Origin of the sequence: Virgibacillus sp. CM-4 (assembly GCF_000445495.1) — a bacterium.
GTDB classification, from domain to species: Bacteria; Bacillota; Bacilli; order Bacillales; family Amphibacillaceae; genus Virgibacillus; species Virgibacillus salexigens.
The window spans coordinates 1-83,993 of the sequence record NZ_AUQA01000009.1; the positions used below are offsets into that span (position 1 = coordinate 1).

Genomic DNA, 83,993 nt, shown 5'->3' on the forward strand with positions numbered 1-83,993 from the left:
TTTTCTTGACATACTGGTTGTTTTGTTCAGTTTTCAAAGAGCAATTAATTGTTTTGTCGTTTTTTGCGACAAGATATAATTTATCATGATTCGAAGTGTTTGTCAATAACTTTTTTTAAGTTATTTAATTAAATACTTCATTGGGTTGTTGCCATGCCTTGTTGACAACAGAAACTAATATAGCATATAAATTTATGGAGATCAATAGGTGAAAATAAAAAAATATAATTTTTCGTCAAAAAATGCTATATGCTTTAATTCGAAAAGCATAAAAAGTGAATCTCCAAAATTAAAGCACGTTAGGAAATTCACTTTAACCGTTATTGATTTTCGCTACGTTTTGGCATATATTTTATGCATTCACTCTCACTTGCCACCCTACGGAATAGTTGAAATAGAATATTATATCTCTCTTTCATGGCTCTTTTTACCATATGGTCAATACGTTGATCTTCTAAATCCATTAATATTTCTTCTAACTCTCGTCTTAATAGATATTCCATTTCCTTCTGTTCTATCTCATTAATTAATAAGCCAAGCACTACGTTCACCTCGTGTTTTTCTAATCAATTGGGATACTGTTGAAAAATCGTTCTATCAAATGTATTCGCAATAAAACTAAAAATTTGTCGGTTCTTCGCTAACATTTAACTACTATATACTATTCCTTAAAGACCGCTTTTTCATCCATCATCTTTCTACTTTTATATCTTTTGTTCTTAAATCTCATATAAGCTCATATGCATTTATTAAGGACAAGTTGTATAAAGGAGGGGAAAAAGATGCAGCATTTTTATGTATGGAGATTTAATAAATGGAAGCGATGGCTTGTTGTGGTATTATTTGCTTTATTTACAGCTACATTTATTTGGTTTGAAAGAGATGGAAGCTTTTCGGTATTTTCCAATAATCAACCAAGCGCAATGACAAAAGGAAATGCAAATGAAAGTAATATTGCTTTAACCTTTAATATAAGCTGGGGAGAAGATAGAGTTCACGATATATTAAATCAACTTAATGAAAAAAATGTACAAGCTACGTTTTTCGTGAATGGGGAGTGGGCAGAAAGGCATCCAGATATCTTAGAAAAAATCACAGAAGATAAACACGACCTCGGCATTCTTGGTTATCAATATAAGAGTTACTTAGATCAAAATATAGATCAAGTTAAGGCAGATTTAAGAAAAGCAAGGGAAGCATTTGATAAACTAGGCTATGAAGATGTAGATCTTTTGCGGCCACCAAGCGGACATTTTAATAAAGAAGTAATTGAGTTGGCCGAAAATATGGATTATAAGGTGATTCATTGGAATGTCAATACGAATGATTGGAAAAATCCTGGTACAGATACCATCGTAGATACTGTTATGAAATCTACTACGAATGGGGATATCCTGTTACTTCATGCTTCTGATTCCGCAAAACAAACAGCAAATGCATTAAAAACAATCCTTCCTGGTTTGAAAAATAAAGGTTTTTCATTTGTATCCATTACAGAGTTGATTAATCAAGCACATGCTGAACCCAAGCTTGTGGAATAAATTTTCTTATATGAAAACGTCGATAAGAGTATCACTCTTATCGACGTTTATTATCCTTTGCTTGTCTGGATTTTATCTTTCGTTAAAGTTTTTGATGTTGATTTTTTACTCTTATCATCGACACGATTATTGATTCTATGCAATGCTAAAAGCTGATATGTATTGCAAGCTAATAACGGAATAATCATTAACCATGCGTAATCAGTTCCTTCTGTTCGTAACCCCGGTACCCATTCAATCGTTGTTATCACGACCATTAGGAATAAAGCAGGAATAAACGCCTGTTTGTTTGTTTCATTCGCTTTAATCTTTGCCACAATCCAACCATACCCTAAAATTGCCGCCGACATGAGGATATACCAGTATAAAGCAACTTCACCATCTGTAGCTTTATATGGAAAGTAAACTAAATCAAAAACGACAAAAGCAATGAGTAGCACTTGTACTGTTGGCCAAAATGAACGAAACATTCCTAGACCAAATCGATGAATGAATAAATAAGCAAAAAATCCTGTTTGGCTGACGACACTAAACACAAATCCGATACCAATAAAAAATATAACAAGTCCAAAAATCTCCATTAAATCAAACGGATTTAGAAATGCAGCATAATCATCCGCTTTCACAAAAAAGCTAGTAACAAGTCCTGCAATTCCACCAATAAACAACGTTTTGAAAAAGAAATGCACTAATTTTCGACTATTCAAAATAGCTTCCTCCCACTACTATGTAAAATACCATTTATTAACTATCCCTTGATAATGCTTTCCATTGGTATTTTATCACGAAGGGCCTAATTTTTCCTCCTATTAGCGAATAATTTTCTTTATTAGCACGCATATTAAAGGTGAAAAGGAAGGAGGATTTCCGTATGATTCGGTCCATGTATATCACCGTAATGATGTTATCTGTCATCCTAATCGTCAGTGGCTGCAACAATGGAAATGCCTCTGAACAAAAAGGAGATTATGATACAACAAAGAAAATGGTTGTTGATATACTACAAACAGAAGATGGAAAAAAAGCATTACGTGAAATTATGAAAGATGAGGCAATGAAACAAGATCTCATCATGGAATCAGATGTAGTGAAAAACTCCATTAACGAAGCCCTTGTTTCAGAGAAAGGGAAAGAAATGTGGACCACATTATTTCAAGATAATGATTTTGTAAAAGAATATACTAAATCGATGAAAGAAGAACATATCAAACTTATTAAGAATTTAATGAATGATGCAGAATATCAAAAACAAATGCTGGAACTATTACAAAACCCTGAAATAACGGAGCAAATGCTGGAGGTAGTAAAAAGCCAACAGTTCCGTGCTCATTTAGAAGAAACCATACAACAAACATTGGAAACACCAACATTCCAACAAAAAATGCAAGAAACATTGCTGAAAGCTGCTGAAAAGCAAGCAAAACAAAGCGGCGGTAGTGGTGGTAATGGGCAAGGTAATCAAGAGCAGGGTAGTGAAGGCGGCGGCGGAGCCGGTGAATCCAGTGGAGGAGGCTAAAAAAGCGGACGCTCATTGCGTCCGCTTTTGCTTAGTCTTCCATTTGGGCTAAAATTTTTGAAGCAATTTTATGGTATGCTTGTCCATTTGGATGATCCTGCTGGTAAATAGATGGAGCAAACTCATCCTCTTCTTCGTAAGGTTGTTGTAAAGGTAATTGGCCGAGTACTTTTGTTTTCAGTACTTCTGCTAGTTTCTGGCCGCCGCCTTTACCAAAGACATATTCTTTCTCTCCAGTGGTTTTGCTTTCAAAATATGCCATATTTTCGATAACACCTAAAATTTCATGCTCCGTTTTTAACGCCATTTGACCGGCGCGTGCCGCAACGAAAGCAGCAGTTGGATGTGGTGTAGTGACAATTACTTCTTTACAAGTTGGAAGTAATTCATGGACATCCATTGCAATATCGCCCGTGCCTGGAGGAAGATCAAGTAATAAGTAATCAAGGTCTCCCCACTCAACTTCTTTAAAGAAACTATTCAACATCTTCCCAAGCATCGGCCCTCTCCAAATAATCGGAGAGTTATCTTCTACAAAGAAACCCATGGAGATGACTTTAACACCAAAACGTTCCACAGGGATAATTTTTTCACCACGAACTTGTGGGCGCTCTTCGACTCCCATCATATCGGGTACACTGAAACCATAAATATCTGCATCAATGATTCCGACTTTTTTACCTAACCGCATTAGGGAGATGGCTAAATTGACAGTAACCGTTGATTTACCGACACCACCTTTACCACTTGATACAGCAATAAAATTGGTATTCGTATTCCCTCCCATCAATGCCGCTTCTTGTTCTTTTTCTGCTGCAGGTTGATATTTTTGTATCATCTCATCGGGTAATTGTTCAAAACGCAACCCTACCGTAGATGCTCCATTTTTCTTTAGAATACCTACAATCTCTTGTTGAAGCTGCATCTGTTCAGCCGTATTGGTTTTAGCAATTGCTATCTTTACACTGACATGTTTCTTTTCTTCTTTAATTGTAATTTCTTTTATACCGTCTGTTTTTTCGAGGGTTATATGTAAAAATGGATCTTTAACAGGATGAAGCAGTTCTATAATCTCTTCTTTTGTAAGCATAATAATTCACCATCCCTTTATCAGCTAATGCTTCTTGTAAATGCATACAACGCTAGTATAACATAAAAAATGAAATTTCTAAGTAATATGCAATAGCTTAAAAGAGGGCACAGTTATTGCTCTTCTTCCTCTTCTGGAATATCTTCGGTTGCATAGCGTAAGATTCCCTCATAAATGCTCGCGGCCATCTGTTGTTGATAATCTCCTGATTTTAACAATTCTCGTTCACGTTCATTTGACAAAAAACCAATCTCGACTAAAGCAGTTGGTATGTTCGCATGTTTTAATAAATAAACACTATTTATTGGAAGCGCAGTACGTGTTGTATTTTCTAAATTACGAATAATCTCAGCTTGTATCATTTTCGCTAAATGTTTGTTCTCATCTTTACCTGGATAGTAAAATGTTTGTGCTCCACTCCAGCGTGTTGAAGATAAGGCATTTAAATGCATGGTAATAAATAAATCAGCTTCTTTATCTTTTATGAATTTCAATCGGTTGCGAATATCCTCCGATTTTCTACGTGCTAATCCTTTCGTTTCTTTTGCAGCCAGATCGGTATCCTCTTCCCGCGTTAAATAAACTAAAGCACCTGATTGCTGTAAGTACTTCTGTAATTTCTTCGACACTTCTAGAGCGATGTCTTTTTCTTGTGTATCATCCTTCCCAACAGCCCCACCATCTGGACCCCCATGCCCAGGATCGATTACAATCGTCTTTCCAGATAAAGGCAAAGAGAATGATGTGCCCACCCAGCTTGACTCATTTTGTTGAATCGGCATTTGAATTAAATATAATAATATCAGTGCACCTATTCCCCACAACATCCATTTATATGCTTGTTTCATCTATCCTCGTCCCCTTTTCCATTCCATATAGCCGTTTTTTACTTCACATTTTCTAGAATAAATAATGCTGTTCTATTCTATGGGACACGCTTTGGAAATATGTCTCAAGTCAGTATTTACCTACCGCTTCTTCGTTTACAAATACCCATTTCGTGGTATATTAAAGAAAAGTCAGTACTCATATAATTTGAGATATTACCTAGAACATAGGTGCTGCATAAAAAGAAAGAAAGGATGGAGAATATGGATTGGTTAGGAATTGGAGTTTCGATTATCGGCGTTGCATTATTAATTCTCGTTTTATTATTAATCAGACCATTAAATAAGCTAGCTGCCGTTTTAAGTAATTTACAGAAGAGCACTAAAAATTTACCTAACCAGGTAGAGGACTTAACAAGCCAAGCGAGAGATACATTGAGTGCAGGTAATGATACCCTACAAACTGTGAATAAACAAGTGAAGGAGCTAAGCCCCATTTTCTACATGCTCGGGAATGCGACAAGAGCAGCTAATCATGCTTCCTCATCAATGGCAGATGTCGTAATGAAAGTGAGGGAGGATAAGTCTGAAGGGAATGTATTTACAAGCAGAAATCAGTTAGAAGGTTTGTATGGTATGATGACCTTAGTTTACTTTATGATTCAAACAAGCAAAAATCGCAAAACAATAGATATGTCATAATTGCAGCAAAGGATAGTTAGTAAAAAGCTGATTATTCTACATATCGTACAAAGAGATGGAAGGCATATACGATAAGTATATGCCTTCCATCTGGCTATTTATAATGATATCTTTTTATTAATATCGGTCTTAAGCTGGTCGATTTTCTTTGCACGAATATGCCCAGCTTCATATAATCTTCGTTCGAAGCGTTTTATTGTTTCAACCAGCGACCTGTTTTCATCTCGTTGATTGCGCCTTTTCACATAACTCTTAGATGCCCAACCAACAGCAATTCCTATAATCGTTCCTGCGGAAATAGAACCGACATTCCTACTTATTATCCTCGCCATTTACTGGTGCCCCTTCATGTTGATTCTTCTTTTGCTGTCTCTTTTTTTGCAACCAATAGTAACCAAGAGCAAACGTGCCATATAAACCACCTGCATTATTCTTATTAGCAACGTCCTTCGTATCTCCCGTTTTGGTTTTCAATGTATCGGTTACGTTTACTAAAGAAGAAGAAAACTTTCGTGTAACATTCCCAACATCACTGACAATATAGAATAACGGACTTAACTGTTTCATTTTATCATTAATATCAGCTAATGTATGATTACTTTCTTTGATCAGCCCGCTAGTTTCACTAAAAATGGAATTCATTTGGTCAGGTAGCTGATTAACCGTCTTCTCCACACCTCTAAGTACCCCTGCTAAATTATTCAACACATGAGCAATAAAAACGGCAATAACCAAACAAGCAATGCCAATTAATAGTACTCCAATTCCTGTTAACATAATTATCCCTCTCTCCTAATATGATTACTTCCTGCGATAGGTGTATTTACTTCTTGCCTTTTATCCCCGTTGGTTGTCCGTTTCTTCCACTTGTTATATAAATACGTAGCAGCCTCCGACCAACGAATTCCTTCAATATAAGGTTTAGTTTTCTCTGCCATTTCAACATCTGTTAGTTTGTCGCTATTTTTTCTGATGGCTTGATTCACATTACTTACAGAATTGCCCATGTTATCAATAGTATCAAACACAGAATCGGTTGCCTTTAGTTTATCGTCTATGTCATCAAGCATTTGATTTGTTTGGTGTAAACTCTCCTTTAATTCCGGAGTTATCTGCTGCATTTCCTGTTCCAATTCTCCTAATGTAATTCCAACTGATCTTAATAATTTTGATACACGATGTAATACAAAGGCTATGTAGATTGCAGTTAAAGCAAAAGCAATAGCAACGATAATGATAGCTATATATAATATTTCTTCCATGAATAACTCCCCCTTTCTATACTTGCATTATACCACTTGTCATTGGGAATAAAACGTTTCAAGCCTTTCAATGATTAAAGCCTCTTTGAGTCGGGTATACCATAACAAACCCTATCCTGGAGGATTAAATATGTCAAAATTAAAAGCGTATACTCGATTATTCCGGTCAAAATTTAAAACGGACAATGTACCTTTGTTATCAGCTGGATTAGCCTATTATTTTCTGTTATCTATCGTCCCGCTATTTTTAGTATGTTTTTCGTTAATACCCTATTTTAATATTAACCCCCATGATGCAGTTACCTTTATTGAAACGGCATTGCCAAATGAACTAGCTTCCATTTTAGAAGATAATATTATAAACCTTGTTGAAACACCACATGGTGGTATATTAACAATTGGTATTATTGGGGCTTTATGGTCCGCATCGGCAGCTATGAACGCTTTTATTAAGGCAAGTAATGAAGCTTATGAAATCAAAGAGACAAGAAACGCTGCCTTCATACGTCTAATTGCACTTGGACTAACCTTAAGCATGATTGCTGCATTAGTCATCGCTATTATCGTTCCTGTATTCGGAGATGTTATACTACAATTTTTGGATTCATTACTTGGATTTTCCCTTGGGATGGGAATTTTATTCCAGACTTTACGTTGGTTAATAAGTCTAACCATCTTAACTGGCTTTTTACTTATTTTGTATCGATTTGCACCAAATAAACAGCTTCCTTTTACACATATCTTACCAGGAGCTATTACAGCTAGTATTCTTTGGCAATTTATTTCGTTCGGATTCTCTTTCTATATTAGCAATTTCAGTAACTACTCCGCAACTTATGGTAGCTTAGGTGGAATTATCATTCTTATGATTTGGTTCTTTCTAACGGGTATGATTTTTATGAGTGGTGCCATTATTAATGTTATTTCTCACTCTCGACAATCGAATATATACGATGAAACTACGAATGTTTCATCATTATAACAGAAAGAAATCGGCAATGAACCGATTTCTTTTTACCTTGATACCAATCCAGTAAGGAGTGGTTCGTACCATTTTATTTCCTTAGGGTTTATTGTGCTTCTAAACCCATTACCCCATTTTAACGGTGTAATAAAAGCAGCTTGATTACGAAGTTGACTCTCAGGATTTCCCGCCACCCATTCATTAGGTTGGACACCGGAAGTTATCTCAAGCATTTTATTCATCAAAATCCCTGATTCGATTTGCTGTTCCACAATCTTCCCTTCATTTGTCATTTTCCATACTGTATTTTGATGAACCATCTCTTCAAAAAGGGCAGTCGCTTGCATAGATGACTTCGTTGTAATCACTAGTCTCGTATGATAACCAGGTAACAAATTTGTTTCTTCTGGCAACTGCTGATCAACGTTGTTTTCTTTGTCTACTTCTTTTTCTGGGAGGTCTGTTTGGTTATCCTGGGTATCTCCACCTTCAGTAGGCAGGGTTTCATCTGCTGATTCGTCTGATGGTAGTGTAGCTTCTGTTGTTCGACTATCATGACCATCATCTTGTAAGCTTACAATGAACGGATAAATACTAGCATCATTTACAGTAGGTGTATCTTTTGGCTTATCACTTACCTGTTCAATCGTTCCTTGTAAATGAATATCCTTCTCAACTACTTCTATTTCTACGGGCTGACCAGTTTCGATTGCTGCTCGATCTTGTTCAGATAATTCCCCTTCTGCTTGCAGTTCTTGACTTTCGATTATCATAATAGGGTCTTTTAATTCTGGTGAAATGGCAGCTACACTTCCTGAATATGGACTTTCTACTGTGATCGTATCTCCAGTTGATTGAAGTTCTGTTAACTGGTCTTCCATGCTCGTTAATGCAGCATTTTTTTGAGCCAGCTCTTTCTCTTTCTCAACAAGGTATTGCTCCTTCACAATTGCAGCTTGTATTGGGTCTTGCGGAAATTCTACTTGTATTTCTTCTTCGGTAATTTCTAAAGATGGCGGGGCTTCTGTATTCGTCTGCGGAATTTGGACAGCATTCATTTGCGAAATAGCTTGTTGAATTGCTGTTATTTCGCCTTCTAGTTGCGTGATTGCTTGTAGTAACTGCGATTCGGCTTCATAATAATTATCTACTGTATAAGAAAACAGGGGGTCACCGTTAGTTACTTGGTCCCCCTTTTCAACTAAAAACTCAGCAAAACTCCCTGCCTGTTCATCAAAGTACACATAATTCTCATCCACTGCTGTTAAGACTCCTGAAGTATGAAGGTTTTCTTCTAAATCTGTTTGAAAAGCCTTTGACCACTCCGATATATAGGCAATTCGATCAACCTTTTCTTCCTTATCGATATAGACTAGAATAAAGTTCAAACCAATAAATAAGATAACTGCTGCTTGCAGGAAACGCTTTTTATATTTTCGCATTACCCAAACCACCCATTTATGATGTATTGATCAGCAAATGCTAATAAAGCGGCAAGTGCCCAATAAAAAATATGTAATCCGACGATAATTACCCATAGCCATCGCTTTTTTATTTCTGATAAATAACCTATAAACGTAACTTGAAACCAAATTATCCAAATTTGGAACAATGAAATTGCTCCAAAAAAGTAAATAGGATAAGCATGATCGAATAAGTAGGAAGCAATAATACCCAAAGACAATGGGGAAACGTACCAGTCCAAGCCATTAAAAAGGGCAAGGGGAATCCAAATCAACCGCTCCAATAACATAACTAGTAGTACCACTTGTTGCAAGATTACTAGTTTTTGATAAGGGATACCTGTAATAGCATAATAAATCAACGAAGGAATAAATAATATAAAGGCCGCAATTAATAAGGCGTATAGGACCCTTCCTATTAAGAACCAGAACTTCTGTTGTTCATATTCCAGCGGGGTGAGCCCTACAGCGCCATTGGAAAGAAAATTTGTTCCTATTCCCAAATACGCCATCCACGCATATAAGATGACTGCGCTCAATAGAAGTAGACTATTCATTTTCCACAGATTATGTAATTTCTCTGCTTTCTTTATTCGAAATAAATGATCCTCCGTGGAAAAAAGAAATTTAAACACGTTGCTACGATATGTCATCCGCTACATCCCTTTTCTGTATCTCAGTTATCATAATTTCAAATATTTCCTCAATTTTATCGCAGAATCAGATAAAAATCTATTATTTTTGTAAATGATTGCTAATAAGATTCCATATTATTACAACTTTTTAGCAAAAAACGGATTCCTGTCGGATTTTCAGCGAAAAGATGAATGCTTCCAACAATACGTAAAACGTTCAGGCTCCGAAAAAAATCGAAAACCAGAACGTTATAGTTTATGACTGATTATATCGGACCATTATCATTCCGTGAATCAGACCATTATTATCTTGTTCCCCATTAAAACGAAAACCGAATTTCCTATAAAACTGTTGTGCGTGAATATTATCTGATGTGACACTCAAATAAATATGAGCTGGATAATCATACTGCTTTTCAATAAGCGATAATAGTTTAGGCAATAGTTTTGCTGCATATCCGTTGCCTTGAGCATGCCTATCCACCATAAAACGATCAAGCCAAATATCACCGCTGTCCTTATCCTCTCCATACATCGCATATCCAATTGCTTTATCGTCAACATACAATCCTACGGAATACCATTCTTCCTCAAAGATAGATTGTAATATCGAGAATGAATTGCTTTCGATAAACGCTTCTTGCTCTTGACTAACAGACAGGCAAGCGATCGTCTTCCAATTATCTTTACTCACCTCTCGGATTTGGAGGTTCATTTTTCCACTTCACTTTCGTTGGTAATCATTAAATGATCAAATAACCTTTAATAATAACTTTTTCAATAACGGAGCAAAATGCTCTGGAAGTTCTGAAACACTAGGTACAATAACCCGCTCTTTCCCATAAATATTACGCATTAACTGGTCTTCTGATTCATCTACTGCACCATCAGCAAGAAATATCCCAATTACCTCTATTCCTTTCTTACGAGCTTCAAGTACAGCAAGGTTTGTATCGACTATCCCATTTTGATTATAATTCGCAGCAGCAGGTTCGCCATCTGAAAAAACAAGTAAAAACTTATTCTTTTCACGGCGCTTCTCTAATTCTTCTGTTGCTACCCGAATACTGAATCCATCACGATTGTCTTCCCGGGGTTCCAATTGCATCATTTTCGCCCCCTGAGATTCATAGAAAGAGTCAGAAAACGAGTGAATTCGGTGGACATAATTCGGTTGATAATGCTCCTTCACTTCCATTGCATCTTCCCAAAAACCAACAATGGAATGAGGAATATGGAAGGAGGTTAAAACCTCATGAAATAATACAATCCCACGTTTCGTTTCCTCCATCTTACCTTGCATCGAAGCAGAACAGTCTACTAATAATGTAAATGCGGCATCAAACTCTTTCGATTCTTGGTTTTTTTTATAAAACAGACGTGGTTTTTCATCAAGTACGATTGGTAATAATTTTTTGGATAGTCTACCAACCATCAAATCTTTTCTCGGAGCATTCACCTTATGCTCGATTGTTTTCTTTATCACATTGGATAATTTTCGTTTAAACGGCTCAACCTCAAGCATATACTCGTGATATAAATCCATCTGTTCTTTTGTTGGCGGATCTGCTTCTTTTTCCAGTTTAACAGCATCTTTATTTTCTTCTCCGTATCTATTTTCTCCGCTGCTTCCTTGCTTCGTCTCTTGCTTATCTAGTGATTCTAAATCCGAATAATCATTATTGTTAGTTTGTCCAGACGATCCTTGAATCGTACCCATTGCTTGATCCCCATCTTCGGTTTCCCTGGCTCCATTTCCCAAAACATTTGTTTTTGTACCAACTTCCAGTTCAAATTGGAGAAAGGTTTGCTTCCGATCACTATTTTCATTTTCCCTATGCCATGTAGAGAACTGTTCGTCAATATACTCATTCTTATCCTCATTTAGTTCTTCTTTATCATCATTTGCTAGCTCATCTGTGCGCGTTAACTCATCGAATAGGGTGTTTTTCTCATAATTATCAATATGCATAATTGGAAACACAAAATACTGATGAACAGTATCCTTGTATAATTGTTGTAATTGGGTAACAATAGTTGCCGCAATTTGCGAAATCTGATACGTGTTTCTTGCTTCAAATACGGAATAAATGAGGGTGTTCAACTTTTTTAATTGCTCAAGTTGCTCGTCGGTTGCTCCAGGAAAACTCGGGTCTGGACGATTCGATTGAAGTGTTAAATAAATTAAGCAAAACAATTCATCTAGTGGCAGCCCCCTCGTTACATGAGCAGCTCGCTCATTTTCAAATTTATGCCGATAATAGTTTTTTCGTACTTCAAATAACCGCCGTGTACCAGGTCGTTCTTGTTTAATCGTTTCTTCTAACCGAATATCTTCAAACAAAGCAAATAATTGAGTAGCGAATTTTGGTAATGAAGATTCACCTGCTATCTCCAGAAAGTCTTTCATTGCTGGTATGTTTGCATATCGAAATGACCCAATCGTTCGTAGCAATACATCGGTTTTTAGGCCAGCTGCTTGCATATCTGCTTGAACCGTATCCCATGTCCTACTTGCTGTCACTTTCATGTCGACTAAATCCATATACGACCCAAAACTGTATTCAAACGTTAACTCTGAATTACCTGAGAGTACAGTAGTAAGGTCTTGTAACTGTCGAAATAAATTCGTATCTACTTTCGAATCATGAAAACGATACATACTCATTCTCCTATCTAGAAAAGGGTTTCCGTTAAGTTCAATACAAATTCACGTTCGCGATCTTCATCTAGTTTATCAATGATCGCTCGTTGTATCGCGCGTCTTGCTGGAATAAACGTGCTCAAATCACAAGCATCCAATAAAGCACGAATGGAAGCAGCATCTTCAGCTACCTTGCCTTGGTAGACTGCTTGAATTAAATCACTTGATAATTTAACAAATAAGTCAATGGTTTTTCTGTCTTTTAATTGTGTATTCGTTTCTATTAATTGCTTCAGCTGTTCTCCTTCAATATATGGAATCTCAATTACCACAAACCGATTTTTCAGTGCTTCATTTAATGGGACCGTGCCTACATACCCCTCATTAATTGCTGCAATTACATTAAACCCTTCATTTGCGGTTACAATCTCATTCGTAAATGGATTGGTAATCGTTCTTCGGTAATCAAGCACACCATTAATTAATGGCAACGTCTCTGGTTTGGCCATGTTAATTTCATCAATATATAAGAAGGTGCCATGTTGCATTGCATTAATTACTGGCCCAGGTACAAAGTCAATTACTTGTTTATCTCCCTCATAAGCAAGGGTCTTAAACCCTAATAGACTCTCAGCGTCCAAGTCTACAGAGCAATTAACATTAAACATCGGCTGTTGAAAAAGACTAGAGAGTGTTTCAGCAAATTTTGTCTTTCCTGCTCCAGTTGGTCCTTTTAATAAGATATTCTTTCTCATGCTTAATGCTGTAATCGCATCTATCAATAATTCTTGATTTGGCGGTAGATAGCCGCCATTACGAATTAATTCATTGTAAGAATCTTGATTCCGTTTATACGTACTTACTAATTTTGTAATGTTTTCTGGTATTTCATAGTTCGTAGTCATGCATAAACTCCTTTCACAGCTATTGTATCCTTTTTGCCTGGAATTACAAAAGTAAGAGCGTTTTTTCCTTAAAAAAGAAAAAAAGCAAGCACGTTTTATGTGCCTGCTTCCTATCACTACTATTTAATTATTGTTGATTTGTTGGCTTAACAATGATTTCACCCACATCGACATTTTGTGGTTGGTTTACAGCATAAAAGACAGCTTCTCCTATATCCGAGCTTTCAAGAGGAACCATTCCTTCACCAAAACCTTGTTTCATCATTTCTTGAACTTCTAGGTCTGTAATCGTATTGGTAAGTTCTGTTTCAACCACACCTGGGGAAATGGTAGTCGTACGGACATTGCTTTTTGCTATCTCCTTGCCCAAACCTTCCATAATTACACGCGCAGCAAATTTAGTTCCACAATATACAGCTCCAGAAGGCATTACTTCATGTCCCGCAATAGAAGATGTGGTGAGAATATGACCTTCATTTCGCTCTAGCATATGTGGTAGGACAGCTGCTATTCCATACAGCACACCTTTAATATTTACATCAATCATTCGATCCCACTCATCCACCTTCGTATTCTTCATGAAACTAAGTGGCATTAAACCGGCATTATTAAACAACACATCTACTTGATTATGTTCACGAATGGCATATTGTATTAACGCTTCTACTTCTTGCTGGGAAGTAACATCCGTTGCTTTTATCTTTACCTCCCCAGCATAAGGTTGTAAGCGGCTTTGAATCTCAGCTAGTCTATCTTCTCTTCTTGCTGCTAAAACAACATTTGCACCTTCTTTAACAAAACGTTCCGCTGTCGCTTCACCAATTCCACTACTTGCTCCTGTAATTACGATGGACTTACCTTTCCAATCCGCCATATTTACAAACCTCCATTATCATTATTCTTTAAGGCAAGTATTGGTGTTTTATTCAGCATCTGCCACTTTTATAAGCTGTTTCCCAATGTTTTGTCCCGAAAACAATCCAAGAAACGCATCAGGAATTGCGTGGAATCCTTCATGGATGGTTTCCTCATACTTTATTGCACCTTTTGATATGCCATTGCCTAAAACTTGATAAGCCTCTTTATAATGGCTCGCATAATCTGCTACGAGAAAGCCTTGTAACTTAGCCCTTGCTTTAATCAGATACTGTTGTACGCGAATACCGATATCCTTTTCGCCTGCTTTTAAATTGTAGGATGAAATAGCACCACAAACGGGTACACGCGCAAAAGTGTTTAACAACGGCCAGACTGCATCAGAGATTTCTCCACCTACATTCTCAAAATACACATCGATGCCATTCGGGCAGGCTGCCTTTAATTGTTTATAAACATTTCCTTGCTTATACTCAACAGCACCTTCAAATCCCAATGTTTTAGTTATATAGTCAGCCTTCTCTTTTGAACCAACGATGCCAATAACATGCGCACCTGCTTGTTTCGCAAGCTGACCTGCCACCTGGCCAACTGCCCCTGCAGCACCCGAAATGACTACCGTTTCTCCTTCTTTCGGTTCACCAATATGCATCATTCCGAAATAAGCAGTTAATCCTGGCATCCCAAGCGGTCCCAGCGCCGTGCTCGGACTTAAACCAGAAGTGTCTACTTTACGAACCTGTTTTGGCTCAACAACATGGTACGCTTGAAAATCGAGCTGCCCAGTTACAATATCACCTTTTTCAAACGATTCACTCCTCGATTCCACCACTTGAGACACAATACCTCCATTCAAAGGAGCACCTACTTGGAAAGGCTCAATATAGGATGGCCCGTCAGACATTCTCCCTCTCATATAGGGATCTACAGACACATATAATGTCTTTAATAACAACTGATTTTCTTTAGGCTCTCCTACTGCTACCTCTTTAAATTGAAAAGTGTTATCATCTGGTAAACCATTCGGTCGTTCATGTAAAATAAGTTGCTGTTGTTTCATCTTCATCCTCCTTATAAAATGAAATATTCCAATAGATATTTACCCGTTCTTTAACTGATTTAATACAAGAACTGCCACGTCTTCACTTGACGCAGGATTTTGGCCAGTTATTATTCTCCCATCTTCTATAGCATACGCATCATAGGCTTTTTCTGCCTTGTGATAGTTAGCCCCGCGTTTGACAATTTCATCTTCGGTAAGAAATGGGACATATTCATCTACTCCAGCTAGTTTTTCTTCTTCATTGGAAAAACCTGTTACCTTTTTATCTTTAATGAGAAATTCATTTTTTTCATTCTTTATATTAAGCAACCCCGCTACACCATGACAGACGGAAGAAATAATTCCTCCATTTCTATAAATTTGTTGACTTATTTTTTGCAACTCGTGGTTCTCAGGGAAATCCCATACCACCCCATGGCCACCAGTAAAATAAATAGCCGCATAGTCATCAGGTCTTACTTCCTCGGGCTTCATGGTAGAACCTAACTCGTTCATAAACGTTTTGTTTTGGTACCAATCCCAATCTACCGGTTCTGCCATTTCTAAACTATGAGGATCAATTGGAGTATATCCTCCCTTAGGACTGACGTAATCTACTTTATATCCCGCTTCTGTTACCTTTTTAACAAAATGAACCGCTTCACCTAGCCATAGGCCAGTTGCCCGGTTTAGATCTGGATACTTCTCAAAACTGGTTACGACAACAAGTATCTTGTTACTCATTTCTATCCCCCTTAACGTTTAATAGTTGATCATCTTCATCATATCCGTTAAAGTACACTTTAACGCAACTATAATGCCTTAAGGAGAAATAATAATGACCTATTATTCTATTAATGAAATATCAGAAATGACTAACCTGTCCCCGTCTACACTACGCTATTATGAAAAAGAAGGTTTAATTCCTGTCATTGAAAGAGATAAAAATGGCGTACGTGTATATAATGAGACGAATTTAGAATGTATTCAGTTTATTATGGTACTTCGATCTACCAATATGCCTATTATCGATATTAAGCAATACGTAAAATTATTTCATCAAGGGGAAGAAACCATCCATCATCGAAAAGAGCTGATTCAAAGCCATAAAGAAAAAGTAGAAATAGAAATTGCCGAACGAAAAAAATACTTGCAACGAATTGAATGTACGCTTGATTACTATGAAGCAATGGAACGTCGATCGCGACGAATGAAAAGTTCTTAATATTTCATCATCATACCGTCCTCTATAGATATAATCTCTTACTATCTAGCAGGAAAAAAGGATAATAATGACGAAATGACTAACAGAGATCATGAATATGGGAGGGTTTTTCTTGGAACAAACCATTTTTAAACATATGGAAACCGTACGCAGCATTACCGAACAGGCGATGAAGAAAATTCCAGAGGAAACGTCGGACATTATTCCGAAAGGTTTTAACAATAATATTCGTTGGAACTTCGGACATATCGCATTTATACAAGAAAAGCTTGTCTTTGGTCTTTTAAAGGAAGAAATGAACATTCCTAAAGACTTTGGACGTTTTTTTGCTGCTGGAACGAAACCGGCAAACTGGGAGGAAGCACCACCTTCATTTGTAGAGATTGCTGAGGTCTTGACGGAACAAAAAACGAGGATAGAATCCTTTATTGAAGGGCGTTTGTATGAAAAGCTGCCAACGCCATTTACAAACAAGGCAGGAGTTACGTTTTACACGGTTGGTGAAGCATTTTTATTTAGCTTTTACCATGAAGCATTACATATGGAAACAATTAAGCGAATACATCGATCTATTTCTTCTAATTAACCTTCTAGATTATGATATTGGTAATATTCATCAATCGTCTTTATTTGGTACGTCCATGATACAAACTCATCATAAAAGCTTTCAACTGATTCTACAGCATCTCTTATCAGATTTGATTAGCATGGGCCCGGAAGTTCGCCGGGCTCATGCCTTTTTATTATTGTTTTTAGTAAAAATAATAATAACCACCTTCCCTTAACTTCCGCAATTAGAACCTTCACCTAAACCGGGACCACTTATTAGGAATAGCTCTTTTTATCATCGATACCCGAACATACATTCCCTATTAAAATTCGATTACAATTTTTCAATTCTATTAAAGTCCGTTGGAAAAGTAGATTGATATACGAAAGCATATAAAAACATTCCAGTTTTTAAAACAATTAATGGAGGTATTAAGATGAAGTACATAACTTTAGTAACATTACTAACCTTAGGTTTATTTTTATTTTCTACCGAAGCACATGCTAGTGGAAAGTATACAGTTGAATCGGGAGATGCCCTATCAAAAATTTCAATGGATCACAATGTAAGTGTGGATGAACTACTTAATTCAAATCCTGCTATTACCGATCCAGATAAAATATTTATTGGTCAAACGCTAACCATTCCGGATGTGAAGGGCGAAACGTATACAGTAACAGCCTATACAGCTGGCTATGAATCAACAGGGAAAGAACCAGGTGACCCTGGTTATGGTATAACAGCTTCAGGCGCTGAAGTACAAGAAGGGCAAACGGTTGCTTGCCCGCCAGACTTATCCTTTGGGACCAAAATTTCCATACCATATTTTGACAAAACATTTACTTGCGAAGATAGGGGTGGAGCAATTACAGGAGATAGATTAGATGTTTATATGAATGATTTAGATGATGCATTAGAGTTTGGAGTGAAAGAATTACCAGTTCAAATAGTAAATTAATACTTCGTACAACTTTCCACGGATTAGGAAATTTGTTGGGCATGAGTTCACAATCAAATCGGACTCATGCCCTTCATTTTTTGTAACCTTTTGCTTCCTCTCCCCTCCTTTGCCTTTATCATTCTACTTCTATTGCTGAAATCTTCCGATAACTTCCAAATATGTGTTATGATACTAAAAAAGGAGGTACGTTTAATGACTCCAAAGGAATTACTATTATTACAGCTGAAGGCTGTCCATGATACGGATGGCTGGTTTGTGTCCTTCCAAACTGCAGTGAAGGACCTGACAGAAGAAGATGCTTCCAAGATAAGCATGGATGAAACCAATAGTATTCGGGAGATTATCAATCATTTAATTTACTACAACGAGAAACATCTAAACCGCTTTAAACAAATGGAGGACAAGGATCATCCATTACAAACAATCAAGGAAACATTTCATAATAATGAAAATCATTCCTGGGATGCAGCGCTTTTAAAAATCGACAGCCTATACTCCGAATGGGAAAGCGTAGTGAAAGAATCGATACACCTCCATGACTGGGAAGAAACCATTGCGCATATAACCATGCATAACGCATACCATATTGGACAAATTGTTCACATTAGAAAACAGTTTCACTTATGGAATGATGGAAGAGGAATAAACTAAGATACCCGCCAAAACCTACTCGGTGGGTATCTTGGTTGCTATCCCGCATTTTGGAATTGATTGGCTGATTTGCTATTTCTTCGAACCACCGTAACAATCGAAATAATCCAACCGATAATCATTATTGCATAAATAATTGTAGTTATATTAGAAGCAACAGCTATCTCTGTTAATATCGTATTGGCATTTGTTAGAATAATAAAACCTCCTACTAATACGCCAAGGATAAAGGATGGGATTTTCCGAACAAGCCAAGCAGCAAGTGGTGCTGCAAATACGCCACCAATGACAAACGCTAACACCCAAATCCAATTAATCTGCTCCCATCCTAAAAACATTACAAAGCCTAACGTAGCAGAAATAGTAATACCAAATTCGCTTGTATCCACCGTACCAATTACCTTACGAGGCACTGCTCCTTTTCGGGAAAGGAGCACAGGGGTATTTATTGGCCCCCAGCCACCACCACCTACGGAATCAAAAAAACCCGCAATCATAGCAAGAGGATATAAAAAACGATGCTTCAATTGCCGATGCTTCCCATTCGATCCCGTATCTGTCTTTATTATTAAAAAACGGAAGAGGATATATATCCCTAAGAGAAGCAAGAAGCCAGAAATATAAGGCTTAATCAAATCTCCAGGTATACTACTTAAAAAAGCTGCCCCACAAAACGCACTTATCATTCCAGGAATCATCAAGCGAAATACAATTCCTTTATCGACATTGCCAAATTTATAATGGGAAATCCCCGATGCCGCTGTAGTAGCAATCTCCGCCATATGAATGGAAGCTGATGCGATTGCAGGGGCTACTCCATATGCTAGTAGTAAAGACGAGGATGTTAAACCGAATGCCATTCCTAACGATCCATCAATTAATTGGGCAAAAAAACCAACGAGTGAGAATATGATTAATTTTCTCAAGCTGCAACACACTCCTTTTAATTAAAGTATTCCGATCAATATAGTATGGTTTATAATTAAAAAAATTTTAAGCCCTTATCCTTCAAAGGACAAGGGCTTAGGTATGATCATTTACCCTCATCTTTCAGACAATTTGTCTGCTGGACTTAGCACCTTCATCTCTAACATGAGGTTGCTGCGGGATCAAAAGACCAGATTCCTCCCCCGACTCTTTATAAGGAAATAATTGTATATCATTTTAATTTAATAATCACTTTATAGGAGCTTCCCAGCTTTGTCAATAGCTTTTGCAGAATTTTTAAATAGGTTCGCATACATTGCTTACATCAGTGATAGCGATGAAGAAAGCTAGTTGACGTAAGGTATCGATATTAAAATCCCTCTTAAATCGCAACATGCATTATATAGAAACATCCCCTTCTATTCCCCTTCTTTCTTCAATAAAATGACCATTATATCGAAGAGATAATATAACACCTCTAAAAGCAACAAGTAGGCCGTAAAATAAAATTCCGATTACACTCGACCCGTCCCAACTCCCGGCTCACGAATTTCCCCCTTACAGGAAGCTAATCTGTCACTATAAAATTCCACATCATCAAATGAAAGACCAATGTATTTATCTATATCGCATACCCCTGAAGAAAGATTACTATAATAACTCAACATATTCATAGCCCCTTTATGCTGGTCGATGGACCAAGTTCTTATTCAGGATAAGTACCCGTTTGATGAATACTCCATTCATAAACTTACATCTTTAAGTTAGGGAGCAAATTAAAGGTGATAGGTATCAAAAAAGTTGTGAGTGATACTACTAAGCAAGTTATATTTATTATTCTGTGTTTCAGATCCTTTGCCTTGTAGATTTCTGTTGCAGAAAGTATTGTTCCAATTAACGAAAGAGTAGTAACTACTGATACAATTACCAGTAAGATAAAGGCTATACCTTTGGCAGGAATCATATTCCATAAAACTACAAACGATGTGATGCCAATCAATATTAATAAAGCAATCAACACTGAATATCTACTTGGGGTTCTCATTAATAACACCCTTTCTCCTTTGATAATCTTGATACACTTTATAATAAATGGCATTAGCCTTTCTTATGAATAATTGATTGATAGAATTATATGTAGGTAACTGTAAAATATCAAAGTGTTTATTATAAATTATTCATTCTGACGATTTCTCCTATATTAAATCCTAACCAACCCCCGATTAACGGGAAAGTATCAGAAGGAAAATCTAATTTTACTGAGTCAAAGTTGATCATAAACAAAAGCACCGTAAAAATAACGCTAATCATACTGATGATGACAGCCTCTGTCATTGTTTTTCGCTTCCAGCGCCTCTCTCCCCTGTGATCCCTGTCAAAAGCCTGGACAAGCCTGTTTGTCTTTGTACCAATCATCTTTCCTGTCTTAAGGGTATATAATGTATGCGCTGCCATAATCCAAAAAAACACGCAACAAAGAATTAAAAAAGCTAAAAACGTTCCACCTGTCTTTACATAATAAGCAAACAGAAGGAATAAAAACAGCATCCCAAAATTGTATTGGATTAACTGCTTCTTTTTTAAACGCTTAACTTCTTGTATATCCCATTCTGTTTCATCCATCTTATCCTCCCTTTCTATACTGACCCTGATTATCTCCAAGTCTCATAACGGCAATCGTGGATGCGACTATAAGACCGTTCATCCATCTGTTAAATTCAGAAGGGTAGCCACCCTCTTTTAATCAGTCATAAGAAAAGCATCTTCTAAATCCATGGAAAGCGCCGTTGACTCTAATAGGTGATGCATCTGTATTCCTGTTTTGTGCCTGTTTGTTGAATAAAGCAATTAGCTAAATTCATGATGTAGTTTGTTTCTTCTTGAAAATTATTATTTCAGTTAGAATAGCAATAAATGACATTATTCCTATACCTATAACAGCATATTTCAAAGCCGTTCCACTGTTATTCGTAATAAGATTATTTATCGTTATGATTCCCACTAATATAGCCAATCCAAACTGTTTCAGAAATTTATTATTTGTGTGGTTCTTTAAAGTCTTAGTAATGACTAAAAATAGGGATATAGCTGACAATGTTAGTAATACAATCATCTTTCTTCACCTCTTTCATTCCTAAGTGTTTTTAAATGATCCGATCGAATTTAATCCCTATTATTCTTTTTTTCGCTCAAGAAATTCCAGACACACTATACAGTCCAAAAACAAGATTACTAATAAACCCATTAAGAGTAAACGGGTAGTATTTTATACTTATCAGCAATAAGAAGAAGCGTTAACAAAACAGCAGTTATAAATATGGGTAAAAGAATCCAATAACGCTTATTTTCAAAGATTTAAAACTAAAAATACTTTTCAAGATTTCAATACCAGACATGTGATATCTTCCAATAATTTACCACTGAGATTTAAATGAAGCATCATTTTCAGGCTTGCATCTATATTATATGTTAGAATGTTTCACTTCTCAGAATCGCATCAAATGCTTATTCAACTATCTGGTCCTTAAGACAAAATTATTAGATTTTAAAATATAAATTAAATATTTTAATTAATTCTCAGTATGTATTAATTATTACTCTTAGAAAAATCGACCTCAATCTCTAAGTGCTCTCCTAGAGGCTCACCACTACCATCCACAGGTGAATCTATAATTAATGTTGCCTTTTTAATATCTTGAGCAGTAGATTCTTTCAACCTAAATGTAAATTGACGAAGGTAACTTCCATTATTATACTCTTGAGTATTTTTAAGTATAGACATATTAACAACACTGCTCAAAAATTGGAATGGTTGTTGAATTACTTCACCAGTATCCGTTGAAAGATGAATATTTTCTTCATTATTAAATGTACTATCATCGTCTACTTCTTTATTTAATTCAAATCTCACTTGAAAATTTATTATTTCCATCGACTTATAAGTGTCCTTATTGCCTGACCTAAAATCTTTTGTTATACTTCCTTTCACTGTTTCTGCGAATTCAACCGTTATTGTAATTGGCCCTGTTTCATATGTACCAATATCATTTATACTTTTGTACCTGTAAAATTCCCCTCCGCGTCCGGATTCTAGGCCAAATTGATGTTCTTGTATCAGAATAGGATTGCTCTTTTCCTGAGATTGACTTATATTCTCCTCTTATTGCTACACCCACTAACAGCAATTAGAACTATAAATAATAAAATATGTGCATACTTCATGTTTACCTCTCTCTTAACCTATGATATATGAAAAAAATTAACACAAACCTAAATAACTGTCCTATATCTCTCATTTATATAGATGTATCTTGTTTATGCTTTCTAAAAGCCTTTAATCCTTTTATCAAACTACTCATGTATAAGATCATAAGAATAGCAGCAACTACAAAGAACCTAACATCATTGGCTAATATAGAAAACACGAATAAAGTAAAAGAAGAAAAGCATCATATATATTCTCATCTTAATATGTAAATCATTCAATAAAATTAAAGATGTTTCATTTTAATGAACTAAATCTGCATTCTTTTCTTTAAAAATGCGGCAATCTTTTTTCTTCTAACTGTTGAATATTATAATAAAGAAAACCTTTGGTATAATTGACTACAAATGATTTCGCTCATTCATAATTGCCAAAAGTTCCTATCCATATAAACCTGGGTTTTCTTTTAACAAACCTAATATTAACAGTTGAATCAATTGATCCCTCCTCATCAAATGAGATTGATTTTGCTTTACTTACTTTCATTAATAGTGGAGACATTAATAGAGAACTCCTCAAAACTCAATTTTCCTAAGGCAAACTTCATACTTTGAACAAATATACGTTCATTTTTAGTTCGTTCACGTTTTGCTTCCTTTTCAATCCATCCATGCTCTATGTCTAAAATATCCAAAACATGCTTTTGTTTTGAAAAAGCTTCATAGTATCTCAACCCAAATTTTCTTTGGGAGATTGCATCAATATGAATACCATCTGGATTTGCTGTTAAGCCTTTTGATGTTACAAAATAGCAATTTTTTTCGGTATGAGCAACTTTAGATAATATCTGGTTTATTTGTTTATATTCTACAGCACTTTTTCCAAATCCGACCTCTCCAAGGTAATGTCCCAACTCACCGATAATAATCGGGATATTTGGTGCATTCAATTCTTCTCTCAAGTGTTTAAATAAAGAAAGCAATTTAGCTTCATACGTCTGATAACGTTCTCCGTAACTATCGCTTTCTCCTTGATGCCAAAGTATTCCCACTATTTCACTTGTTTCCATAGCGAATCTTGCTTCAGAAATTGCATGTCTTGTTAAAAGTCCATCAATTGACCACTCATCAATAGAGCTGCCTCCCTCGGCACATGTTATTAGCCCAATGGACTCGCCCGAATGATCTTCTGTCCAAGCCTGAGCAAAAGAGGCTGCAGGCCCAATACCAGATATGTGACGATCAAAATGAAGCGGTTCTGCCATCATTTGCCACCTACCGTTTCGCAACATATTTATGTGCTCATTATAAATCGGCGGTACATCCTCAATAAACCCTCTGCCTGCCATATTTGATTGTCCGATTAATAATATAGATTTCATAGAAAAACCTTCTTTCTTTGTATGCAATGGTCTAATTAGAATAAACGGGTTAAGCATATAGCTCAATTAGTCTTTTTGTCAAGTCAATTTTGTCATTATTCAATTATCTGGCCCTTTTGCAGAATAACTATATATTCCTTCTTTCACCATAAGGTAACTCTTTAGACTATCTATAGATTGTAAAGCCTCGTATCTTATTTTAATCATCGTGACGCTACTTCAACGACACATTCACAATAGATATGTATGTTAGGCTTTGAACGGGGTCAAGCTCGATCAAAGAAGTGTAGGTTTGAAATACTGCATATTATTTACCAAAAGAAGATAATACGATGCAAAGAATGAATGACTTTTTCAAGATCCTTTATTCGGAAAAGAAAGAAATACGAAAGAGAATCGTTATTTCCATTGTTGTGAAAACAACGATTAACTTCAACTAATCGATCCTCTCGTTTAATTTACGGGAAAATGAAAACTCGGTACAATAAATCCCAAATACCATTTGACAGGGCGACGCAGGTTCGCCTGTACCGGTTTTTTTGCTAACGAAATACCGCACCAATTCCGGAAAGGTGTCTATCATGTTTGACGTACGTATCAATGTCTAAATTTAGTCATGAAAAACCCTCTTTGTTCGATAAGAACAAAGAGGGCAAATTCTTGGTATATAAGGGTGATTAACGTTTTTATAGTCAAAATGTAGTCAAATGACAACAACAAACCCAACATAGGCAAACACTTAGATTAGCTATTTTTTACTAATCATGTTAAAAACAAAATTATTAGAGTGTTTTCAAGTAAGAAAGCCTTATTATTAAAAGGCTTTCTTTACTTTTTAGGTTAGATTTAAAATCATAACTACTAATATTAAATAAATCTCAGTATGTATTAATTATTACTTTTAGAAAAATCTACCTCAATCTCTAAGTCTTCTCCTAAAGGTTCACCACTACTATCGACAGGTGAATCTATAATTAATGTTGCTTTTTCAATATCTTGAAGATTAGTTTCTTTTATTGCGAAGGTTATTTGTCGAGTATTATTGTAATTTCTAATTATAGGAATATCAATTGCACTACTCCTTAATTCTAGTGGGTGTTCAGACATTTCCTCACTATCCAATAATAGATGCATATATTCTTGATTAAAGGTGATATCCTCTATCTCCTGAGTTAATTCGAATCGTGCCTGAAAATTTATCATTTTTTCACCTTCAGGATTAACATCCTCATAATCGTACTTTTCATTATATTTTCCACTTACTATTTCTGCCGACTCTAAAGTTATGCTTACTGGACCTGTTTCATATTTACCGATATTATTTACTTTACTATGCCTATAAAAAGTTCCTTTATCCTCTAGGTTGAACTTATGATTCTTTATAAGAGTTGAATTACTCTGTTCGCCACTCTTTGATTCGTCCGAGTCCTCATTACTACAACCAATAAGTATTATTGACATTAAAAAAATAACAAGAAAAGATGGTAGCTTCATTTTAAACTCTCCCTTATGTACCATGAATCACAAAAATCTATCACAATTTCACTGTTAATTCAACGTGTATCATTAAATCTAAAACAAAAATAAGACTTATACATATTACCCACAAAATGAAAAAGGACGTTTCCGTAAAAGTAAAAACTTTATATGAAAACGCCATTTTAAGATTATTACGCTGAAAAAATAATATTAGCTTTTTGTTAGTTTTTAGTGCGAATAAGCAATATCCAAATCTAAAAACATTGTAAGGCTAAGGTTGCTGGGCGGTGATTTACATCATGCCGCCCATACTTGACCTCGTTTTTTTAAGTTTCTCTCGCATTCGTTTTTATTTATCATAATGCATATTTTATAAAACATAATCCACATTAAATTCTTCTTATTTTGCTATTTTATTTTTCTTCGTTAGTTTTATGTTAGTTTCTAAAAACTAACATAAAGTTAAAAAACCACCATATTTTTATATTCATTAATTATTATGAAAAGTTTTATTCGTGAGGTGCGGAAAAAATCTGAGTTAAAATTATTCGCTTATTCAACTAACGGGCCATAATCTTGAATAAGGGAAGGCATTATTAGAAAGTGAATAGAAGCCTCAATTGTTCAAGCGTTCAATAAGCAGTGGCAGCAAAAAGTTATTTTTACGTACTTTGATGTAGAATTTAACGTGGAACTGGACAAAACCAAGATTACTGAACTTTTAACTAGTCACTGCTTATTTATTTGCAGTATAAGAATAATTTTTCTCGTAGACTTTCTAAGACTTCCTCTGGCACTTCCCTAAACTTGATATCCTCACCTAAAAAAAGTAGCCAATTTGTTATATCGGTCAATTCCTCGGGAATATTAACATTGACAAAAGTCTTTAGAATGCCTGTTGTTTGGTAAGGATTCGTATAGGATATTGAATATTTAAAAGGATGGTACTTTTTGAACTGGGCAATTGCCTTTGGACCAAATTCAATGATAAGGTTGATTACTTCTTTCTGCTTACTTAGTTTTTCCAAAACCTTTTTCCTAGTTACTTTTGTTTTCGTGGGATATGGTTCCACATTGATGATGTTGTCAACAGAAAAAATTCTTTTCTTTTCTTCCTCGAGGTCGAATCCTTCAATTTGCCAAAGGCTTTTTTCACGATAAAGATGCAAAAGAAAAATTGGAAAAGACTTTTCTGCCTTTCCTTCTTTGATGGTAATCAATAAATGGCAATCTAAAAGAAGGAGTTGGATGAGATTTTCTAACATAGGATGTGGAAGGTCTGAGAGATCAAGTAAATCAGGATTATTAGGGTTGGTCCCTTCAAAAAGCAAAATTTGATTTAATAAAACTAAGGTCTCTTGTTGGTTTTCTGGGATGAGGCCTAGTAATTTTTCAGCTAAAGACTGTCGACCTTCCAGATAGGGAAGTTGTTGGTTTTTTGAGGCCATAAAGGCAATAAAAAGCGCTTTAACTTCATTATCGGTAAAGCGAATAGAAGGTAGGATAGAGTTGTTCATGACAGAATAGCCCCCATCCCTTCCAACTTCGACTTCAAGTGGCATCCCCATCGCTTCAATTTCCCTGATATCCCTAATAGCAGTTGAACGGGAAATGTTAAATTCTAACATTATTTCAGAAATTGTAAAGAAAGAACGGTTATTGATATACCGCATGATGGTGTTAATCCGTTCAATTTTTTTCATTGGGTCCTCCTAAACAGTATCATTTTTTGACATGGTTTAATGCTATCATAAACGTAACAAGGGAAAAAACAAGTCTTTTGTTTAATTTAAAAGGAGGAATTTTGAAATGGTAAACTATACTTTAGAGGAAAAGGACAGCTTTACTGTTTTAGGTTTTGGAGTAGAGATTAAAAGCGATTACACAGACCAAGCTGGTATTAATAAAGAAAAATCAGATTTTTGGCAAGCCGTTAATCAAGATGGAAGACTTGATAAACTAAAAACTGTTACAACAAATGACTACATTTTTGTTGTAAACGAAGCAGTGAATAATAAGATGATGCATTACGCTGGTGTTATGACGGAGAAATCCTTACCAGAAGCAACGAGACTTATCCAATTTCCTAAAGGGGAATATATTGTTGTTAAAGGAGAAGCAAATACGGATGAAGAGTTGAGTAACAAGCTGACTGGGATTGCCTTTGGTGAGGTCCTAATGGAAGTAACGGATGTATCCTATGTCGGTGGTCCAAATGCAGCGGTTGTGATGGGACAGCAAGACGACTTAGTATATGGTGAAATGTGGATCCCCGTTGTTAGAAATTAAAACGATAAACAGCGGGTTGGAATCCTCTTGCTTATCCTATTGATGATTTAAAATAGACATGATAAAACAGGTCACTAATGGTCATCGTTACCAATAAGTGATCTGTTTTGACCTTTTGAACTCTTAATTCTGTTGTTAGTAAAATAAGTGGGACTGAAAAAAAGAAAATCAAAGTAAGAAGAACAGCTCAATAGAGGAGATGGGAAATGAATTTTTTTCAAGATACAATATCCATATTTAAACGACCACCTGCTTTAACAGGTGGTCGTTTAATAAGTGTAATGTACCTTGCTTCAAGGGATGAACTCTATCGAGAGATAAATAAGTTTACCACTTTATATTATAACGATGGTATATACTTGGTTGCTGGACCGAAAGAAATGGTAGATGCCACCTCTGATTATCTACAAAATAATAATATTTCAAAAAAGAATATCATAAAAGATTCTTTTTTGGGTATTAGTTAAGGGAGTGATCAACATGGAACTTTTCGAAAAATATTTAGCAGGAAAAATCATTGAATTTAACATTTGGGATAAAGCAGAGTATACGAATTTTTGGCGGAAATAAAGCATCACACTTTATCCAAAACGCTTTGTACAGTTAATAGGTTAGATATTTAAGATGATTTACTTACCCTCAAATGTGTTCTTTTAACGGATTGGGAAGGGCAAACAAGCTTGTGAAAGGACAAACTTAATGGAGTTGAAGATAGGGATCATGTTTGAGTTATTCCATTATAGGGCGCAATTCTGGAGTAAGAATCTGCGCTCTATTTATGAATCAGGCCATATAATGGAGTAAGTCTTCTTAAGCTAAACAGAGCAGGATTGTGGCGAAATAAAGTAGAATTAACTATAAGATTTTGTTTTGAAGCAAAATCTTATAGTGTTTAATAGGTTTTTTCTAAATAATGCAAAGGGGGGATTAATGTATGGATAGATTTACACCAATGATCGAAGGAAAACAGAGTGTCAATTCTTTAGAAAAAGTAATGCTTGATCAAGTTGAGCAATGGGTCTTGCTTCGTGGTGAAAATATTAATAATCCAGTCATTCTTTTTCTTCATGGTGGACCCGGGAACGCCCAAATTGGATGGGCACCTGAATATCAAACTTCATTAGAAAAAGACTTTATTGTAGTCAATTGGGATCAGAGAGGGGCGGGTTTATCATATAATGATTCCTTATCAGAGGAATCAATGAATATAGAGAACTTTGTACATGATGCGCATGAATTGACTAGATACCTTATCTACCGGTTTAAAAAGGATAAAATATTTGTGGTTGGGCATTCGTGGGGCAGCATTATTGGAATGTTATTGGCACAAAAATACCCTGATTTAATCTATGCATATGTTGGAGTGGGTCAAAGTGTACATTTGCAACGAGGGGAATTATTAAGCTATAACTTTACAGTAGACTTTGCAAAGCGAAATGAGTTACAGAAAGCAACCAGTGAACTAAAAGCTATCGGTCATCCTCCATATAAGACGCTTAATGATTTATTTATTCAAAGGAAATGGCTTACTGAATTTGGGGGAGTTGTCTATAAAGATACAGATTTTTTTAAACGAACGGTACATATCATCCAAAAGAGATCAGAATATAAAGAGACCGACATCGATAAATTAAATGAAGGTAATACTTTCTCTATGCGAGTCATGTGGGATGAAGTAATGACAGTGAATTTACTTGATCAAATTAAGGATGTAAACTGTCCGGTTTATTTTTTGTTGGGCGAATTTGATTTCAATACGCCAAATTTGCTTGTTCAAGAATTTTATAGTAGTTTAACCGCACCTATTAAAGAGACGATCTTTTTTTCAGGAGTTGCACATAATTTGCCATTTGAAGAGCCTGGACTTTTTCATAAAACCATGTATGATATATCACTCAACTATACATAGAAAGAAGACTCTATTTATGACAGTTTTTGAATCAAAAATGTAATGGAACGTTCTTCAGTAATACCAGCTAATATAAGTCAATACTTTTTAAGTAATCATACTAGATTAAAGATGGTATAATAAAAATGTGCATCACAAAGAAGCTTCAATATTTATAATTGAATTTTTTGTAAGTTGTGTAATTATTTGTATGGGTTTATGCGGTATATATTTGCTTATGCTTTAATATGGCATAAATCCAATGCAATAGCTTGTTGGCTCAAGCTATGATGGCTACTTTGTGAGGCTTGCCCTCACTTCTTTTTTTGTCATAATACTCTCGAATTTTCACATTCCGGTTATTGGTTAGTCCACACTGAACAGCTGAATAGATGGTCTGACGTAGCTTCGTAGATCCTCTTTTGGTTATCCAGTTTATCGTAGCTGTAAACTTACCTGATTGGTATACCCTTGGATCAAGTCCTGCATAGGCTACTAGTTTCTTAGGGTGACTAAATTGTGTGACATCCCCTATTTCTGAAATCAGAGTGGCTGCAATTTTAGTACCTACTCCGGGGATGGATGTAAGAATCTCATACACCTCAAATTGTTTCGCTAACGTCTCAATCTCCTGCTCAAGTACGTTCAGAAACTCTCGTTGTTGAAGAATCATTTGAATATACATTTTTAGTGTAACCAAGTGGCTTTGATACAGCGTTTTCTTAAAGGGGTTTCGTTCTGCTGCTTCTTTTAACTTCAAGGCCTTTTCATAAAACCAATCATACGACCTCTTTCCTCCTAGTCCATGCATCTCCTTAGCTAATTCATCCGTTGGAACCTTTAATACTTCATGAGAAGTAGGATAGAGGAGTAACGTTTTTAAGGAAAGAGGTGCGTATAAATTACTATAAACTCCTTTATATTCAGGGAATACTTGATCCAATATCGTTTGGAACTGAAGTTTCAGTTGTACATAGTTACGTGTTAAAGAATCGTGTTGTCTACATAAATTTCTCAAATTCATCGTTTGAACACATTTTCGATGATAGGCTACTAAGTCCTCTTTGTAATACATTTCACACAGGTGTTTCGCATCGGCTGGGTCTGACTTTACTTTTCGAAGACTAATTTTTTTCGTTTCGTAAGAAACTACAGGATTCACTAAGTAGTAAGTAATCTTTCTTTCCTCAAGGTACTGTAAAATAGGTTCATGATAGTGTCCTGTCGACTCAAACACAACAACCGGTTTAGATTCAGCTTGGAACTCCACTTCTTTGTAAAATATAAAAAAATCACTCATACCATTGGTATCATGCTTAAACTTAAAGGTCTTCCCGAAAGGCTGCTTTCTTGCCAGGAAAGCTTGAACTTGGCTTTCTCCTTTTGCAACATCCAGGCCAATCACTGGATCCATAATTTATCACATCTCCTTTTAGTAGATTTGTCGGTAACCCCTGTCTATCTTGTAGTGTCATAGCTTCGCTTGTTATGCGGGGTCAGTGCCCCAACCAGCCTCAAACATGTTTCTACAAGTAGGGGGTGGACAGTATTACGGACGGGATCAAGTCCCACGGGCGCTTACGTCCTACCCCGACTACCTAAAGAATAACCTATAAAACATAAGGTCAACCAGAAAAATATCATATTTCCGGTTGACCTTATAATACGATCGGGCGCTTTTCTGGAATAAAGATTAGCGCTCATTCTTTCATATAAGCCTTATCTATTTTGGCAATCGCAGATTTTAACGAATTTATTGCAAACGGAGTAATACTAAGAAAGCGTTCTAATGTACAAGGATTATTACGATGGAAATAGAATACGTCTTAACTAGACCAGATATGCGTCCTCTTAGATTAGCCCAACCAAATGATATACTCAAATCTTTTATTAAAAGACATGAGCTTCATCCGATTACAATTCATGGGTTAAGACACACACATGCTTCACTTCTTTTTGAAGCTGGAGCTTCTATAAAAGAAGTACAAGCAAGATTAGGCCATAAGGATATTCAAACAACGATGAATGTTTACACGCACGTTACTAATTTTGTTTCTCAAAAAACAGCAAATACGTTTCAAAAATTTATGGAATCTGAATAACTATAGTCAAAATATAGTCACGAACGCCAAATTGACCATAAAAAAGACTCCCAACCGAATTGGTTGAGAGCCTTGAAACGTTGGTATTTTAACGTTTTGAGAACTGAGGTGCACGACGTGCTTTTTTAAGACCGTATTTCTTACGTTCTTTCATACGAGCATCACGAGTTAGGTAACCTTCTGTTTTAAGAGAAGAACGGTACTCTGGATCTGCTTCAAGTAGTGCGCGTGCAATTCCATGACGGATAGCGCCAGCTTGACCAGTGAATCCTCCACCATGAACGTTTACCATTACGTCATACGTTCCTTGAGTTTCTGTAGCTGCAAGTGGTTGATTAAGAATTAAGATTTGTGTTTCGTATGGGAAATAATCAGATGCATTACGTCCGTTAATAGTAACATTACCTGAGCCTGGTACTAAACGTACGCGTGCAGTTGATTTTTTACGACGACCTGTACCATAGTATTGTACTTGTGCCAAATTAATTACCTCCTTTTAGTTACCCGCGAAGCTCATAAACTTCCGGTTTTTGTGCTTGATGATTGTGTTCAGAACCTCTAAATACATGAAGTTTTTTAGCCATTTTACGACCTAGAGAGCCATTAGGAAGCATTCCTTTTACAGCTAGCTCTAGCATTTGCTCTGGATATTTCGTACGCATTTCATATGCTGTACGTTCTTTTAATCCACCAGCATAGCTTGTATGACGGTAGTATTTTTTGTCCGTAATTTTTTTACCACTTAATTCGATTTTATCTGCATTAATGATGATCACATGGTCACCTGTGTCTGCATGTGGTGTATAAGTTGGCTTGTGCTTTCCACGAAGGATCGCAGCAACTTCACTCGCTAAGCGACCTAAACGCTGACCTTCTGCATCAACAACTAGCCATTTGCGTTCAATGTTATTTTCATTTGCCATGAAAGTTGTGCGCATGAGTGTTTCCCTCCATATTTAAAAAATCATTTTTCCATATTCATTCGTCTATTTCAACATAATTAGTTTCCGGGGCTAATCATGGTTTAGAAATAAAATGCCATAGATCATAATACACCAATAACTAGATTTTTGTCAAGCTCTGATGCATATGAGTTGCAATTTCTTTGTAAATCCCCTTAGTCAACTTCCCCATACCTGACATTCCACAAATAGAGCCCTTCTGGGGGCACTGTCTCCCCAACAAGCCTTCTATCCTTCTTAGCTAGTAAATCATGAATGTCGGACGGCTGACGCCTTCCCTGGCCTATATCTAATAAGACACCAACAATGATTCGTACCATATTATATAAAAAACCACTTCCTCGAAATATAAATTCGATCTCAGAGCCCTGTTTTCCACAAGATACAGCGTATAACGTCCGTTGTTTTGTTCCTTTTGCTGATGCCTTTGCAGAAGAGAAAGTGGTAAAATCATGCGTTCCTTCAAGATAGCCGCATGCCTCCTGGATCGCTTCTATATTCAAGGAATAGGGAAAGAAATACGCATAGTTACGCTTAAATACGTCAGGTTCCTTCTCGTTCCATACATAGTAACGATATTCTTTTTCAACTACATCGTAACGAGCATGAAATGTATCTGAAGCAAAAGCCACCTGCTTTACATATAAATCGTTTGGCAGTAACGTATTTAACGCCTGCTTCCAGTTGTATAAAGGAATATCATAGGGAGAATCAAAATGAATGGTTTGTCCTTTTGCGTGCACCCCTGAATCGGTTCGTCCTGAAGCTTGGATTCGTACAGGCTTTCCTTTATGCATTTTTGTTAATGCCTGCTCAAGTAGCCCCTGTACGGTTCGCTTTTTAGGCTGTATCTGGAACCCCGAAAATTGTGATCCATCGTACTTAATAATGCATTTCACTCTAACCATATTGCTCTAGCCTTTCTCTCTTAATTTCGTATAAACAATAGACCGATAACCACACCAATAAATAAGCAATAGACAAAAATATCGCGCTTGCCGATTTTTAATTCACGCAGCTTTGTTCTACCTTGTCCACCTTGATAACCTCTTGCCTCCATCGCCATTGCTAGTTCTTCGGCACGTTTAAACGCGCTAACGAAAAGAGGCACTAATAATGGTACCACTGCTTGTACCCTTTCTTTGATTGGTCCAGTTCGAAAATCAACCCCTCTAGATGCTTGTGCCTTTGAAATTTTCTCTGTTTCTTGTAATAAGGTCGGGATAAACCGTAGGGAGATTGACATCATTAAGGCTAGTTCATGGACAGGGAACCTTACCTTTTTTAATGGATGGAGCAATTCTTCGATTGCATCTGTTATCTCGATAGGGGTAGTCGTTAACGTTAATAATGAAGTTACTAGAATTAACAAGAAAAAACGCATCGAGATTGCAAACCCCTGAAGAATACCACCGGAATAAACAGTGAATGTAAAGATGTTAAAGACTGGCGTTCCCTCTTTTGTTACAATCATATGGAGAATAAAAGTAAAAATAATTAAGAACCATACTGGCATTAACCCTTTTAGAATAAATCGAATAGGTACCCGCGATGTGAACAAACTGGCCAAGGCAAAAACGGTTAATATAGCATAACTCCAAAAGTTATTCGCAAAGAACACAATAAACACAAAGAAAAAGATTATCGTTATTTTTGTACGCGGGTCTAGCCGATGAATGAGAGAATTTCCAGGAACATACTGACCAATTACGAGCGCATTATTCATGGCCGCTGCCTCCCGTCATTACCTTCTCAATAGCTTTAGCTATGTCTTTCACGGATTGCCGTCTATATGGAATAGACATTCCAAACTTCTTCTCAAATAGATCAAGAAACCGAACAACCTCAGGAACATCTAATTGCACTTGCTGCAATGCTTCTTTTTGAACAAAAACTGCTTCAGGCTTTCCTTCCATATATTTAGTACCTTTATTAAGAATAATCACATGGTCAGCATAGGTTGCCGCATCTTCCATGCTATGAGTAACAAGAATCGTGGTTAGCTTTTGCTCTTGATGTGCAGCATAAAACATCTCCATCATTTCCTTTTGACCACGTGGGTCTAATCCAGCAGTCGGTTCATCTAATACGAGGACATCTGGTTTGGTTGCTAACACACCTGCAATGGCAACTCGGCGCATTTGCCCTCCGCTTAAGTCAAACGGAGAACGGTCCAAGAAATCCTCTGTTAGACCAACAGATGGAAGTACTTCTTTCACGCGCCTTTGTATTTCTCTATCCCCAACACCAAAATTTTTGGGACCGAATCGGATATCCTTTTCTACCGTTTCCTCAAAAAGTTGGTGCTCCGGATATTGAAATACAACACCAACTTTACTTCTTAATTCCTTCATATTCTTTGGTTTATGTTCTGCATTCAGGTGAAAATCTCCAATCCACACATCCCCTTCTGTTGGACGAACTAACCCATTTAAATGTTGAATAAGCGTAGATTTACCAGAACCTGTGTGTCCGACAACAGCTACAAATGAACCAGAAGGAATATGCAAATCTAACTTATCTAATGCACGATGAGCGAATGGTGAATGTTGCTGATATACAAAGCTTACGTTCTTGAATGTAATGTCCATAAGTCCTCCAAAAGTTCTTCGTGATTTAATGGTTCTTGTGTAAGAGAAATACCAGCCAGCTTTAATTCTTCTGCTAAACTGGAAATAAATGGCGTATCTAACCCTATTTCTTTAAGCCCATCTTTTTTAGAAAATACCTCTCTTGGTAATCCTTCGTCCCATAGTTGTCCATCATTCATCACAATAACACGATCAGCTTGGACGATTTCGTGTAAATCATGGGTAATCGTCAATAACGTAATATCTTTGCTATGCTGCACATCTTTGATTGTTTGCATAATACGCTGTCTACCTTTTGGATCAAGCATAGCTGTGGCTTCATCTAAGATAATTACTTGGGGAGATACTGCTAGGACACTCGCAATTGCCACACGCTGTTTTTGGCCTCCCGATAAACGATGAGGCTCTGTTTGTCGATATGCTGGCATGCCAACAGCAGCCAATACTTCCTCCAGGCGAGTTAACATCTCTGTCCTTGTAAAACCTCTATTTTCCATACCGAACGCAACATCATCTTGTACGGTGGTACCGACAAATTGATTATCTGGATTTTGAAATACCATACCTACATCTTTACGCACTTCCCAGATCGTATCTGGTGTAACTGGCTTCTGATCTATGAATATTTCTCCTCTTTGAGGAAATAATAAACCGTTCATTAACTTAGCAATCGTGGATTTACCCGAACCATTATGTCCAATAATTGCTACCCACTCATTTTCATAGATTTCAAATGAGCAATCTTTTAGTACCCAAGGCTGTTCTTCTCCATATCGAAATGACACATTTCTAAACTCGATTAATTTGCTTCTCATCTGTTTCTCCTCCTCGTCTCTACCTTGGGATCTTATGTAACCGAGGCCATAAGTAAAAGAAGCGGAGTTATTCCTTTTACTTATGGCAACGTCTCTAAACAGTCGCTTCCCACTACAAAAAAAGGGCTTGGATGCACCTCGTAGAAGAGATTCAGTCCTGCCCTTGTCGTTGTGGTTACATTAAACTAGTTCAATAATTGCCATGTTTGCTCCATCACCTTGACGAGCACCCAATTTAAGAACACGAGTGTATCCACCTTGACGGTCTTCGTAACGTGGAGCCACATCATCGAAAAGCTTTTGAATTACACTTTCGTTTTCGTTAGCTTCCTGGTTATATAAAAATGATGAAGCTTGGCGACGTGCATGAAGATCTCCACGTTTTCCCAAGGTAATCATTTTTTCAACGACGGATTTTAGCTCCTTTGCTTTTGCTTCTGTTGTTTCGATCCGCTCATGAATAATTAAATCAGAAGCAAGGTTACGAAGCAAAGCCATACGATGATCGGTTGTACGACCTAATTTTCTAGCCATGGACTATCCCTCCCTTTCTTGATGACTATGATTAAATCTAAAGTTAAACGAACAACCTGCTTGAATAATAGTGATTTCAGCATATTGCCCTAATCTAGGTGTCTATATGATCAGTCATCATCTCGTAAGCCTAGACCTAAATCATTTAACTTAACTTTTACCTCTTCTAGTGATTTACGACCAAGATTACGAACTTTCATCATATCTTCTTCAGATTTATTTGCAAGCTCTTGAACTGTATTAATACCAGCACGCTTTAAGCAGTTATAAGATCTAACAGATAAATCAAGTTCTTCGATGGTCATTTCCATCACTTTTTCTTTTTGATCTTCTTCTTTCTCGACCATAATCTCTGCGTTTTGTGCTTCATCTGTTAAACCTACAAAAATATTAAGATGCTCCGTAAAGACTTTCGCGCCTAAAGAAACGGCTTCTTCAGGACGAATGCTTCCGTCTGTCCATACATCCATTGTTAATTTATCAAAATTAGCTACTTGCCCTACTCGTGTATTCTCTACTTGATAGGTAACACGTGACACTGGAGTAAAAATAGAATCAATTGGAATCATTCCAATTGGTTGGTCATCTCTTTTATTAGCATCAGCTGGACGATAGCCACGTCCACGTTCTGCTGTAATCTTCATATGCAAGTTACCTTTGCTGTTTAATGTAGCAATAGGCAAATCAGGATTTAAGACTTCTACATCACTATCATAGGTTAAGTCTGCAGCCGTAACTTTTCCTTCTCCCTGCACATCAATCTCTAATGTTTTCTCTTCGTCAGAGTAAATTTTTAGAGCTAGCTTCTTCAGGTTCAAAATAATCGTTGTCACATCTTCAACAACACCTTCGATTGTTGAAAATTCATGTAGCGCTCCATCAATTTGAACTGATGTAACAGCAGCACCTGGAAGTGAGGATAGTAGGATACGACGCAAGGAGTTTCCTAGAGTGGTACCATATCCACGTTCGAGCGGTTCGACTACGAATTTTCCAAATGTAGCATCATCGCTGATTTCTACCGTTTCAATTTTTGGTTTTTCAATTTCGATCATTCAATAAAACCCTCCTTTAAAACGTCGAAACCCCGGTTAGACCACTGTCTAACCGAAATTCCTCAAATAGGCAGTTGGCGTTTCTGCACTACCTGCAGTTCTTTCGTACGTTCTTGTCTCTCGGATGCTGTTCGCTAAGGATACACTCCTTTGCATTTTTAGCTATCATAACCCATTATAGACAGGGTGACAAATTATATACGGTATAATTATACACGACGACGTTTTGGTGGGCGACAACCATTATGAGGAACTGGAGTTACGTCAACAATTGCTGTAACTTCCAATCCTGCTGCTTGAAGTGAACGAATAGCCGCTTCACGACCAGCTCCAGGTCCTTTAACCGTTACTTCAAGTGTTTTCATACCATTGTCAATTGCAGACTTAGCAGCAGTTTCAGCTGCCATTTGTGCAGCAAAAGGCGTAGATTTACGAGAGCCTTTGAAGCCAAGTGCACCAGCTGAACTCCATCCAATAGAGTTACCTTGTTTATCCGTGATCGTAACAATCGTGTTATTGAATGTAGAACGGATATGTGCTATACCTGACTCAATATTCTTTTTCACACGACGTTTACGTGTGTTTGTTTTACGTGCCATAGGTTATATATACCTCCTTTTTCGTTATTTCTTCTTGTTAGCGATCGTACGACGTGGTCCTTTACGTGTACGTGAGTTGTTTTTCGTTTTTTGTCCACGAAGAGGAAGACCACGGCGATGACGAACCCCACGATAAGAGCCAATTTCGATTAGTCGTTTAATATTAAGGGATACTTCACGACGAAGGTCACCTTCGATTGTATATTCATCCGTTGCTTTACGGATTTTACCTAATTCATCCTCAGTAAGGTCGCGTACGCGTGTATCCTCAGAAACGCCTGCTTCTTTAAGGATTTGCTGTGCAGTAGTTTTACCAACTCCATAAATGTATGTTAGTGAAATTACCACACGTTTATCACGTGGAACATCAATACCTGCAATACGTGCCATATCGTTTAAACACCTCCTGTTTATTATCCTTGTTTTTGCTTATGCTTTGGATTTTCGCAAATGACCATTACTTTGCCTTTACGTTTAATTACTTTACATTTTTCACAAATGGGTTTTACAGATGCTCTTACTTTCATCATCTTTACCTCCTTTAAATGGAGCAGAGCTTATTTATAACGGTACGTAATTCGTCCTCTTGTTAAATCATACGGAGAAAGTTCAACCGTTACTTTATCGCCAGGAAGAATGCGAATGAAATGCATGCGAATCTTACCAGACACATGGGCCAATACGGTATGGCCATTTTCTAGCTCAACATTGAACATCGCATTCGGCAACGTTTCTGTTACGGTTCCTTCCACTTCAATTACATCGTCTTTCGCCATCGTGTTGATCTCCCTTCTTCAAATCAGTCACAACTTCATTGACAAATTTTGCTATGGCAAATCGCAATTTACCATTTGTGACACGACCAGTTTCTAGAAGGCTGTTTTGGACTTCCGGAGAAACGTAATCCATTAATTCAATATGATGCATATTCTTTTTCTTTGGTCGATCATATTTACGTTTTTCCCCATCTGCAAGCAGGACATACTTATCATCGATAAATTTAATTACCACTGCGTATTGACCCGCTTCTCGTCCTTGCATAATACGAACAACTTGACCTATTAGCGGAATCGAATCATCTTCGTTCAACAACGATCACCTTCACTTAGGCTATAGTTTATATGGCTACCTTTTAGATGATGTCCCAAGAGGGTGAAGCAAGCGTTAGACACACTACTTTAACCTCTATTAGAACAACTATTTATAGGAAAAAGGTTTACTACTTTTTATCCTGTGTCACTTATATTATAAAGTAATACACGTCTTAAGCGTATGTTACTCACAACTAATTATAACTTTTAGCAAATAGAAATGCATCCCTTGTGTGCTAAAAACAGCTTAGATGCTTATTTCTCAATTTTGGATTGAATATCACGAAATACTTGATCAATATCTTGGTTTCCATCAACGGTTACAAGATATCCTTTATCCTCATAAAAATCTAATAACGGTTTTGTTTGTTCTATATTAACAGATAGACGCTTTTTCACCGTATCAGCTTTATCATCATCTCGTTGGATTAACTGTGAACCATCCTTATCACAAATCCCATCCTCTTTAGGAGGGTTATAAACCACATGATAAGTTGCTCCGCATGTCGGACAAATTCTACGACCAGTTAAACGCTCCACTAATTTTTCTTCTGGTACATCTACATGAAGTACATAATCAATGGTTTCGTTCATATCTTGTAATAAGTCTTGTAAGGCTTCGGCTTGGTTGATCGTTCTTGGGAAACCATCCAATAGAAAACCATTTTTACAGTCGTCCTTATTCAAGCGCTCTCTGACAATTCCAATCGTAACTTCATCTGGAACAAGTTCGCCTTGATCCATATATTCTTTTGCTTTCTTTCCTAGGTCTGTTCCCTCTTTAATAGCTAAACGGAACATATCTCCTGTTGAAATATGAGGGATGTTATATTTTTCATTTATTTTCTCAGCCTGCGTACCTTTACCAGCACCTGGCAGACCCATTAAAATCAAGTTCAACAAATTTCCCCTCGCTCTCATTGTCAGCAAAAATTACTTTATAAACCCTTTGTAGTGACGCTTTACTAACTGACTTTCCAATTGTTTCATCGTTTGCAGGGCTACACCTACAACGATTAACAAACTCGTTCCGCCAATTTGTACAGAAGCAGGTAGATTCGCCATTCCACCAAGGGCAATAGGTAGTACAGATACAGCCGCTAAAAACAATGCACCTACAAACGTTAAACGGTAAAGAACTCTTGTTAAATACGTTTCTGTGTTCTTACCTGGGCGAATCCCCGGGATGTAACCACCTTGTTTTTGTAAATTCTCGGCCATTTGTTCTGGATTAACTTGAACAAAGGTATAGAAATAAGTGAAAGCAATTATTAATGCCACATAGATAACCATACCAATTGGCTGTGTATAATCGAATATACGCTGAATCGTAGCCGCTATTTCATTACCTTCAAAGAAACCGGCAACCGTACTTGGTGCCATTATAAATGCAATCGCAAAGATGACTGGGATTACTCCAGCAGCATTTACTTTTAATGGTAAATGTGTAGAATGTCCGCCAACCGGAGAGCGATTAACAAGTTTTTTGGCGTATTGAATTGGTATTTTGCGCAATGCCTGTTGAATAAAGATAACACCAACCGTCACTGCTACAACTACCAAAGCAATTAGTGCAACAATAACAATATTAATAAACAAATCATCACCAGGATTTACAAAATACTGGCTGTATAATTGTTTCACTCCATTTGGCACAGCTGCAACGATACCTGCAAAAATGATAATGGAAATACCATTACCTACTCCATTTGCAGTGATTTGTTCGCCGAGCCACATCAGAAATGCTGTTCCACTTGTTAAGACAATTGCAATAACAAGGAACTTCATTACGCCAGGGTCTGAGATTAACATACCACCTGCCATTGCATTGAAGCCAATTGACATCGCAATTGCTTGGATAAATGCAAGTACGATCGTGCCGTAACGCGTAACCTGTGCCAATTTCTTCCGACCCGCATCACCTTGCTTTTTCCATTCTGCAAATTTAGGTACAACATCCATTTGCAAGAGTTGCATAATAATAGACGCTGTAATGTAAGGCATAATCCCCATGGCAAGAACTGAAAAGTTTTGTAGTGCTCCCCCACCAAATGTATTTAGAAAACCAAACACATTTTGTGAGCTCATCAATTGATCAAGTGCTTGCTTATCTGTAAACGGCACAGGAATAAATGTGCCTAGACGGAAGACAATTAACATAAGTAATGTGAAGATTATTTTCCGTCTAATGTCACCTACGCGCATAAAATTGGAGATTGTACGGAACATTAGATCACCTCTGTTTGACCGCCCGCTGCCTCGATTGCTTCTTTAGCTGAAGCCGAGAACTTATGAGCTTTTACTGTTAGTTTCTTTTCGATAGCACCATTGCCTAGTACTTTAATACCGGCTTTTAGTTTGCTTACGACACCTTCTTCCAGTAATAGCTCAGGTGTAATTTCTGTGCCGTCTTCAAAACGATTTAACGTATCTAAGTTTACAATAGCAAACTCTTTACGATGGATGTTTGTAAATCCTCGTTTTGGTAAACGTTGGAATAGTGGCATTTGACCACCTTCAAAACCTGGGCGAGTTCCACCGCCTGAACGTGCTTTTTGTCCTTTATGTCCACGTCCTGAAGTTTTACCGTTACCTGATGACATACCGCGACCTACACGATTACGGTTTTTACGTGCACCTTCTGCAGCCTTCAATTCATGAAGTTTCATTCGAGCACCTCCTCTTTACGCTGATTTTAAAATTAAACTTCTTTAACCGTTAGTAAATGAGATACTTTATCTACCATGCCGCGAAGCGCTGGAGTATCTTCATGAACAACTGATTGACGAATTTTTTTTAAGCCTAATGCTTGAACAGTTTTCTTTTGTGCTTCTGTTCCACCAATAACACTGCGCGTGAGGGTGATTTCTAGTTTTTTAGACATAACAGTTCCCTCCTTATCCTAACAGTTCTTCTACAGACTTTCCACGTAGTTTTGCTACATCTTCTGCACGCTTCAAGTTTGATAGTCCATTTAATGTTGCACGGATCATATTAATCGGTGTATTTGAACCGAGTGATTTCGTTAGAATATCACCTACACCAGCAAGTTCTAAGATTGCACGAACTGGTCCACCAGAGATAACTCCAGTACCTTCTGTTGCTGGTTTTAATAATACATTACCTGAACCATATTGACCATGAATTTCATGCGGAATAGTAGTTCCAACAATTGGTACTGAAATTAAATTTTTCTTTGCATCATCAACTGCTTTTTTAATTGCTTCTGGTACTTCTTGAGCTTTCCCTGTACCAAAACCTACATGACCATTTTTATCACCGACAACTACTAGAGCTGCAAAACGGAAACGACGTCCACCTTTTACAACTTTTGCAACACGGTTGACCGTAACAACACGTTCTTCAAGATCTAATTTGTTCGGATCAATGTTTTTACTCATGTATGTCCCTCCTTTATCGATTAAAATTCAAGACCTGCTTCTCTTGCAGCATCTGCCAAAGCTTTCACACGTCCATGATAAAGGTAGCCTCCGCGATCGAAAACAACCGATTTGTAACCTTTATCCTGAGCACGTTTAGCAATCATTTCTCCGACCTGCTTTGCCGCTTCTACATTGCTTGTAGAGCCTGCATTCAGTTCATTATCTTTCGTAGAAGCACTTGCAACAGTAACTCCTTCTATATCATCAATCAATTGTACATAGATGTGTTTATTTGAACGATATACGTTTAGACGCGGACGCTCTTGTGTGCCGAAAAGACTTTTACGTACACGTGCGTGCCTTCTTTTACGTACAACATTTTTGTCAGGTTTTGTAATCATTTAGGTCACTCCTTTCTGCTCCCTAACTATTCTTACTTAGCAGTTTTACCTTCTTTACGACGTACATATTCACCTTCATAGCGAATCCCTTTACCTTTATACGGTTCAGGAGGACGAATTGCTCTAATGTTAGAAGCAACAGCGCCAACTAATTCTTTATCAATACCTTTTACAACGATTTGTGTATTCTTCGGTACTTCAATTTCAATTCCGTCGATTGGATCTAGTTCAACAGGGTGTGAGTAACCTGCGTTAATCACAACTTTATTGCCTTGTTTTAGAGCACGGTAACCAACCCCGATAATTTCAAGAGATTTTTCAAACCCTTTACTTACACCTTCAACCATGTTGTTGATAAGGCTACGAGTCGTTCCGTGTAGAGCGCGGTGATCTTTGTGATCACTTGGACGTTCTAACGTAATCACGTTATCTTCCATATTAACTTTAATATCTGGATGTAGATCTCTAGTTAATTCACCTTTAGGTCCTTTAACTGTTACTACCGTACCATCGAATTTTACTTCTACACCTTGGGGAATTTCAATCGGTTTAAGTCCTATACGAGACATCCCATGCACCTCCTCATCAATAAATGTTCAATTACCAGACATATGCAATTACTTCGCCACCAACTGCTTGAGAACGAGCTTCTTTGTCAGAAAGCACACCTCTAGAAGTTGAAACGATAGCAATACCTAAACCGTTAAGTACGCGAGGTACTTCATTAGCTTTTGCATAGACACGTAGTCCTGGTTTACTAATACGTTTGATACCTGTAATTACTCGCTCTTCGTTCACACCGTATTTAAGGAAAATACGCAGAATACCTTGCTTGCTGTCTTCAACAAGCTCATAGTCAGAAACAAAACCTTCACGTTTCAGGATGTCTGCGACCTCTTTTTTCATTTTAGAAGCAGGAAGCTCTAACTTTTCATGTTTTACCATGTTAGCATTACGAATACGAGTTAGCATATCTGCGATTGGATCTGTCATAACCATTAATCATTACCTCCTTCCCGAATCGGGGTTTACCAGCTTGCTTTTTTGACACCAGGAATTTGACCTTTATAGGCAAGTTCGCGGAAACAAATACGGCAAAGTTTAAATTTACGGATTACAGAATGTGGACGACCACAACGCTCACAACGTGTATACTCACGTACTTGATATTTTTGTGGACGTTTTTGTTTTGCAATCATGGATTTTTTAGCCACAATTTTCCCTCCTTGTATTAGCTCTTTGGCTTATTTTTGGAAAGGCATGCCTAGTTGAGCCAGAAGTTCACGAGCTTCTTCGTCAGTATTAGAGCTTGTTACGATAACAATATCCATACCACGAACCTTGTTTACTTTATCATAATTAATTTCTGGGAAAATTAGTTGTTCTTTAACACCTAATGTGTAATTTCCACGACCATCAAAAGCCTTTTTAGAGATACCACGGAAGTCACGTACACGTGGAAGTGATACTGCAATTAGCTTTTGAAGAAATTCGTACATACGCTCTCCGCGAAGGGTTACTTTAGCGCCGATTGGCATACCTTCACGTAGACGGAATCCAGCGATAGATTTCTTAGCACGAGTTATCATTGGTTTTTGACCAGAAATTAACGCAAGCTCTTCGACAGCGTTATCCAAAGCTTTCGAGTTCTGTACTGCATCACCAACACCCATGTTAATAACAATTTTTTCGATTGCTGGTACTTGCATAACAGATTCATAATTAAATTTATTCATTAAAGATGGTAATACTTCATCTTGGTACTTTGTTTTCAATTGATTCATCATGTGGCCCTCCTTTCGCCTGAAACTATTTATCTAACGCTTCACCGGATTTTTTAGCGATGCGGACTTTCTTTCCATCACGTTCTTCATGGCCAACACGAGTTGGTTCTCCGGATTTAGGGTCTATTAGCATTACATTAGAAACATGGATAGCTGCTTCTTGATTCAGAATACCGCCTTGCGGATTCTCTTGTGAAGGTTTCGCATGTTTTTTAATCATGTTGATTCCTTCTACGAGCACACGATCCTTCTTGGGAAATGCTTCTAAGATAGTGCCTTCTTTTCCACGGTCTTTACCGGAAATAACTTTTACTTTATCACCTTTTTTTACATGCATGCTTAACGCACCTCCTAACAAGGCTAATTTTTAAGCTTATAATACTTCTGGAGCAAGAGATACGATTTTCATGAATTTTGCTTCACGTAATTCACGTGCGACTGGTCCGAAGATACGAGTTCCTCTTGGACTTTTATCATCACGGACAATTACCGCTGCATTTTCATCAAAACGAATATATGATCCATCTTTACGGCGTGCACCAGATTTTGAACGTACGATGACAGCTTTAACAACTTCACCTTTTTTGACAACGCCTCCTGGTGTTGCTTCTTTTACAGTACAAACAATAACATCACCAATATTAGCAGTCTTGCGTCCAGATCCACCCAACACCTTAATGGTCAACAATTCACGTGCACCAGAGTTATCTGCAACTTTTAAACGAGTTTCTTGTTGAATCATATCGCTGTGACCTCCCTTCGGATACCTTCCGAGCGAACTTTATTATATAATTACCGCTTCTTCAACGATTTCAACGAGACGAAAACGTTTAGTAGCTGATAGCGGACGAGTTTCCATGATACTTACGATATCACCAGTTTTTGCTTGGTTATTCTCATCATGTGCTTTGAATTTTTTAGAATACTTAACACGTTTACCGTACAATTTATGAAACTTATAAGTTTCAACTAAAACAGTGATTGTTTTATCCGACTTGTCAGAAACAACACGGCCTGTGTAAAGTTTACGATTATTACGTTCAGTCATTTTGAGGGTAACCTCCTCTCAGATTTCTAGTTATTTACGCTAAGTTCACGTTGGCGTACAACAGTTTTAAGGCGAGCAATTGTTTTTCTTACTTCACGAATACGTGCCGTATTTTCCAATTGACCAGTCGCAAGTTGGAAACGCAAATTAAATAACTCTTCTTTTAACGATTTCACTTTTTGTTCAATTTCGGCAGTGGTTAGTTCTCTAATTTCATTAGCCTTCATTGCTTTCACCACCAATTTCTTCACGTTTTACAAACTTAGTTTTAATCGGAAGTTTATGAGAAGCAAGACGCAACGCTTCGCGAGCAACCTCTTCTGATACACCTGCGATTTCAAACATAATTTTCCCTGGTTTCACTACTGCTACCCATCCTTCAGGAGCACCTTTACCGGAACCCATACGAACTTCTAGGGGTTTTGCAGTGTATGGTTTATCAGGAAAGATTTTGATCCAAACTTTACCGCCACGTTTCATGTAACGTGTCATTGCAATACGAGCAGCTTCGATTTGACGACTAGTGATCCAAGTAGCTTCTGTTGCTTGTAAACCATATTCACCAAAAGCCACAGTAGTGCCACCTTTAGCTTGGCCTCTCATTTTACCACGATGTTGTTTACGATATTTCACACGTTTAGGCATTAACATAATGCATTGCCCCCTTCCTTATTTTTCTGATTTAGTTGGAAGGACTTCTCCACGATAGATCCACACTTTAACACCTAATTTACCATAGGTTGTGTCTGCTTCTGCTGTGCCATAATCGATGTCAGCACGAAGTGTGTGTAGTGGTACTGTTCCTTCGCTATAATGTTCCGCACGAGCGATATCTGCTCCACCAAGACGACCAGATACTTGTGTTTTAATCCCTTTAGCCCCAGCGCGCATTGCACGTTGAATAGATTGTTTCTGAGCACGACGGAAAGAAATACGATTCTCTAATTGACGAGCAATATTTTCAGCAACTAACGTCGCATCTAAGTCTACTTTTTTAATTTCTACGATATTGATATGAACTCGCTTGCCAGTTAAGCTGTTCAATGATTTACGTAGCGCTTCTACTTCTGAACCGCCTTTACCAATTACCATTCCTGGTTTTCCAGTATGAATTGTAATGTTTACACGGTTTGCTGCACGCTCAATGTCGATAGAAGAAACAGCAGCAATTGATAGACGGTTTTCAAGATATTCTCTTATTTTAATATCTTCATGTAGTAAGTCTGCATAATCTTTGCCTGCGTACCATTTAGACTCCCAGTCTTTAATAATACCGACACGAAGACCCGTTGGATTTACTTTTTGACCCACTGACTATCCCTCCTTCTTTTCTGTTACCACAACTGTAATGTGGCTAGTGCGTTTGTTGATTCTACTTGCACGTCCTTGTGCACGTGGACGGAAACGTTTCAAAGTAGCACCTTCATTGACATATGCTTCTGAAATCACTAGATTGTCTGTATCCATCTCATAATTATGTTCTGCATTAGCTACAGCAGAATTTAATACTTTTTCTACGACTGGAGAAGCACCGCGTTGTGTATGGCGTAATATCGCAATTGCTTCACCAACATTTTTTCCTCGAATAAGATCAACGACTAAACGTACTTTACGAGGAGCAATACGAACCGATTTAGCAACGGCTTTAGCTTGCATGTTGTGTGCCTCCTCTCATTAGCGTTTTGTTTTCTTATCGTCGCCACCGTGCCCTCTGTAAGTGCGTGTTGGCGCGAATTCTCCTAATTTATGTCCAACCATATCTTCTGTGATGTAAACCGGTACATGTTTGCGTCCGTCATACACAGCAATGGTGTGGCCAACAAAAGTAGGGAATATAGTAGAACGGCGTGACCAAGTCTTAATTACTTGTTTTTTGTCACTTTCATTTAACGTTTCAATCTTTGACATCAGATGGTCATCTGCAAAAGGTCCTTTTTTCAAACTACGACCCATGGATAAACCTCCTTTCGCAATTGAGAGACGGGTGATGTCCCGCCACTAGATTTAACTATTTTTTACGCTTACGAACGATATATTTATCACTTGGCTTATTACGTTGACGCGTTTTATACCCAAGTGTTGGTTTACCCCAAGGTGACATTGGTGACTTACGACCGATAGGAGCACGTCCTTCACCACCACCGTGCGGGTGATCATTAGGGTTCATTACAGATCCGCGTACAGTTGGGCGTTTGCCTAACCAACGAGAACGACCTGCTTTACCAACACGTACAAGTTCATGCTCAATATTACCAACTTGACCTACAGTTGCGCGACAAGTAGATAGAATTAAACGAACTTCTCCTGATGCTAGACGAACCAACGTATATTTGTCTTCACGTCCAAGAATTTGAGCATCCGCTCCAGCTGAACGTGCTAGTTGCCCACCACGACCTGGTTTCAACTCGACATTGTGAATAATTGTACCGACAGGAATGTTAGCCAGTGGCAAAGCATTACCAAGTTTGATATCAGCATTTTCGCCAGACTCTATTTCCTGACCTACTTTTACTCCTTTAGGAGCAAGGATATAACGTTTTTCACCATCAGCATAGTTAATTAACGCAATGTTAGCTGAACGGTTTGGATCATATTCAACAGTAGCAACGCGTCCTGGTATACCATCTTTATCACGTTTGAAGTCAATGATACGGTATTGACGCTTGTGGCCGCCACCTTGATGACGAACAGTTAATTTCCCTTGATTATTACGACCGCCGCGTTTGTAAACAGGGCTTAAAAGGGATTTTTCAGGCGTATCTGTAGTGATTTCAGCAAAGTCAGATACGGACATATTACGTCTACCATTGGACGTTGGTTTAAACTTTTTAATCGCCATCTTTTTTCCCTCCTTTTACGAATTTCTTTTTTTATGCTTCAAAGAAGTCTAGTTCTTTACTATCTTCCGAAAGCTCGACAATAGCTTTTTTACGATCTGGGCGATATCCACCGTAACGACCCATACGCTTAAACTTACCTTTTAGGTTTAATGTGTTAACTTTTACAACCTTCACTCCGAAAACTAATTCTACAGCATTCTTAATTTCTGTTTTGTTTGCTTTTGGAGCTACCTCAAACGTGTATTTTTTTTCTGCCATTAAATCAGCTGAATGCTCCGTAATGACAGGGCGCTTTATAATATCACGTGGATCTTTCATTATGCAAGCACCTCCCCTGCTTTTTCAGCTGCATCCTTCGTTAGGATCAGCTTGTCATGTCCAAGCAAGTCTAGAACATTTAATTCTTCAACAGTTAATACAGTTACTGATTGAAGATTATTTGCTGAACGGATGACTGTTTCGTCTTTCTCAGCAACTACAATCAAAGCTTTCGTATCAATGCTCAAAGCTTCTAACATTTTTACTACTTCTTTTGTTTTTGGAGCATCCATTGCAATACCTTCCAAAACAACAAGATTATCTTCTTTTACTTTTGAAGACAATGCAGATTTCATTGCTAAACGACGTACTTTCTTCGGTAATTTATAGCTATAGCTGCGTGGAGTTGGTCCGAATACAGTTCCACCACCTACCCATTGCGGTGAGCGGATAGATCCTTGACGTGCACGACCAGTTCCTTTTTGGCGCCATGGTTTGCGACCACCGCCACGAACTTCAGAACGGTTTTTAACCGCATGCGTCCCTTGGCGTGTAGATGCACCTTGCATAACTACTGCTTCATGTAAAACATGCGTATTTGGCTCAATACCGAATACAGCATCGTTCAATTCTAAATCGCCAGCTTGTGTACCGTCTTGTTTCAATAGTGCTACTTTAGGCATGACATATCCTCCCTTCGTGTGTATGATTAGTTAGCCTTAATAGTACTTGTTATTTTCACGAATGATTTTTTCGCTCCAGGGACATTCCCTTTCACTAATAGAAGATTACTTTCTTCGTCTACTTTTACAACCTCAAGGTTTTGAATCGTTACTTGATCTCCACCCATACGTCCCGGAAGAGGTCTTCCTTTAAATACGCGCATTGGGTCAATAGAACCAAGTGCACCAGGACTTCTGTGGAAATGGGAACCATGGGACATTGGGCCACGTTGTTGGTTGTGACGCTTAATTGAACCTTGGAATCCTTTCCCTTTCGTTGTACCAGTAACATCGATTTTTTCTCCTGCTTCAAAAACATTCACGCTGATTTCTTGACCTACTTCATGTTCGTCAAGATTTGCGTTACGGATTTCACGAACGTAGCGCTTAGGGGTTGTGTTTGCTTTTTCAGCATGACCTTTTTCCGCCTTATTAGTACGTGATTCCTTTACATCAGCAAAACCGAGTTGTAGTGCTTCATAACCGTCATTTTCCATTGTTCTTTTTTGCAAAACAACATTTGGCTCAGCTTGAATTACTGTTACGGGAATTAATTCACCAGTTTCAGAGAAAAGCTGAGTCATGCCGATTTTACGACCTAAGATTCCTTTCGTCATCCGTTACACCTCCTATTTATAAAAAAGAATTATAATTTGATTTCAATATCCACACCAGATGGTAAGTCAAGACGCATTAGTGAATCGACCGTTTGCGGTGTAGGGTTAACAATATCGATTAGACGTTTATGTGTACGCATTTCGAATTGCTCACGTGAATCCTTGTATTTATGAACCGCACGTAATACAGTGTAAACTGATTTTTCTGTAGGCAACGGAATTGGACCAGAAACATTTGCTCCGGAACGTTTCGCTGTGTCTACAATCTTTTCAGCTGATTGATCTAAAATACGGTGATCATAAGCTTTCAAACGGATTCTAATTTTTTCTTTTGCCATTATTTTCCCTCCTTTTTTCGCCCATATTTCGTATAGACATACTCCGCGGAAATTTCTTAACCACTCGCCATGGCAAAGGGGCCGGGTGTGCCAACAACCTTCCGCTTCATCGCCTCTGATGACCAACATTCTTATTATATAGAATATAGCTGGTCAATGCAACCCTTTATCGATAATTTATAGGTAATTGCACATTTATGTATTATACTTGTTATAGCTAGTGATTGCAAGGGATGAAAGAAATTTTCTATTAGTAGTAAGCAGAAATTTTTAGCAATCTGCAAGTTTCATTTCTGAGTTAAGGTTTCTTGCACTAAAAAGCATGCTATAAATAGGTTTAGACCTTGTTGAGAAGTTCAAAAAAATAATACGAAATCAACATAATAAAAAACCGCAGATGAATGTTACATCTACGGTTTTTTTAATTACTCGTTAATTTCAGTTACAACGCCAGATCCAACTGTACGTCCGCCTTCACGAATAGAGAAGCGAGTACCATCTTCAATAGCGATTGGAGAAATAAGCTCTACAGTCATTTCAATGTTATCTCCAGGCATAACCATTTCAGTACCTTCTGGTAGAGTGATAACACCAGTTACGTCAGTAGTACGGAAATAGAATTGTGGACGATAGTTTTGGAAGAACGGAGTATGACGTCCACCTTCTTCTTTAGATAGTACGTAAACTTCAGATTTAAATTTCGTGTGTGGAGTGATTGAACCTGGTTTAGCCAACACTTGTCCACGGTTGATATCATCACGTGCTACACCACGTAGTAGTGCACCAATGTTATCGCCAGCTTCAGCGTAATCTAGAAGCTTACGGAACATTTCTACACCAGTTACAGTAGTTTTAGCAGCTTTTTCGTTAAGGCCGATGATTTCAACATCATCACCAACACGTACTTCACCACGTTCTACACGACCAGTAGCAACTGTACCACGACCAGTGATTGAGAATACGTCCTCAACTGGCATCATGAATGGTTTATCTTTGTCACGGTCTGGAGTTGGAATGTACTCATCAACTGCAGCCATAAGTTCAACGATTTTCTCTTCGTATTCTGCATCTCCTTCAATTGCTTTAAGGGCAGAACCTTTGATTACTGGTACATCATCACCAGGGAAATCGTATTCTGTTAATAGGTCACGAACTTCCATTTCAACAAGTTCAAGAAGCTCTTCGTCATCTACCATATCTGTTTTGTTAAGGAATACAACGATGGAAGGTACCCCAACGTTTTTAGATAGTAGGATGTGCTCACGAGTTTGTGGCATTGGACCATCTGCAGCAGATACTACTAGGATAGCGCCGTCCATTTGAGCAGCACCAGTGATCATGTTTTTAACATAGTCAGCGTGTCCTGGGCAGTCAACGTGTGCATAGTGACGAGTGTCAGTTTCATATTCTACGTGAGAAGTTGCGATAGTGATTCCACGCTCTTTCTCTTCTGGCGCGTTATCGATTTGGTCATAAGCCATTTCAGTACCTTTACCAGATTTTTTGTGCATTACAATTGTAATTGCTGCAGTTAACGTAGTTTTACCATGGTCAACGTGTCCAATTGTACCAACGTTCACGTGACTTTTAGAGCGATCGAACTTTTCTTTAGCCATTTATAGTTCCTCCTTTAAATAAGTAAAAGTGTTTTTTTAATATTTATGGTTAGCTAAGAAACAATACTTCCTATCATTTCTTAGCCTTTAATACAAGTTATACTTTAGATTAATTAAAAAATCAATTATTCGCCTGCATTTTTCTTAATTATTTCTTCAGAAATACTCTTAGGTACTTCTTCATAATGATCAAAATGCATTGTGAATGTTCCGCGACCTTGTGTGTTAGAACGTAGAGCCGTTGCATAACCGAACATTTCAGCTAAAGGCACGAAACCTTTAACAACTTGAAGTGGTCCACGCGCTTCCATTCCTTCTACACGACCACGACGTGCTGTAACATCACCCATAATATCTCCCATGTACTCTTCTGGGATAACAATTTCTACTTTTGCAATAGGCTCAAGTAGAACTGGGCTACATTTGTTTTTAGCAGCTTTTAGTGCTAATGAACCAGCAACTTTAAACGCCATCTCGTTTGAGTCAACGTCATGGTAACTACCATCATATAGTGTTGCTTTCACATCGATTAATGGATAGCCAGCTAATACACCATTTTCCAATGCTTCTTCGATACCATTTTGTACAGAAGGAATATATTCTCTAGGAACTACCCCACCAACAATTTTATTTTCAAATTCGAAGCCAGCGCCTTCTTCGTTTGGTTCAAATTTAACCCAAACGTGACCGTATTGTCCACGACCACCAGACTGACGTACGAATTTCCCTTCAACTTCAGCAGATGAACGGAATGTTTCGCGATAAGAAACCTGTGGAGCACCAACATTCGCTTCTACTTTAAACTCACGTTTTAGACGGTCAACAATGACATCAAGGTGAAGTTCACCCATACCAGAGATAATGGTTTGCCCTGTTTCTTCATCTGTCTCCGTTTTAAATGTTGGATCTTCTTCGGCTAATTTTCCTAAAGCAATTGCCATTTTATCTTGGTCTGCTTTTGTTTTTGGTTCGATTGCTACACCAAGTACTGGTTCTGGGAATTCCATGGATTCAAGAATAACTAGGTTTTTCTCGTCACAAAGAGTATCACCAGTAGATGTATCTTTTAAACCAACTGCAGCTGCGATCTCACCAGCATAAACTCTAGAGATCTCTTCACGCGAATTCGCATGCATTTGTAAAATACGTCCTACACGCTCACGTTTATCCTTCACAGAGTTTTTCACGTAAGAACCGGAATCTAATGTCCCAGAGTATACGCGGAAGAAAGTAAGTTTCCCTACATACGGGTCCGTCATAACCTTAAATGCTAACGCAGAGAATGGTGCATTATCATCAGAAGGACGAGTTACTTCTTCTTCTGTTTGAGGTACAATACCCTCAATAGCAGCTACATCCGTTGGAGCAGGAAGATAATCAATAACACCATCAAGCATTAATTGAACACCCTTGTTTTTAAATGCTGATCCAGCATAAACTGGATAAAACTCAACATTTAGTGTAGCTTTACGAATTGCCAGCTTAAGTTCTTCGTTAGAAATTTCTTCCCCTTCTAAATACTTCATCATTAAGTCTTCATCAAGTTCAGAAACAGCCTCAATTAGGCTAGCACGAAGTTCTTCAGCTTTATCTTTATATTCTGCAGGAATCTCACGTGATTCTGCACGAGTACCAAGATCATCTTCATAATAGAATGCTTTCATGGTGATCAAGTCAATCAGACCTTCAAAATCATCTTCAGCACCGATTGGTAACTGAACCGGATGTGCATTAGCACCTAAGCGCTCTTTTAATGTTCCGGTCGAATAAAGGAAATCAGCACCGACTTTATCCATTTTGTTAATGAATACAATACGAGGTACACCATAAGTTGTTGCTTGACGCCATACTGTTTCTGTCTGTGGTTCAACACCAGATTGGGCATCAAGAACCGTTACTGCACCATCAAGTACACGTAAAGAACGTTCAACTTCTACAGTGAAGTCTACGTGTCCAGGTGTATCGATGATGTTAATACGATGTTCTTTCCAAGCAGCAGTCGTTGCTGCGGAAGTAATTGTAATTCCGCGTTCTTGCTCCTGCTCCATCCAGTCCATCTGTGAAGCACCTTCATGTGTTTCACCAATCTTATGAATACGTCCTGTATAGAAAAGAATACGCTCGGTAGTAGTGGTCTTACCTGCATCAATGTGTGCCATAATACCAATATTACGCGTCTTTTCCAAGGAGAATTCTCTAGCCATGTATTCTTCTCCTTCCTAGCTTGGGTTTGTTTTAAATTACCAGCGATAGTGTGCGAATGCTTTGTTAGCTTCCGCCATTTTGTGCATTTCTTCGCGTTTTTTAACAGAAGCGCCTGTATTATTAGAAGCATCTAAAATTTCGTTTGCAAGGCGTTCTTCCATTGTTTTTTCCCCGCGTAGGCGAGAATAATTCACGATATAACGTAGACCTAATGCTTGGCGACGTTCCGGGCGTACTTCCATCGGTACTTGGTAGTTAGATCCACCAACACGACGTGCACGAACCTCAAGAACTGGCATTACATTTTTCATTGCCTGCTCAAATACTTCCATTGCATTTTGACCGCTTCTTTCTGAAACAAGTTCAAATGCGCGATAAAGAATTTTTTGAGCTTTCCCTCTTTTTCCATCAACCATAATTTGGTTAATTAAACGAGTCACTAATTTTGATTGATAAAGTGGATCTGGCAAGACATCGCGTTTAGGTACTGGTCCTTTACGTGGCATATGTCCTTCCTCCTTTCTTCTGTCTGGTATATAGTCACTTACTTATTTTTTTGATTTTTTCGTACCGTATTTAGAACGACCTTGTTTACGTCCTTCTACACCTGCAGTATCTAGCGCACCACGAACAATGTGATAACGTACACCAGGTAAGTCTTTAACACGACCTCCACGTAGAAGTACAACACTGTGCTCTTGCAGATTGTGACCAATTCCAGGGATATATGCAGTTACTTCCATGTTGTTAGAAAGACGTACACGTGCATATTTACGAAGCGCTGAGTTTGGTTTCTTAGGTGTTAGTGTACCAACACGAGTACAAACGCCACGTTTTTGTGGAGAATTTTGATCTGTGAATTTCTTTTTGAAGCTATTGTACCCTTTATTAAGTGCTGGAGAGTCAGACTTCTTTGGTTTGCTTACGCGTCCTTTGCGTACAAGCTGATTAATAGTAGGCATTCTATTTTCCTCCTTTCTTTATCTATATCATCTGTTCAACTAATGATCTTAGCGGGATGTTTAATTCCACACATCCAGGTGGTTCATCTTTTGGCAAAAAACAAAGTTTTAACGATTTTTCGTCAAAACTATCCATGTTTAATTGCCACTGTTGATGCCCCCACCTCAATGCCACATGCAGCTCCGAGTTTTTCTTTAGAATCCACATAATGACATGGGATATCAAGCTCTTTAGCCAAACTTGAAACTTTTTGTGTCATATGTTGATCAGCATCATCAGCAATAAACACTTCACTTATCTCACCATTTTTCATGGCTTTAAGTGTTTGCTTTAATCCGATAATTACCCTTGATTGAACTTGCATTACTTTTTCATAAGACATTCCATATCCTCCAAAGCAACAAGTATAATCGGAAGCACCTTGAATATTCTATCACTGGCATTTTTTTATGTCAATATAAAAATAGATATTTTTACACTTCCGTCAAGCTCACTTGTCCTTTTTATACTGTACTATATGGACTCCTCACATATCAATTACGATATGCAAGGAGTCATTTTCTTATTGTACAGTTTCTGTTGTTTCTTCTACTTCTTCAACTTCTATTGGTTCATCAGTTGCTGGTTGTACTTTACGATATCGCTGCATTCCCGTACCAGCTGGTACAAGTTTACCAATAATAACATTCTCTTTAAGACCAAGTAATTCATCGCGCTTACCTTTAATTGCTGCATCGGTAAGAACTCTTGTTGTTTCTTGGAAGGATGCTGCAGATAAGAATGAATCTGTTTCAAGAGATGCTTTTGTAATACCAAGTAATACCGGTTTTCCAATAGCAGGTTGATATCCTTCATTTAGCACCGTGTGGTTGGCATCTCTAAATTGATGAAGCTCTAACAACGATCCTGGCAGTACATTCGTATCTCCAGAATCTGTTACACGGATCTTACGAAGCATCTGGCGTACCATTACTTCTACGTGCTTATCACCAATTTCTACCCCTTGCATTCGGTAAACTCGTTGAACTTCCCGTAGCAAGTAGTCTTGCACGCCTTCTACACCTTGAATGCGTAAGAGATCTTTTGGATCAATCGAACCTTCTGTTAGTTCTTGACCTGCAATGATTTCATCGCCCACAGTAACCTTAAGTCGAGCATTATAAGGAACGGTATAGGAACGTTGTTCGACTTCACCTTGAACAACCACTTCTTGTCGGTCTTTTACTTCCTTGATTTCATGTACCGTACCGAAAATTTCACTAATAACCGCTTGCCCTTTCGGATTACGCGCTTCAAATAATTCTTGGATACGCGGTAGACCTTGAGTAATATCGTCTCCAGCAACACCACCAGTATGGAATGTACGCATCGTTAGCTGTGTACCTGGTTCACCGATAGATTGAGCGGCAATAATTCCTACTGCTTCACCAACTTCAACGTCAGCACCAGTTGCTAGGTTTCGACCATAACATTTTTGGCAAACACCATGTTTGGTGTTACAAGTAAACGCACTGCGGATCGTTACCTTCTCAATACCCGCTTCGGTAATTTGTTTCGCTTGATCCTCAGAAATTAAGGCGTCAGCTTCAACAAGTACTTCGTTGGTTTCAGGATGTTTCACTTCATAGAATGCTATACGTCCGATTAAACGATCAATTAATGGTTCAATCATTTCCGAACCTTCTTGTAAAGCAGATACGGTTAACCCTCGATCCGTACCACAGTCTTGTTCGCGAACAATAACATCTTGTGCAACATCAACAAGTCGTCTTGTTAGGTAACCAGAATCGGCCGTCTTCAATGCTGTATCAGCAAGACCTTTACGAGCACCGTGCGTAGAAATAAAGTACTCTAATACAGTTAACCCTTCACGGAAGCTTGATTTAATCGGTAATTCAATAATCTTACCAGCTGGGTTTGCCATTAGCCCACGCATACCGGCAAGCTGCGTAAAGTTAGATGCGTTACCCCTTGCACCAGAATCACTCATCATAAAGATAGGGTTTCTACTGCTAAGTGAGTGCATTAACTTATCTTGAATGGTATCTTTCGCTTGTGACCAGACAGAAATAACTCGATCATAACGTTCATCATCTGTAATCAGACCACGACGGAACTGTTTCAGGACTTTATCTACTTTCATTTGTGCTTCTTCGAGTATTTCTTCTTTCTCTGGAAGTACCACGATATCAGAAATACCTACGGTCATACCCGCTTTTGTAGAGTAACTAAAGCCAAGGTCTTTCATTCTATCTAACATTTTTGAGGTTTCGCTAATTTTAAACCGTTTAAAGACTTCAGCAATAATATCACCCAAGAATCCTTTTTTGAACGGTTTTATGATTTCGCGAGATTGAATAACCTCTTTAATGTCTGTTCCTTTTTCCACAAAGTACATTTCTGGGGTACGTTCCTCCAGATTAGCCTGTGTAGGTTCGTTAATATACGGGAACGACTCTGGTAAAATCTCGTTAAAAATTAACTTACCAACTGTCGTAATCAATAATTGAGATTGGCGTTCATCTGAGAAAGATTTATTGCTTAATCCAGAAGTGTGCACTGCCACTCTAGTGTGCAAGTGAACATATCCATTTTGGTAAGCTAGCAATGCTTCATTTAAATCATTAAACACAGAACCCTCGCCAATAGCATTCTCGCGTTCAAGTGTAAGATAATAGTTACCCAATACCATATCCTGAGATGGAGTAACAACCGGCTTCCCATCTTTCGGGTTAAGGATGTTTTGCGCAGCTAACATAAGAATTCTTGCTTCTGCTTGCGCCTCTGCAGATAACGGTACGTGAACAGCCATTTGGTCACCATCAAAGTCGGCGTTATAAGCTGTACATACTAACGGATGCAGTCGAATCGCACGACCTTCCACTAGTGTAGGTTCGAAAGCTTGAATACCTAACCTGTGTAGCGTTGGTGCACGGTTAAGCAATACTGGATGCTCTTTAATTACTTCTTCTAAAACATCCCAAACCTCCGGATGCACGCGTTCAACTTTCCGTTTTGCCGATTTAATATTATGTGCAATCCCTTTTTCTACAAGTTCTTTCATGATAAATGGTTTGAAAAGCTCTAGCGCCATTTCTTTTGGCAATCCACATTGATACATCTTCAAATGTGGCCCAACGACGATTACTGAACGTCCAGAGTAGTCTACACGTTTACCTAATAGGTTTTGACGGAAGCGTCCTTGTTTCCCTTTCAACATATGGGAAAGAGATTTTAGTGGACGATTTCCAGGACCGGTTACCGGACGACCACGGCGGCCATTATCAATCAATGCATCTACCGCTTCTTGTAGCATACGCTTTTCATTTTGAACAATAATGCTCGGTGCACCTAGGTCTAACAAACGTTTTAGTCGGTTGTTCCGATTGATTACACGGCGATATAGGTCATTTAAATCTGATGTAGCAAAACGACCGCCATCTAGTTGAACCATTGGACGAATTTCCGGTGGAATAACTGGTAAAACATCTAAAATCATCCAAGATGCTTCGTTCCCAGAATGGCGGAAAGACTCCAATACTTCTAATCGCTTAATAGCACGTGTTCTGCGCTGTCCTTGTGCTGTTTTTAACTCTTCTTTTAATACATCTACTTCTTTTTCTAAGTCAATGTCTTGCAGTAACTTACGGATTGCTTCTGCACCCATTTGGGCTTTAAAAGATTTTCCGTATTTATCGTAATAAGCCCGGTATTCCTTTTCAGACAATAATTGTTTCTTTTCTAAAGGTGTATTCCCAGTTTCTGTCACAATATACGCAGCGAAGTAAATTACTTCCTCTAACGCACGTGGCGACATGTCTAAAACAAGACCCATTCGGCTTGGGATTCCTTTAAAATACCAAATATGGGATACTGGTGCTGCTAGTTCAATGTGACCCATACGTTCACGACGAACTTTAGCTTTCGTTACCTCTACTCCACAACGGTCACAAACAACACCTTTATAGCGTACTCGTTTGTATTTCCCGCAATGACATTCCCAATCTTTTTGCGGCCCAAAAATTCGTTCGCAGAACAATCCATCTTTTTCAGGCTTTAGTGTACGGTAATTAATCGTTTCAGGCTTTTTAACTTCACCATATGACCATGAACGAATTTTCTCCGGTGAAGCCAAACCTATTTTCATATACTCAAAATTATTTACATCTAGCAAGGGGCCAACCTCCCTTTTAGTGTCCGATTTTACCAAGCTACCAATGTATCTGATTTATAATTGAAAGCTTTTAGGTTGACTCCTGTAAAGCCAACCTATTTAGCTTTTAATTTTCTTCTACTTCAATATTAAGCTTACTTGCCTGCTGTGTTTCTTCTTCCTCTAATTCACGCATTTCTATTTCTTCTTCATCGCTAGACAGCATTTTGACATCCATACCAAGGCTTTGCAATTCTTTAATTAGTACTTTAAAGGATTCAGGTACTCCAGGTTCTGGTACATTATCGCCTTTTACAATTGCCTCGTATGTTTTAACACGTCCGACAACATCATCCGATTTCACTGTTAAGATTTCTTGCAGTGTATAAGCAGCACCATAAGCCTCAAGTGCCCATACCTCCATCTCACCGAAACGCTGACCACCAAATTGTGCTTTACCACCAAGTGGTTGTTGCGTTACTAGAGAATAAGGACCTGTTGAACGAGCATGTAACTTGTCATCAACCATATGCGCAAGTTTGATCATATACATGACACCTACTGACACACGATTGTCAAATGGTTCACCAGATCTTCCATCGTAAAGAATGGTTTTGGCATCTCTAGGCATGCCAGCTTCTTCAAGTGTCTCCCAAACATCTTCTTCCCTCGCACCATCAAATACTGGTGTAGCAACATGAAGACCAAGAGCTCTTGCAGCCATACCTAAATGTAATTCAAACACCTGTCCGATGTTCATTCGTGATGGTACCCCCAATGGGTTAAGCATAATATCAATTGGCGTACCGTCTGGTAAGAAAGGCATATCCTCTTCTGGTAAGATTTTAGAAATAACACCTTTATTACCGTGTCGACCGGCCATTTTATCTCCTTCGTGTATTTTACGTTTTTGCACAATATATACACGAACCAATTCATTCACTCCTGGAGGTAATTCGTCACCGTCTTCGCGGTTAAAGATTTTAACATCTAAAACAATACCACCAGCTCCATGAGGCACACGTAATGAAGTATCACGAACTTCTCGAGCTTTTTCACCAAAGATGGCATGAAGGAGGCGTTCTTCAGCTGATAATTCGGTAACCCCTTTTGGTGTTACTTTACCAACTAGAATATCTCCATCAGAGACTTCAGCACCAACGCGAATAATTCCATATTCGTTTAGGTTTTTCAAGGCATCTTCTCCAACGTTTGGAATGTCTCTAGTGATTTCTTCCGGTCCAAGCTTCGTATCACGTGCTTCGGACTCATACTCCTCAATATGAATGGAAGTATAAACATCATCTTTTACAAGTCGTTCACTCATAATAATGGCGTCCTCGTAGTTATAACCTTCCCATGTCATGAAACCGACAAGAACGTTGCGTCCAAGCGCAAGTTCACCGTCCTCCATTGATGGACCATCGGCTAGGATTTCACCTTTCGTTACACGGTCACCTTCACTGACAATTGGGCGTTGGTTATAACACGTACCTTGGTTAGAACGAATAAACTTTTGCATTTTATATTCATCAAGATCACCTTTAACTTCTTTTCCATCTACATTTGAGATTCTACGAACATGTACTTGCTTAGCTTCTACGCGCTCTACAACACCTTCGTGACGACAAATAATTGCAGCTCCAGAATCCTTACCATTTACATATTCCATTCCAGTACCGACAATCGGTGCTTCAGGTTGCATCAACGGTACAGCTTGACGCTGCATGTTTGCACCCATTAAGGCTCGGTTAGAGTCATCGTTTTCTAAGAAAGGAATACAAGCAGTCGCAGCTGATACCACCTGTTTTGGTGACACATCCATATAATCAAGTTTTTCACGTGGAACAATCGTGTTCTCCCCACGGAAACGAGCAATTACTTCTTCATCAGCAAATCGACCATCTTCTGTAAGTTTGGCATTTGCCTGAGCAACAACATAGTTATCTTCCTCATCAGCAGTAAGGTAATCGATCTGTGCCGTTACTTTACCTGTCTCTGGATCAACGCGGCGATAAGGTGTTTCGATAAACCCAAATTTATTGACCTTGGCAAAACTTGATAACGAGTTAATTAAACCAATATTCGGACCTTCCGGTGTTTCAATTGGACACATACGTCCATAGTGAGAATAGTGAACGTCACGTACTTCAAACCCTGCGCGTTCACGCGTCAAACCACCAGGACCTAGTGCAGACAAACGCCGTTTATGTGTTAGCTCAGCAAGCGGATTGGTTTGATCCATGAATTGTGACAATTGCGAGCTACCAAAGAATTCCTTGATAGAAGCAATAACCGGACGAATATTAATCAACTGTTGTGGCGTGATACTCGATGTGTCTTGGATCGACATTCTCTCCCGAACCACACGCTCCATACGAGACAGGCCGATACGGAATTGATTCTGTAATAATTCCCCAACAGAACGCAAGCGACGATTACCTAAATGATCGATATCATCTGTGTCTCCTACTTGATGAAGTAAATTAAAGAAGTAACTGATTGCAGATAAAATGTCAGCTGGTGTAATATTCTTAACACCTGCATCAATACCCGCATTTCCGATTACATTTAATTCTCTTTCTCCGCTCGGGTCAGTAGGGTCAACGATTTTAATGGATTGAAGTAAAATCTCATCATCCAGTACTCCATCTTTTGGTTCAAGTACTTTTTCACCGATTTTTTCTTCTTCACGTTCTAGGTAAGGAATGATTTTGTTTAGTAATTTTCTTTCTAACTTGTCACCTTTTTCAGCTAATACTTCACCAGTTTCTGGATCGACAACCGATTCTGCTAGCACTTGGTTAAACAAGCGATTTTTTATATGAAGCTTTTTGTTCATTTTGTAACGACCTACATGTGCAAGGTCATAACGTTTTGGATCAAAAAAGCGAGAAACTAACAAACTCTTGGCGTTTTCAACAGTTGGTGGCTCTCCAGGACGTAAGCGCTCATAGATTTCCAGCAACGCTTTTTCTGTTGTTTCTGTGTTATCCTTTTCGAGTGTGTTTTTTAGGTACTCATTATCACCTATCAGGTCAATTATTTCCTGATCCGTACCAAAACCAAGTGCACGTAAGAGCACAGTGATTGGCAATTTACGTGTACGATCGATACGGACGTGAACAACGTCTTTGGCATCTGTTTCAAACTCCAACCAAGCTCCTCGGTTAGGAATAACAGTTGCAGCAACGCCCCTCTTCCCATTTTTATCTATTTTTTCATTATAATAAACACTAGGTGATCGTACGAGCTGCGAAACGATAACACGTTCTGCACCATTAATTACAAAAGTACCTGTATCTGTCATTAATGGAAAATCACCCATGAACACTTCCTGCTCTTTCACTTCACCAGTTTCATTGTTAATTAAACGAACCTTCACACGAAGCGGAGCATTGTACGTTACATCTCTTTCTTTTGATTCATCCACTGGATATTTAGGCTCTCCTAAACTGTAGTCGACAAATTCAAGTGATAAATTACCTGTGAAGTCTTCAATTGGTGAAATATCTTGAAACATTTCTCGTAGACCCTCTTCTAAAAACCAATCATATGATGCGGTTTGGATCTCGATTAGATTCGGCAACTCTAATACTTCGCTGATACGTGCATAGCTTCTACGCTGGCGGTGCCGTCCATACTGAACTAATTGTCCTGTCAACTGCTTCACCCCTTAAATCATACATTTTTTTCGTAGATTGTAATTCTACTCCAAATTTAATATAATTAGAAAAACCGAAATAGAAGCAAAAGCTCCCTTTGGTTTTTCGAATATCGATTAACATAAATCGCTAAACATACTTAACAGACTTGCAATACTTTATCATTACAAGCGTATACTATTGGTTCATCTGATAACAAGTTAGAAAGATCATTCATGAAACAAATTCCTCACTTTATGAACTTAGTAAAATTAGCGAAACAAAAGCCAATTTTTTCCGATTTTACCATTGTTTCCGAAGTTCAATGAAATATACCTAGTGAATTCATGAATTAAATCCTTGACATAAGAACCCCCATGTTAGCATTTTTCTATCTTATCACAAGTGAGGTGGCGGGTCAAACGTTAGTGGCCCGAAAGATATAATAACCTTTGTTTTTTGCAACCACTTCAACTTCACCAAACAGACTTGCTAGTTTCTCTTTGGCAGAGGGAGCTCCTTGCTTTTTTTGAATGACCACCCATAATTCACCATGTTCTTTCAATACTTGTTGAGCCTCCACAAACATTTGGTGTACTACTTTTTTACCCGCCCGTATAGGAGGATTAGTGAGGATGGCTGCAAAACTTCTGTTTTTAACAGCGGATAAACGATCACTCTCCATACATTCAACATTAGTAACTTGATTTCGAGAAGCGTTCTGCTCAGCTAATGCAATTGCACGTTCATTAATATCAACCATAACAAGATGGCGATCTTTATACTTGTCTGCAATTGCGATACCAATTGGCCCATAACCACAACCAAGATCTAATAGATCACCTGTAATAGCCGGTTCTTTAAATTGTTCAATCAACTGTTTACTCCCGAAATCTACTTCATTTTTAGAGAACACACCGATGTCACTTGTAAATGTAAAAGTTTTACCGTTTAATAGATAATCCCAAGTTTCTGGTGAACTTTTTGTTTGAGGTTTTTGCGAAAAGTAATGCTCTGTCATTTGGCACCTACTTTTAATTAAAAATTGAAGGCTGTATTCATTATTATTAAAAGCCGCATATTCCATAGCTTCTATTATAATATATATAGAGAGCCCGCCGCAGTAATACGACGAGCTCCAGATATTGAAATTAATTACTTAACTTCTACAGTTGCACCTGCTTCTTCTAGCTTACCTTTAACTTCTTCAGCGTCTTCTTTAGATACGCCTTCTTTTACTGGTTTTGGTGCATTATCAACAAGGTCTTTTGCATCTTTAAGACCTAGACCAGTGATTTCACGTACTGCTTTAACAACCTTAATTTTAGAAGCGCCAGCATCATTAAGCACTACATCAAATTCAGTTTGTTCTTCAGCAGCTTCGCCACCGCCAGCAGCTCCACCTGCTACTGCTACAGGTGCTGCAGCTGTTACTCCAAATTCTTCTTCAATTGCTTTCACTAAATCATTAAGTTCTAATACAGACATTTCTTTAACTGCATCAATGATTTGTTCTTTAGTCATGATATTTTTCCTCCTAATTTTTATAAATTATTTATTGTTTATACCGAAACGGTCCAATTAAGCGCCTTGTTCCTCTTTTTGATCTGCAACTGCTTGAGTAGCATATGCAAGATTACGAATTGGTGCTTGAAGCACACTAAGAAGCATAGATACCATACCTTCGTAATTTGGAAGATCTGCTAATTCTTTAATTTGATCAATTGTAGCAACATTCCCTTGAATTACGCCACCTTTGATTTCAAGTGCTTCATGTTTTTTAGCAAACTCATTCAGGACTCTTGCTGGAGCTACTACATCGTCATTACTAAATGCAACAGCAGACGGTCCAACAAGCGTTTCACTAAGATCATTTAATTCAGCAGCCTCTACCGCGCGGCGAGTCATAGAGTTTTTGTACACTTTGAATTCTATCCCCTCTGCACGCAGTTGCTGACGTAGCTCTGTTACTTCTGCAACATTCAAACCTCGGTAATCTACTACTACTGAAGTTTCACTTGCCAAGAATTTATCTTTAATTTCTTCGACAAGTTGTTTCTTTTGTTCGATAATATCAGACATTCTTCCACCTCCTAAAAGTTACTTATTATACCGTATTCTCAAAGCAATTATAGTTATTAAAAAAGCTCCCACGCAGACATGGGAGCTTATTTTTATTGGAATCACACATCAGTCGATTACCAATTTATTTATAAACACCTCGGCAGGATGAATTAAACGTCTGCGCGTCCCTGCTGTCTACGGTACAACATATTCTTTTATCGCCAAAAATCAGTATAACGAATTCTTAATAAAAAGTCAATAACTTTTTATCGACGAACCATATTTGAAACGTCAACACGGATTCCAGGCCCCATCGTTGAAGCGACAGATGCATTTTTCATGTACATCCCTTTAGAAGCTTGAGGCTTCGCTTTAACAAGCGTATCTGTAATAGCTTCAAAGTTCTCAACAAGTTTCTGATTATCAAATGAAATCTTGCCGATTGGAACATGAATGTTAGCAGATTTATCAACACGGTATTCAACTTTACCCGCTTTAATATCTTGAACAGCTTTTTCTACTTCAAATGTAACTGTTCCTGTTTTTGGATTCGGCATTAGACCTTTTGGTCCTAATACACGTCCAAGTTTACCAACTTCTGCCATCATGTCTGGAGTAGCAACTACTACATCAAACTCAAACCAGCCTTGGTTAATTTTGTTGATATAGTCAGACTCTCCAACATAATCAGCACCAGCAGCTTCCGCTTCTTTCGCTTTATCACCTTTAGCGAAAACAAGCACTCGTTGTGATTTACCTGTTCCATGAGGAAGCACCATTGCTCCCCGAATTTGTTGATCTGCTTTCTTCGGATCTACTCCTAAACGAAAAGCAGCTTCTACTGTTTCATCGAAATTAGCTTTTGCAGTCTCTTTAACTAGAGCAATTGCTTCAGCTACTTCATATGATTTTGAACGATCAACAAGCTTCAAAGCTTCTTGATGTTTTTTTCCTTTTTTAGCCATTTTATTTCCTCCTCTAATGTGGTTATAACGGTTATACCTCCCACTTATAAAAGCACGACCCGGCTTTTATAAAGCTTAAGAGGATAATTTGGTACCAAACCGAATTATCATCTTCACGAAAAAGGTTGCGAGAGGCAACCCAACCGCAACCTATACCGTACTCTCAGTAAACATTCCAATGCAAAGATTGGCTTCGCAAAGTAAGAATGCTGACTAGTCAACAAGCTAAATAGCTACTGTTGACTGCACATAGGTCATCATGATTAGTCTTCGATGTTGATACCCATGCTGCGTGCGGTTCCTTCAACCATGCGCATCGCTGCTTCTACGTCAGCAGCATTTAAATCAGGCATTTTTGTTTCTGCGATTTCTTTTACTTTATCGCGTTTAATTGTAGCGACTTTATTACGATTAGGCTCACCTGAAGCAGTTTCAATACCAGCTGCTTTTTTCAACAGCACAGCTGCAGGTGGAGTTTTTGTAATAAATGTAAATGAACGGTCTTCAAACACCGTAATTTCAACAGGGATAATCATACCCGCTTGATCTTGCGTACGTGCGTTGAATTCTTTACAGAATCCCATGATATTCACACCTGCCTGACCTAATGCAGGACCTACTGGTGGAGCTGGATTTGCTTTCCCAGCCGGGATTTGTAATTTTACAAGCTTAATTACTTTTTTAGCCACGAGACACACCTCCTTAAAGTCCGTGATGTGGTAATAGGGTCCTTGTGATGCCCTCCCACTCAAATTTGTTCTACCTATGGGGTAGATACATGAATAACAAAAGAATTTTAGCATGGATTTTAAAATAATGCAAGGTTTGTCTAATTTTCTTTTGTTGTTTTATGATAGTTTTTCAATTTGAGAGAAGTCCAATTCTACAGGTGTCTCTCTGCCAAACATATTTACGTGAACTTTCACTTTTTGTTTATCCGTATCTATATTTTCAATACTGCCTGTGAAATCAGTAAAGGGGCCATCTGTTACTCGTACATTTTCTTTTAATTCAAAGTCAAACTGTACGACAGCTTCATCCACACCCATACGTTTTAGCACACTCTCTACTTCATCTGGCAGCAATGGAGTTGGTTTCGTTCCACCGCCACTTGAACCAATAAAGCCAGTTACACCAGGTGTATTCCTTACCACATACCAAGAATCATCAGTCATAACCATCTCTGTTAATACATAACCAGGAAAGAACTTTTTCTTCGTTACTTTCTTCTTCCCATTTTTTATTTCCGTTTCTTCATCCTCTGGGACAATAACACGGAAGATCTTGTCTTCCATCCCCATTGATTGGACACGTTTTTCTAAATTCATTTTTACTTTGTTCTCATAACCAGAGTATGTGTGAACGACATACCAATTTTTCTCCATTTTATTAGGACAATCTAACTTTGTCCTTCCCTCCCTTTTACTATTAGTCATTTTATATGAAATGAGGGGATATCCCCTTAATTTTCAATTGATTCTCATTACATTTATTTGCCAATTTAAAAAACCCGTTTTCCTCCGGGTTTTTCTAAAAAGTCGTATATTATTCTTCATTATAGCATATTTATCCTATAAATATTCAATCAATATTATAACAGATTCAAAATTTGTGTAATTCCAAGATCAATTAAAAAGAAAAATAATGCCATGAAAGCTACTGTTGTAATAACCGTAATTGTATAACTAGTTAATTCCTTGCCGCTTGGCCAGCTAACTTTTTTCATTTCTCTTGAAACATTTTTTAAGAAACGAAACATACTTGTACCCCCTACCTAACCTGAAAATCGTGGGTCACCTTATCTATTTTTGACCCTTACTAGCTAACCCCATACTATATTCAGCGCATCGGAGTCTATTTCGTCTCACGGTGCAGCGTATGCTTACCGCAAACTTTGCAGTATTTTTTCACTTCCAGCCGTGCAGGTTGTGTGGATACATTCTTATGTGTGGTATAATTTCTACTTGAACATTCTGCACATGCCAAAGTTATCTTTTTGTTCATAACGTCACCTCAAACGAGGGAATAATCTACTATCAACTCTAGCACGCTTGCAATATCGTGTCAATATATCTCCTAATGTGTAAGCTCATTCCCTTCTATGAGCTGCTCTAATTTGCGCTTCACTCGTTGAAGCGCATTATCAATAGACTTTACATGCCGGTTAAGATCCACAGATATCTCCTGATACGTCCTACCGTCCAGATAAAGATGAAGCACTTTCTTCTCTAATTCGCTTAACAATTCTGATAATTTTAGTTCCATATCCCCAAACTTCTCTCTATTTATCAAAAGCTCCTGCGGGTCTATGGCTTTTGATCCTGCAATCACATCTAATAAAGTGCGGTCAGTCTCTTCATCATAAATTGGCTTGTCCAAAGATACATAGGAATTAAGAGGAATATGCTTTTGCCGAGTGGCGGTTTTAATTGCTGTAATAATTTGTCTAGTAACACATAATTCTGCAAAAGCTTTAAAAGACGATAGCTTGTCCCCGTCATAATCACGGATCGCCTTATACAGGCCAATCATCCCTTCCTGAATAATATCCTCTTTATCAGCGCCTATTAAGAAATAGGTTCGAGCTTTTGCCCGTACAAAATTCCTATACTTATGTATTAAATAATCCAGCGCTTGACTATTTCCTTGATGGATAAGCTGCAATATCCCCTCATCATCCAACATACTCAAATGCTTCTCGTCAATCTCCATATGGTTGGCACTCACCAAGATGACCCCCTGACTACCACGCAGTCAATTTAAAACTTATTATACAGGAAGCGCTTTATAATCGTCAACACAGCAAAAGAGGAGAATGATGCGGTTTAACCCTATTTTTACATTTCTCCCCTTCGCCACTTCTCAAATTTTTCCAGAACGGCTTGGTCCAACTCAATTTTCGTATGAGCCTGGGTTTTATGATGCAGATCGATTGTTGCTTCTATTTCTTTTTCTATATTTTTCGATTCTATAAATAGCTCTCTTGCCGACTTTCGTAAAGCTCCACTACCAAATATTGTACGTTGTTCAGCGTAATCCGAAGTTGCAACATACACTTGGGTTTGAATGTTTTTCACTTCTTTTACTAGCTTCTCTATACATTCATCAGCTGTTTCTTTCTCTTTAGTAAAGATAACTTCCACATCGTATGCCTTTAGTTTACTGGCAATTCCTCTAACATAGTAAGCATCAAAAACAACAATCACTCGATACCCCGAATAAGCTTGATATTCTGCCATTAGTTCGATTAAGCGATCTCTAGCTTGTCCAACATCTTTCTCTTTTAGTTTCTGAAGTTCTTCCCATGCTCCAATTATGTTATATCCATCAACAATTACTACAATCATCTTTATTCACCAACAGGAAACCTTTTGCGATAAACCTCGTACAATAGTAGCCCACAGGCAACGGACGCGTTTAAAGAGGAAACTTTTCCTTTCATCGGAAGGCTGACCGTCCAATCGCACTTCTTTTGAACTAAACGACTCATCCCTTTTCCTTCGTTACCTATCACAATCGCAATCGGTAATGTACCATCCAGCTTCCTGTAGTCTTCCGTCGCATTTGCTTCTGTCCCAACCACCCATATATGGCGATCTTTTAATTCATCAATTGTAGTTGCAATATTGGTCACTCTAGCTACCGGAATATGCTCAATTGCACCTGCCGCAGTTTTAGCAACGGTTGCTGTTAATCCTACGGAGCGACGTTTAGGAATAATAACCCCATGTGCTCCCACAGCATCAGCAGAACGGAGAATAGAACCCAAGTTATGAGGGTCTTCCAATTCATCTAAGATGATAAAGAAAGGTGATTCTGACCGCTCCTGTGCTTTCTGGAACAAGTCATCCAACGTAGCATAGTTATAGGAAGCTACATAGGCAACCACCCCTTGATGATTACCATTGGATAGCTGATCTAATTTACGCTTTGGCACTTTCTGTACAATTGTCCCTGCAGTTTTACCGAATTGAATAATTTTACCTTGTGTGGTCGCATTCAATTGTTCCGAAATTAACACTTTATTAACTGACCGACCCGAATTCAATGCTTCTATCACCGGGTTCTTACCGATAATTAATTCTTGATCCATTAAGCCTCACTCCTTTCTGTAACTTTAATGGCATCCTCTATTAGTTCATCCAGACGCGCTTGATGTTTTGACAAGTAATGATACCCGATGAGTGCTTCAAATGCTGTACTATAACGATAGGCTTGGACACTTAAATTCTTAGGAACCGAACCAGACTTCGCATTTCGGCCCCTAGCTACTACCCGTTGTTCCTCCTCACTGAGATACCCTATTTCCAACCACTGCATGACAACATTTGCCTGTGCTTTCCCTGACACGTATTTAATTGCTTCTTTGTGTAATTGTTGCGGCTTTACTTGACCATGTTGCAAGAGATGCTCCCTAATATACACTTCATAGACAGCATCTCCCATATAAGCAAGGGCTAAGCTTTTCATCTGTTTCACATCGTCCTTCATATTAGCCCCTCTTCCATCGTACTCCTTGAGGTGTATCCTCTAGTAGAATATTTTTATCCTTTAGCATATCACGAATCTCATCTGCTCGTTCAAAGTTACGGGCTTTTCTAGCTTCATTCCTCTCTTCAATTAATGCCTCAATATCTTCATCAAGCAACGGCTGGTCTTCTTTTATTTCAATACCTAACACATTTAAGAAAGACTGTATCGTCTCTTGAAATGCTTCAATTACATGGCTGCATGTTTGATGTGATTGCAAATAAACATTTGCTTCTTTTGTAACATCAAAAAGCACTGATATTCCATTTGCAGTATTAAAGTCATCATCCATTTCATCTTCAAATTGCTGCTTCCAATTAGATATTTTTTCCATCCATCTATCTTTATGGTCAACTAAGTCCATGCTGGAAGCTTTACGATGTGCAAGATTATCATATGCTGTTGTAATTCTTTCCAAACTGTTTTCTGCACTCTTAAGCAACTCTTCTGTAAAATTGATTGGGTGACGATAATGTACACTGAGCATAAAGAAACGAAGTACTTGCGGATCATGCTGATTAATTAAATCTCGCGTTAGCACAAAATTCCCTAGTGATTTAGACATTTTTTCATTATCTATATTAATATATCCATTATGCATCCAATAATTAGCAAATGTTTTTCCGTTCATTGCTTCCGACTGTGCTATTTCATTTTCATGATGAGGAAATGCTAAATCTTGTCCGCCAGCATGAATATCAATGGTATCACCTAAATATTTCTTTACCATAGCAGAGCATTCTATATGCCACCCTGGACGCCCTTTGCCCCAAGGAGAATCCCAAGCTATTTCTCCTTCCTTTGCTTGTTTCCAAAGAGCAAAATCCAATGGATCCTTTTTCTTTTCTCCAACTTGAATTCGAGAACCTGCCCGCAATTCATCAATGGATTGATGTGATAACTTACCATACCCATCAAATTGACGAGGCTTAAAATATACATCACCTTCAGCCTCGTATGCGTAACCCTTCTCAATAAGCTTTTCTATGAATTGAATAATATCATCCATCGTCTCCGTTACACGTGGGTTTCTTGTTGCTTTCTTCACTCCTAACGCACCAACATCTTCAAGATAAGCATCAATAAATCGGCCTGCAACCTCCGGCACTTCTTCCCCTAGTTCATTTGCAGCCTTAATTAATTTATCATCCACATCTGTGAAATTAAGTACATAATCAACAGTGAAACCTTTATATTCAAAGTAACGTCGAACGGTATCAAACACAATAGCCGGTCTAGCATTGCCTATATGGATGTAATTGTATACAGTAGGTCCACATACATAAATGCTTACTTTGCCTTCATTTAAGGGTTTAAATACTTCTTTTTGGCGAGTAAGTGTATTATAAATTTTAATCGACATGATGTTTTTTCCCTTCCTTCAATTCTGCAATTTCACCTTTTAACGCATCTATTTCGTTTTGTAAATATTCACAGCGGTTGGAAACAGGATCCGGCATCTTATGATGGTCCAGATCTCTTCTTACTTTTTCCCCATTTTGCTTAACTACTTTTCCTGGAACTCCTACAACAGTAGCATGATCTGGTACATCTCGGAGTACCACGGAACCACCACCTACTTTTGCACTTTCACCGATCGTAATGGACCCAAGCACCTTGGCACCAGTTGCAATTAATGCATTGTTTTTAACGGTAGGATGACGCTTCCCTTTTTCCTTACCAGTACCGCCCAAGGTCACTCCCTGGAAGATGGTTACATTATCTCCTATTTCACATGTTTCCCCTATGACCACCCCCATGCCATGGTCGATAAACAAACGGCGGCCAATGATCGCTCCTGGGTGGATTTCAATTCCAGTTAAAAAACGGCTCACTTGTGATATCACACGGGCAATAAAAAACATTCTCCGTTTATAAAAAGCATGTGCAATGCGATGAGACCACACGGCATGTAATCCTGAATAGGTTAGGCAAACTTCGATATACGTTCGTGCTGCCGGATCTTGCTCAAAAACTACATCCATATCTTCTCTCATCCGCTTCCATATCCCCAATTTCGTATCCTCCTCACCGTTAACATTTGTATATCTAGTGCTTATATCAAAAATAAGCGTCCCTGTGTACAATACACAGAGACGCTTATGCGCGGTTCCACTCTGTTTGAAGGGGGAGAAAAGAGCACAAACCCCTACCAACTTAGCTCTTATAACGGTAGAGAACCGCCGTTATGTACTAATTTCCATAACAGACTCTGAGGAGCACTTCGGAAACAATGCTTAAAACCACTCGCAGCCTAGGTGATTCTCTCTGTATAAGCGGGTTACTTCCTACTTTCCCTCTTCATCGTTCCATATTGTAATAATACTATATTATATATTATGCGGAATGTGAATTATTAAGCATCTAATTTATTTAAAACTTGATCAAGACGAGCAACCACATCTTCTTTTCCCAGTAATTCAATTGCCATCGGAAGCTCTGGACCATGCGTTTGACCTGTTGTTGCTACACGAATCGGCATAAATAAACGTTTACCGCGGTGTCCGGTCTCTTTTTGCGTTGCCTTGATTTGTGCTTTAATAGCGTCTTTTGAGAAATCCTCTAAGTGGATAAGCTTATCTGTGAATACTTGTAACACTTCTGGAACTTGTTCTTCTTGCAGAACATCCATCGCACCTTCATCAAAAGCGATCTCTTTATTAAAGAACATATCGGTTAACTCCACGATCTCCGCACCATACCTTAATTGATCTTTATAAAGCGCAATTACCTTTTCTGCCCATTCCTTTGTAGCTGCATCCATATTTGCTGATAGCTTACCAGCTTCCACTAAATGCGGCATTGCAAGTTCAATTACATCCCCTAAATCTGCTGCTTTTATATACTCATTATTCATCCATTTCAATTTGTGACGATCAAATATTGCGGCAGACGTTGAAAGTCTTTCTGGATCAAAAATAGAAATCAATGTTTCTTTATCGAAGATCTCTTCCTCTCCAACTGGTGACCAGCCTAATAAGGCAATGAAATTAAAGAGAGCTTCTGGTAAGTACCCAAGATTATGATACTGCTCAATAAATTGCAAAATATGTTGGTCACGTTTACTTAATTTTTTTCGCTCTTCATTAAGAATAAGCGTCATATGTCCAAACTGTGGCGGCTCCCAACCAAACGCTTCATAAACCATCATTTGTTTCGGAGTATTCGAGATATGCTCCTCCCCACGCAAAACATTTGTAATTTCCATTAAATGATCATCAATGGCAACTGCGAAATTATACGTAGGTATTCCGCTTTTCTTTACAATGACCCAATCACCAAAATCACTGGATTCGAATGTGATCTTGCCACGAACCATATCCATAAACGTATACGTCGTATTATCTGGTACACGGAAACGAATGCTTGGCTTACGCCCTTCCTCTTCAAACACTGCAATCTGTTCGGCTGTTAAATCACGGTGTGCACCTGAATATTTAGGAACTTGTCCTTTTGCACGCTGCTCCTCTCTTTCTTCATCTAATTCCTCTTCTGTCATATAACATTTATATGCTAAACCCCTCTCTAAGAGTTCGTCTACATATTTCTGATAGATGTCAAGTCGTTCCATTTGGCGATAAGGGCCATAATCACCACCTATGTCTGCTCCCTCATCCCAATCAACACCGAGCCATTTTAGAAATTTGAGCTGACTTTCTTCCCCACCAGCTACGTTTCTTTTATCGTCTGTGTCTTCTATTCGAATGACCATTTTCCCATTAAAATGTTTGGCGTATAAATAGTTAAATAATGCTGTACGTGCATTCCCGATATGCAAATGACCAGTTGGACTTGGCGCATAACGTACTCGAACCTGGTTTGTCATGGTTCTGCCCCTTTCTATATCAATACATAAAATAAGTAACTAATAGACTCATCCGGCTTTAATGGCACAGGCAACGTTACATCCTGCGTTAACTGCGGTGATAGTCTAAGATGATTTCTAAATAAAATTATACTTCCCTCTTCAGTATAACAAAAGTGATAACAATCGATGTTATCACTTTATCTATCCTTTATAAGTTATACCTTTTTTACAATGCTTTTTCAAGTAATTTTGGTTTAGCAAATATCATTCGACCGGCAGATGTTTGCAACACACTCGTAATTAATACCTCTATGGTTTTGCCAATATAATCTCTACCCTCTTCAACCACAATCATAGTACCATCATCTAAGTAAGCAATACCTTGATTGTGTTCTTTACCGTCTTTAATGACTTGGACGACAAGTTCTTCTCCAGGTAAAACAACTGGTTTAACCGCATTCGCTAAATCATTGATATTTAACACATGCACACTTTGTAAATCACAGACTTTATTTAAATTAAAATCATTCGTCACAACGATGCCATCAATTACTTTTGCTAACTTAATAAGTTTACTATCCACTTCATGTATATCTTCAAAATCACCTTCGTAAATTTCCACTTTAACAGGCAATTCCTTCTGGATACGGTTTAATACATCAAGCCCTCTACGGCCTCTATTCCTTTTTAGCACATCGGATGAATCGGCAATATGCTGCAATTCACCTAGAACGAACTGAGGGATTACAATGGTCCCCTCTAAAAAATTTGTTTGGCAAATATCAGCAATACGCCCATCAATGATAACACTCGTATCTAAAATTTTAGCTTTCGGTGAAATGGCAGAAACTTGTTGCTGCTCATTTTCAGCCGGCTTGCGTTTTTCACGTTCCTTTTTATTGATATTCAATAAGTTTAAAAATTCATCTCTTCTTCTAAACCCAACTTGAAAACCAAAGTAACCTAGCAATATTGTTGTAAACAACGGAAGTACTTGAGATACTAATTCAATATTAATATCCGTTAATGGTATATTAACTAAAAAGGCAATAATTAATCCTGCCATTAAACCTAAACTTCCAAAAAACAGATCACCAACAGGCAATTTTATAAGCGCTTCTTCTACCCACTTTAAAAAACCGACAATATAATCAACAAGCCAATATGAAAGGAGAAAGAAAATAATTGCACCAATTACCGTTCCTACATATGGTGAAAACACCCAATTTGCATCTGTAAAATCTAATAAAGTCAAGATATCAGGGACATATAAATACCCAACGGTACCGCCTAATATAATAAAGAATAAATGAACTATCTTTTTCAGCACCACTGCCACCTCCTAACCTATATTATTGCCGAGGTTCAAAAAAAATAATCCTTCGAAAGTAATAAAATATTATAATGTCAATTAAAGCATAGCATAGCTATCATCCTAATTCAAATATATAAACATATTATTATATCAAATAAAAAAACATATTACAATAAATATTATTCCATTTATCGACTTACACCTAAATTCAATGCCTCTTGTACCGAATTAACACCAATGACTTCAATATTATCAGGGGTTGTCCAACCGTCTAAATTATTTTTTGGGCAAATTACCCGTTTAAATCCAAGCTTCGCTGCTTCCTGAACACGTTGTTCTATCCTAGACACACGCCTAATTTCGCCTGTTAAGCCTACTTCACCTATAAAAATATCATCTGGTTTTGTAGGTTGATCTCGAAAACTAGAAGCAATGCTTACAGCTATTGCTAAATCAATAGCTGGTTCATCCAATTTCACGCCTCCAGCAACCTTTATATAAGCATCTTGGTTCTGAAGCATTAGTCCAACACGCTTTTCCAATACTGCCATTAATAACGGAACACGGTTGTGATCCACACCAGTAGCCATCCTACGTGGATTTCCAAAAGCAGTCGGAGATATTAATGCTTGTATTTCAACAAGTACAGGTCTAGTTCCTTCCATCGATGCAACAACAGTTGATCCAGCAGCACCCTGTGAACGTTCTTCTAAAAATATCTCAGAGGGGTTTAGTACTTCTCGTAATCCTTCCTCTTTCATTTCAAAGATACCCATCTCATTCGTACTGCCAAACCGGTTTTTCACACCGCGTAATATCCGATACGTATGATGACGTTCTCCTTCAAAATAGAGCACAGCATCAACCATATGTTCTAATAGTCTGGGACCAGCAATAGCCCCTTCTTTGGTTACATGTCCCACAATAAATATTGGAATTCCATTTGTTTTTGCAAGCTTCATCAATTCGGATGTACATTCTCGTACTTGTGAAACACTTCCCGGTGCGCTTGAGACTTCTTCGCGAAAGATGGTTTGTATGGAATCAATCACCACAAAAGAAGGCTTTACTGCTTCTATTTGATTGGCTATATCCATTAAATTTGTCTCCGCTAGCACATATAATAAGCCTGTTTTAACACCTAAGCGATCGGCTCTTAGTTTTGTTTGCTTTGTCGATTCCTCACCTGAAATATAAAGAACTGGCAATTGTTTATCCGCTAAATGCGATGAAATCTGTAATAACAAGGTAGACTTCCCTATACCAGGATCACCACCAATAAGTACTAAAGATCCCGGAACAATTCCACCACCTAGTACACGATTGAACTCTTTCATCGTTGTAGTGATCCTTGGCTCCTCTTTTGTTTCAATTGACGTAATCTTTTCTGGTTTACCAACAGATCTTGCTCCTGTTTGGAAAGACTGTTTATGTCTGCCGCCAGTAACTTCAATTTCTTCAATGAATGTATTCCAATTATTACAACCAGGGCATTTACCCATCCATTTGGCGGATTCATACCCACATTCATGACAAACATATTTTGTTTTTCGTTTCGCCAAATTCCTCTACCCCTTCACTTATCTATTATAAACGATTTTAGCAATAAGAAAGTTACAGGTTCCTATCAATTTAATCAAATATTTCCATAGTCTTGCCACAATTTAGTTGACTGGCATATCAGTAATGAATAGTTTTGAGGGAAATTACAATGGAGTTTCTACATGCCTATCGGTTTCACTTTAATAAGAAGTTTATATGTTTTGAAGCGTAGCTACTTGAATTTCATCTTTCTTTTCTATTTTAACATACCATATGGTGCGGATGAACGTTATACGATTAGGGCATTTCTTCCATTCTGCATTTTTTATAAAGTATATCTAAAAGGGTCTCCATAAGAGCACCTTACTCTCATGAAGACCATTTTTCCTTATAGGATTTAAGGAAGAATAATAAATTCCCCTTTATTATTTAAACCTATTTTCACTTTTTGACCTTTTGTTATTGTTTCTTTAAGCAGTTCTTCTGATAATAAATCTTCGATGTTTTTCTGGATGGAACGACGAAGTGGTCTAGCGCCATATTCTGGATCAAATCCTTCATTAGCAATTTTTTCAACTGCCTTATCTGTTAGTGAGAAATCAATATCTTGGCCCTTAAGGCGTCGTTGTAACTGCTCTACCATTAAGGTTACAATATTCTTCATATGCTTTTTCTCTAAGGAATGGAATACAATGGTTTCGTCAATTCGGTTAAGAAACTCTGGACGGAATGACTTTTTCATCTCATCCATCACCTTTGATTTCATATCTTTATATTCTTGGCCTTCCTCCTCAAGATTAAAGCCAACATATTTATTTCGTTTTAATTCGCTTGCACCTACATTAGAAGTCATGATTAGGACGGTATTACGAAAATCTACAACCCGCCCTTTAGAATCTGTAAGTCGACCATCTTCCAACACTTGTAATAAAATATTAAATACTTCTGGATGTGCCTTCTCTACTTCATCTAATAGAACAACAGAATATGGTTTTCTACGTACCTTTTCTGTTAATTGTCCTCCCTCGTCATAACCAACGTATCCTGGAGGAGAACCAACTAAGCGAGAAGTAGCGTGTTTTTCCATATACTCCGACATATCTATTCGAATCATAGCATCTTCATCTTCAAACATTGCTTCTGCTAGGGCACGAGCCAATTCTGTTTTTCCAACACCAGTAGGGCCTAAGAAAATAAAGGAACCAATTGGCCGCTTCGGATCTTTTAATCCAGCACGTGCTCTTCGAATAGCTTTGGAAATAGCATTTACAGCTTCCTCTTGCCCAATTACACGATTGTGTAGTATTCCTTCCATATTTAATAATCGATCGCTTTCGTCTTTGGTTAATTTCGAAACAGGCACACCAGTCCAGGTAGAAACAACACTAGCAATATCTTCGATGGTGACTTCTGAATCGGTTTGGCCTTGTTTTTCTTTCCACTCATTCTTTGTTTCTTCTAACTCTTCACGAAGACGTTGTTCTGAATCACGAAGCGATGCCGCTTTTTCAAATTCTTGACTTTGCACAGCTGCATCCTTTTCTTTTCGGACTTCTTCAAGTTTTTGTTCTAATTCTTTTAGGTTTGGTGGAACGGTATAAGAGCGTAAACGAACCTTTGAACCAGCCTCATCAATTAAATCAATTGCCTTATCCGGGAGAAAACGATCAGTAATATAGCGATCAGATAGGTTAGCAGCTGCTTCTATTGCTTCATCTGTTATCGTTACACGGTGATGCGCTTCATAACGATCACGTAAACCATTTAATATTTGAACGGTTTCCTCTAATGTCGGCTCATCTACTTGGATTGGCTGGAATCTACGTTCCAGAGCAGCATCTTTTTCAATATATTTACGGTACTCATCCAATGTAGTAGCACCAATACATTGTAGTTCTCCACGAGCTAAAGATGGTTTAAGTATATTGGAAGCATCAATTGCTCCTTCTGCCCCACCAGCACCGATCAATGTGTGTAATTCATCGATAAACAGAATAATGTTTCCTGCCTGGCGAATCTCTTCCATCACTTTTTTTAACCGATCCTCGAATTCACCACGGTATTTTGTTCCTGCAACTACTGTACCCATATCCAGGGTCATCACGCGTTTATCGCGTAATATTTCCGGAACTTCATTATTAATAATCTGTTGGGCTAACCCTTCTGCTACAGCTGTCTTCCCAACACCAGGTTCTCCAATTAGTACTGGATTGTTTTTTGTCCGGCGACTTAAAACTTGAATTACTCTTTCGATTTCCTTACTACGTCCAATAACCGGATCAATATTCCCTTCTTTTGCACTTACAGTTAAATCACGAGCTAATGAATCTAATGTAGGCGTATTTGCATTGGATTGCTGACCACGACCTTGACGATTTGTCTGTGATTCATTGCTTCCAAGCAATTGAAGCACCTGTTGTCTCGCTTTATTTAAGCTAACACCTAAATTATTCAATACGCGTGCCGCAACGCCTTCGCCTTCTCGGATAAGTCCCAGTAAAATATGCTCTGTACCTACATAGGAATGCCCTAGTTTCCTTGCTTCGTCTTGTGAAAGTTCCACAACCTTTTTGGCACGAGGCGTGTAGTGAATCGACTGCATTGGCTGTTTGCCAACTCCAATTAATTTCTCCACCTCTTCTTGAATTTTAGATATTTCAAGGTTTAATGATTGCAAGGCTTTAGCAGCTATCCCTTCGCCCTCTCTGACAAGTCCTAAAAGGATATGTTCTGTACCAATATTATTATGTCCAAGTCGTACAGCTTCTTCTTGTGATAACGCTAGTACCTTTTGTGCTCTTTCAGTGAAACGTCCAAACATCATATAATAATTCCTCCTATCTATTTCTCTAATTCTAATCGCTGGCGAATGAGTGACGCTCGTAACACATCACGTTCATTTGCTGTCAACGTTTTTTTGGCATATTGTTGTAAGAATCCTGGTTGCGTAAGTATCATTAATTCATTTAATATATTTCGAGAAACATTTCCTAATAATCCTAAGTCTATCCCTAATCGAACATCTGATAAACATTGAGCAGCTTCTTTCGATTCAATAATTCTTGCATATTCTAGTACACCATATGAACGGCATATCCGGTCCTCTAATTTTGTACGCATTTGATCCATTAACTGTTCCCGTGCATGTCGCTCATGCTCAATAAGCTGCTGTACCACGCTTTGCAAATCCTCAACAATATCTTCTTCCGACTTTCCAAGGGTTATTTGGTTAGAAATTTGAAAAATATTACCTTGAGCCTCACTGCCTTCCCCATAGATTCCGCGAACTACTAAACCTAATTGATTAATTGCTGGAATCATACGATTAATTTGCTTTGTAAAAACGAGTGCAGGAAGATGCATCATAACAGAAGCACGCATACCGGTACCCACATTTGTAGGACAGCTGGTTAAATACCCTCTTGTTTCATCAAATGCATAATTAATTTTCTCTTCTAGCCAATCATCAAATTCAAAAGCCTTATTAAGTGCTTTGGATAGCTGAAAACCTGGGAAGTATAATTGCATTCGAATGTGATCTTCTTCGTTAATCATTAATGACACTTGCTCATTTTCTGATATTAAAGTGGCTGCTGATTCGGAATATTTTGCCAATAAAGGGCTAATTAAATGTTTTTCTACTAATACCCGTTTTTCTACTGATGATAAATCTCGAATAGAGATAAAAGCAAACTGTTTATATTCCTCAAAAGATTGATTCTCATATTTCTCTTTAAAGAAATTGCGAATTTCTTCTAATTGATCTGGATCAGCAAGAATAGGATAAGCTACATTTGCAAAGTTTCTAGCAAGCCGAATCCGACTGCTTAATACAATATCGCTATCTGGGCCTTCTTTTCTCATCCACGGGCTAAGCGCTTCATTCATAAACTGTTGTAAAGTCAAGACTGATCACCTGCCTCTGGCTTATCCTGGTCTTGATTCAATGCTTTAATTTTATCTCGGACTTTTGCAGCTTCTTCAAACGCTTCATTTTCAACTAAGGATTTTAATTGATCTTTTAAAGCTTCTACCTGTTTCTTTTTATGCAAGTCCCCACCCTGACGTTTCGGTATTTTACCATTATGCTTTGTATTTCCTGCATGTACTCGGCGAAAAATAGGGTCAAGACGTTCATTAAACGTTTCATAACAGACTGCACACCCAAATTTACCAATCTGTTTAAATTCAGAAAAAGTCAATTCACATTTTGGACACTGCAATTCATTTACCTGCTGGTAAGTAGTTCCTTGTGCGCTTGCAATATTAGATGTATCAAAGTTAAAGAGTCCAGATAACAAATGATGCAAGGAATAACCATCTTCAGGATAATTCATATACCCTTTTTCCTTTGCACAAACATTGCAAACATGGACTTCCATTTTCTTCCCTTGAATTACTTGGGAAAAATGGAGTGTCGCAGGTCGCTCATGACATTCCTGGCACTTCATTTTCTGATTACCCCCTTTACTTATTTAAATACTTTAACGTACGAAGCATAGAAGTTAATATGCGTGCACGGATCTCATCACGTAATGGCAGTTGGAAAGCTAGCGTTTCTCTTCCTATTGCACTAAGCATAATCTTTGCTTCCCTCTGCGTAACAATTTGTTCCTCTAATAACCTTTCTAAGACATCTATGGTTTTTTGTTGCGAGACGGTTGGATTGACCATACTAATAATCTCATCAATTAGATCTGATTTATCTTGATGAATAACTCGCATGATTCGAATATATCCACCGCCTCCACGTTTACTTTCAACTATATATCCTTTTTCCACGGTAAACCTAGTGTTAATCACATAATTAATTTGTGAGGGGACACATTGAAATTGATCAGCAATCTCGCTTCGTTTTATTTCAATTACATTTTTCCCTTTTGCTTGGAGTATTTGCTTTAGATAATTTTCAATTATATCTGATATATTACTCATATGCCCACCCCCTTTTAGATCATTATCCTTTGACTTTGACTATCTTTGACTATACCTTTATTATACGGCAAAATACTAAAGATGCAAATACATTGTCTAAGCTTATTTTTGACAAAAAACAAAGATACAAAACCTAAGAGTGGTATCATCCTTAAATTTTTTAAAAACCTTACAACTTATTGTATGTTGTAAGGTTCTTTTTGTAGTCTTTCTTATTTAAGTTCCGTGATATTTTTAACATGATCAACCTTTGAGATCTCCTCGAATAATGATATACGATCTAAGTCTGGCTTTTTTTCGATTTTAATAAATATATTTCGCAAGTCATTTTCTATTTTGATGATCTCTACTTCTTTTATTGTTAAATTAAATTTTTCAAAAGCAGCAACAACTTCATTTACATGTAAACCAGGTAATGTAACAATTTGTATTAAATTCGAGCTGCCACCACGTCTAAACAATCGCTCAAAGTTATTAAGAAAAATTAAACTCAATAAAATAATCAACGTTGTAAAAACAGCTGCTGCGTACATTCCTGCTCCGACTACTAAACCTAGTCCAGCTACGGTCCATATAGAAGCAGCAGTTGTTAAACCACGAATGGTTCCACCATAAACAATAATCGTACCCGCTCCAAGAAAGCCGATCCCACTAATAACATATGAAGGAATTCTCGCTGGGTCAAATTGAACTTGATCATATTCTTCCATAAATGATTCGAAACCAAATAGCGAAAGAAGCATCATTAAACAAGAACCCACACCAACTAAGATGTGTGTGCGAAAACCCGCTGAATGATTCTTAATCTCTCTTTCAAATCCAATTAATCCAGATAAAACCAGTGCAATTAACACACGTGTCATAATGAGATAGAAATGTTCACCTAATAAGTCATCTAGGATTTCCTCCAAATTTTCGCACCTCCTGTTTTATTTTATAAAATAATATATATCAAAATATGGTATGCCCACCATATATATGCTTAAAAACCTTAGTCTATATAAACAAAAAACTGACCGTAGTACTTACGGTCAGTTTATGAAATGGCCTGGCGGCGTCCTACTCTTGCAGGGGCAAAGCCCCAACTACC

Annotated in this window: 98 protein-coding genes, 3 pseudogenes, 1 riboswitch and 2 other annotated features; of the genes and pseudogenes, 12 read left to right on the forward strand and 89 right to left on the reverse strand. The window is 37.9% G+C overall.

Annotated features, from left to right (window positions below):
• Positions 1 to 320 precede the first annotated feature (320 nt).
• Positions 321 to 542: a hypothetical protein gene (locus M948_RS41870; RefSeq protein ID WP_021292641.1), complete on the reverse strand. Its 222-nt coding sequence runs from the start codon at positions 540 to 542 to the stop codon at positions 321 to 323.
• Between the two features lie 240 nt (positions 543 to 782).
• On the opposite strand from M948_RS41870, the gene pdaB reads away from it, so the two are divergent.
• Entirely contained in the window at positions 783 to 1,541 is a 759-nt protein-coding gene (pdaB, locus tag M948_RS41875; protein ID WP_021292642.1) for a polysaccharide deacetylase family sporulation protein PdaB, read from the forward strand.
• Between the two features lie 50 nt (positions 1,542 to 1,591).
• Here pdaB and M948_RS41880 read toward each other — a convergent pair whose 3' ends face one another.
• Positions 1,592 to 2,248, reverse strand: coding sequence for a KinB-signaling pathway activation protein (locus M948_RS41880; RefSeq protein WP_021292643.1), 657 nt, complete (start codon positions 2,246 to 2,248; stop codon positions 1,592 to 1,594).
• Between the two features lie 164 nt (positions 2,249 to 2,412).
• Here M948_RS41880 and gerD point away from each other — a divergent pair, with 164 nt between their 5' ends.
• On the forward strand, positions 2,413 to 3,057 hold the full coding sequence (gene gerD / locus M948_RS41885; protein WP_021292644.1) for a spore germination lipoprotein GerD: 645 nt from the start codon (positions 2,413 to 2,415) through the stop codon (positions 3,055 to 3,057).
• A 31-nt stretch (positions 3,058 to 3,088) separates the two neighbouring features.
• Here gerD and M948_RS41890 read toward each other — a convergent pair whose 3' ends face one another.
• Complete coding sequence (locus M948_RS41890; protein WP_021292645.1) at positions 3,089 to 4,147, reverse strand: Mrp/NBP35 family ATP-binding protein; 1,059 nt, start codon at positions 4,145 to 4,147, stop codon at positions 3,089 to 3,091.
• A 113-nt stretch (positions 4,148 to 4,260) separates the two neighbouring features.
• On the reverse strand, positions 4,261 to 4,995 hold the full coding sequence (gene cwlD / locus M948_RS41895) for an N-acetylmuramoyl-L-alanine amidase CwlD (protein ID WP_021292646.1): 735 nt from the start codon (positions 4,993 to 4,995) through the stop codon (positions 4,261 to 4,263).
• Between the two features lie 243 nt (positions 4,996 to 5,238).
• On the opposite strand from cwlD, the gene M948_RS41900 reads away from it, so the two are divergent.
• Positions 5,239 to 5,676 carry a DUF948 domain-containing protein gene (locus tag M948_RS41900; protein WP_021292647.1) on the forward strand — a complete coding sequence of 146 codons (438 nt, stop codon included), beginning with the start codon at positions 5,239 to 5,241 and terminating at the stop codon, positions 5,674 to 5,676.
• 98 nt (positions 5,677 to 5,774) lie between these two features.
• On the opposite strand, the gene M948_RS41905 is transcribed toward M948_RS41900, so the two are convergent.
• From M948_RS41905 to M948_RS41915, 3 genes are read right to left on the reverse strand one after another with little or no spacing between them, the layout of a single operon-like run.
• Positions 5,775 to 6,008 carry a hypothetical protein gene (locus M948_RS41905; protein WP_021292648.1) on the reverse strand — a complete coding sequence of 78 codons (234 nt, stop codon included), beginning with the start codon at positions 6,006 to 6,008 and terminating at the stop codon, positions 5,775 to 5,777.
• The gene (locus M948_RS41910) at positions 5,989 to 6,453 is read right to left on the reverse strand and encodes a DUF948 domain-containing protein (RefSeq protein ID WP_021292649.1); all 465 of its coding nucleotides are present in this window, start codon (positions 6,451 to 6,453) and stop codon (positions 5,989 to 5,991) included. Before M948_RS41910 ends, M948_RS41905 begins: the two co-directional genes overlap by 20 nt.
• 2 nt (positions 6,454 to 6,455) lie before the next feature.
• Positions 6,456 to 6,938, reverse strand: coding sequence for a DUF948 domain-containing protein (locus M948_RS41915; RefSeq protein ID WP_021292650.1), 483 nt, complete (start codon positions 6,936 to 6,938; stop codon positions 6,456 to 6,458).
• 130 nt (positions 6,939 to 7,068) lie between these two features.
• Between M948_RS41915 and M948_RS41920 the strand changes: the two genes are divergently transcribed.
• Positions 7,069 to 7,920: a YihY/virulence factor BrkB family protein gene (locus tag M948_RS41920; RefSeq protein ID WP_021292651.1), complete on the forward strand. Its 852-nt coding sequence runs from the start codon at positions 7,069 to 7,071 to the stop codon at positions 7,918 to 7,920.
• A 32-nt stretch (positions 7,921 to 7,952) separates the two neighbouring features.
• Here the strand turns inward: M948_RS41920 and M948_RS41925 are convergent, their stop codons facing one another.
• The 8 genes from M948_RS41925 to M948_RS41960 all read right to left on the reverse strand — a co-directional run bounded on the left by M948_RS41925 (position 7,953) and on the right by M948_RS41960 (position 16,211).
• On the reverse strand, positions 7,953 to 9,344 hold the full coding sequence (locus M948_RS41925; RefSeq protein WP_021292652.1) for an efflux RND transporter periplasmic adaptor subunit: 1,392 nt from the start codon (positions 9,342 to 9,344) through the stop codon (positions 7,953 to 7,955).
• Entirely contained in the window at positions 9,344 to 10,018 is a 675-nt protein-coding gene (locus M948_RS41930) for a hypothetical protein (RefSeq protein ID WP_021292653.1), read from the reverse strand. The genes M948_RS41925 and M948_RS41930 overlap by 1 nt, the downstream gene beginning before the upstream one ends.
• A gap of 238 nt (positions 10,019 to 10,256) precedes the next feature.
• Positions 10,257 to 10,715: a GNAT family N-acetyltransferase gene (locus tag M948_RS41935; RefSeq protein ID WP_021292654.1), complete on the reverse strand. Its 459-nt coding sequence runs from the start codon at positions 10,713 to 10,715 to the stop codon at positions 10,257 to 10,259.
• Between the two features lie 36 nt (positions 10,716 to 10,751).
• Positions 10,752 to 12,662, reverse strand: a complete 1,911-nt coding sequence (locus M948_RS41940) for a vWA domain-containing protein (RefSeq protein ID WP_021292655.1) — start codon at positions 12,660 to 12,662, stop codon at positions 10,752 to 10,754.
• 14 nt (positions 12,663 to 12,676) lie between these two features.
• Positions 12,677 to 13,549: an ATP-binding protein gene (locus M948_RS41945; RefSeq protein ID WP_021292656.1), complete on the reverse strand. Its 873-nt coding sequence runs from the start codon at positions 13,547 to 13,549 to the stop codon at positions 12,677 to 12,679.
• Between the two features lie 127 nt (positions 13,550 to 13,676).
• Complete coding sequence (locus M948_RS41950) at positions 13,677 to 14,423, reverse strand: SDR family oxidoreductase (protein WP_021292657.1); 747 nt, start codon at positions 14,421 to 14,423, stop codon at positions 13,677 to 13,679.
• A gap of 48 nt (positions 14,424 to 14,471) precedes the next feature.
• Positions 14,472 to 15,485, reverse strand: a complete 1,014-nt coding sequence (locus M948_RS41955) for an NADP-dependent oxidoreductase (RefSeq protein ID WP_021292658.1) — start codon at positions 15,483 to 15,485, stop codon at positions 14,472 to 14,474.
• A 39-nt stretch (positions 15,486 to 15,524) separates the two neighbouring features.
• On the reverse strand, positions 15,525 to 16,211 hold the full coding sequence (locus M948_RS41960; RefSeq protein ID WP_021292659.1) for a type 1 glutamine amidotransferase domain-containing protein: 687 nt from the start codon (positions 16,209 to 16,211) through the stop codon (positions 15,525 to 15,527).
• Positions 16,212 to 16,305: 94 nt separating this feature from the next.
• Here M948_RS41960 and M948_RS41965 point away from each other — a divergent pair, with 94 nt between their 5' ends.
• From M948_RS41965 to M948_RS41980, 4 genes are all read left to right on the forward strand, one after another.
• Positions 16,306 to 16,692 carry a MerR family transcriptional regulator gene (locus M948_RS41965; RefSeq protein ID WP_021292660.1) on the forward strand — a complete coding sequence of 129 codons (387 nt, stop codon included), beginning with the start codon at positions 16,306 to 16,308 and terminating at the stop codon, positions 16,690 to 16,692.
• A 112-nt stretch (positions 16,693 to 16,804) separates the two neighbouring features.
• Positions 16,805 to 17,278, forward strand: coding sequence for a DinB family protein (locus tag M948_RS41970; protein ID WP_021292661.1), 474 nt, complete (start codon positions 16,805 to 16,807; stop codon positions 17,276 to 17,278).
• 400 nt (positions 17,279 to 17,678) lie between these two features.
• Positions 17,679 to 18,200, forward strand: a complete 522-nt coding sequence (locus tag M948_RS41975; RefSeq protein ID WP_021292662.1) for a LysM peptidoglycan-binding domain-containing protein — start codon at positions 17,679 to 17,681, stop codon at positions 18,198 to 18,200.
• 195 nt (positions 18,201 to 18,395) lie between these two features.
• The gene (locus M948_RS41980) at positions 18,396 to 18,854 is read left to right on the forward strand and encodes a DinB family protein (RefSeq protein WP_021292663.1); all 459 of its coding nucleotides are present in this window, start codon (positions 18,396 to 18,398) and stop codon (positions 18,852 to 18,854) included.
• Between the two features lie 38 nt (positions 18,855 to 18,892).
• On the opposite strand, the gene M948_RS41985 is transcribed toward M948_RS41980, so the two are convergent.
• The 8 genes and pseudogenes from M948_RS41985 to M948_RS42020 form a co-directional block, all read right to left on the reverse strand.
• Entirely contained in the window at positions 18,893 to 19,780 is an 888-nt protein-coding gene (locus M948_RS41985) for a sulfite exporter TauE/SafE family protein (protein ID WP_021292664.1), read from the reverse strand.
• A 114-nt stretch (positions 19,781 to 19,894) separates the two neighbouring features.
• Positions 19,895 to 20,001: riboswitch (SAM riboswitch) on the reverse strand.
• 295 nt (positions 20,002 to 20,296) lie between these two features.
• A complete protein-coding gene (locus tag M948_RS43050) occupies positions 20,297 to 20,449 on the reverse strand; it encodes a hypothetical protein (RefSeq protein ID WP_021292665.1) in 153 nt (50 codons plus the stop codon).
• A 499-nt stretch (positions 20,450 to 20,948) separates the two neighbouring features.
• The gene (locus M948_RS41995; RefSeq protein WP_021292667.1) at positions 20,949 to 21,404 is read right to left on the reverse strand and encodes a hypothetical protein; all 456 of its coding nucleotides are present in this window, start codon (positions 21,402 to 21,404) and stop codon (positions 20,949 to 20,951) included.
• A gap of 964 nt (positions 21,405 to 22,368) precedes the next feature.
• Complete coding sequence (locus M948_RS42005) at positions 22,369 to 22,713, reverse strand: hypothetical protein (protein WP_021292669.1); 345 nt, start codon at positions 22,711 to 22,713, stop codon at positions 22,369 to 22,371.
• A gap of 615 nt (positions 22,714 to 23,328) precedes the next feature.
• Positions 23,329 to 23,483, reverse strand: a pseudogene (locus tag M948_RS43800) (PadR family transcriptional regulator); the annotation flags it as partial.
• Between the two features lie 35 nt (positions 23,484 to 23,518).
• The gene (locus M948_RS42010) at positions 23,519 to 24,367 is read right to left on the reverse strand and encodes a sialate O-acetylesterase (RefSeq protein ID WP_021292671.1); all 849 of its coding nucleotides are present in this window, start codon (positions 24,365 to 24,367) and stop codon (positions 23,519 to 23,521) included.
• An 888-nt stretch (positions 24,368 to 25,255) separates the two neighbouring features.
• Positions 25,256 to 25,861: a hypothetical protein gene (locus tag M948_RS42015; protein ID WP_021292672.1), complete on the reverse strand. Its 606-nt coding sequence runs from the start codon at positions 25,859 to 25,861 to the stop codon at positions 25,256 to 25,258.
• Positions 25,862 to 26,586: 725 nt separating this feature from the next.
• Positions 26,587 to 27,549 carry a helix-turn-helix transcriptional regulator gene (locus tag M948_RS42020; RefSeq protein ID WP_021292673.1) on the reverse strand — a complete coding sequence of 321 codons (963 nt, stop codon included), beginning with the start codon at positions 27,547 to 27,549 and terminating at the stop codon, positions 26,587 to 26,589.
• Positions 27,550 to 27,655: 106 nt separating this feature from the next.
• Here M948_RS42020 and M948_RS42025 point away from each other — a divergent pair, with 106 nt between their 5' ends.
• The 3 genes from M948_RS42025 (at position 27,656) to M948_RS42035 (ending at position 30,044) form a co-directional block, all read left to right on the forward strand.
• Positions 27,656 to 28,135, forward strand: coding sequence for a GyrI-like domain-containing protein (locus M948_RS42025; protein ID WP_021292674.1), 480 nt, complete (start codon positions 27,656 to 27,658; stop codon positions 28,133 to 28,135).
• A 206-nt stretch (positions 28,136 to 28,341) separates the two neighbouring features.
• Complete coding sequence (locus tag M948_RS42030) at positions 28,342 to 28,602, forward strand: hypothetical protein (RefSeq protein WP_021292675.1); 261 nt, start codon at positions 28,342 to 28,344, stop codon at positions 28,600 to 28,602.
• Between the two features lie 467 nt (positions 28,603 to 29,069).
• On the forward strand, positions 29,070 to 30,044 hold the full coding sequence (locus M948_RS42035) for an alpha/beta hydrolase (protein ID WP_021292677.1): 975 nt from the start codon (positions 29,070 to 29,072) through the stop codon (positions 30,042 to 30,044).
• A gap of 262 nt (positions 30,045 to 30,306) precedes the next feature.
• Here the strand turns inward: M948_RS42035 and M948_RS42040 are convergent.
• Positions 30,307 to 31,437: pseudogene (locus M948_RS42040) on the reverse strand (IS110 family transposase); the annotation flags it as partial.
• Between the two features lie 388 nt (positions 31,438 to 31,825).
• Between M948_RS42040 and M948_RS42045 the strand changes: the two are divergent.
• Positions 31,826 to 32,125: pseudogene (locus M948_RS42045) on the forward strand (site-specific integrase); the annotation flags it as partial.
• Positions 32,126 to 32,213: 88 nt separating this feature from the next.
• Here the strand turns inward: M948_RS42045 and rpsI are convergent.
• The 65 genes from rpsI to M948_RS42365 all read right to left on the reverse strand — a co-directional run bounded on the left by rpsI (position 32,214) and on the right by M948_RS42365 (position 83,814).
• A complete protein-coding gene (gene rpsI / locus M948_RS42050; RefSeq protein WP_269778090.1) occupies positions 32,214 to 32,612 on the reverse strand; it encodes a 30S ribosomal protein S9 in 399 nt (132 codons plus the stop codon).
• Between the two features lie 13 nt (positions 32,613 to 32,625).
• Positions 32,626 to 33,063 (reverse strand): 50S ribosomal protein L13, encoded by a 438-nt coding sequence (rplM, locus tag M948_RS42055; protein WP_021292681.1) that lies wholly within the window; start codon positions 33,061 to 33,063, stop codon positions 32,626 to 32,628.
• Between the two features lie 179 nt (positions 33,064 to 33,242).
• Entirely contained in the window at positions 33,243 to 33,995 is a 753-nt protein-coding gene (truA, locus tag M948_RS42060) for a tRNA pseudouridine(38-40) synthase TruA (protein WP_021292682.1), read from the reverse strand.
• Between the two features lie 20 nt (positions 33,996 to 34,015).
• Entirely contained in the window at positions 34,016 to 34,813 is a 798-nt protein-coding gene (locus M948_RS42065) for an energy-coupling factor transporter transmembrane component T family protein (RefSeq protein WP_021292683.1), read from the reverse strand.
• Positions 34,806 to 35,678: an energy-coupling factor ABC transporter ATP-binding protein gene (locus M948_RS42070; protein WP_021292684.1), complete on the reverse strand. Its 873-nt coding sequence runs from the start codon at positions 35,676 to 35,678 to the stop codon at positions 34,806 to 34,808. The genes M948_RS42065 and M948_RS42070 overlap by 8 nt, the downstream gene beginning before the upstream one ends.
• Complete coding sequence (locus M948_RS42075; protein ID WP_021292685.1) at positions 35,654 to 36,493, reverse strand: energy-coupling factor ABC transporter ATP-binding protein; 840 nt, start codon at positions 36,491 to 36,493, stop codon at positions 35,654 to 35,656. The genes M948_RS42070 and M948_RS42075 overlap by 25 nt, the downstream gene beginning before the upstream one ends.
• A gap of 180 nt (positions 36,494 to 36,673) precedes the next feature.
• A complete protein-coding gene (rplQ, locus tag M948_RS42080; RefSeq protein WP_021292686.1) occupies positions 36,674 to 37,027 on the reverse strand; it encodes a 50S ribosomal protein L17 in 354 nt (117 codons plus the stop codon).
• A gap of 110 nt (positions 37,028 to 37,137) precedes the next feature.
• Positions 37,138 to 38,082: a DNA-directed RNA polymerase subunit alpha gene (locus tag M948_RS42085; protein ID WP_021292687.1), complete on the reverse strand. Its 945-nt coding sequence runs from the start codon at positions 38,080 to 38,082 to the stop codon at positions 37,138 to 37,140.
• Between the two features lie 209 nt (positions 38,083 to 38,291).
• Entirely contained in the window at positions 38,292 to 38,681 is a 390-nt protein-coding gene (rpsK, locus tag M948_RS42090) for a 30S ribosomal protein S11 (protein WP_021292688.1), read from the reverse strand.
• Between the two features lie 24 nt (positions 38,682 to 38,705).
• Positions 38,706 to 39,071, reverse strand: coding sequence for a 30S ribosomal protein S13 (gene rpsM, locus M948_RS42095; RefSeq protein WP_021292689.1), 366 nt, complete (start codon positions 39,069 to 39,071; stop codon positions 38,706 to 38,708).
• Between the two features lie 23 nt (positions 39,072 to 39,094).
• Positions 39,095 to 39,208: a 50S ribosomal protein L36 gene (rpmJ, locus tag M948_RS42100; protein ID WP_010095733.1), complete on the reverse strand. Its 114-nt coding sequence runs from the start codon at positions 39,206 to 39,208 to the stop codon at positions 39,095 to 39,097.
• 30 nt (positions 39,209 to 39,238) lie between these two features.
• The gene (infA, locus tag M948_RS42105; RefSeq protein WP_010095735.1) at positions 39,239 to 39,457 is read right to left on the reverse strand and encodes a translation initiation factor IF-1; all 219 of its coding nucleotides are present in this window, start codon (positions 39,455 to 39,457) and stop codon (positions 39,239 to 39,241) included.
• Positions 39,435 to 39,770 carry a KOW domain-containing RNA-binding protein gene (locus tag M948_RS42110; protein WP_021292690.1) on the reverse strand — a complete coding sequence of 112 codons (336 nt, stop codon included), beginning with the start codon at positions 39,768 to 39,770 and terminating at the stop codon, positions 39,435 to 39,437. The genes infA and M948_RS42110 overlap by 23 nt, the downstream gene beginning before the upstream one ends.
• A 257-nt stretch (positions 39,771 to 40,027) precedes the next feature.
• A complete protein-coding gene (locus tag M948_RS42115) occupies positions 40,028 to 40,672 on the reverse strand; it encodes an adenylate kinase (RefSeq protein WP_021292691.1) in 645 nt (214 codons plus the stop codon).
• Positions 40,673 to 40,705: 33 nt separating this feature from the next.
• Positions 40,706 to 42,001: a preprotein translocase subunit SecY gene (gene secY, locus M948_RS42120; protein WP_021292692.1), complete on the reverse strand. Its 1,296-nt coding sequence runs from the start codon at positions 41,999 to 42,001 to the stop codon at positions 40,706 to 40,708.
• On the reverse strand, positions 42,001 to 42,441 hold the full coding sequence (rplO, locus tag M948_RS42125; protein WP_021292693.1) for a 50S ribosomal protein L15: 441 nt from the start codon (positions 42,439 to 42,441) through the stop codon (positions 42,001 to 42,003). The genes secY and rplO overlap by 1 nt, the downstream gene beginning before the upstream one ends.
• Before the next feature lie 32 nt (positions 42,442 to 42,473).
• Positions 42,474 to 42,656, reverse strand: a complete 183-nt coding sequence (gene rpmD / locus M948_RS42130; protein WP_021292694.1) for a 50S ribosomal protein L30 — start codon at positions 42,654 to 42,656, stop codon at positions 42,474 to 42,476.
• 13 nt (positions 42,657 to 42,669) lie between these two features.
• Positions 42,670 to 43,173 carry a 30S ribosomal protein S5 gene (gene rpsE, locus M948_RS42135; RefSeq protein ID WP_021292695.1) on the reverse strand — a complete coding sequence of 168 codons (504 nt, stop codon included), beginning with the start codon at positions 43,171 to 43,173 and terminating at the stop codon, positions 42,670 to 42,672.
• 20 nt (positions 43,174 to 43,193) lie between these two features.
• Positions 43,194 to 43,556 carry a 50S ribosomal protein L18 gene (gene rplR / locus M948_RS42140; RefSeq protein WP_021292696.1) on the reverse strand — a complete coding sequence of 121 codons (363 nt, stop codon included), beginning with the start codon at positions 43,554 to 43,556 and terminating at the stop codon, positions 43,194 to 43,196.
• A gap of 32 nt (positions 43,557 to 43,588) precedes the next feature.
• Entirely contained in the window at positions 43,589 to 44,125 is a 537-nt protein-coding gene (rplF, locus tag M948_RS42145; protein ID WP_021292697.1) for a 50S ribosomal protein L6, read from the reverse strand.
• Positions 44,126 to 44,156: 31 nt separating this feature from the next.
• Positions 44,157 to 44,555 (reverse strand): 30S ribosomal protein S8, encoded by a 399-nt coding sequence (gene rpsH / locus M948_RS42150; RefSeq protein ID WP_021292698.1) that lies wholly within the window; start codon positions 44,553 to 44,555, stop codon positions 44,157 to 44,159.
• Positions 44,556 to 44,584: 29 nt separating this feature from the next.
• On the reverse strand, positions 44,585 to 44,770 hold the full coding sequence (locus M948_RS42155; protein WP_019375521.1) for a type Z 30S ribosomal protein S14: 186 nt from the start codon (positions 44,768 to 44,770) through the stop codon (positions 44,585 to 44,587).
• Positions 44,771 to 44,800: 30 nt separating this feature from the next.
• On the reverse strand, positions 44,801 to 45,340 hold the full coding sequence (rplE, locus tag M948_RS42160; RefSeq protein WP_031335901.1) for a 50S ribosomal protein L5: 540 nt from the start codon (positions 45,338 to 45,340) through the stop codon (positions 44,801 to 44,803).
• A gap of 25 nt (positions 45,341 to 45,365) precedes the next feature.
• Positions 45,366 to 45,677, reverse strand: a complete 312-nt coding sequence (gene rplX, locus M948_RS42165; protein ID WP_021292700.1) for a 50S ribosomal protein L24 — start codon at positions 45,675 to 45,677, stop codon at positions 45,366 to 45,368.
• 36 nt (positions 45,678 to 45,713) lie between these two features.
• Positions 45,714 to 46,082, reverse strand: coding sequence for a 50S ribosomal protein L14 (rplN, locus tag M948_RS42170; protein ID WP_021292701.1), 369 nt, complete (start codon positions 46,080 to 46,082; stop codon positions 45,714 to 45,716).
• Positions 46,083 to 46,124: 42 nt separating this feature from the next.
• The gene (rpsQ, locus tag M948_RS42175) at positions 46,125 to 46,388 is read right to left on the reverse strand and encodes a 30S ribosomal protein S17 (RefSeq protein WP_021292702.1); all 264 of its coding nucleotides are present in this window, start codon (positions 46,386 to 46,388) and stop codon (positions 46,125 to 46,127) included.
• A 26-nt stretch (positions 46,389 to 46,414) separates the two neighbouring features.
• Entirely contained in the window at positions 46,415 to 46,615 is a 201-nt protein-coding gene (gene rpmC, locus M948_RS42180; RefSeq protein WP_021292703.1) for a 50S ribosomal protein L29, read from the reverse strand.
• Positions 46,605 to 47,039, reverse strand: coding sequence for a 50S ribosomal protein L16 (gene rplP, locus M948_RS42185; protein ID WP_021292704.1), 435 nt, complete (start codon positions 47,037 to 47,039; stop codon positions 46,605 to 46,607). The genes rpmC and rplP overlap by 11 nt, the downstream gene beginning before the upstream one ends.
• Positions 47,040 to 47,057: 18 nt before the next feature.
• On the reverse strand, positions 47,058 to 47,699 hold the full coding sequence (gene rpsC, locus M948_RS42190; protein ID WP_021292705.1) for a 30S ribosomal protein S3: 642 nt from the start codon (positions 47,697 to 47,699) through the stop codon (positions 47,058 to 47,060).
• A gap of 3 nt (positions 47,700 to 47,702) precedes the next feature.
• Entirely contained in the window at positions 47,703 to 48,044 is a 342-nt protein-coding gene (rplV, locus tag M948_RS42195; protein WP_021292706.1) for a 50S ribosomal protein L22, read from the reverse strand.
• 18 nt (positions 48,045 to 48,062) lie between these two features.
• A complete protein-coding gene (gene rpsS, locus M948_RS42200) occupies positions 48,063 to 48,341 on the reverse strand; it encodes a 30S ribosomal protein S19 (RefSeq protein WP_021292707.1) in 279 nt (92 codons plus the stop codon).
• A 55-nt stretch (positions 48,342 to 48,396) separates the two neighbouring features.
• The gene (rplB, locus tag M948_RS42205; RefSeq protein ID WP_021292708.1) at positions 48,397 to 49,227 is read right to left on the reverse strand and encodes a 50S ribosomal protein L2; all 831 of its coding nucleotides are present in this window, start codon (positions 49,225 to 49,227) and stop codon (positions 48,397 to 48,399) included.
• A gap of 31 nt (positions 49,228 to 49,258) precedes the next feature.
• Entirely contained in the window at positions 49,259 to 49,546 is a 288-nt protein-coding gene (gene rplW / locus M948_RS42210; RefSeq protein WP_021292709.1) for a 50S ribosomal protein L23, read from the reverse strand.
• Complete coding sequence (gene rplD, locus M948_RS42215; protein WP_021292710.1) at positions 49,546 to 50,169, reverse strand: 50S ribosomal protein L4; 624 nt, start codon at positions 50,167 to 50,169, stop codon at positions 49,546 to 49,548. The genes rplW and rplD overlap by 1 nt, the downstream gene beginning before the upstream one ends.
• 26 nt (positions 50,170 to 50,195) lie before the next feature.
• The gene (gene rplC, locus M948_RS42220) at positions 50,196 to 50,825 is read right to left on the reverse strand and encodes a 50S ribosomal protein L3 (RefSeq protein ID WP_021292711.1); all 630 of its coding nucleotides are present in this window, start codon (positions 50,823 to 50,825) and stop codon (positions 50,196 to 50,198) included.
• 29 nt (positions 50,826 to 50,854) lie between these two features.
• Entirely contained in the window at positions 50,855 to 51,163 is a 309-nt protein-coding gene (gene rpsJ / locus M948_RS42225) for a 30S ribosomal protein S10 (RefSeq protein WP_021292712.1), read from the reverse strand.
• Between the two features lie 425 nt (positions 51,164 to 51,588).
• Positions 51,589 to 52,779 carry an elongation factor Tu gene (gene tuf, locus M948_RS42230; RefSeq protein WP_021292713.1) on the reverse strand — a complete coding sequence of 397 codons (1,191 nt, stop codon included), beginning with the start codon at positions 52,777 to 52,779 and terminating at the stop codon, positions 51,589 to 51,591.
• 125 nt (positions 52,780 to 52,904) lie between these two features.
• Positions 52,905 to 54,983, reverse strand: coding sequence for an elongation factor G (gene fusA / locus M948_RS42235; RefSeq protein ID WP_021292714.1), 2,079 nt, complete (start codon positions 54,981 to 54,983; stop codon positions 52,905 to 52,907).
• 36 nt (positions 54,984 to 55,019) lie between these two features.
• Positions 55,020 to 55,490, reverse strand: coding sequence for a 30S ribosomal protein S7 (gene rpsG, locus M948_RS42240; RefSeq protein ID WP_021292715.1), 471 nt, complete (start codon positions 55,488 to 55,490; stop codon positions 55,020 to 55,022).
• Between the two features lie 42 nt (positions 55,491 to 55,532).
• The gene (rpsL, locus tag M948_RS42245) at positions 55,533 to 55,946 is read right to left on the reverse strand and encodes a 30S ribosomal protein S12 (RefSeq protein ID WP_021292716.1); all 414 of its coding nucleotides are present in this window, start codon (positions 55,944 to 55,946) and stop codon (positions 55,533 to 55,535) included.
• A gap of 128 nt (positions 55,947 to 56,074) precedes the next feature.
• On the reverse strand, positions 56,075 to 56,329 hold the full coding sequence (locus M948_RS42250; protein WP_021292717.1) for a ribosomal L7Ae/L30e/S12e/Gadd45 family protein: 255 nt from the start codon (positions 56,327 to 56,329) through the stop codon (positions 56,075 to 56,077).
• A gap of 180 nt (positions 56,330 to 56,509) precedes the next feature.
• Positions 56,510 to 60,121: a DNA-directed RNA polymerase subunit beta' gene (rpoC, locus tag M948_RS42255; RefSeq protein ID WP_021292718.1), complete on the reverse strand. Its 3,612-nt coding sequence runs from the start codon at positions 60,119 to 60,121 to the stop codon at positions 56,510 to 56,512.
• 106 nt (positions 60,122 to 60,227) lie between these two features.
• Entirely contained in the window at positions 60,228 to 63,764 is a 3,537-nt protein-coding gene (gene rpoB, locus M948_RS42260) for a DNA-directed RNA polymerase subunit beta (protein ID WP_021292719.1), read from the reverse strand.
• 398 nt (positions 63,765 to 64,162) lie between these two features.
• On the reverse strand, positions 64,163 to 64,765 hold the full coding sequence (locus M948_RS42265) for a class I SAM-dependent methyltransferase (protein ID WP_021292721.1): 603 nt from the start codon (positions 64,763 to 64,765) through the stop codon (positions 64,163 to 64,165).
• 134 nt (positions 64,766 to 64,899) lie between these two features.
• Positions 64,900 to 65,271, reverse strand: a complete 372-nt coding sequence (gene rplL, locus M948_RS42270) for a 50S ribosomal protein L7/L12 (protein WP_222860455.1) — start codon at positions 65,269 to 65,271, stop codon at positions 64,900 to 64,902.
• Positions 65,272 to 65,325: 54 nt separating this feature from the next.
• Positions 65,326 to 65,826: a 50S ribosomal protein L10 gene (rplJ, locus tag M948_RS42275; protein ID WP_021292723.1), complete on the reverse strand. Its 501-nt coding sequence runs from the start codon at positions 65,824 to 65,826 to the stop codon at positions 65,326 to 65,328.
• A gap of 49 nt (positions 65,827 to 65,875) precedes the next feature.
• Positions 65,876 to 66,027: a sequence feature (ribosomal protein L10 leader region), on the reverse strand.
• Between the two features lie 47 nt (positions 66,028 to 66,074).
• On the reverse strand, positions 66,075 to 66,773 hold the full coding sequence (gene rplA / locus M948_RS42280; protein ID WP_021292724.1) for a 50S ribosomal protein L1: 699 nt from the start codon (positions 66,771 to 66,773) through the stop codon (positions 66,075 to 66,077).
• A 263-nt stretch (positions 66,774 to 67,036) separates the two neighbouring features.
• A complete protein-coding gene (rplK, locus tag M948_RS42285) occupies positions 67,037 to 67,462 on the reverse strand; it encodes a 50S ribosomal protein L11 (protein WP_021292725.1) in 426 nt (141 codons plus the stop codon).
• 159 nt (positions 67,463 to 67,621) lie between these two features.
• The gene (nusG, locus tag M948_RS42290) at positions 67,622 to 68,158 is read right to left on the reverse strand and encodes a transcription termination/antitermination protein NusG (protein ID WP_021292726.1); all 537 of its coding nucleotides are present in this window, start codon (positions 68,156 to 68,158) and stop codon (positions 67,622 to 67,624) included.
• A gap of 206 nt (positions 68,159 to 68,364) precedes the next feature.
• On the reverse strand, positions 68,365 to 68,532 hold the full coding sequence (gene secE / locus M948_RS42295; protein ID WP_021292727.1) for a preprotein translocase subunit SecE: 168 nt from the start codon (positions 68,530 to 68,532) through the stop codon (positions 68,365 to 68,367).
• Between the two features lie 95 nt (positions 68,533 to 68,627).
• The gene (gene rpmG, locus M948_RS43060; RefSeq protein ID WP_074436695.1) at positions 68,628 to 68,777 is read right to left on the reverse strand and encodes a 50S ribosomal protein L33; all 150 of its coding nucleotides are present in this window, start codon (positions 68,775 to 68,777) and stop codon (positions 68,628 to 68,630) included.
• Positions 68,778 to 68,849: 72 nt separating this feature from the next.
• Positions 68,850 to 69,485, reverse strand: coding sequence for an RNA polymerase sporulation sigma factor SigH (gene sigH, locus M948_RS42300; protein ID WP_038246152.1), 636 nt, complete (start codon positions 69,483 to 69,485; stop codon positions 68,850 to 68,852).
• A 125-nt stretch (positions 69,486 to 69,610) separates the two neighbouring features.
• Positions 69,611 to 70,120, reverse strand: coding sequence for an NYN domain-containing protein (locus M948_RS42305; RefSeq protein WP_021292729.1), 510 nt, complete (start codon positions 70,118 to 70,120; stop codon positions 69,611 to 69,613).
• 2 nt (positions 70,121 to 70,122) lie between these two features.
• Positions 70,123 to 70,866, reverse strand: coding sequence for a 23S rRNA (guanosine(2251)-2'-O)-methyltransferase RlmB (gene rlmB / locus M948_RS42310; RefSeq protein ID WP_021292730.1), 744 nt, complete (start codon positions 70,864 to 70,866; stop codon positions 70,123 to 70,125).
• Complete coding sequence (locus M948_RS42315; RefSeq protein WP_021292731.1) at positions 70,866 to 71,264, reverse strand: Mini-ribonuclease 3; 399 nt, start codon at positions 71,262 to 71,264, stop codon at positions 70,866 to 70,868. Before M948_RS42315 ends, rlmB begins: the two co-directional genes overlap by 1 nt.
• Position 71,265: 1 nt before the next feature.
• Positions 71,266 to 72,666, reverse strand: a complete 1,401-nt coding sequence (cysS, locus tag M948_RS42320; RefSeq protein ID WP_021292732.1) for a cysteine--tRNA ligase — start codon at positions 72,664 to 72,666, stop codon at positions 71,266 to 71,268.
• The gene (gene cysE, locus M948_RS42325; RefSeq protein WP_038246158.1) at positions 72,656 to 73,300 is read right to left on the reverse strand and encodes a serine O-acetyltransferase; all 645 of its coding nucleotides are present in this window, start codon (positions 73,298 to 73,300) and stop codon (positions 72,656 to 72,658) included. Before cysE ends, cysS begins: the two co-directional genes overlap by 11 nt.
• Positions 73,301 to 73,392: 92 nt before the next feature.
• Positions 73,393 to 73,617: a binding site (T-box leader), on the reverse strand.
• 42 nt (positions 73,618 to 73,659) lie between these two features.
• Positions 73,660 to 75,129, reverse strand: a complete 1,470-nt coding sequence (gene gltX, locus M948_RS42330) for a glutamate--tRNA ligase (RefSeq protein ID WP_021292734.1) — start codon at positions 75,127 to 75,129, stop codon at positions 73,660 to 73,662.
• 208 nt (positions 75,130 to 75,337) lie between these two features.
• Complete coding sequence (locus M948_RS42335; RefSeq protein WP_021292735.1) at positions 75,338 to 76,441, reverse strand: PIN/TRAM domain-containing protein; 1,104 nt, start codon at positions 76,439 to 76,441, stop codon at positions 75,338 to 75,340.
• Between the two features lie 173 nt (positions 76,442 to 76,614).
• Complete coding sequence (gene radA / locus M948_RS42340) at positions 76,615 to 77,988, reverse strand: DNA repair protein RadA (protein WP_021292736.1); 1,374 nt, start codon at positions 77,986 to 77,988, stop codon at positions 76,615 to 76,617.
• Positions 77,989 to 78,365: 377 nt separating this feature from the next.
• Positions 78,366 to 80,792: an ATP-dependent protease ATP-binding subunit ClpC gene (gene clpC, locus M948_RS42345; RefSeq protein ID WP_021292737.1), complete on the reverse strand. Its 2,427-nt coding sequence runs from the start codon at positions 80,790 to 80,792 to the stop codon at positions 78,366 to 78,368.
• Positions 80,793 to 80,809: 17 nt separating this feature from the next.
• Complete coding sequence (locus M948_RS42350) at positions 80,810 to 81,874, reverse strand: protein arginine kinase (RefSeq protein WP_021292738.1); 1,065 nt, start codon at positions 81,872 to 81,874, stop codon at positions 80,810 to 80,812.
• Complete coding sequence (locus M948_RS42355) at positions 81,871 to 82,419, reverse strand: UvrB/UvrC motif-containing protein (protein WP_021292739.1); 549 nt, start codon at positions 82,417 to 82,419, stop codon at positions 81,871 to 81,873. Before M948_RS42355 ends, M948_RS42350 begins: the two co-directional genes overlap by 4 nt.
• Positions 82,420 to 82,435: 16 nt before the next feature.
• A complete protein-coding gene (locus M948_RS42360; protein ID WP_021292740.1) occupies positions 82,436 to 82,903 on the reverse strand; it encodes a CtsR family transcriptional regulator in 468 nt (155 codons plus the stop codon).
• A 212-nt stretch (positions 82,904 to 83,115) separates the two neighbouring features.
• The gene (locus M948_RS42365; RefSeq protein ID WP_021292741.1) at positions 83,116 to 83,814 is read right to left on the reverse strand and encodes an MgtC/SapB family protein; all 699 of its coding nucleotides are present in this window, start codon (positions 83,812 to 83,814) and stop codon (positions 83,116 to 83,118) included.
• Between the last annotated feature and the right edge of the window lie 179 nt (positions 83,815 to 83,993).

What these genes read in the sequence shown, in the direction of transcription:
- M948_RS42065 (WP_021292683.1), bottom strand. Translation starts at nt 34,813, where the DNA reads ATGAATAATGCGCTCGTAATTGGTCAGTATGTTCCTGGAAATTCTCTC.
- M948_RS41980 (WP_021292663.1), top strand. Translation starts at nt 18,396, where the DNA reads ATGACTCCAAAGGAATTACTATTATTACAGCTGAAGGCTGTCCATGAT.
- rpmJ (WP_010095733.1), bottom strand. Translation starts at nt 39,208, where the DNA reads ATGAAAGTAAGAGCATCTGTAAAACCCATTTGTGAAAAATGTAAAGTA.
- M948_RS41960 (WP_021292659.1), bottom strand. Translation starts at nt 16,211, where the DNA reads ATGAGTAACAAGATACTTGTTGTCGTAACCAGTTTTGAGAAGTATCCA.
- rplJ (WP_021292723.1), bottom strand. Translation starts at nt 65,826, where the DNA reads ATGTCTGATATTATCGAACAAAAGAAACAACTTGTCGAAGAAATTAAA.
- rpmC (WP_021292703.1), bottom strand. Translation starts at nt 46,615, where the DNA reads ATGAAGGCTAATGAAATTAGAGAACTAACCACTGCCGAAATTGAACAA.
- M948_RS41905 (WP_021292648.1), bottom strand. Translation starts at nt 6,008, where the DNA reads ATGGCGAGGATAATAAGTAGGAATGTCGGTTCTATTTCCGCAGGAACG.
- secE (WP_021292727.1), bottom strand. Translation starts at nt 68,532, where the DNA reads ATGTTTCGTTTCTTAAAAAATGTTTCAAGAGAAATGAAAAAAGTTAGC.
- rpsJ (WP_021292712.1), bottom strand. Translation starts at nt 51,163, where the DNA reads ATGGCAAAAGAAAAAATTAGAATCCGTTTGAAAGCTTATGATCACCGT.
- M948_RS41950 (WP_021292657.1), bottom strand. Translation starts at nt 14,423, where the DNA reads ATGGCGGATTGGAAAGGTAAGTCCATCGTAATTACAGGAGCAAGTAGT.
- rpsM (WP_021292689.1), bottom strand. Translation starts at nt 39,071, where the DNA reads ATGGCACGTATTGCAGGTATTGATGTTCCACGTGATAAACGTGTGGTA.
- tuf (WP_021292713.1), bottom strand. Translation starts at nt 52,779, where the DNA reads ATGGCTAAAGAAAAGTTCGATCGCTCTAAAAGTCACGTGAACGTTGGT.
- rplO (WP_021292693.1), bottom strand. Translation starts at nt 42,441, where the DNA reads ATGAAACTTCATGAATTGAAGGCTGCAGAAGGTGCACGTAAAAACCGT.
- rpsQ (WP_021292702.1), bottom strand. Translation starts at nt 46,388, where the DNA reads ATGACTGAACGTAATAATCGTAAACTTTACACAGGCCGTGTTGTTTCT.
- M948_RS41965 (WP_021292660.1), top strand. Translation starts at nt 16,306, where the DNA reads ATGACCTATTATTCTATTAATGAAATATCAGAAATGACTAACCTGTCC.
- rpmD (WP_021292694.1), bottom strand. Translation starts at nt 42,656, where the DNA reads ATGTCTAAAAAACTAGAAATCACCCTCACGCGCAGTGTTATTGGTGGA.
- fusA (WP_021292714.1), bottom strand. Translation starts at nt 54,983, where the DNA reads ATGGCTAGAGAATTCTCCTTGGAAAAGACGCGTAATATTGGTATTATG.
- M948_RS42265 (WP_021292721.1), bottom strand. Translation starts at nt 64,765, where the DNA reads ATGACAGAGCATTACTTTTCGCAAAAACCTCAAACAAAAAGTTCACCA.
- M948_RS42305 (WP_021292729.1), bottom strand. Translation starts at nt 70,120, where the DNA reads ATGATTGTAGTAATTGTTGATGGATATAACATAATTGGAGCATGGGAA.
- M948_RS41940 (WP_021292655.1), bottom strand. Translation starts at nt 12,662, where the DNA reads ATGTATCGTTTTCATGATTCGAAAGTAGATACGAATTTATTTCGACAG.
- M948_RS41930 (WP_021292653.1), bottom strand. Translation starts at nt 10,018, where the DNA reads ATGACATATCGTAGCAACGTGTTTAAATTTCTTTTTTCCACGGAGGAT.
- rplD (WP_021292710.1), bottom strand. Translation starts at nt 50,169, where the DNA reads ATGCCTAAAGTAGCACTATTGAAACAAGACGGTACACAAGCTGGCGAT.
- rpsS (WP_021292707.1), bottom strand. Translation starts at nt 48,341, where the DNA reads ATGGGTCGTAGTTTGAAAAAAGGACCTTTTGCAGATGACCATCTGATG.
- M948_RS41955 (WP_021292658.1), bottom strand. Translation starts at nt 15,485, where the DNA reads ATGAAACAACAGCAACTTATTTTACATGAACGACCGAATGGTTTACCA.
- rplV (WP_021292706.1), bottom strand. Translation starts at nt 48,044, where the DNA reads ATGCAAGCTAAAGCCGTTGCTAAATCGGTTCGTATTGCTCCTCGTAAA.
- M948_RS42085 (WP_021292687.1), bottom strand. Translation starts at nt 38,082, where the DNA reads ATGATCGAAATTGAAAAACCAAAAATTGAAACGGTAGAAATCAGCGAT.
- pdaB (WP_021292642.1), top strand. Translation starts at nt 783, where the DNA reads ATGCAGCATTTTTATGTATGGAGATTTAATAAATGGAAGCGATGGCTT.
- rplR (WP_021292696.1), bottom strand. Translation starts at nt 43,556, where the DNA reads ATGATTACAAAACCTGACAAAAATGTTGTACGTAAAAGAAGGCACGCA.
- M948_RS41910 (WP_021292649.1), bottom strand. Translation starts at nt 6,453, where the DNA reads ATGTTAACAGGAATTGGAGTACTATTAATTGGCATTGCTTGTTTGGTT.
- clpC (WP_021292737.1), bottom strand. Translation starts at nt 80,792, where the DNA reads ATGATGTTTGGACGTTTCACTGAAAGAGCACAAAAGGTACTAGCGTTA.
- rpsK (WP_021292688.1), bottom strand. Translation starts at nt 38,681, where the DNA reads ATGGCACGTAAAACAAACACACGTAAACGTCGTGTGAAAAAGAATATT.
- M948_RS42075 (WP_021292685.1), bottom strand. Translation starts at nt 36,493, where the DNA reads ATGAGAAGCAAATTAATCGAGTTTAGAAATGTGTCATTTCGATATGGA.
- M948_RS42020 (WP_021292673.1), bottom strand. Translation starts at nt 27,549, where the DNA reads ATGAAAAAAATTGAACGGATTAACACCATCATGCGGTATATCAATAAC.
- rplE (WP_031335901.1), bottom strand. Translation starts at nt 45,340, where the DNA reads ATGAATCAATTGAAAACAAAGTACCAAGATGAAGTATTACCATCTTTA.
- rplX (WP_021292700.1), bottom strand. Translation starts at nt 45,677, where the DNA reads ATGCATGTAAAAAAAGGTGATAAAGTAAAAGTTATTTCCGGTAAAGAC.
- rpsE (WP_021292695.1), bottom strand. Translation starts at nt 43,173, where the DNA reads ATGAGTAAAAACATTGATCCGAACAAATTAGATCTTGAAGAACGTGTT.
- M948_RS42250 (WP_021292717.1), bottom strand. Translation starts at nt 56,329, where the DNA reads ATGTCTTATGAAAAAGTAATGCAAGTTCAATCAAGGGTAATTATCGGA.
- rpmG (WP_074436695.1), bottom strand. Translation starts at nt 68,777, where the DNA reads ATGAACAAAAAGATAACTTTGGCATGTGCAGAATGTTCAAGTAGAAAT.
- M948_RS41900 (WP_021292647.1), top strand. Translation starts at nt 5,239, where the DNA reads ATGGATTGGTTAGGAATTGGAGTTTCGATTATCGGCGTTGCATTATTA.
- rplM (WP_021292681.1), bottom strand. Translation starts at nt 33,063, where the DNA reads ATGCGCACAACTTTCATGGCAAATGAAAATAACATTGAACGCAAATGG.
- M948_RS42005 (WP_021292669.1), bottom strand. Translation starts at nt 22,713, where the DNA reads ATGGAAATAATAAATTTTCAAGTGAGATTTGAATTAAATAAAGAAGTA.
- M948_RS42015 (WP_021292672.1), bottom strand. Translation starts at nt 25,861, where the DNA reads ATGAAGCTACCATCTTTTCTTGTTATTTTTTTAATGTCAATAATACTT.
- rplQ (WP_021292686.1), bottom strand. Translation starts at nt 37,027, where the DNA reads ATGGCTAGAAAATTAGGTCGTACAACCGATCATCGTATGGCTTTGCTT.
- M948_RS42360 (WP_021292740.1), bottom strand. Translation starts at nt 82,903, where the DNA reads ATGAGTAATATATCAGATATAATTGAAAATTATCTAAAGCAAATACTC.
- rplB (WP_021292708.1), bottom strand. Translation starts at nt 49,227, where the DNA reads ATGGCGATTAAAAAGTTTAAACCAACGTCCAATGGTAGACGTAATATG.
- M948_RS42030 (WP_021292675.1), top strand. Translation starts at nt 28,342, where the DNA reads ATGAATTTTTTTCAAGATACAATATCCATATTTAAACGACCACCTGCT.
- rplP (WP_021292704.1), bottom strand. Translation starts at nt 47,039, where the DNA reads ATGTTAATGCCTAAACGTGTGAAATATCGTAAACAACATCGTGGTAAA.
- infA (WP_010095735.1), bottom strand. Translation starts at nt 39,457, where the DNA reads ATGGCGAAAGACGATGTAATTGAAGTGGAAGGAACCGTAACAGAAACG.
- M948_RS42010 (WP_021292671.1), bottom strand. Translation starts at nt 24,367, where the DNA reads ATGAAATCTATATTATTAATCGGACAATCAAATATGGCAGGCAGAGGG.
- gltX (WP_021292734.1), bottom strand. Translation starts at nt 75,129, where the DNA reads ATGACAAACCAGGTTCGAGTACGTTATGCGCCAAGTCCAACTGGTCAT.
- gerD (WP_021292644.1), top strand. Translation starts at nt 2,413, where the DNA reads ATGATTCGGTCCATGTATATCACCGTAATGATGTTATCTGTCATCCTA.
- M948_RS41995 (WP_021292667.1), bottom strand. Translation starts at nt 21,404, where the DNA reads ATGGATGAAACAGAATGGGATATACAAGAAGTTAAGCGTTTAAAAAAG.
- nusG (WP_021292726.1), bottom strand. Translation starts at nt 68,158, where the DNA reads ATGGAGAAAAATTGGTATGTCGTTCACACATACTCTGGTTATGAGAAC.
- M948_RS42035 (WP_021292677.1), top strand. Translation starts at nt 29,070, where the DNA reads ATGGATAGATTTACACCAATGATCGAAGGAAAACAGAGTGTCAATTCT.
- M948_RS41920 (WP_021292651.1), top strand. Translation starts at nt 7,069, where the DNA reads ATGTCAAAATTAAAAGCGTATACTCGATTATTCCGGTCAAAATTTAAA.
- cysE (WP_038246158.1), bottom strand. Translation starts at nt 73,300, where the DNA reads ATGAGAGAAGATATGGATGTAGTTTTTGAGCAAGATCCGGCAGCACGA.
- rplA (WP_021292724.1), bottom strand. Translation starts at nt 66,773, where the DNA reads ATGGCTAAAAAAGGAAAAAAACATCAAGAAGCTTTGAAGCTTGTTGAT.
- M948_RS42315 (WP_021292731.1), bottom strand. Translation starts at nt 71,264, where the DNA reads ATGAAGGACGATGTGAAACAGATGAAAAGCTTAGCCCTTGCTTATATG.
- M948_RS41945 (WP_021292656.1), bottom strand. Translation starts at nt 13,549, where the DNA reads ATGACTACGAACTATGAAATACCAGAAAACATTACAAAATTAGTAAGT.
- M948_RS41915 (WP_021292650.1), bottom strand. Translation starts at nt 6,938, where the DNA reads ATGGAAGAAATATTATATATAGCTATCATTATCGTTGCTATTGCTTTT.
- rpsH (WP_021292698.1), bottom strand. Translation starts at nt 44,555, where the DNA reads ATGGTTATGACAGATCCAATCGCAGATATGCTAACTCGTATTCGTAAT.
- cwlD (WP_021292646.1), bottom strand. Translation starts at nt 4,995, where the DNA reads ATGAAACAAGCATATAAATGGATGTTGTGGGGAATAGGTGCACTGATA.
- rplF (WP_021292697.1), bottom strand. Translation starts at nt 44,125, where the DNA reads ATGTCTCGTATAGGACTTAAACCGATTGAAATTCCCCAAGGTGTAGAA.
- cysS (WP_021292732.1), bottom strand. Translation starts at nt 72,666, where the DNA reads ATGTCGATTAAAATTTATAATACACTTACTCGCCAAAAAGAAGTATTT.
- truA (WP_021292682.1), bottom strand. Translation starts at nt 33,995, where the DNA reads ATGGTTAGAGTGAAATGCATTATTAAGTACGATGGATCACAATTTTCG.
- M948_RS41925 (WP_021292652.1), bottom strand. Translation starts at nt 9,344, where the DNA reads ATGCGAAAATATAAAAAGCGTTTCCTGCAAGCAGCAGTTATCTTATTT.
- M948_RS42070 (WP_021292684.1), bottom strand. Translation starts at nt 35,678, where the DNA reads ATGGACATTACATTCAAGAACGTAAGCTTTGTATATCAGCAACATTCA.
- M948_RS41975 (WP_021292662.1), top strand. Translation starts at nt 17,679, where the DNA reads ATGAAGTACATAACTTTAGTAACATTACTAACCTTAGGTTTATTTTTA.
- rplW (WP_021292709.1), bottom strand. Translation starts at nt 49,546, where the DNA reads ATGAAAGATCCACGTGATATTATAAAGCGCCCTGTCATTACGGAGCAT.
- M948_RS42355 (WP_021292739.1), bottom strand. Translation starts at nt 82,419, where the DNA reads ATGAAGTGCCAGGAATGTCATGAGCGACCTGCGACACTCCATTTTTCC.
- rpsL (WP_021292716.1), bottom strand. Translation starts at nt 55,946, where the DNA reads ATGCCTACTATTAATCAGCTTGTACGCAAAGGACGCGTAAGCAAACCA.
- secY (WP_021292692.1), bottom strand. Translation starts at nt 42,001, where the DNA reads ATGTTCCGTACAATCTCCAATTTTATGCGCGTAGGTGACATTAGACGG.
- rplN (WP_021292701.1), bottom strand. Translation starts at nt 46,082, where the DNA reads ATGATTCAACAAGAAACTCGTTTAAAAGTTGCAGATAACTCTGGTGCA.
- sigH (WP_038246152.1), bottom strand. Translation starts at nt 69,485, where the DNA reads ATGGAGATTGACGAGAAGCATTTGAGTATGTTGGATGATGAGGGGATA.
- rplC (WP_021292711.1), bottom strand. Translation starts at nt 50,825, where the DNA reads ATGACGAAAGGAATCTTAGGTCGTAAAATCGGCATGACTCAGCTTTTC.
- rpsG (WP_021292715.1), bottom strand. Translation starts at nt 55,490, where the DNA reads ATGCCACGTAAAGGACCAGTACCTAAACGCGATGTCTTGCCAGATCCA.
- M948_RS41935 (WP_021292654.1), bottom strand. Translation starts at nt 10,715, where the DNA reads ATGAACCTCCAAATCCGAGAGGTGAGTAAAGATAATTGGAAGACGATC.
- rlmB (WP_021292730.1), bottom strand. Translation starts at nt 70,866, where the DNA reads ATGGATCAAGAATTAATTATCGGTAAGAACCCGGTGATAGAAGCATTG.
- M948_RS42025 (WP_021292674.1), top strand. Translation starts at nt 27,656, where the DNA reads ATGGTAAACTATACTTTAGAGGAAAAGGACAGCTTTACTGTTTTAGGT.
- M948_RS43050 (WP_021292665.1), bottom strand. Translation starts at nt 20,449, where the DNA reads ATGTTGAGTTATTATAGTAATCTTTCTTCAGGGGTATGCGATATAGAT.
- M948_RS41890 (WP_021292645.1), bottom strand. Translation starts at nt 4,147, where the DNA reads ATGCTTACAAAAGAAGAGATTATAGAACTGCTTCATCCTGTTAAAGAT.